We start from the raw sequence: 110364 nt of genomic DNA on the forward strand, positions 1-110364 counted from the left end.
AACCGGCGATATCTTCGCGCGTTTCCAGGAGAACCAGACGATCCGCGCGTTCCTCACCGAATCGACGGTGACCACGGCGCTCAATCTGCTGATGATTTTCATCTACTTCACGATCATGTTTCTTTACAACGTGAAGCTCACGTTGCTGCTGATTGCTTTCGTCATACCGATCATGGCGCTCACCGCGATCGCCACGCCGCGCATCAAGCGCTATGCGCGCGAGGTCTTCGCCGTATCGACGGACGCACGCTCGATGCTGATGGAAACGCTCGGCGGCGTGGAGACCGTAAAGGGCATGGGCATCGAAAGAGCGGTGCGCCTGAAGTGGGAGCGCAAGTACGCGAAGTCGCTCGAAGTGCAGTATCGCGCGCAGGCGTTCAACATTCTGGTGGGTCTCGGCAGCCAGTTGCTCAACGCCGCCACCACGGTGGTGATTCTTTGGGTGGGGGCCACGCTCGTGCTCGATCGGGAGTTGAGCATCGGCCAGTTGATTGCGTTCAACGCCTTCATGGGCAGCGTGCTCGCGCCGCTGATGGGCCTCGTGGGCCTCTGGAGCCTCATGAACGATGCAGCGGTGGCCATGGAGCGCCTGGGCGACGTGCTCGACATCGAGCCCGAGCAAAAGCCCGCCGATCTCGGCTCGCGCGTGCTGCTGCCCGACGTGCAGGGCGACATCGAATTCAACGGCGTGTATTTCCGCTATGGCGGCAACGAAACGCCCTATGTGCTGGAGAACATCAGCTTCTCGATCGGCCGCGGCCAGATGGTGGCGATCGTCGGGCGCAGCGGCTCGGGCAAGACGACGCTCGCCAAGCTGCTGGTGGGTTTCTATGCGCCCACGGAAGGCAAGATCAACGTGGACGGCTACGACATGAGCGCGATCGACCACGCGTACTTTCGCGCCCAGGTGGGCTATGTGATGCAGACCAACCTCGTGTTCTCAGGCACGATCGCGGAGAACATTGCTTGCGGCGACCCGAGCCCGGACTGGCGCCGCATGGAGGAAGTGGCGCGCATGGCCGACGCGCACGCGTTCATCAGCAAGATGCCGCTCGGCTATGAACAGGTGGTGGGCGAGCGCGGCATGGGTCTCTCGGGCGGGCAGATCCAGCGCCTGTGCATCGCGCGCGCGCTGTATCACGACCCGCGCCTGCTCGTTTTCGACGAAGCCACCTCGTCGCTCGATACGCAATCCGAAAGCAATATCCTCTCGAACATGCACGATATTCTCCAGGGCCGCACGGCGCTCATCATCGCGCACCGCCTGAGCACCATCATGCGGGCCGATAAAATCCTCGTGCTCTACGAAGGCGCCATCGTGGAGCAGGGGCGGCACGAAGAACTCGTCGAGCGCAAGGGCATGTACTACCAGCTCGTCCAGAAACAGCTGAGTGCGACATGAAACTCTTCGACCCGCATGGATTCGGCAGCTCCACGCTCTCTTATGCCGGACTGCTCGAGAAGATCGAGATCCTGCGCTCCACCTTGCGCTGGGCGCCGCGGCTCGAACGCGCGGAGATCGAGAAGCTCCTGAACCAGTCGAACGCACTGCGCGACGAAGTCATGCAGCTTTCGCGCAAGGAGCGCTTCATCGAGGCGGCGGCCGATCTGTCCGATGTATCCGATGCGCCCGAATCGCTCGACAAGCCCGAGGCGCTCTCGCCCTCCGCGCACCGGCGGCGCGAGGCGCTCCTGGCGCGCAGCTTCATTTTCGAAGGCATATTCGGCGACAACCCGAAGCTGCTGGCGGCGCTGGAAGTGGCGGAAAAAGCGGCGCCCACCGACCTGCCCGTGCTGATCGACGGCGAAAGCGGCACCGGCAAGGAGCTGATGGCGAAGGTGATCCATGCCAATGGCGCCCGCTCGGAGCGGCCGTACATCTCGGTCAACTGCGGCGCGATTCCGGACAACCTGCTCGAATCGGAACTGTTCGGCCATCGTAAAGGCGCGTTCACAGGCGCGTCGAGCGACCGCAAGGGCAAGTTCGAGAGCGCCCACACCGGCACGATCTTTCTCGACGAGATCGGCGAGCTGCCGCTGCAAGGGCAGGTGAAGCTGCTGCGCGTGCTCGAAGCGCACGAGATCCAGCGCGTGGGCTCCGACGAGCCGATTGCGGTGGACACGCGCATCGTGGCCGCGACCAACCGGAACCTGCGCGAGCTGGCCGCCCAAGGGCAGTTTCGCGAGGATCTGTTCTACCGCCTGAGCGTCATTCATGTCACGCTGCCCGCGTTGCGCGAGCGCCGCGACGAGATTCCCTTGCTGATTTCGTGGTTCGGCGACGAGGCGGCCAGCCAGCTCAAGCGCCGCCCCGTGAAGCTTACACCGAAGCTGCGCGATTTCCTGCTCACCTATGCGTGGCCTGGCAATATCCGCGAGTTGCGCAACGTCGTCTATCGGTTGTCGTGCCTCGCGGGCGACACCGCCGACCTCGAACATCTGCCCGACGATATCCGGCCCGGGCCCGTGCTTGCGGCATTGCGCGAGGTCGATGGGCACGCGCTGGGCGCGCCGCTCTCCCTCAGCGACGCGAAGCGCGCCGCGAGCGACGAAGCCGAGCGCGCCTTTCTCGAACGCGGCCTGCATGAAACCGGCGGCACCGTGGCGGAGCTGGCGCGCCGCTGCGACATGAACCGCTCGCATCTACAGATGCTGCTCAAGAAGCACGGCATCCACTCGAAGGATTTCCGTCATGCCGACAAGACGGATCGCGACAAGGAATCCTGAGCGCGAAGACGTGAGCCTATGGCCGCGTGCTTCACGGTGACACGACGGCGGGATTCACCAGCGTATGATCCGCGGCGTCGGGGTCTTCGACCCGGATGACGACCGCGGTGATGTTATCGCGCCCGCCTGCCTGCAAGGCCATGTCGACGAGCGTATCGGCCGCGAGCTGGCAGTCGCCGCCTTCGAGCGCGCGCGCAATGTCGGCTGCTTGCACTTCGTTGCTGAGGCCGTCGCTGCAAAGCAGAAAGCAATCGCCGTCGCACACGGCGATATGGCCTTCGTCGAGGTCGAGCCAGTTCGCGGCGCCGACGGCCCGTGTGATCAGATGCTGCGAGGGATGGTGGCGCGCCGCTTCGGCGCTCAGGTGACCCTGTGCCCGAAGCTCGGCCACATGGCTGTGGTCGGTCGTGAGCGGCTCGAGGCATGCGTCGCGATAGAGATAGAGGCGGCTATCACCCGCCCACAGCCAGGCGCATTCGCGCCCGCTCGCCATCAGCACGGCAACGGTGCTGCCGATCACGCGCACGCGCCGCCGCGCCGCTTCCTCGCGCAGTTGCTGGTTCACCGTTTGCAGCGTGTCGCGCGCGGCGCGCTTGATCGCGGCAAGCGAGTTCGATGCGCCGGGCGCGCCAGGCGTGCCGAGCGTGCCGAGCGTACCAAGCGAGCCAAGCGCCCGCACGATCGCCTGGCTCGCGAGGTCGCCCGCCGTATGACCGCCCATGCCGTCGGCCACGGCCCAGAGACCCTGATGGGGCAGATCGAGACAAGCGTCCTCGTTGAGCGCCCGCACGCGGCCAATGTCCGTGCGCGAAGCCGAGCTCCACCGCAATCCGGCTGTCACGATCATGCCTCCAGGCTAAACGAGGCCGTGGTTCTTGCCGGTCTGGCCCACGCCCACCGTCACGTTCGAGTTGGCCCCGGAGTTGGTTACGTCGAGCATCTGATACTGATTGACGACCTGATTCGCGTAGAACGTGTTGTTGGTCTGGTAAAGATTGATGACGGGCCCGAACGCGGAGGGCTGTTCGGGCTGGTACGGCTGAATCCAGCCGAACACCCACGGCGCACCTGCGCCCCGGATGAACGACATCGCTTTGTGGTCGATATCGCGTTGCAGGTGAAGGTCGGTGATCGCGAGCGAGGTCATGGTGTTCTCCATCCGGATGATGGCCGCGAACGCGCGGCTGTGCGCCCATACCGTGCAAGCATCATGCCACTGTGCGGCGCGCGCCCGCGCTGGGCAAGCCATATCGCCGGGAGCCCTGCTGGACGAGGCGCTTCGGAGCGCCTGAGCGTTCTGTGCATGCTAGTGCCACGAGGTCCCATTGCGCAATGGTCATGGCCGCGCCAACACCTGGACCTCCCAACGTTATCAGGACTCCGACACTTTCGGCGTACCGCGCTGGCTGCGGGATCGAGGATGAAATGGTGGATCGACGCAAACAGATATGAGGCGAATGCGTTGGCAAGCGGCTAACAGGTGGTGGCCAGCGTTGCGTGTGCTTTCCCGTAAAGCCTTATGCGGCCGTGGTCGAGAGCGTTGGCATGGCTGATGCAGGGTAGTTGGCAACCGGCAAACCCAGCAGCATCACGGGAAGCCACAACCACCCAGACGGACCCAGCCATGTGCCTCGATCTTCAACCGACGAATAGCAGCGCAGACATCAGCGCCGCCGGGGAACTGCCGCTTGGCGCCCATCTGGTCTCGCGTCGCGCGGGCTATAGCCATCACGGCATCTATGTTGGCGCGGGCCGGGTCGTTCACTACGCGGGTCTGTGCACGTCGCTGCATCGCGGCCCGATCGAAGAAGTCCCGCTCGAACGCTTCGCAGCCGGCCATGAAGTTGCTGTCGTCGGGCATCCGTTTGCCGCATACGCGGGCCGCGCAGCCGTCGCGCGGGCGCGCTCGCGTCTCGGCGAAGACCACTATCGCCTGCTGACCAACAACTGCGAGCACTTCTGCACGTGGTGCGTGGACGGCAAGGGCCGCAGCGAACAGGTCCGCACGTGCTTCGCCCACCCGCTTGCCGCCATTGGCGTCGTCCGCGCGCTGGTTCGCGCGCGCCGCGCTCAGGCGCACCGCGACGCGTTCGCCATGCTGGCGGCGTGATCGTCACGTTCAGACTCCGCCATCGCTACTCGTTCGGGAGAACGTCATGAACCCCACCGGATCTTCACTGCGCGTGCTCGTCGACAAGTGGCTCGCGCCGAACGCCTGTGCGCCCGCGCGCGTGGTGCGCTTTAGCCGCATGCAGGACAACCGGTTGCGCTACGTTTGCGTCGAGGCCGTTCATCCCGCGCGCACGATTGCAATCTTCTTCTTCCGCCACGGCGATGGTTCGTGGTGCGTATTTCCGCCGGCAGGCCATCGTCCGGCCATGATGACGCGCGCCGCGTGACGCGCGCCCCGTTTTGCGGGGCACGCGGCGGCGCATCGAACCGTGCAGCGTTCAGGCGGGGAGTCAGCGCAACAGCGTGGGGCGCGGTGCAACCGCAGTGACGGGTGCCAGCCCGCGCGGCGTTGGCACGCCCACGACGCCCACGTGCAGCCCGATGAACGGCCGCGGCGCGAGCAGCGCTTCGTGCGAGACGACGCGCGCGCCGCCGGTGATCGCGGCCATCGCCTCTTTGTCCAGATCGACGCTTTCCGGAAGATCCTTGATGACGAGAATACCCATGGTCTGCTCCATGCGAGCGGATGCGAAGGGAAAAGGCAGCACCTCAGGGTCTGTTCACATTCATAACGGGCTTGCGAACGTGCCTTTCCGGCTGCAGTGCAAGGAGCGCTGCGCGCCTGTGTGATTGTGAGCGCTCGGCGCCGAGTCTTCAACACGGTTTTTGAAAGGCGGCGCAACGGCTCGCCTGCGGCACACGAGAAGACGCAGACGGGACCCCGGCACCGTCTGCGTCTTGTTGCGTGAAGCGGCGGTTAAAGCGTCACTCCCGTGCTCGCGTATTGCGAGGGATCGACCTTGAGATTCAGCGGCCCGAAGCCCGCGCCGATGTAGCCGATATTGTTGAGCGCGGCGACGTTGACCACCTGAATTTGTTGAATGTTCTGCTGGATGGTCGGCGATACGTTGATGCTGGCGATCGGTCCATAACCATAGGCCGGGTTGTTGGCGCCGCCGCGCACGGCAAGCATGGCGCGGCGGTCGAGTTCGGTGCCGGGGGCCAGCTCGCGAATAACGATGGAAGACATGGCAAGCCTCCAATAGTGAAAACAGGTGGGTCGCAGGCGGGCGCGATGCATCGACCGAGCGTGTGCAATCGTCCCGCCGTGGCGCGATCAGAAGTTGATCGTGTTGTGAGCGTTCTGCACGGGGTTGACCGTCGACTTGATGTTCGTCGCGAATGCGACGTCGTTGCCGGTGTTGCTCACGATGCTGTTGGTCTGGCCGATCAGCTGTTCGGCGCTGAAATTGGTGGTGTCGACCTTCACGCCCGGCATGGGGTAGTAGACGGGCCAGAGGCCCAGGTTGCCGCCGCGCACGGCGCTCATGGCGCGGCGGTCGAGTTCTTGGGTGGCGCTCAGGTCGGCGATCATCAGCTTGCTCATGACAGTTCTCCAGAATGGCAAATACGGGGGTGGGTAGTTGAGCTGCAATGTGTTGCGGGCTCGGTTCTCTTAATGCACAGGATGTGCCAGGGCTTGCCAAACCGGCTGCGCTCGCCGCACGAATCGCGAAGCGCCTTGTCCGACGGGGCCTGGCGCGCTTGCATCGCGCTCGCGCGCCATGCCGGGCAGCGTGTGCGGGCAGCGGCGCAGATGGCCGGCGCCCAACAGCACGCGGCAAAGGCGTTGGGTTTGCTGCAACACGCGACGGATTTCGTTCGCGTGGCTGGTGTGCCGGCGCCACGCATAGCTCAGGCACCGATTGCGCTGCGCGTTGCGGCAGATTAATCTCACTTAAGACACGTCGAAAACGCGGCGCGCTCGTGCGTTGCGAATGCGTTGGCCAGCCTGATGAATTGACGGCAGACGAATGATGAGCCTTTCGCAGCTGATCCAGACGTTCCAGAGCGGGACGCTTTCACGCGAGGCGTTCTACTCCGAGATCGACCACGTGCTCGCGGTTGACGTGGCCAATTGCGCTCGCCTGCGCGAGGCGATGGACGCGACGCAGACGGTCCATCCGCTGCCCGATGCCGTCTACACGGAAGTCCTTCGGCGCATCGAACGCCGCCAGGACAGCACGGCGACCACCAGCGACGAAACCCGCATCCACGAGAGCGCTTCGGTGGCCCAGGCGCAGCCGGCGCGCGCCACCCATGCGGCCGACTCGCCGGAGCACATCAAGGGCATTGGCGACACGCTCAACGGGCGCTTCGTTCTCGAAGAATGCCTGGGCGTGGGGGGCATGGGCACGGTCTACAAGGCCCTCGACCTGCGCAAGCTCGAAGCTTCGGACCGCAAGCCGTACATTGCGATCAAGGTGCTCAACGTGCAGTTTCGCGGCCAGCCGACTTCGCTGATCGCGCTTCAGCGCGAGGCCCGCAAGGCGCAGACGCTCGCGCACCGGAACATCGTCACGGTGTACGACTTCGACCGCGATGGCCCGCTCGTCTATCTGACCATGGAGTATCTGTGCGGCCAGCCGCTCAGCAAGGTGCTGCGCGCGCAGGGCTTTGCGGGCATGCCATTCGGGAAGGCCCGGCCCATCATCGCCGGGATGGGGCAGGCGCTCGCGTATGCGCACGAGCGCGGCTTCGTGCATTGCGACTTCAAGCCCGCCAACGTCTTTCTCACCGATGGCGGCGACGTCAAGGTGATCGACTTCGGCATTGCCCGCGTGTTCCAGCGGCCCGAAGAGGACCCCGACGTGACCGTCTTCGATCCGGCGACGCTCGGTGGCATCACGCCCGCCTATGCGAGCCCCGAGATGTTCGAGCATCGCGAGCCCGACCCGCGCGACGATGTCTATGCGCTCGCCTGCGTGACTTACGAACTGCTCACCGGCACGCATCCGTTCAAGCGCAAGTCGGCCACCCAGGCGCGCAGCGAGAAGATGCGCGCCGAGCGGCCCCAGGGGCTCGATCGCACCCAATGGCGCACGTTGAGCGCCGCGCTGTCGTTTGACCGCGCGTCGCGCACGGCGAGCGTCAATCAGTTTCTCGAGGGCATGGGCGTACTCGCACACGCGCCGGCATTCCCTGCCGCGCGGCTGGGGGCCCTGGGCGCGGGCGCCGTCGTGCTTGCCGGAGGGCTCTGGATTGGCTACCGGGCGCTGTCCGGCAATGAAGCGCCGCATGCAAGCGCTTCCAATGCCGGCGCGCCCGTGATCGCGGCCACGCCGGCCGCCGTGGTGGCGAATGCACCTGCCGCAAGCGCGGCGGCGCAAGCGCCCGCTGCAAGCGCCACCCTGGTTGCCGCCGTGCCTGGCGCGGCCGCGCTGGATACGCTTAATTCGACGCTCTCCCGTATCCCCTGTTCGGCACTGGCGGCGTCGCTGCCGGCGCAGGCGCTCCAGGTCCGGGGCTTCGCCAGTGCCGGCGATGGCATGGCGCGCATGCGCGACGCACTCGCGCAAATACCGGGTGCACAGGGCGCCAGGCTCGACGTGAGCGCCATCGAAAACCACAACTGCGAGGTCGTGAATGCGTTCGCGCCGTACTGGCGCGCCAATCGTCAGGCAGGCGGCGAGGCGACGATCCATACGCGGCCGCTGGACGCGCAATTCATGCAAGGAAGCCCGCTCATCGTCGACATCACCACGCCGCACTACGACTCGTATGTCAACGTGGACTATTACGCGCTCGACGGCAGCGTCGTGCATCTCGTGCCGAGCAATCACGAGCGCGACAACCAGGCGCCGCCGGGGTTTTCGGCGACGGTCGGCAGCACGGGCGACTGGATTATCGACAAGCCGTTCGGCACCGAGATGATCGTGTTGCTGATTACGCCCGCGCCGCTATTCGACGCGCTACGTCCGGCGTCGGAGCCGCGCGCGGCGTATCTCGCCGCCGTTGGCCAGCAGTTGAAGCAGATGCAAGCGCGCTACGGCGGCGCGCACATTGCCGCCGATTTCGTGCAGATCACGACGCGTGCGCGCAACAACTGATCGATGTGGCTAGAGAGATCGAGTCGTGAGATCGCGCTCGACGATGCCTGGTAGCAACTGGGCCGCGAAATGTTCAGGAACGTCTCCCATAGACTCAGGCGCAGCCGTGGCCGGCGTCGCCAGTCCCTTTCCGCGGGAGACCAGTGCCCATATGAAGGCGGCGATCCAGCCGAGCACGGACCAGCCAAACATCGCATTGAGACGTCTGATCGCGGTGCGGTGGCGGTGGCCGCGACTGAGCGCGATGATCGAGGGAACAAAATAGAGCAGCGTCAGCATGACCAGCCAGTCGCCCGGATCATACCCGTCATCATGCGGGTCGCTGTCGTGCAGCAGGCTGGCGCTACAGAACGCGGCAATGGTGGTTCGCCCCGAGCGAATGCAAGGCTTTTTCATTTTTCAATTCCCCGTTTGATGCCTTTTATATCGCTCTGGTCAAGGGCGAATGGGCATCGCTTCGTTTTTACGCCTGCGGTCCTGGTTGGCATGCAGGCCTGGCTCATGTGTGATCAGGACCACTCGAGATCTGAGCGAATGGTCACGGCGGGTATTGCCCGACGAATACATTTACGGAAAAAAACGGGCACGTGTATGTGGGTTTCTGCACAAAAGCAGGCAAGCCGCGGTTGAGAAGGCAACTGGGAACTCGACGCGGCACCATTGTTCGCGTAGGCTTCTCAAGAGCTCCGTCGTTCACGCACGAGCTGCAATCCCGTGAAGAAAAACGCGAATCAAAACCTGTTTGCGCGGTATCTTGTGAAAGGCTACCGATCATGGATGACATCTCCCCGCAGGCCTTTATCGATGCCACGATGGCCTACCAGAAGACGGCCGCTGTGAAAGCCGCAGTGGCGCTCGATCTCTTCACCGCGATCGCGGAGGAACACGGCGACCTGGAGCGTATAGCCGAGCGGGTAAAGGCCGCAAAGCGCGGTGTGCGCATACTCTGCGACTTCCTGACCGTGCACGGATTTCTGCAGAAGGAAGCGGGACGTTATCAATTAACGCCGTCGACTTCGGCATTCCTGACGACTGCCTCGCCCGCCTGGATAGGAAGCATCGTGGATTTCCTCGCGGCTCCCGAAATGATGGCACTGTGGCTCGAGGACCCGGTCGCGTTCGTTCGCAACGGCGGGGCCATGGGACTGGCCAACATCGCGCCCGACCATCCCGTCTGGGTGAAATTTGCACGATCGATGGCCCCCTTCGTGGCACAAACCGCACAGAGCATCGCGCAACAGGTGAGCGGCTGGCCGCGGGCACCGAAGCGCGTGCTGGATGTGGCGGCCGGGCATGGGCTGTTCGGCATCGCGATTGCCAAGGCGGTTCCCGGCGCAGAAGTCGTGGCGACCGACTGGCAGCCGGTTCTCGAGGTCGCGATGGAGCACGCCGTAGCCGCTGGGGTCGATGCGCGCTACCGCACGGTCGCCGGCAGTGCATTCGAAGTCGATTGGGGCACGGATTTCGATCTGGCTCTGGTCACGAACTTCCTGCATCACTTCGATCCGCCAACTTGCGTCGAAATACTCTCGAAGGTCCGCAAAAGCCTCGGACCCGGCGGGCGCGCGCTGGCGGTGGAATTTGTTCCAGACGAGGATCGCGTGTCGCCGCCCTTCGCCGCCGCGTTCTCGTTTGTGATGCTTGCATCCACGCCGCAAGGCGACGCGTACACGGCGGGCGAGCTCGAGCAGATGGGCCGCGAAGCCGGCTTTTCCAATGTCAGTGTGACGTCCCTGCCACCTTCGCCGGAAGCTCTCGTTACGTTCGAATAGCACACACGTGGTACGCGATGGAAGGCGGCGAGCGCGGTGCTGCGGATTTGGAGCACGTGGCCAACTTTGAGAGGCGACGGTACGCGACGCTTTCCCGCCGTAGTAGGGAGCGTGGCGTCGCTGTCGTGGGCGGTGACTCTGGTGGCGACTCATGCATAAAGGGCACGGTGGCGGGCTCACCTTGCAGACAACGATTCTGACCGCAACGGCGATGGTCGCCTTCGCGGCCAATTCATTGTTGTGCCGGCTCGCGTTGCAGAAAGGGGCAATCGACCCGGTCAGCTTCGCTGGCATCAGGCTGATTGCCGGAGCGATCACGCTCGCCGTCGTCGTGCGATTCAGGTCGCAAAGTTCCTCGCCAGGGCGTACCGACTGGCTCGCTGCGGCCATGCTGTTTGCGTATGTCGTGTTCTTCTCTTTCGCTTATCTCACCTTGTCCGCGGGCACGGGTGCATTGATTCTGTTCGGCGCGGTTCAACTGACGATGTTCAGCGCAGGCTTGCGCTCCGGCGAAAAACTCGGCCCCCTGGGGTGGCTCGGTCTCGCTCTCGCAGTCGCGGGGCTCGCTTACCTGGTGTCGCCGGGCGTCACTGCGCCGCCGGTCCTCGGGGCTACGTTGATGGCCGTCGCGGGCGCGGCATGGGGCGTGTACTCGCTGCGCGGCCGCGGAGTGGGCAACCCGCTCGCCGCCACAGCGCGTAATTTCGTGCGGGCGGCGCCGCTGGCTTTCTTGCTCAGCCTGCCTTTTATCGTCACGGCCCACGCTCACGCGGACACCACCGGAATCGGCCTGGCCATTGCCTCCGGCGCGCTCACGTCCGGCATCGGATATGTCATCTGGTATGCGGCCCTGAGCAGGCTTTCCGCCATGCGAGCCGCTACCGTTCAGTTGTCAGTGCCGCTGATCGCTGCATTTGGCGGCGTGGCGTTCCTTTCGGAAGCCATCACACTGCGGCTGACGGCGGCATCCGCAGCGATCCTTGGCGGTATTGCGATGGTGCTGACCAGCAGATCAGGGATGCAGCGCGCGTAGCGTCCATTGCATGATGCGCGCCCAACATAGCGAACTTCGCCCACGCGGGCCCGAGATGCGTTCAGCCGCGACGTCTTCGCTCCTGCAATGCGGACACCTTAATACCGTAATGGGATTTGCGCGGCATGACGCTGCTTATGGCATCACCGGCGCATGATAAACAAGCGTCGGTGCAAGCGCCCAGAGCATCGTGAGCACCAGCAGCGTTCCGCAAACGAACTGTGCGAACGTAAATCCCACCAGATCGCGTGCCTTCAGTCCGAGGATGCCCAGCAAGGGCAGCATCCAGAACGGATTAATGAGGTTCGGCAGTGCCTCCGCTGCGTTGTAGATCTGCACGGCCCAGCCCAGGTGCACGTGCAGCGCGTTGGCCGCCTGCATCACATATGGCGCTTCGATCACCCACTTGCCGCCGCCCGATGGCACGAAGAATCCGAGTACCGCCGAATACACGCCCATCACCAGCGCGAAGGTGTCCGTCGACGCGATGCTCACGAACAGGGTCGAGAGGTAATGCGTGAGCGACGCGCCCGTCGCGCTTTTCGCCGAAGTCAGCATGCTCGCGATCGCGCCGTAGAGAGGAAACTGGATCAGCACGCCTGCGGTGACCGGCACGGCCTTCGAGACAGCGCGCAGGAAGCGCTTGGGACGCCAATGCAGCAGCATGCCGAGCATCAGGAAAATCAGGTTGTACGTATTGAGCCCCGAGATCGCGACCAGCCAGTTCTTGCTGGCGAACTCGTTGACGAGCCAGCCGCCGCCGAGCGCAACCAGTACCAGAATCAGCGCGGGGCTGTATTCGAGCCATTCTCCGGGACGTTCGCGCGGGGGCAGGGCGTCGTCGATAGTGTCGAGCACGATGCCGAGCTCGGTGGCGGTTTTGGCCCGCGTGGGGCCTGGCGCGGTCCACCATGCGATCAGCGTCGAGGTCACCACCAGCGCGAGTGCGATCGTCAGGCTCTGCCAAAGGAACAAGGTCTCGCTGAACGGGATGACGCCCGTGATCGGCAGTAGCGAGGGCGGGATGCTCGCCGGGTTCGCCTGCAGTTGCGCCGCAGACGAACTGAGGCCCATCGCCCAGGTGGCGCCGATGCCGAGATACGCTGCCGCGCCTGCCGCGCGATAGTCCATGCGCAGGTCGGTGCGCCGCGCCAGCTCGCGCACGAGCAGGCCCGCGAATACGAGGCTGATCGCCCAATGCAGAAGCGATGTGAGCACACTGAGGAATGCCACATAAGCGACTGCCGAGCGGCCGCTCGCCGGCACGCGCGCGGCGCGCGTGACGAGGCGGGCGATGGGGGGCGAGCTCGCGATCACGTAGCCGGTGATCGCGACCATCGCCATTTGCATGGTGAACGGAATCAGACTCCAGAAGCCGTTGCCGAACGACACGGCCACGATGCGTGGCGACGCACCGGCCGCCAGCGCCCCGAGCGCGACAGCGAGCACCGTGAGCGACACGAACACGAAGGCATCGGGATACCACTTCTCGCACCACGCGGTGACGCGCAAAGCGATGCGTTCGAGGACTGGTGGGTTTTCATCGCCTTGCTCGTGCAGCGCAGGCGCGTTTGCTACAGGCTTGCTGTCGAACGACATGATCGTCTCCTGACTCTGTCTCTATGCGGGTGACGGAACTACGAAGATTGCCGGTGCGCCGTCACGCTGCGGTTTGCGGGGTGCTCCGGGCCGGGAATGGAGAAACGGCGAGCGTCTCTTCCAGCAGATGCGCGGCGGCGATCAGCTCGAAGTCGCCGCGCGGGCGGCCCATCAACTGCAGACCGACTGGCCTGCCGTCGTCGGTGAAGCCGGCGGGAATCGAGATCACGGGGCAGCCGGTCAGTGTCAACACGAACGTGAGATACATCCAGTCGATATACGAATCGAGCGGTGTGTCGTCGATCGCGCGCGGATAGCGCTGCTCGACCGGAAACGGTGCGACCGCAACGGTCGGGCATGCAAGGATGTCGTAAGAGCCGAAGAACGCGCTCACACGATTGAACAGCTCGCCGCGCAGGCGCTCGGCGCGGGCTACGTCCGCGCCGCTTTGCTGCAATCCTTTTTCGATGTTCCAGATGATCTCGGGGCAGATACGCTCGCGTGCGGTATCGAGCAATGGCCCGCGTACGGCCGCAACGAGATTGGCGCGCAAGGTCTGGAACGCTTCGATGCCGCCGGCGAAGTCGGGACACCCGTCATCGATCTGCGCGCCGTGCACGGCGAAGCGCAATGCGGCCTGCTCGCACAGCCGCACGACTTGCCGCTCGACCTGGCCGAGGCCGAGATTGGGCGTGAAGCCGACGCGTCGCGGCGCACGCGGACGCCGCACCGCATCGGCGAACGGTACAGCCGGGCGTGGCCACGAGAGCGGATCACGGGCGTCGAAGTGCGCCTGGGCGTCGAGCATCAGCGCGACGTCGGCGACGGTGCGGCCCATCGGGCCTTCGACCCACAACGGATCGTATGGCACCGCGGACACCGGGCGCGGCACGCGCGCCGACACTCGGTCGCATGCCGACGATGCCGCAATAGCTCGCGGGAATGCGCAGGCTGCCGCCCAGGTCGTTGCCGGTCGCGAGCCAGACCATGCCCGACGCGAGCGCGGCCGCCGAGCCGCCCGACGACCCGCCGACGCTCAAACGCGTATCCCACGGATTACGCGTTGCGCCGAACACGGTGTTGAAGGTGTTGGCGCCGGCGAATTCGGGCACGTTGGATTTTGCCAGCGCAATGGCGCCCTGACGTTCGAGATTCGCGACGCTCAGGTCGGAAACCTGCGCGATGTTGTTGCTGAAAATCGGCGAGCCATAAGTGGTTGCCACGCCCGCGAGATCGTTGTAGTCCTTGACCGCGAACGGCAGACCGGCGAGGTAGCCGGGCATGGCGGCCAGCCTGTCATCGGGCTTCGGGAAACGGCGCGCCGCGTCGCGTGCGGCCTCGAAGCGGCGCAACGGCAGCGCATTCACGACAGGATCGATGGCCTCGATGCGCGCGATGGCTGCATCGACGAAATCGAGAGGCGATGCCTCGCGCTTCTTCAGGAGCCCGACTGCTTCTGTCGCGCTCAGCGCGCACAAACCTTCGGCTGCCTGTTGCGGGAGGATGGATGCACTCATGTTGTCTCCGGGAATCGTTGATCTCATTCTTCGGGCGCGTCCGGATTGCCCGGTGCGTCCCGTGAAGCCCAGAATAATTGCGGCGTCTGAAGCGGGGAAATCACTTTCCTCGATAAAGCTCATAAGCGCGCCTTCTGAAGGACACAGCGAACGCAAACCCATGGACATTCGACAACTTCGCACTTTTGTGACGGTCGCCCGCTTTGGCAGCGTGACCAAAGCCGCCGAAGCGCTGCACGTGACCCAACCGGCCGTCAGTGGGCAATTGAGAAGCCTCGAAGAGGAACTCGAGGTGCGGCTGCTCTCGCGCACGACCTCGTCGGTGACGCTCACGCAAAGCGGCGAGGCGCTGCTCGGCAAAGCACAACAGGCGATCGAGGCGTTCGGCGAGTTCGTTCACGCGGCGCGCGGCTTTCGTGCCCAGATTGAAGGGCGCCTGCGCGTCGGCTTCGTGATGCTCGACCCCGCCGTGCTGCGCGTGGGTCCCTTGCTCGCGGAAATGGTCGCGCGGCATCCGGGCCTGAAGATCGACCTGCAGGTTGGCCGCACGAGCTGGCTCGTCGACGCGCTGCGCAGCGCGGAAATCGACGCGGCACTGCTCGTGTGCAAAGCGCGGCCCGAAGGGACGCGCATGAAGGTGCTCGATGAGATGACGTTTCGTCTCGTCGTGCCGGCTTCGTGGGAACGCTTCGAGGATTGCGCGCTGGAGCGGCTCGCGGACAAGCCATGGATTCGCATGGCGCCGCGCAGCGGCCATCAGGAAGTCCTGAACGAGATTCTGCAGCGTGCTGCCATCAAACCGGTCGAAACGGTCGAGGCCGATCATGAGCAACTGATGCGTGTGCTCGTTGCGGCAGGCGTGGGCGTCGGCTTGATGCGCGAGGCCCTGGCGCTCGAAGCGCGCGATGCGGGCGAGGCGGTGTTCTTTGGCGACCATCGGGCGACGACGCAAGTGTCATTCGTCTACGCCGAAGGCCGCAGCCGCGACCCGGCGATCCAGGCGACATTGGAGGCGCTGAATGTGATCTGGGGAAGTGACGGTGCAAGCGAGCGCGCGTGAAGGCGCCGCGCACGTGCAGTGACCCAACATATGAGGGTTGGCGGTCAGTCCGCCGAAGGCGGATTGACGGCCGGATGAAAGCCGGCGTTTCGAAGATGCCGGTACTCGTGCCACGTGAGAGCGAGAACGAGGACGTCCAATGCCGTAATGAGCAGCAGCCAGATCGAATGCGTGAACGAAAACCGGTAGAGCTGGTAGATGATGAACAAGCCAAAAACGGCCATTGATACGGGGTAATACCAGAGGCGCTTGCGCAGCAGGCCAATAATCAGCCAGAGCTTGGTCACGCCGTGGGCGAGCAGATAGAGGGCTGCGAACTTCTGGGTGCCGACGGAAAGATGCTGTACCGAATGGAGAAGAAAGTTGGCTACGAGATCGTGAGGGTCTTCGGCAAACTCATCCCGGGTAACCCAGACCACGAGCGTCAGAAAGAGCCGCTGGGTCACGAAGTACGTGGCGATACCGGCAACCATTTCTGAAAGTGCAAATACGGCCTTGAACCACAGGCTCACTTCGAATATCAGGTGAAGCTTGTTTTCGTCGAGAAATCGCTTCAAGCCGATCACGGGAGTTTCTCCAATATGGCCCATTGCCCACGCCGGCCAGAACCGGCTCACGCAGCCGCTGCTCGCTGGTTTTTCGGCCTTGCCACACCTCGTCGGAGCTATGCATTCGACTGACCATTATGACCAAGGATCCCGCGGGCCGAAAAAAACCGCCGCTGGGCCCGAGAACCGCGGTTCCGCAGATGAAAAAACGCCCGCACGGGAGCGCGGGCTTGGAGGTTGTGCGCGGGCCGGGGTGCCTCACGCACGCTTAAATATTAGGCAAAATGTGAGAAATTACATTGGAAACATCGATAAGCTATAGACGTGCAGGGGAAAGCCAAAGGCACGCTTGTTAAAGGCCGCAAAATGGACAAGCATTAGCCAGGAGACTATGGCGAAGTGCAGGCAGACCATGGTTGCGGGCGATCGCTCGCGGTCTTCGGCCAGCCGATGGAAGCGGTTCAGCCAGCTAAGGGCAATTGCACAAAGCCCGGCGGTATTGCCTGAGTTCCACGAACCCAGAGGAGACGACAGATGGACATCCGTAACCCTTCCCCCGGCCTCTACAACGAAGATCTGGCGCCCGCCAGGGAGCGCAACTGGGGTGCCTTCAGCATCTTCAACGTCTGGACCTCGGACGTGCACAGCCTCTGGGGCTACTACCTCGCTGCCAGCCTGTTCCTGCTGTGCGGCAGCTTTATCAACTTCGTGCTGGCCATCGGGCTCAGCTCGCTGGTGATTTTCGCGCTGATGAACCTGATTGGTTTCGCTGGCGAAAAGACCGGCGTGCCTTACCCGGTGCTGGCGCGCGCCTCCTTCGGCGTGTGGGGCGCCAATCTGGCAGCTCTCGTGCGCGCCGTGGTGGCCTGTTTCTGGTACGGCGCGCAGACCGCGGCGGCTTCGGGCGCGATAGTCGCACTGCTGATCCGAAGCGATAGTCTGATGCAGTTCCACAAGGGCACGCACTTCCTCGGGCATTCAGGGTTGGAGGTGATCTGCTACGTGATCATCTGGGCCCTGCAGCTGCTCATCATCCAGAAAGGCATGGAGACAGTGCGCAGATTCCAGGACTGGGCCGGTCCGGCGGTGTGGGTCGCGATGCTGATCCTGGCGGTCGGCCTGTGCATCAAGGCCGGCGGCTTTTCGTTCAGCCACGGCATTCCGATGAACGTGCTGCTCGAGAAGACCCGGGACGCGGGCATTAGCGGCGAGCCCGGTTCGTTCTGGGCGCTCATGGCCGTGGGTGCGACCTGGATCACCTACTTCGCAGCGCTGTACCTGAACTTCTGCGACTTCTCGCGCTACGCGAAGAACCGCAGTGCAGTGAAGAAAGGCAATCTGTGGGGCCTGCCGGTCAACCTGATCGCGTTCTCGCTGGTCGCCGGCATCACCACCATCGCCGCCTTCAAGGTGTATGGCGAAGCGCTGCTGCACCCCGAACAGATCTCCGCGAAGTTCGAGAGCTGGGTGTTGGCGCTCATCGCGGCGCTGACCTTCGCAGTCGCCACGCTCGGCATCAATGTGGTTGCCAATTTCGTCTCGGCGTCATTTGACATCTCCAACGTGTTCCCCAAGCGCATCAGCTTCAAGTTGGGCGGCTACATCGCTGCGGCGATCGCGCTGGTGCTTTACCCGTTTGCGCCGTGGGAAGGCGGCGCCGCGCACTTCGTGAATGCGGTCGGCGCCACGATGGGCCCGCTACTCGGGATAATCCTTGGGGACTACTATCTGTTGGCCAAGGGCAACATCAACGTTGCGGCACTCTACCAGGAATACGGCGAGTACCGCTACGAAGGAGGCTGGAACGTCAATGCGGTCGCCGCCGCGGTGGTCGGCAGCGTGTTTTCGACTTTCCTGCCCAACTTCACCAACCTGCTGCCGACCTGGTGGAATATCTATGGCTGGTTCTTCGGCGTATTGATCGGCGGCGGCCTGTACATGATCATGATGACGCTGCGGCCACGTAACGTGGCCACGGCGACTCGCACCTGAGGGCTTTGCCGGGTTCTGGCAAGCATATAGCCGACCTCGCGCGCTTTTAAAGCGCCGTGTCGATACCCAACGCCGCGACGGCCTTGCGCTGATAGCCGGTCGTCGCGAGCAACAGGCTGCGTGAATACTCGTTATCGACCTGCTGCGCTCTGATTTTCTCCACATCGAGTTCTTCGACGATCTCGCCATTGCGCATGATCGCAACACGCGAGCACAGAAAGCTCACGACGGCGAGATTGTGGGTGACAAGAATCATCGTCAGATTACGCTCGCGATGCAGGCGCTTGAGCAGGTTCAATATCTCAGCCTGCACGGAGACATCGAGCGCCGATGTAGGCTCGTCGAGCAGCAACACACGCGGCTCGACGATCAGCGCGCGCGCAATCGCCACGCGTTGCCGTTGCCCACCCGAGAGCTGATGCGGATAGCGAAATCGAAACGACGCATTGAGCCCGACTTCACGCAGCGCATTGACGATGCGTTCTTCATGCTGGCCGATGCCGGCGATACGCAACGGTTCGCGCAATGTCTGATCGACAGTGAAGCGTGGATGCAGCGAGCCATATGGGTCCTGAAACACCATTTGCACAGCGCGCTTTTGCGCGACCCCGCCTTGCTGCGCAATGCGCACCGTGCCTTGCGTGCCAGGCGTCAATCCACTCAGCGCACGAAGAATGGTCGACTTGCCGGAACCCGACTCGCCGACGAGCCCGAACACTTCGCCTTGCGCCACATGGAAGCTCGCATTGCGCACGGCATCGACCGCGCCCGCGGCCGTCTTGAAGCGCACGGTCAACGCATCGACGTCGATCATGCGGACGCTCCTTGCGTGTCGTTGAGCCATGCAGGATCGCGCGACAGCACGGGCAATTCGGCAGGCGGGTTGGCAAGCGGAGGATTCGCGGCAAGCAACCCGCGCGTATAAGGATGTTGCGCATGCACGAGATCGCGCGCCGCACAGGTTTCGACCACCCGCCCCGCATACATCACCACCACCCGATCGCAGAACGACATCACGAGCGGCAGGTCATGGCTGATAAAAATGAGCCCCGTATCGTGTTTGGCGATCATCTCGTCGAGTACGGCGAGCACTTGCATCGATACGAGCACGTCGAGCGCACTGGTCGGTTCGTCGGCGATCAGCAGGCGGGGTCCCGTCGACACCATCATCGCGATCATCACGCGCTGTCCCATCCCGCCGGAAAGCTCATGCGGATACGAATCCGCGACGCGCGCGGGGTTGCGGATATGCACCGCTTCGAGGGCCGCGATGATCTTCTCACGCATCGCACGCCGGTCGAGCTTCGGATCATGCAGGGCGAACGCCTCGCGCATTTGCTGTGCAACAGTCATCACCGGGTTCAGCGAGTATTTCGGATCCTGCAGGATCATGCCCATCTGCTGACCGCATAGACGGCGGCGCCTGGCCGCGCGCATAGTCAGTAAATCGTTTCCGTCGAAGCGCAAGGTTTTCGCGGTGCAATGCGCGGCAGGCGGCAGAAGTCCGAGCAGCGCACGGCCCGTCAGCGACTTGCCCGAACCCGATTCACCGACGATGCCAAGCCGCTCGCCTTTATCCAGCGTCAGCGAGAGACCGCGCACGGCCTCATTCAGCGCGCCGTCGTGCGTGCGAAATGCGATGCGCAGATCGTCGATTTCACAGAGCGGCGAGCGCGTTTCGTTCGTGCGCACATCGGTCACCACGTCAGTCACCACGTCAGTCACCATGGCGGGGGTCGAATACGTCGCGCAAGCCGTCGCCGAGCAGATTGAATGCGAGGCTCACGAGCAGAATCGCGAAGCCCGGTAGCGTTGCCACCCACCACGCGTCGAGCAGCACGTTGCGGCCCGACGCGACCATGAAGCCCCATTCGGGACTGGGCGGTTGTGCGCCGAGCCCCAGAAAACCCAGGCCCGCGACGGTCAGAATGATGCCCGCCATATCCAGCGTCGCGCGGACGATCACCGACGACGAACACAGCGGCACGATATAGCGCAGCAGAATGCGCAGGTTCGAGGCGCCTTGCAGCCGCGCGACGTGGATGAAATCGGCTTGCACGAGCCTCAACGTTTCGGCGCGTGCAAGCCGCGCATACGCGGGCCACGCGGTAATCGAAATGGCGATCACCGCGTTGAACACGCCCGGCCCCAATGCCGCGGCGAATGCGAGTGCGAGCACGATCTTCGGGAACGCCAGCGCGATATCCGTCACGCGCATCAGCCCGATGTCGACCCAGCCTCCGAAGAAGCCCGCCGTGGTGCCGATCAGCAAGCCGATCGGCACGACGACCACGACAACGAGGATCGCAATCGACAGCGTCAGGTGCGAGCCGTAAATGATGCGCGAAAGAATATCGCGTCCGAGCTGATCGGTGCCAAGCCAATGAGAGGCCGAGCCGGGCGGCAGTAGACGGTCGGACAACACCTGCCGAAGCGGATCATGCGGCGCGATCCAGGGACCGATGACGGCGACGATCACGAGCAGCACGAGGATCGACAGACCGAACACCGATAGCGGATTACCCGAGAAGCGCCGCCAGCGCCGATACGCGAGGCCGAGTGCCGCCTGCCTGCGCGAAGCGGGCGTATCGGTCAGCAGCCAGGCTCTCCACGTTGGGCGAGGCATGTTCATCGGCAAGTCCTGCGTTGACGTTTCAACAGGTGGACGCACGTTGCAAATCTCCGTTGCATCAGCGGGCGCGCGGATCGAACACGCGATAGAGTGCATCCGTCAGCAGGTTCAACGCAATGAAAGTCATGCCGATCACGAGCGTGCTGCCGAGCACGGCATTCATATCGGCGTTGAGCAGCGCGCCAGTCAGATACGAACCGATGCCCGGCCACGCGAATACGATTTCGGTGAGCACCGAGCCTTCGAGCAAAAAGCTATACGACAGTGCGATCACCGTCAGCAGCGGCACCGCGATATTGCCGAAGGCGTGCACCCATACGACTCGCCGCTCGGGCAAGCCTTTTGCGCGTGCCGTCGTGATGTACTCCTGGTTCAACTGGTCGAGCATGAACGAGCGCGTCATCCGGCTCAGATAAGCGACCGAGTAGTAGCCCAATATCGCAGCGGGCAATGCGATATGCGACAGTGCATTAAAAAACACCTCCCATTCCCCCGCGATCAGCGAATCTATCAACAGGCTGCCCGTGTGCGTATCGACCATGCCATCGAACACGGGGTCGATTCTTCCGGGCCCCGACACCCAATGCAGCTTCGCATAGAACAACAGCAGCCCCATCAGGCCGAGCCAGAACACGGGCACCGAGCTGCCGATCAGGCCGATGAAACGCGCGACGTGATCGATCCAGCGGTTGTGCCGTGTCGCGGCAATCACGCCGAGCGGCACGCCGGCCAATACGCCGATGATCGTCGACAGTGTCGCGAGCTCCAACGTGGCCGGGAAGACGCGCTTGATGTCGTCGAGCACGGGATTGGCCGTCAGCAGCGATACGCCCAGATCGCCGTGCAGCACCGCGCGCACGTAGATGAAAAACTGCTCGGCAAGGGGCTTGTCGAGTCCAAGCTGAATGCGCGCGGCCGCATAAGCGCTCGCCGACGCGCGGTCGCCGAGTATGGCGAGCACGGGATCGATCGGCACCTTGCGGCCGATCACGAAGGTCACGGCCAGCAAGCCCGTGAACGTGATGGCGAGCGTGAGCGCCCAGCGCAGCACGCGCAACGTCCAGCGCACGGTCGCGCTGCGTGCGGACGCAGCCCGTATCTGGTCAATAGGAGTGGTCGTCGTTGACATGTCTCGCGCGCTTACTGCTTCTTCACATGCAGATACGACACGAGATCGTTGATCGGACCGACTTCGAGGCCCGATACGCCCGGACGCATCGCCACTTGCGACACCTGCTGGAACATGATGACGAACGGCGACCTGGCGAGCATTTCCTTTTGCATCGTCTGATAGAGTTGCGCGCGCCTGGTCGTCGACGATTCGGCCAGCGCTGCATTGGTCTGTTTCGTCAGATCCGGAATGTCCCACGAATTACGCCATGCGAGCATCTTGTACGCAGACTTGTCGGAGTTGTCCGGATTCCATGCGTAGCCCTGCGCATTGCTGTGCGGGTCGATGTAATCCGCCGACCATTCGCCGATATAGATATCGTGCAGACGCGCACGATACTTCGCGAGCGTCTGCTTGTTGTCGCCCGGAATGATCTCGACCTTGATGCCGCCTTGCGCGAGATTCGCTTGTATGGCTTGCGCAATTTCGTTGTACGGGTAAGCGCTGCGCACATCCATCGTCACGTTGAAGCCATTGGGCAAGCCCGCTTTGGCGAGCAGCGCCTTGGCCCTGGCAACGTCCTGGTGATACGGATTGGTATTCAACGCCCCGAGGAAACCTTCGGGCAGGAACGCTTGATGAATCTTGAACGTGCTCTTCGTCACGTTTTTCTGAATGCCGTCATAGTCGATCAGCCATTTCATGGCTTCCTGCACTTCCGGCTTCGCGAGATTCGGGTTCTTCACGTTCAGGCCGAGGTAGAGCAAGGTCGCTTGCGGCACCGACATCACCTGCACCTTGTTGGCCTTGGTCAATGCGGCGAGATCGTCGGGGCTCAGATTGCGCGCGACATCGGCGTCGCCGTTTTCGAGCAGCAGGCGCTGGCTCGCGGCCTCCGGCACATGGCGCATCACGATGCGTTTCATCGCGAGCGGCAGCCGGTAGCCGTCGTATTTCTGCAGGATGAGGCTGTCGTTCGCGGTCCATTTGACGAGCTTGTACGCGCCGGAGCCCGCTTCGTTCGTGCGCAGCCATTCGTTGCCGAAATCGTTGCCTTTCTGATGCGACATCAGGAGCTGCTTGTCGACCACCGACGCGGGCCACGCACCCAGCACATTCAGCACGAACGTGGGCGCGTATTTCTGGTCGGTCGTAATGCTGACGGTTGAGTCGTCGATCTTCTTGACGTTTTGCAGCGCGTTGGCCTTGGTCAGGCCAATGCCCTGCAATACCGCCGCCGCACCTTTATCGAGCAGTACGCAGCGCTGGATCGACCAAGCGACATCATCGGCTGTTAGCGGATTGCCGGAGTGAAACTTGAGACCCGGACGAATCTTGAACGTGAACGTGAGTCCATCGGGGCTGACCGTCCACGATTGCGCAACATCGCCATTGAATTTCGCCGGGTCTTTCAGATCGACGCGCACCAGTCGGTCATAGGTATTCGCGACATATTCCTCCGGCACGAGCTCATAGACTTCGCCCGGATCGAGCGTCGAGAATTCGTCGAGCGTGGTGGCGATCACCAGCATGTCTTTGGGCGTCGCGGCAAATGCAGTACTTGTTGTCGTCATCGTAAGCGTCAGTGCGGACACCACCGCGACTGCCGCCAGCGCATTGCGCAAGACCAGATTCATACTCGCTCCGTATCGAGAGTAAAAGCGGTGAGAAACCCGCAGACGGACAGCAAAGAACCAGAACGCGATTACATCAATTTCAGGGGGCCGCTTTCGCTATTGTCAATAACGGGCAGCGAGCGCGAACCCGGAATTTCGTAATGCCACCATTCGCCTGGAATATGCGTGAATCCTGCCGCATGCATGATGCCGAGCAGCAGCAGGCGATTGCGCTGCACATGCTGAGGCAAGCCGTGATGGAAGTGCTCGGACGCCTTGATCATGGCATCGAATCCCGTGCCCATGTCGAGCGCTTCACCGTTGCTGTCGATCAAGGTGAGATCGAGCGCCGTACCCCGGCTATGGTTCGAGCCGCGGCCAAGTTCTGCGACATACGTGGGATCGGGCAGAAAATCCCACAGTACTTTTTGTGCTTGCGGCGGACGATACGCATCGAAAATGCGCAGCTTCATGCCGACGCTTTCAGCAAGTTCGACGGCTTTGCGCAATCGAGCTTCAGCGGGCGCGAGCAGCAGGGCGTGCGCTTCCTTGTAGATCACCTTGCCTGTGAAATTGCGATCGGTCGCATACACGAGATCGAGTTCGACGCCGTGCGTTTCCGGTGTGATGTGAATGAGGCGAGGTGTATCGGTCATGATCGTCAGAGATCGAATTGATCGAGTTCGCGCTGCAACTCGCGGTTGCGCGCGACACGTTTGTCGATAGTGGAGCCGAGCCGCTCGACAATCGACGTAATCAGCAGGTTGAACAGGCAAGTGAGCGGCGCAAGCGAATCCCAGAACTGACCCACATCGGTTTTCACCTGCAGCAGATCGCAGGCGAAGTCGCGCGCCCACGGGCAATAGAGATCGGTGACGAGCGCGAACGGCAATTCGCGCCGTGCCGCCGCCTCGCAATAGCGGCGCGCGATGCGCGAATAGGCACGGGTGTCGGTGACGATCAGATACGGCGACGCGAACTCCGAATTCAGCGACTCCACATACGAGCCCGACATGCCATCGGAAAAGAACACACGTGGCCGCAAATATTCGAGGTAGCTGTGGAACGCATTCGAAATGCCGCGCGTCGATTGGATGCCGAGAATAAAGACGGCATCCGCAGCGGCAATGCGCTGCGCGACGCGGGCGAAGGTGTCGCCTAGCGCAAGCTGGTACACGTAGCGGATTGCATCGACCTCGAGATCGAGCGAGTGTGCGAGCGCCGTGTCATTCGAGCTTTCCACGCCGTTCGCGTAGCCGTCGAAGCGCTCGCTGCGCCAGGCGTCCAGGCGATCCGTGATGCACCATGGCCGGGTTTGTGCGCCGCGCAATTCGCGCTTCAGGTCGTCGAGATTGCGATAGCCGACGCTGCGCAGAAAGCGCCCGACCGAAATGCCGCTCGTGCCCGTCTGTTGCGCGATCTGATCCGCCGTCTCCAGGCCGAGGCGCTCCAGATTCGCCAGCATATAACTGGCAATGCGCTTGGCCGTGGGCGTGAGCGTCGCAAAACTCGCTTCGACTGTATGAGCGAAGGCGGTGGACATCGAGTCGCGTTTCCGGTTTCTCGTTAGTTATCTGTCATTGCTCGGCATACTGACATGTATATGACAAGGACAATAAAGCGAGTGCTAACTTAATTTCTTTATCGGATCGCGAAAGCCAATAGCCAGAAGGGGCGCTGAATGTTTCTGATTGCATTCAGGGTGGCCTTATTCACTGCGTGCTATTCGTTGGGGCTCGTTAGTCTAGCCCTCAACGCCGCTTCGAACGCGCTCAGCGCTTCAGGAGCAGCGTCCGTGATCGCCCACCAGGTCATCCCGTCATCGTGCCAGCGCGCCAGCGCGTAGCCCTCGCGGCGGTCAATCGCTTCGGCCGGACCCGCAATAGCCTGGCCGGAGTCCGGGAACACATACACGTCGATCACATGCTTGCGGTAGTGGTAAGTCAGGACCGCCACCCGCCGATGTCCGAGGTAGTCGAGCCGGCCCCCCACCAGCGGGAAGCCGCTCGCAGTCAGGTCCTCGACCGGAGGCGCATAGTCGATCCGGCCGTTGAACCACGGCTTCACCGTATGCTGATCGGACGAAATGACGTCGATGTCGCGTCCCGAAAGCTGGGCCCGGACATGGCTCGACACGAGTTCGTCGACGAACGGGCTGTTGCCGACCGGACGGGACAGCGTCAGGACCACGCTTGCCGCCGCCACGCACAGCGCGATCGACAGCCCCGTGAGCCCCGTGGGCCCCGTCAGCCCCGTCAGCCCCGTCAGCCAGCCGCCGCTCACGCCTTTGCCGGAGGCAGCGCTGCAGGCGGCTGTTCCGAAGCCGCCACCGTGCGGAATCCGCCAGCCGTCGAGCCACGCAAAGCGTTTCTGTTTACGCGTGGCGGCCTCCCTGTCACGCGTTTCATCCGCATCGACCGGCAGCGGGGCGGCCGGTAACGAGGCGGCTATCTGCGCGTGCAACCCTTCGGGCGCACGGTAATACTCGGCGCGGCGCATCGCGCGGTTGATCGCGCGCACCGCCTCGCATTCGCGACGGCATGCGTCGCAGCCCTCGACGTGCTGCTGCAGACGATGCTCATCGGGTGGGGACAACTCCCCGTCGACGCTCGCGTCCAGGAGCGGCCTTGCATCTTTACAGTCCATCTGGCATCTCCTTTCCGATTCCGCCTCGATTGTTGCGTGGGGCCGCGCCGCCGCGTAACGCGCCCGGCAGGTTGCGCGCATCGCCCGATGCACGGCTTCGCCGGTCGTTAGCGGCTTCGCTGCGGGACGGCGGCTTCACGCCACGCGCCTGCAATGCGCCCAGCAGCGTAGCCAGCTTGCGGCGCCCGCGCGCCAGGCGCGACATCACGGTGCCCACGGGCAGGTCGGCAATCTCCGCGATCTCGCGATAGCTCAGCTCCTCCAGTTCGCGCAATATCAGCACCTCGCGAAACTCGACTGGCAACAGCTCCAGCGCCGCATGCACGAGACGTGTGTCCTCGTCGCGGATGAGGAGCGTTTGCGGATCGGCGCATGCGGCGCTCCAGCCGTCGATCGTGGCGTCGTCGAGGTTGTCGTCAAGCTCGGCCACCTCGTGTGACGACGTGCGCCGCCGCCACTCCGTGTACCAGGTCCGCCGCACGATCGCCAGCAGCCAGGGGCGCGCGGTGTCGCCACGAAACGTATCGAAGAAGCGGAAGGCACGCATGAACGCTTCCTGCACGATGTCGTCGGCGTCGCTGGGATTGCCGCTCAGCCAGCGCGCGAGGTTGTACGCGGCATCGAGATGCGGCAACGCCATCTGCTGGAAACGGCGGCTGCGGGCAGCGTCGTCGCGCGGTGCGCCAGCGGCGTCTCTATTGGTCTCATCCACACTGTTCCTCCACGCCGACTTCTGCCGTACGGCAGTCAAAGCGCCTGGCGGGTTCTTGAGTTTTCGCTTGATCATTAAAACAACTAACAAAACAGCTAGCTCAGGCGCGGGAGCTCACCGGATGTTGTCGCAGCCTTCGACGTTCGAAGGCATTGCGCAACTGGCCCAGGATCAACGCGCTGGCAATCAATGCCAGATACAGAGCGACGAGATTGTGACGCGTGGCATTGAGGGCTGCCTGATGGATCGCGAGCGTAGCGTCGACAGGCGCCAGCATGCGACGCTGCCCAACGACTTCTCGCATCATCCGGATAAAGCCCGCTGCGGACAGCAGCGGCAACAGCACAACGAGCGCCAGCAGCGCCGGCTGCAGGCGACGCGCCCACGGAAAGTGGCGCAACCGGAACCACAGCCCCAGACATCCGTGGATCCAGCCGGGCGCCAGCAGCGCAAGTTGCAGGCCCTGCGTGCCGCTCGTAAGCAGCACGACAATGACGCGCTCGTAGTCAGGCTCGAAGCCATAGAGCGAAGACGCAAGCCGGGTCGTCACGGCATGGCGGATAAGCAGGAGCGGCAGGCTGAGCCCTGCCCAGAGTCGGATCCATTGAGCAGGCGGCAGCGCCCATTGGCGCCGCCCGTATAGCGTGTGCAACGCCAGCGCGAAATGCAGGGTTGCTGCACCGTAGAGCGCGATCGTTCCAGGTACGCTGCGCCAGAGCCGCAGCGCGAGGACGAGACCGCGCCCGGCCAGGTCGAGCGACCAGATCCCGAGCGCGTGATTGACCAGATGCAGAAGGAGATAAGTCAGCATCACGAGGCCCGATCCCAGTTGAAGCCAGCGCAGAACGGATTGCACCCTGACGCTCACTTGCGCCTCCGACAAGCGATGCGCGACACCCTTGGAGCGGGCGTCGCCATGGCGCCCGCTATTCCCGCAAGTTTGTCGATGCGCCGGACTAACAGGCGAGATCCACGGCCAGATTCGTGGCCAGACCCGCCAGCCGCCATCGACCGTTGCGCGGCGCCGTCCGGCTCGTGCACAGCGCATTGCCGCAGCGATTCGGCGAAGCGCTGTAATGCCGATATCGAACCGCATACGCTCTGGTATTCCTCGCGGCCAATCCTGCCGTCGAGGATCACGGTCAATCCCGACGCGCGAGCCCTGTCGATGATGTCCATTTCGTTTCCCTCATTTCGTGTGCCACGACTGCAATACCGCGAACCCGTGCCGCTTATTCCCGGATTCAACGAGCGAGACGTGAGGGCAGGCAGATGCATCGGGCCTGTGTCCGTGCGCGTTGCCGCGGACAATGAGGTGACGTATCCAGGTTGGGGAACAAAGCAGGAACAAAGCGGAATTAAATCGGGAATAGAGCGGGAATAAAGCGGGAATAAAGCGGGAATAAAGCGGCAGCATGGGCGGTATTGCACTTGACCCCGCCCTGGAGGCGCTCCGGATCGAACCGGCGGGCGGCTTCCTGAACCCAGTCGAGAGGACATCATGTCGTCAGATCTTCCTTCCCAACCGTCGCGCCGCAATGCCTTGAAATGTCTCGCCTTCGGTGGCGCGGGCACCGTGTTTGTGCTGGCCGGAGGCGTCCTCACGCCCGTGCATCTAGCACTCGCGGCCAGCACCGAGGACAAGTCGGCGGCTTCCGGCATGCCGCTGTTCCTGCAGATCAGCGACTCGCACATTGGCTTCAACAAGGAAGCCAATCCCGATGTCGCGGGCACGCTCAAACAGACGATTGATTTCGTCAACGCCATGCCGGTCAAGCCTGCCCTGGCGATTCACACGGGCGATATCACCCATCTTTCCAAACCGGCTGAGTTCGATCTCGCGTCCCAGTTGCTCTCCGGGCTGAACGTCACGGAGCTGCACACGGTGCCGGGAGAGCACGATGTGACAGACGGACCGCAAGGCGAATACTTCAAGCGCTTCGGACAGGCGTCAGACAACCGGGGCTATTACAGCTTCGACAGCCACGGCGTGCATTTTGTCGGGCTCGTCAATGTGATGCATTTCAAGCCAAACGGGCTGGGAAGCCTGGGCGAGGACCAGCTTGCCTGGCTGGAAAACGATTTGGAGGGCCGCACATCCAGCACGCCGATCGTGGTGTTCGTGCATATGCCGATGTGGACGATCTACGAGCCTTGGGGGTGGGGCACCGGCGATGCGGGCCAGGCGATGGAGTATTTGAAGCGATTCGGCTCGGTCACCGTGATCAACGGCCATATCCATCAGATCGTTTCGAAGGTGGAAGGCAATATCACCTTTCATACCGCGCGCTCGACCGCCTATCCGCAGCCGACGGCCGGCAATGGTCCCGGACCCGGGCCGCTTACCGTGCCAGGCGATCAGCTCCGAAAGATGCTTGGCGTAACCAGCATCAGCGTCTCGCGCCACCCGCTCGCCGCGTCGCTCTCCGACAAAACCCTCGCTTGACGACGCTATTCATTCATTGAACAAGGATCGAAGCCATGCTATCCGCTTTCTTTCGCCGTACCCGCATCCCCTCCGTCTGGAGCGGGATGCTCATCGTGGCATTGACCGCAGCGTCGCCTGCCGCGCAAGCCCAGGGCCCCGATGAGATCATCATCAAGAATTTCATGTTTTCGCCGATGTCGCTGACGGTCAAGACCGGCACGACCGTGACCTGGAAAAACATGGATGGCGAGCCGCACTCGATCGTCAACGATGCAGGCGTATTCCACTCGGCGGCACTCGACCAGGACGACACCTTTCAGTTCAAGTTCGACAAGCCGGGGGTCTATAAGGTGTTTTGCGGCATCCACCCGTACATGAAGGCAACCATCACGGTGCAGTAGGCAGATTGGCGACTGATCCGCCGGGAATAAAGTCGAATCAAGCTGGGTTCTTCATGATGCAGCAAGCGAAATTTCATGGGAATTAACTTTAGGAATTCGAAATGAACACGCATCTTGTCTTAGGCTTTTCCATTGCCATTCTTGCAACCGCTGGCACCGCGGCCAATGGGTTCGCTCAGGAAAACACCGGTGCAGAAGTTCGCCAGGACTCCGTGCAGCAGGCGGCCGGCAACCCGCAAAATTCAAGCGGCGGCACAGAGATGATCGGTTCGGGCGCGCCAGGCGTCGCCGGACCTTCGGCGGCTGGCAGGGCGGAGCCGAACTGTGTCGGTCCGGTCAGCTTTTGCACGCTCTATTTCGGTAGTTGAATGCGTGCGCACGTTGGGCCGGGTGACTAGCCAAACGGTTCGAGTTGCGACTCTGGCAAGTCGATGCGAAGGTCTTCCATCAGCACCGTTTCGATCGGCTTGCCTGACGGGTTCTCGCTCGCGACCTTGACAGGCAGCCCATGGACGATATCGAACCACAGCTCATAGCGGAACACGCCGGCTATTGCGCGTCCGGGCACGCACGTCACGATCACGTGCGACGCCCGGCACATGCCGATAGTCTCAACGCCCACGAGCTGCGTCTCGCCATGCTGCTGAAGCTCACGAACATGGATGAGCAGCGTGCCGATATCGGACTGGTCGATGCGATGACCCTGCGGGCTCTGGATCATGCGGCTGTCCGGGCTTAGCATGAGCCTCGGAAACGTATCGAACCCGAATGGCCAAAGCTTGACCTGCCCCGATTCCGGGTTGTAGGCGAGCGTCGCGCCGGCATGCGGGCGGATGAAATCCATCCGGACGAAGCCCGGTTTGCGGTAGGCATAGCGCACCTCGACCGCTTCCGCGCCCGCCGATATCGATTTCAGCCTGACCCGATAGTTTGCCAGCGCATTGAAGCGCGCCTGTGCGTCGGCAACGAGATCCCGGTCCGATGGCGGTGCGTCCCTCATTGCGCAGCGATGCCCGCCGTGAGCGCGAGCCCCTTGCGGCCCGCGCCGATTACCTGCATGCGCATCGTGCCTCCTATACTCGAATGAATGCGATGATGGATCCAAGGGTAATTCTGGAACACCGCGCTACGCAATGTTCGCGCGGACATACACGCATGCGCCGGGCCTGCCCGCGAATACGCGTGGCCGTATCGCAGGCAAAGTGGAGGAGAGCAATGGCGGAATTCCGTTTGACCACCTTGTGGTGCATCGAGGCGCCGGTGCAGCAGGTGTGGGACGCGGTCCACGATTCGATTAACTGGCCGAGGTGGTGGAAGAGCGTCGAAGCGGTGCGCGAGTTGCAGGCAGGCGAAACCGATGGTCTGGGCGCCGTGCATCGATATACGTGGAAGGGCGTGCTTCCCTATCGGGTGATCATCGACGTGCGCGTGACGCGCGTCGCGCCGCTCGTTGCGCTGGAGGGGGAGGCCAGCGGCGCGCTGGAAGGCGTGGGCCGCTGGCATTTCGCCGCCGAGGGCAGCCGCACGGTGGTGCGCTATGACTGGCACGTCAGGACGGCCCGTGCCTGGATGAACGCGCTCGCGCTCGCGCCGCCTGTGCGGCTCGCATTTCGCTGGAATCACGATGCAATCATGCGCGAAGGCGGCCTGGCGCTCGCGCGCCTGCTCGAGGCGCGGCTGGTCGAATGCGGCGCCAACCCGCAATAAATGCAGGCATCGGCTGGACTCTCCCGAACTCACCCCAGCTCGAACGATGTCACCCCAAACACGCGATCGATCGCAATGGCCGGCGCGTCCTTCGTGTACATCCGCGCGGTTTCGAAAACGCTCGTCATGTTGTGCCGTTGCGCCAGCGCGACCGCAGCAGGATTCGTTTCCGGCACGTCGAGCACGATGACCTCGCCGGGCATGCTCGCCGCCAGCGCGCGAAACAATCCCGTGGCGACGTCCGCGTCGTCGGCGAAAAGCGGGCCGATCTTGCAGCCCGTCTTGCAGCGGCGCACGACGCCGTATCCGGCGACACGGCCCGCGTCGACTGTCGCGAGTGCAACGGCGTCCGGCTGCGCGATCCAGGTGGAGACGAAACGCGCGCGCGCTGCGGGAAAACACTGGCGATCATAGGCAAGCAACTGCTCGAACGGCACGTTGGCCGCTGCCGTGACATGCGCGCACCCGATGCCGCTCACGCGCCCCTGATAGCGGATGTTGCGGTGCGCAAGCTGGAACCCGGACTTCCGATAGTTCGCCTGCTGGGCAACGACGCCATCGAGACCGATGTTGCGCGCTCCGAGATAACGCATGCCGTGCTGCCAGATTCGCATGCCGAAGCCTTTGCCGCGAAACCCGGGCTTCACGATGTAAAGACCGATGAAGCCGAAGCATTCGTCGTAGGCAACGGCGGAAAGGCACGCGACCGGCGCGCCGCGCCAGACACCGACGAAAAAGCCATCCGGGTCCGCCTCCCTGAAACAGTGCGGGTCATGCCAGCCGGGGTTCCACCCCTGCGCAGCCGCCCATTCGACCGACATGGCCATCTCGTCAGCCGACATGGTGCGCACAATGAAGTCTCCGCTTTGATCCATGGTTCCTCCCGGTTGGAGATAAAGCCGATACTAGCGGCCGGCGTCCCCTTGCGCTTCGAGCGCCGCCACCATTTCCTGCGCGGCGCGCTGCAGTTCGGGCACGAAGCGACGCACTGCCTCGGCCGGGCTGATGGCCTGCTCCAGGTAGATCACATTGAGGCTCGCGAGCACGCGCCCTTGCGCCTCGATCGCCGTGGCGAGTGCGCCGATCTTGCGCTGGTCAGCCCAGTCGCCGTGATTCGAGCCAAAGCCATCCGCGCGCGTCTGGCGCACGAGATTGCGGATGAAGGCCTTGTCCGCCGCGAGTTTTTGCTGCTGTTCGCCGCCCGTGCCCGCGCGTAGCAGCTCGAGAATATCTTCGCGCTCCGCCTCGGGGCACGTCGCGAAGTACACGCGCCCCGCGGCCGTGAGCAGGATGGGCAGGCGGCGGCCCACCATGGCGCGGTGAAACGAAAGCGGGCTGAAGCGGTGCGTGGTCTCGCGTATGACCATGGCATCGCCGTCGGGCGTGGTGAGGTCCGAAGGCCACACGGTGCGCTGGAGCATTTGCGCCATGATCGGCGGCGCGATGGTCGCGATCCGTTCGTCGTCGGTGAAGCCTTCGCTCAGGCCGCGCACGTTCATCGTCAGACGAAAGCTGTCGTCCGACGCGCTGCGGCGCACGAACTTCTCTTCCACCAGGGTTTCCAGCAAGCGCCGCACCGTCGTGCGGTGCAGGCCGGTGGCCTCGCTCAGCTGCTGGCTCGTCGCACGCCCGTTCTCCATGGCGTTGAGCGCCTGGAGCACCTGGAGGCCGCGCGCGAGCCCGCGCACGTTTGCATACTTCGTCATCGCAAAACGCCTTAAAAATCAACTGTGTGCATTCTATGCACATTTCTCTAAAAATGTTGAGCGCGCAACGGGCGGAACCTAGACTCGCTTCCATTCACCAGGCTACGACACGACGTTCAACCCGGTGATCCGTTTTCAGGCACGACCTGTCAGCAGCCGCAGCGACCGCACAAGTCGCGCGAGAAGGAGACACATGAACACCCCCCTCGCTCAGGCGGCGGATCCGATCCTCCCCCGCCAGATTGCCACCGACGTCGCCATCATCGGCGCAGGTCCGGTCGGCCTCACCCTCGCCAACATTCTCGGCCTGCAAGGCGTGCGTGTCACGCTCGTCGAGAAGCTCGACCAGATCATCGACTACCCGCGCGCCATTGGTCTGGACGACGAAGCATTGCGCGTGTTCCAGTCGATCGGCCTGGCCGACGCGCTGCTGCCGCACACCACGCCCGACCACTGGATGCGCTTCGTCACGAAGGACGGTCACTGCTTCGCCTCGATCGAGCCGCGCACCGACGAATTCGGCTGGTCGCGCCGCAACGCGTTCATCCAGCCGCTCGCGGACCGTGTGCTTTACGAAGGCCTCGATCGGTTCGAGCACGTGGAAGTGCTGTTTGGCCACTCCGTCGACGCGTTCGAGCAGGACGCGCAGGGCGTGACGATCGACGTGAGCGACGCGAGCGGCGAGCGTCGCACGATCCGCGCCGCGTACATGGTGGGTGCCGACGGAGGCAACAGTTTCGTGCGCCGCGCGCTGAACGTGCCCTTCGAAGGCCGCACGAAGCCGAATCAATGGATCGTGGTGGATGTGCGCAACGACCCGATAGGCTCGCCGCATGTCTACATGCATTGCGATCATCGGCGCCCTTATGTTTCGGCTGCGCTGCCGCATGGCATTCGCCGCTTCGAATTCATGGTGATGCCGGGCGAGACCGAGGAAGCGCTTTCGAAGCCCGAGAACATGGCTGCGCTGATCCGCAAGGTGGTCGCCGATCCCGACAAGGTCGACTACATCCGCAAGCGCGTGTACACGCACAACGCGCGCCTGGCCGCTACGTTCCGCGTAGACCGCGTTCTGCTCGCCGGCGACGCTGCGCACATCATGCCCGTATGGCAGGGGCAGGGCTACAACAGCGGCATTCGTGACGCGAACAACCTGGGCTGGAAGCTCGCGATGGTCGCGAAGGGCCAGGCCGATGGCCGGCTGCTCGACAGCTACACCGTGGAGCGCCGCGCGCATGCGCGCTCGATGATCCACCTCTCCGAAGTCGCGGGCGACATCTTCGCGCCGACCACGCGCTTTGGCGCGCGCTTTCGCGACGCCTTCGTGCGCTCGATGAATGTGTTTCCTGCGGTGAAGCGTTACTTCGTGGAAATGCGCTTCAAGCCGATGCCGCGTTATGAAGCGGGCGTCGTGCTGCTGCCGCCGCCGCAAAAAACCGGCGGCTGGTTCGCGAGCATGCTGGAGCGCTCGGGCAACTCGGCGCCGGGCCGCCTGCTCGGCTTGATGAGCGAGAAGCGCGACTCGCTGATCGGCCGTCTCGCTTATGGCCGTGATCGGCTCGCTGCTTCGCCGGTGGGGCGCATGTTCATCCAGCCACGCGTGCGGCTCGCCGATGGCCGCGTAGTGCGCCTCGACGACGCGATCGGCAATGGTTTCGCGGTGCTCGCCTGGGGCGCAGACCCGACCTTCGGTCTCACGCCGCAAGCACGCGCGCTGTGTGAGCGGCTGGGCGTGCGTTTCGTGTTCGCGAAGCCCGACGTGCAACTCGAATACGCCGACGACGTGCCGCCGGACGTGCTCGCGCTCGGCGACGTGCAGGGGCGGCTGAAAGCGTGGTTCAGTTGCCTGCCCGAGTCGGTCGTGCTGCTGCGTCCGGACCGCTTTGTCGCCGGCGTTTGCACGCCGCAGCAGGTTTCCGGCGCGCTCGTCGAGCTTGCGGACAAGCTCGGCATGACCGACGCCGCCGAACCTGCGCTGCGCGAAGCTGGCGCAGCCGCACCGCAAAACCGTCCCGTGCGCGGCGTGGCCGTCGCGGGCGCCGCAGGAGCATGAGCATGCCGATTCACCTCGAATGCCTGTCGCATACGCCGTTGCACGGCTATTTCGATCCCGCGCCTGAAGTCGTGGCCGAGGTCGAGCGCGTGTGCGGCGCCGCACGCGAACGCGTGGAAGCGTTCAACCCCGATCTGATCGTTGCGTTCGCACCCGATCACTTCAACGGCTTCTTTTACGACGTCATGCCGCCGTTCTGCATCGGCGCACGTGCCGAGGCCATCGGTGACTTCAACAGTATGGCCGGCACGCTGCCGGTGCCCGAGGAACTCGCGCATACGCTCGCGCAAAGCGTTCTCGACGCCGATATCGACGCGGCGCTTTCGTACCGCATGCAGGTCGATCACGGCTGCGCGCAGGCGCTCGAAGTGCTCACCGGCGGCCTCGACCGCTACCCGGTGATTCCGGTGTTCATCAACTCCGTCGCGCCGCCCATGGCGACGCTGCGCCGCGCACGTTTGCTGGGCGATGCGATTGGCCGCTTCTTCTCGCGCAGTGGCAAGCGCGTGCTCGTGGTCGGCTCGGGCGGCATCTCGCACGAGCCGCCGGTGCCCGAACTCCTTGGCGCGACGCCTGAAGTGGCCGAACGCCTGATCGCGGGCCGCAACCCGCCGCCCGATTCGCGCGCCGCGCGCCAGGCGCGCACCGTGGCCGCCGCGAAGTCGTTCGCGGCCGGCGATAGCCCGTTGCATCCGCTCAACCCCGCATGGGATCGCGCATTCCTCGAGCGGCTCGCCTCGGGTGAACTGACCTCCGTGGACGGCATGACCAACGCGGCGATCACGCGTGATGGCGGCAAGTCGGCGCACGAGATTCGCACGTGGGTTGCGGCGTTCGGGGCGCTGGCCGCTTATGGCCCGTATCGCGCAACGCTTGACTATTACCGCGAGATTCCCGAGTGGATCGCGGGTTTTGCCACCATGCACGCCACGCTCGACGCGGCTTGACAGAACGTACGGAGCCTCACCATGACAGATTTGAAACGGGTCGCGGCGCTGGCCGCACGCCTGCGCGAAGCCGAAGCGTCGCGCAGCACGATCGAGCCGGTTCGCGGCGAGATCGCGGCGGGCGGCATTGCGCTGGACGATATCGCCACCGCTTACGCCGTTCAGCAAGCCAACGTCGATCTGCGCGTAGCGAATGGCGAGCGCATCGTGGGCCGCAAGATCGGCCTCACGTCGCTCGCGGTGCAAAAGCAGCTGGGCGTCGATCAACCCGACTTCGGCGCGCTCTTTGCTTCGATGGCCTATGGCGATGCCGAAGCGATTCCGCTTTCGCAACTGATCCAGCCGAAGGTGGAAGCGGAAATCGCGCTCGTGCTGGAGCATGACCTCACGCACGAGAAACACACCTTCGTCGATATTCTGCGCGCCAGTGCGTATGCACTCGCAGCGATCGAAGTGGTGGACAGCCGCATCCAGAACTGGGACATCCGCTTCGTCGACACTGTGGCCGACAACGCGTCGAGCGCCCGCTTCGTGGTGGGCAGCCGCCCGGTGCCGCTCTCGCAGATCGACCTCGCGGCCTGCGCGATGGCGCTTTCGCGCGATGGCGAGGTGCTTTCGCGCGGCAATGGCGCGGCTTGCCTTGGCAATCCGCTCAACGCCGCCGTGTGGCTCGCGGACCGCATGGTCCAGTTCGGCACGCCGCTGCGCGCGGGTGACGTGGTGCTCACGGGCGCGCTTGGGCCCATGGTCGCCGTGAGGGAACCCGGCATCTACACCGCGCAAATCGAAGGCCTCGGCAGCGTTTGCGCAACTTTCTCCGCCTGACACAGGAATTCATATGGCTTCCGAAAAACTCAAGGCCGCGATTATCGGCTCCGGCAACATCGGCACGGACCTGATGATCAAGATCATGCGCAATAGCCGACATCTGGAGCTGGCGGCGATGGTCGGCATCGACCCGAACTCCGATGGTCTCGCGCGCGCCGCGCGCCTTGGCGTGGCGACCACCCATGAAGGCGCGGTTGGCCTCACGCGCCTGCCCGTGTTCAACGACATCGACTTCGTATTCGACGCGACTTCCGCTGGCGCGCACGTGAAGAACGATGCGCTGCTGCGCTCGCACAAGCCCGGCATTCGCATGATCGACCTCACGCCGGCCGCGATTGGCCCGTACTGCGTGCCGGTTGTGAACATCGACGCGCATATCGACGCGCTCAACGTCAATATGGTCACCTGCGGCGGCCAGGCCACGATCCCCATCGTTGCCGCGGTGTCGCGCGTGGCGAAGGTTCACTACGCGGAAATCGTCGCATCGATCAGCAGCAAGTCGGCGGGCCCCGGCACGCGCGCGAACATCGACGAATTCACCGAAACCACCTCGAAGGCTATCGAAGTGGTGGGTGGCGCCGCGAAGGGCAAGGCGATCATCGTGCTGAACCCCGCCGAGCCGCCGGTCATGATGCGCGACACGGTTTATACGTTATCCGAAATGGTCGACCGCGAGAAAGTCGAGCGGTCGATTGAAGAGACGGTTGCGAAGGTTCATGCCTACGTGCCTGGCTACCGCCTCAAGCAGAAGGTGCAGTTCGACGAAATTCCCGCGAGCGCGCCGCTCAATATTCCGGGCCTCGGCCAGTTCAGCGGCCTGAAGACCTCGGTGTTCCTCGAAGTGGAGGGCGCCGCGCACTATCTGCCCGCATACGCAGGCAATCTCGACATCATGACTTCCGCCGCGCTCGCCACCGCCGAACGCATGGCGAAAACGCTCTTGAGCATGCAAGGAGCCTAAGGCGATGAACAATCCGGGCAAGAAACTCTATATCTCCGACGTGACGCTGCGCGACGGCAGCCACGCCGTTCGCCACCAGTACTCGATCCAGAACGTGCAGGACATCGCCCGCGCATTGGACCGCGCGAAGGTGGACAGCATCGAAGTCGCTCACGGCGACGGCCTGCAGGGCTCGAGCTTCAACTATGGCTTCGGCGCGCATAGCGACCTCGAATGGATCGAGGCCGTCGCGGACGTGGTCGAGCACGCGAAGATCGCGACGCTGCTGCTGCCCGGCATCGGCACGATTCATGACCTGAAGGCTGCGTACAACGCGGGCGCGCGCGTGGTGCGCATCGCCACGCACTGCACGGAAGCCGACATCTCGAAGCAGCACATCGAGTACGCGCGCGAGCTGGGCATGGACACCGTGGGCTTCCTGATGATGAGCCACATGACCACGCCGGAAAACCTCGCCGCCGAAGCAAAGAAGATGGAAAGCTACGGCGCGACCTGCATCTACGTGGTCGACTCGGGCGGCGCGCTGACGATGAACGACGTGCGCGAGCGCTTTCGCGCGGTGAAAGCCGTGCTCGAGCCCGAAACGCAAACGGGCATGCACGCGCACCATAACCTCTCGCTCGGCGTGGCGAACTCGATCGTCGCGGTGGAGGAAGGTTGCGATCGCATCGATGCATCCCTCGCAGGCATGGGTGCGGGTGCGGGCAATGCGCCGCTCGAAGTGTTCATCGGCGCGGCGGAGCGCATGGGGTGGAACCACGGCACCGATCTCTACACGCTGATGGATGCCGCCGACGACATCGTGCGTCCGCTGCAGGACCGCCCGGTGCGGGTGGACCGCGAAACGCTCGCGCTCGGCTATGCCGGTGTCTATTCGAGCTTCCTGCGCCACTCGGAAATGGCAGCGAAAAAGTATGGCCTGAAGACGGTGGACATTCTCGTCGAACTGGGCAAGCGCCGGATGGTGGGCGGCCAGGAGGACATGATCGTCGATGTGGCGCTCGATCTGAAGAATCGCCTGGAAGCATTGCAGTCCTGATCAGGGGCGCCGCGCACGGCCTGCGAGGGGTGCGCGGCGCTGTCATGGATAGCCGCCGGAAAGAGCGGCTCGCATAGAGATACGGAGACTTTTATGACGTCGCGAAACAGTGGTGCGGAAGGAAGTGGAACGAGCGGCAGGGCAACCATTGCCCTGTGTCTGGCGATTGCGCTGCTCGAGGGGCTGGACCTGCAATCGGCGGGCGTAGCCGGGCCGCGCATGGCGAAGGAGTTTCATCTCGCCGTGGCGCAAATGGGCTGGGCGTTCAGCGCGGGCGCGATCGGCCTGCTGCCGGGCGCGGCGCTGGGCGGGCGGCTTGCCGACCGCCTTGGCCGCAAGCGCGTGCTCATGTGGTCGGTGACGCTGTTCGGGCTCTTCTCGCTCGCCACGACGATGGTGTGGAGCTTCGAGAGCCTGCTGGTCGCGCGTCTGTTCACGGGCCTGGGGCTCGGTGCGGCCATGCCCAACCTGATTGCGCTGTGCTCGGAGGCGGCGGGCCCGCAGCAGCGCGGCACGGCGGTGGGCGCGATGTACTGCGGCATGCCGTTTGGCGCGGCGATCGCAGCCGTGATCGGCATGCTGGGAACGGGCGACGCGAGCTGGCGCCACGTGTTCTATGTCGGCGGCCTCGGCCCGATCGTGATGGTGCCGCTGCTCGGTCTGTTCCTGCGCGAATCACGGCAGTTCGTGGCCGCGAAGGCGTCGACGGTGGCGAAGGAAGGCACGCCGGGCGTGGCGCAAGCGCTTTGGCATCAGGGCCGCGCGCGCACGACCATTGCGTTGTGGATCAGCTATCTCGGCACGCTCATCGTCCTGTACTTCCTGATGAACTGGCTGCCCTCGATGGTGCTCGCGCGCGGCCTGACCCGCGTGGAGTCGAATCTCGTGCTGATGCTGTTCAACATCGGCGGCGGCGTCGGTGCCGTTGCCATCGCAACCATCATGGATCGCTTCGGACGCCGCGGCACGGTAATCGGCATGTATGTGGGTATCGTGGCCGCGCTCACCGTGCTCGCGAGTGCGGGGGGCGCAAGCGCCACGGCGCTCGGCGGCCTGCTGTGCGGCTTTTTTATCGTCGGCAGCCAGTCGGTGCTTTACGCACTGGCAGGCCACGCGTATCCCACGGAAGTGCGCGGCACGGGCGTGGGCGCCGCGGTGGCGGTGGGGCGCCTCGGCTCGATTCTCGGACCGCTGGTGGCGGGCCAGTTGTTCGCGCTCGGCCAGAGCCCGTCGATGCTCGTGGGTTCGAGCATTCCGCTCGTCGTGGCGGCGGCGCTCGCGGCGCTCAGCGTGGTGGGCGCATTCAAGCAGCACGGCGCGCCAGGCGCACAGGGCGCATGAGATTGAAGGGGTGGAGGCGTGCGCCTTCTCCCGTATCGGGTTGACGTTTTAAGGGATGATCATCATGACGGGTACTGCACACACAATCACCGAAGCCTCGACGAGCAAGTTCGCTCGCGTGAAGGACGGCGAGGTCGAGTTCCAGATTCACTACAACGACGCGGGCGAGGGCGCCGAAACGGTCGTGATGCTGCACGGCTCGGGTCCGGGCGCGAGCGGCTGGGCCAATTTCAACCGCAATGTCGAGCCGCTCGTCGCGGCCGGCTACCGCGTGATCCTGATGGACTGCCCGGGCTGGAGCAAGAGCGACCCGATCGTCTGCACCAGCTCGCGCTCGGACCTGAACGCACGCGTGCTCAAGGGCCTGCTCGATGCGATCGGCATCGAGCGCGTGCATATTCTCGGCAATTCGATGGGGAGCCACAGCGCAGTGGCCTTCGCGCTCGAGAACCCGCAGCGCGTGGGCAAGCTCGTGCTGATGGGCGGCGGCACCGGCGGCCCGAGCAGTTTCGCGCCCATGCCCACCGAAGGCATCAAGCTGCTGCAAGGTCTCTATCGCGATCCGACGATCGAGAACCTGAAGCGCATGATGAACGTGTTCGTCTACGATGCGAGCGCGTTGACCGACGAGCTGATGCAGACTCGCCTCGAAAACATGCTCGCGCGCCGCGATCACCTGGAGAACTTCGTGAAGAGCCTCGCCGCGTTCCCGAAGCAGTTCAGCGACTATGGCCCGCGCCTGGGCGAAATTGCTGCACCTGCACTGGTGATCTGGGGCCGCGACGATCGTTTCGTGCCGATGGATATCGGCCTGCGCCTGCTGGCGGGCATGCAGAACGCGCAACTGCATGTGTTCAACCGGTGTGGCCACTGGGCGCAATGGGAGCATGCGCAAGCGTTCAATCGCATGGTGATCGACTTTTTGAAGCACTGAGAGTGCGGCGCCGGGGGCGGGCGCAGGCCCGTTCGGCACAAGCCTTGCGCAATATCCCGCTTGCGCGGTGACGGCACGATTGCCGCCTGCGCGCCGAGAGCGCGCGGGCGGCTTGGCGTTGCGGCCCGGTTGCGCGGGGACAAACTCCACAGGCACGGTTGTTGCGAAAACGTGGGCACGATGCGGCCGGATGACTGGCGTTATCCGCAGCCGCCTCCGCACACGAGGAGTACTGATGAATCAGGACGCGAAGGCAACCGGCGCCACGGCCGGACCCGCCTCGCATTCGCGGCTGCTGCGTCCTGGCGAGACGTGTCACTCGATTCGTCACGCGCCACGCCTGCGGCTGCTGGTCGACGCGGAGGATTATTTCGCCGCTGTGCGCGCGTCCATCGTTCGCGCGCAGCGCAGCGTGACCATCGTGGGCTGGGACATCGACAGCCGCGTCAAACTGGTGCCGGGTGGTGCGGGCGATAGCTATCCGGACACGCTGGGCGATTTTCTGGCGGCCGTGGTGGCTGAGCGCCCGGCGTTGCGCGTGCGCATCCTCGCCTGGGACTTCGCGATGCTCTATGCGTTCGAGCGCGAATGGCTGCCGGCTTACAAGCTGGACTGGCGCAGCGGCGGGCGCCTGAAATTCCGGCTCGATGGGCGGCATCCGCCGGGTGCGTCGCATCACCAGAAGGTCGTGGTGGTGGACGACCGGCTCGCGTTCGTGGGCGGGATCGACCTCACGCGCTCGCGCTGGGACACGCGCGCGCACGCACCGTGCGAGCCGCGCCGCTGCAATGGGCCGCGGCAGATGTATGGCCCCGTTCACGACGTGCAGGCAATGTTCGATGGCGACGCCGCGCGCATCGTGGGCGTGCTCGCGCAAGAGCGCTGGATCCTGGCGAATACGGCGGCGCGCCGCGCACCCGCTCACCGGACGGCGGCGTCCAGCGCCGCCGGGCCGCCCGCACAGGACGCAGCGGACCCGTGGCCGCCGGACTTTGCCGCGGACGTCGAGGACGTCTGGCTCGGCATCGCGCTCACGGCCGCGCCGCATGCGGGGCACGGGGGCTGCCAGCACATCCGCGCACTCTATGGGGCCGCGATCGGGGCCGCGCGCAAGACGATCTATATCGAGAACCAATACTTCACCGCGAGCACGATTGGCGACGCGCTGGCACAACGGCTCGCCCAGCCCGATGCGCCCGCCGTCGCCGCCGTGCTTCCCTGCCGGCAAACGGGGTGGCTGCAATCGGCAACCATGGGCACGCTGCGAGCGCGCCTGTATCAGCGCCTGCGTGAAGCAGATCATCAGGATCGCTTACGGTACTACTCGCCATGGGTCGAAGGTCTCGGCGACGCGTTCATCAACGTTCATAGCAAGCTGATGACGGTCGACGACGAACTGCTGGTGATCGGCAGCGCCAATCTCAACAACCGCTCGATGGTGCTCGACACCGAATGCAACATCGCGCTGGAGGCTGCCGGCAACGAACGTGTGCGGGCGGTCATCGCGGCGGCGCGCAACGGTCTGCTCGCCGAGCATCTGGGTGCGCACCGCTCGCAAGTGGAGCGCGCGTTCGCGCAGTTCGACGGCGATATCCATCGCGTCGTCGCGAGCCTCTCCGGGGGCGGGCGCGCCTTGCGCACGCTCGAGCCGCGCGTGTCGTCCGGACTTGACCAGTGGGTTCCGGAGAGCGCGGTTGTCGATCCCGAACGGCCGGCGGTGCCCGACGAAGTGGTGCGCGAGTTCGTGCCGGGACGCGGCGGCCGTTCGATTACCGCACGCCTGCTGGTGCTCGGCTCATGCGCGCTGCTGGCAACGGCAATGGCGCTTGCCTGGCACTACACGCCGCTCGCGCGCTTCCTGAGCCTCGCGCGCATCGGCGAGGCGGCGCGCTCGCTCGCGGCGGCGCCCTTCGGTCCCGTACTCGTGATTGGCGCCTATGCGCTGGCCGCTGTCGCGTCGGTGCCGGTTACGGTGTTGATCGTCTGCGCGGGACTGTTGTTCGGCGCGTTCACGGGGAGCCTTTATGCGTTGTCGGGCTCGCTGCTCGCTGCGCTCGTCACTTACGCCATCGGCCGTTGGGCGGGGCGGGACGCGGTGCGCCGGCATGCGGGCTCGCGGCTGGACCGGCTGTCCAAACGCCTGGCGCGTCAGGGCATCGCCGCCGTGGTGGTGCTGCGCGTCGTGCCGCTCGCCCCGTTCTCGCTCGTCAATCTCGCGGCAGGCGCCTCGCACATCGGGCCGGGAGATTACCTGCTCGGCACGCTGATCGGCATGACGCCCGGCATCGTGCTGGGCACCCTGTTTGCCGATCAGCTGGCTGCCGCCCTGCGTCATCCGGGGCCCGGCACGATCGGATTGCTGGCCGCCATCGGCGCGCTGCTCGTGGGGCTTGCCCTGATGCTGCAGCGCCTTTTGAGGCCGCGCGAATGAACGGGCCCGCGCAAGCGCCGCTGCGCATCGTCACCTGGAACATTCACGGCGCGGTGGGCACGGATCGCAGGTACGCGCCAGAACGTATCGCCCGCGTGCTGAAGGATATCGATGCCGATGTGGTCGCATTGCAGGAGGTGCCGCTGGGCGGCGCTTCCCACTTCGACGTGCTGGCCGTCCTGAGCGGCGCAACCGGTTGGCAGGCGGTGGCCGGCCCGACCCTGGACCTGCCCGCGCGGCGCTTCGGCAACGCGGTGCTCACGCGCTGCCCGATCAGGGAGACGCGCACGATCGATCTGTCGTTCGGCAGCCGCGAACCGCGCGGCGCGCTCGACGTCGATATCCTGCATGGCGGCGAGCCGTTGCGCGTCGTCGCGACGCATCTCGGCCTGAGCGGGCGCGAGCGGTACGCGCAGATCGCCCAATTGCTGGCCGCGTTCGACCGGCCTGTGTTGCCGGTGGTGCTCGCGGGCGACATCAACGAGTGGTTTCTGTGGCGGCACGCACTGCGCCTGCTCACCGCGCACTTTCGCGCCGCGCCCGCGCCCGCCACGTTTCCTTCATGGTGGCCGGTGTTCGCGCTCGATCGCATCTGGATGCACCCGGTGAGCCGGCTGCAAAGCGTGCGCGTGCATCGCGACGGCGAAGCGCGCGTCGCCTCCGACCATCTGCCGCTGGTTGCGCGCATCTCGGCCGACGGCCTTGCGCCCGGGCATGGGTGATGCGCGTGTTATCGACGTGGAGGCCGCCGGCTTTTGCCCATTGCCGGCCGGTCCCGACGCGTTTTGAATCCAACCCCGATGGAGAACTCCATGTCACAGAAGCCTTCCATGACCGACTTCGAAGTGATCCGCAAACGGGCGCGCGAGAATATTGTGCAGGGCGCGGTCACCCCTGGCTACCACGCCGACCGCGATGCCGTGCTCGAATTGCTGAACAACGCGCTCGCAACCGAGCTGATATGCATGCTGCGATACCGCAGACATCATTTCATGGCTACCGGTCTGGAGTCGAAGAGCATTGCCGACGAATTTCTCGAGCACTCGAACGAAGAGCAGCTGCATGCCGACCAGATCGCGGCACGCATCGTGCAGCTCGGCGGCGAACCGAATTTCTCGCCCGACGACTTGAGCACGCGCAGTCACGCGGAGTACGTCGAAGGCGATACGCTGGTCTCCATGGTTCGCGAAGACCTGGTTGCGGAGCGCATCGCCATCGACAGCTATCGCGAGATCATTCAGTACCTTTCCGACCGGGACCCGACCTCGCGTCGCGTGATGGAAACCATTCTTGCCAAGGAAGAAGAGCACGCCGACGAAATGGCGGAGCTGCTGGCAGGACTGCCCGCCGGAAAGCGTGCATAGCCATTTCGGAGACCGCTATGAAGCTCTCTCGCCAGACCTCGACCATCGGTCAGGGAAAGCCGACCGACGCGCACACCAGCGATCCCTTGCTGCCGCATGAAGCCGACCAGGAACCGCACTCGCAAGAGGAAGCGGAGCCGCGACGCGTCGGCAAGCAGGGGTATCGCGACATACGGCGGGGACTCAAGGACACCGACCGGTGGGGCGGCGACGATTATCAGCGGCGCACGCAGAACGATGCCATCGCGAATACCAATTCGACGAAGCGCAGGGGAAGGTAGGCCGGCGCAATCCCATGCGCTTCGCTCGGGGCGCCGTACCCGCTGCGGCGCCGCGCGCTCGTTCTGCTAGAGCTTTACGCCGCCTGCTTCCGGCGGCACGGGCGGCTCGCGTAACGGTTCCTCGCCGGTTGGCGAAACGGGCTCGTCCCAGTGCGCACGCGTGCCGTAGTACTCGTGCAGTGTCGTGGCCCAGCCGATGTCGGCCATGACCGGCCAGTGGTCCTTGTCGAATCCCGGCGCGGTCTTGATGCGTTCGCTCGTTACGTTGAGGATGAAGCATTTATGGGTCGTATCGAGCGTGAGCGCAGCCCAAGGCAGTGCCATCAGCTTGTCGCCGATGCCTAGAAAGCCGCCGCACGACATGACGGCGTAGGCGATTTTTCCGCGCTCCACATCAAGCATAACCTCCTTGATCTTGCCAATATCTTCGTTATCCGAAGTGAATACGTGGTCGCCTTCGAGCGTGCTCGACGCCATGATATACGGTCCGGGGCCGGCTGCGGTTTGGCTGCCTTTGCCAACGATGTGCGCGCCGGTTTGGGAGGTGGTTATGGCCATAATGGACTCCTGAATTGATCGTAAGGGTGAACGGGTGTGCAACGCTTGTTCGCTGCGAAGGCAGACGGGTTGCCTCCAGGATGGGCGGTTGTCACGCCTCATGACTCCGCATCGCATATGCCTGAAGCGCCCGGGCATGGCCGATGCGGTTTCGAGGGTATGCATCTTTACAGGCGATGCGTCGTGGACGAACTGCTGCTGGACTCGGTCGAATTCACCTTTTTCGCTGTCGGGCTCGACCATGGCGAGGTGGAGCACCGCGCCATGTTCATCGGCACGCTTGCCCTGCCCGTAGTCGTGATCTTCAGATCCGATGGAAAAGGGGCGGCGCGGATTGCCTTCGACGTTCCTCGCCGCATCGCGCAAGCGAATCACTACACCAACCACGCCGACGTGGTGCGAGACGCGATTGGCCAGGCCGCGCGAGACGACCTGTTCGACCATCCGCCGGACGGGACCGTGTGCCTCGACGGCGCCGCGCCGCGCTGGGCCGGGAACCTGAAGCTTTCTCAGCGACAGATGGACGTCGAGCAATATGAACCCGTTCAAGGAGAACAGCGATGTCGAATGAATTGAAGCACTGCAAGGTAGCGATTCTCGCCGTTGACGGATTTGAGGAATCCGAATTGACGGGGCCGTTGCGGGCATTGACCGAAGCGGGCGCCCAGGTCGATGTGATTTCGCAAAAGGGCGGCGAGATCCAGGGCTTTCGCCACCTGGACAAGGGCAACCGCGTGAAGGTCGACCAGACGTTCGCGCAGGCGAAGGCCGACGACTACGACGGCGTCGTGCTGCCCGGCGGCGTGATCAACGGCGACGCGATCAGGATGATTCCCGAGGCGCGCGAGTTCGTGCGCGCCGCCAACGCCGCGCACAAACCCGTCGCGGCGATCTGCCATGGCGGATGGCTGGCGGTCTCGGCGGGAATCGTGAGCGGGCGCACCATGACGAGCTGGCCGTCGCTGCAGGACGACATACGCAACGCGGGCGGCACCTGGGTGGACCAACGCGTGGTGCGCGACGGGAATTTCGTGACGAGCCGCAAGCCCGACGACCTGCCGGCGTTCAACGCGGAGCTGATCGCCTGCCTCGCGACGTCGGCGCCGCTCTAGCAGCCTTTCAGGCATTGGGAGGGATCCGGAAATGCACATTCGATACCGGAGCGAGCCGCCGCGGTTCGACGGCGCAAATCTGCTGATGCGCTTCGTGGCCGAGGTGGACGGCGCGCCGCTCGACTGCGCCATTACCGCCGAGGCGCTCGAAGACCATTTCGGCGCGGACTCGGCACGCGAGGAGCCGCTGCGCAATGCGTTCGCGCGGGGGCTGGCGCGCATCCACGCCGCGTGCACGGAAGCGATCGCGCAGACCCACGGCGCCGTGGTGCTGCACAGCGGGTACTTTCGCGCGGAGGACGACTGAGCCAGGCGGCAATTGAAATCCAGGGAGGTTTGCCATGTCTTTGATCGTTGCGAGCCGCTTCACGACGTTCGATCACGCCGAAGCGGCCATCGACAGGCTCCACAACCACGGTTTCGTGGATGAGGACCTGTCGCTGTTCTACGTGAACCCCGGTGGCCAGCACGCCCGTTTTGCGGTGGGCGGCGACCGCTATGCCGATCCGCAGTCGCGTTGGACGTCGCTTGGCGCGGGCGCGGGCGCGGCCGTGGGCGCGATTCTCGGCCTTGTTTGCGCCCTGGTGTTTTCGTGGCTCTTTCTTCGCTCGCTGCTCGTGTTGGCGGTGGCCGCCGGCGTGGGCGCCTATGTCGGCACCTTGCTGGGCGCGCTCTGGCAAACGCGCGGCGGCGGCCGCGGACGTCCGCCCGACATCGGGCACGATCCGGACGGCACGCCGAAGGCGCGCGAATCGGGTGTGCTCGTGGCGGTCCACGTGAGTCCGCAGACCCAGCAAGACGCGGCGCAGGTGCTGGAGCAAGCGGGCGGCATGGAGGTCGAGCGCGCGAGCGGCCGCTGGCAGAACGGGCAATGGGCCGACTTCGACCCGACCCGGACGGTCGAGCCGATGCGGTTGTGAACCGGCCCGCGTCGCGCCATCGCGCGACGTCACGGCATCACTGCGTAGCGCTTCGCATCGGCGTGACGCAATGCCAGCCCGCAGCCGGGCCGCGCCAGATCGGGCGCGATCCGGCCGTCTTGCAGGCGCGGCGCGCCGTCGAACAGCATCGCTTCGATGCGCGCGTGATCGTGGAACCACTCGATGTGCTCCACGCGCTTCGCCGCGCAAGCCGCGTGCAGGTGCAGCGCCGGCGCGCAGTGCGCCGAGAGCGGGATGTGCCACGCGTCGCAGAGCGCATCGGCCTGGAGAAAGCCGGTGATGCCGCAGCAACGCGAAGCATCGGCCTGCAGCACGTCCACCGCGTGCGTTTCGAGCAGCGCGCGAAAGTCGTCGGCGGTGCAGGCATATTCGCCCGCGGCCAGCGCCATCGCGGGCGGCAGCGCCGCCCGCAGCGCCGCAAGGCCGCGCCGGTCGTCCGATGAAACGGGCTCCTCGAACCATTGCACGCCCTGCGCGTCGAAAGCGGCCGCCAGCCGTTGCGCTTGTTTGAGTGCATACGCACCGTTGGCGTCGACGAACAGCCCCGCATCGCCAATGGCGCGCCGCGCCGCTGCCACGCGCGCCGGATCGTCGCCGGGCTGCGAGCCGACCTTCATCTTCACCCACTGGCAGCCGTCCTGCTCGACCCAGCCGCGCAACTGCCGCGCGAGCGTGTCGAGGTCGTAGCTCGTGAATCCGCCGCTGCCGTACACGGGTACGCTCTCGCGCTGGGCGCCCAGCAGCGCGACGAGCGGCACGCCGAAGACCTTGGCCTTGAGATCCCAGAGCGCGGCATCGACGGCCGAGATCGCGCGCGCCGCGTGGCCGGGCCGGCCGAGGTTGCGCACGGCACGCTGCATCTCGAGGTTGATGCGGCCGATGTCATGAAGGTCGTGCTGGCGAACGGCGTCGGCGAGCACGCCGGCGATCAGCGCCGTGGCGCTCGCATGCGCATAGGTGTAGCCGATGCCCGTTTGACCCAGCGCATCGGCGTGCACGACCACGAGCGTGGTGGCCCGCCAGGCAATGGTGCCGTCCGCCTCGGGGCGGTCGGTGGGAATCGTATAGGCCTGCGCGCGCAGGTTCGAGACGGGCGAGCGCTTCATGGCGAAGGGACCTCGAGCAGGGAATCGAGCGTGATCGGCAATGCGCGCACGCGCTTGCCGGTGGCGTGATATATCGCGTTCGCAATCGCCGCGGCCACGCCCACCACGCCGATCTCGCCCACGCCTTTCGCGCCGAGCGGGTTCACGACGTCGTCGTGCTCATCGACGAACAGCACGTCGATGTCGCCGATGTCGGCATTGACTGGCATGAGGTAGTCGGCCAGGTTGTGATTCATGACGCGGCCGAGTGCGTGATCGAACTGCGCCCGCTCGTGCAGCGCCATGCCGATGCCCCACACCACGCCGCCTGCCACCTGGTTCGCGGCGGTCGCGGCGTTGACGATGCGCCCGGCGGCCACCGCGCTCACCACGCGCTCGACGCGCACCTGGCCGAGCGATTCGTCCACGCGCACTTCGGCGAACACGGCCGAATGCGTCGCCAGCGAATAGCGCGAGCGCTGCGCATCGGGCTTGAGCGTGACTTGCTCCTCGAGCGTCTTCATGCCCGCGCGCTCGAGCAGGTCGGCAATGGCGATGCGCGCCGCGCTTTCGGCTTGCGGTGCGCCGTCCTCGGTATCGCCGTGGGTTTCACCGTGGGTGCCGCCGCGCAGGCGAACTTCGCCGCGCTCGATCGCGAGCGCCTCGCTCAGCGTATCGGCGTCGAGGTTCGCGAAGCCCACGCCGCCGTGCTCGACCAGCAACTGCGCGAGCCGTGCGCGCAGCTGCCGGCAGGCGACCCAGGCCGCGCTGCCCACCGACGCCACGGTCCACGATCCGCCTTCGATCGGCGCGTCCGGCAGCGAGGTGTCGCCGAGCGTGAAGCGCACGTCCTCGATCGGCATGTGCAGGGCGTCGGCGCCGATCTGCGAGATGGCGGTGTACGTGCCGGTGCCGATATCGGCCGTGGCGCTCGCGAGCGCGAGCACACCGTCGGCGCGCAGCGTGGCGCGCACGCTGGCTTCGGTTTGCAGCGCCTCCCAGATGCCGGTGGCCATGCCATAGCCCACCAGCTCGTGGCCGTCGCGCATCGAGCGCGGCGCGGCCACGCGCGCGCCCCAGCCGAAGCGCTCCGCGCCCTGTGCGTAGCACTCGAGCAGCGCCTTGCTCGAAAACGGCCGCTGCTTCTGGGGATCGTCGACCGAATAATTGCGGATGCGCAGCTCGAGCGGGTCCATGCCGAGCGTCACGGCGAGCTCGTCCATCGCACACTCGAGCGCGAACAGCCCTTGGGCGGCGCCGGGCGCGCGCATGTCGATGGGCGTGTAGACGTCGAGGCGCGCGAGCTTGTAGCCGAGCAGCACGTGATCGGCGCGATAGAGCTGGCCGGCCCAGTTCACGACCACGTCCGTGAAATCCTCGAATTGCGAAGTTTCTCCCACGGCTTCGTGGATGATCGCTTCGAGCCGGCCGTCGCGGCGCGCGCCGAGCGCGACGTGCTGGACCGAAGCGGGCCGATGACCGAAAGTGAACATCTGCGCGCGCGTGAGCGAGACGCGCACCGGGCGGCGCAAGCTGCGCGCGGCCATCATGGCGAGCGGCAGATGATACTGCGGCCGCAGGCCGGAGCCGAACGCGCCGCCCACGAAGGGCGAAATCACCCGCACGCGGTCTTGCGCCAGACCGAACACGTGCATCAAGTACCGCTGCGTGTTGCGCACGCCCTGAGTCTTTTCATAGACGGTGAAGCGGCCGTCCGCCGAGGGCACGACCGTGCAGCCGTGCGGCTCCATCGGTTGATGGAATTCCACCGGCGTGGAGTAGAACGCGTCGGTGCGCGCGTCGGCGTGCGCGAGCGCCTCGTAAGCGTCGCCGCGCGGCGCGGGCGGCGGTTCGAAGCCGCCTTTTTCCAGCGACGGCATGACAGCGTCCCGCAGCACGCTGCCGAGATCGGTCTGATGCGGCTCGCTGCGGTAACGCACGCGCACGAGCGACGCCGCATACTCGGCAAGCGCGTGCGTTTCGGCCACCACCAGCGCGACGGGCTGGCCCGCATAGCGGATGCGCGCGTCGCCGAGCGGCCGGAACGGCTTGCCGCCCGGCGCGATCTGGTCTTTCCAGGCAGCGTCGTCGACGGCCAGCGCCGGGCGGTTTTCGTGCGTCAGCACGAGCAGCACGCCGGGCAGGGCCTGCGCCGCGCAGGCGTCGATGGCGACGATTTCGCCGCGCGCGCACGGGGCGTTCACGACCACGCCGTGCACGAGTCCGGCAGCCGGAAATTCGGCCGCATAGCGCGCGGCGCCCGTGACTTTGCTGCGGGCGTCCACGCGCGGCAGCGGCGCGCCGATGCGCGCCTGAGCGTGCGGCGCGCGGGCCGCCGCGGCGGGTGTTGCGAGATGACGATCGGTGCTCATGCTGCGTCCTCCTCGGCGTTCTGCGCTGGCTGGCGCGCGAGCGCGCGCTCGAATGCGCGCACGATGGCACGGCGGGCGAGCTCGACTTTGAAGGCGTTGCCGGGGCGCGGGTCGGCGCGCGCCACGATGGCGTCGGCAAAGTGCGTGTGCGCATGGGCGTCGTCGGCTGCGCGGCCGATCAACTGCGCTTCGGCTGCGCGGTCGCGCCACGGCTTGTGCGCGACGCCGCCGAGCGCGCAGCCGAGCGCACGTATCACGCCGTCCTCCACGTGCAGGCCCAATGCTACGGATACCAAAGCAAAGGCATACGACTGGCGATCGCGCACCTTCAGATACGTGCAGTGCCGAGCATAGCCTTGCGCCGGCAACTCGACGGCGGTAATGAGCGCCTCCTGGTCGAGAACGGTCTCGCGATGCGGCGTATCGCCGGGCAGGCAGTGCAGGGAATCGAACGGCAGCGTGTGCTCGCCCCGGCGTCCCGCGACGTGCACGCTCGCATCGAGCGCCGCGAGCGCGACGCACAGATCGGACGGATGCGTCGCGATGCAGTGCTCGCTCGCGCCAAGGATCGCGTGCATGCGGTTCACGCCGTCGAGCGCGGCACAGCCGCTGCCGGGCGTGCGCTTGTTGCAGCGCGTGTCCGGATCGTAGAAGTACAGGCAGCGGGTGCGCTGGAGCAGATTGCCGCCGAGCGTCGCGGCATTGCGGATCTGCGCCGAAGCGCCCGCGAGTATGGCCTGCGCGAGCATGGGGTAGCGCTCGCGCACGCGCGCGTCCCAGGCGAGCGCGCTGTTGCTCACCAGCGCGCCGATGCGCAGCCCGCCTTGCGGCGTCGGCTCGATGCCGCGCAGCGGCAGCCGCGTGATGTCGATGAGCGCGGCAGGCCGCATGACGTTTTCGCGCATCAAATCGACGAGATTGGTGCCGCCCGCGAGGAACTCGGCGTCGTCCAGGACGGCATGCAGGCGCACGGCCTCGGCCACGCTCGTCGCGCGCATCCACGAAAAGCGGTTCATGGCGCATCCTCCTCGCCGGCGGCATGGGCCTGCGCGCGGCGCACGGCGTCGACGGCGTTGGCGATGTTCACATACGCGCCGCAGCGGCACAGGTTGCCGCTCATCTGCTCGCGCACGTCGTCGCGGCAATGGGCGTGGCCCTCGGCGAGCAGGCCTACAGCGGAGCAGATCTGGCCCGGCGTGCAGTAGCCGCACTGGAACGCGTCGTGGTCGACGAAGGCCTGCTGCACCGGATGCAGCGTGTCGCCGTGCGCGAGGCCTTCCACCGTCGTGATGGCGGCGCCGTCGTGGGCGGCCGCGAGCGCGAGACACGCATTGATGCGCACCCCATCCACGAGCACCGTGCAGGCGCCGCACTGGCCGTGGTCGCAACCTTTCTTGGTGCCGGTCAGCGCGAAGCGCTCGCGCAGCAGGTCCAGCAGGCTCGTCCACGGCTCCAGGGTCAAAGCGTGGCGCGTGCCGTTGATGGTGAGGACGACGCCAACCGCATCGGGGTCGGGGGCGGTTGGAACGTCGTGCAGGCGGGAGGGAGTGGCGGTGTGCATGGCTGACTCGTTCGGGCTCGGTTCAAATTCGGTTACGGGCTGGGGTTCAGCGGCCGTTACGGGCTGCGGTTACAGCGGCGGTTGCAGCGGTCCGGGAAATGACGCGGCCCGCGGCGTGGCGCCGCGCGCCGGTCCAGTGAGGTAAGCAACGAGCTTGCCCGGGCTTGCGCAACAGCGGTACACGGCTTGCGAGGCACACAGGTCCACTCACGAGGAGCATTCGATGCCACATCGCAAACCATCTCGCCGCCAGCCTGCGCCGGCCGACGCGAAGTCGCGGCAGCTCGACGCGTTTCGCTCGCGCGCCCAGGGCGAGGCGCTGCGCACGAACCAGGGCGTGAAGATTGCCGATAACCAGAACACCTTGCGCGCGGGCCCGCGCGGCCCCTCGCTGCTCGAAGACTTCATCATGCGCGAGAAGATCACGCACTTCGATCACGAGCGCATTCCCGAGCGCATCGTGCACGCGCGCGGTTCGGCGGCGCATGGCGTCTTTCAGGTCTACGAATCGCAGGCCGAGCTCACGCGCGCCGCATTTCTCCAGGACCCGGCCAAAATCACCCCGGTCTACGTGCGCTTTTCGACGGTGCAAGGGCCGCGCGGCTCGGCGGACACCGTGCGCGACGTGCGCGGTTTTGCCACCAAGTTCTACACGGAGGAAGGCAACTTCGACCTGGTGGGCAATAACATGCCGGTCTTCTTCATTCAGGATGCGGTCAAGTTTCCCGACTTCGTGCACGCCGTGAAGCCCGAAGCGCCCGACGAAATGCCCACCGGCGCGACCGCGCACGACACCTTCTGGGACTTCGTCTCGCTCGTTCCGGAAAGCGCGCACATGGTCATCTGGGCGATGTCGGACCGCGCGATTCCACGCAGCCTGCGCACCATGGAGGGCTTCGGCGTGCACACCTTCAGGCTCGTCAACCAGGCGGGCAAGGTGCGCTTCATCAAATGGCACTGGCGTCCCGTGCTGGGGTCGTACTCGCTGGTCTGGGACGAGGCGCAGAAGATCGCCGGCAGGGACCCCGATTTTCATCGGCGCGATTTGTGGGAGGCGATCGAGCGCGGCGATTTCCCCGAGTTCGAGCTGGGCGTGCAGGTGATAGAAGAAGCGGACGAGCACGCCTTCGGCTTCGATCTGCTCGACCCCACCAAGCTCGTGCCCGAGGAGCAGGTGCCCGTGAAGCTCATCGGCAAGATGACGCTCAACCGCAATCCCGACAACTTTTTCGCCGAGACCGAGCAGGTGGCGTTCCATCCGGGCCATATCGTGCCGGGCATCGATTTCACGAACGACCCGCTGTTGCAGGGGCGTTTGTTTTCCTATACCGACACGCAGATCAGCCGTCTGGGCGGACCCAATTTTCACGAGCTTCCGATCAACCGGCCGGTCTGCCCGTTCCACAACAATCAGCGCGACGCCATGCACCGGCAGACGATCGCGGTCGGCCAGGCGTCGTATGAGCCCAATTCGGTGAGCGAGGGCTGGCCGAAAGAGACGCCTCCAGATGCCGGCGGCTTCGAAAGCTACCAGGAGCGCATGGAGGGCGCGAAAATCCGCGTGCGCAGCGACTCGTTCGCCGATCACTTCTCGCAGGCCACGATGTTCTACCGGAGCATGTCCGAGCCCGAGCAGGCGCATATCGTGGCCGCCTACGCGTTCGAGCTGGGCAAGGTCACGAAGCCGGAGATACGCGAGCGCACCGTCAACGAGATTCTCGCGAACATCGACGCCGATCTCGCCGCGCGCGTGGCGAGCGCGCTCGGGATGGCCGCGCCCAGGGCCGGCAGCAAGCCTGGCAATAGCGCAGGCAGCAGCGCAGGCAACAGCGCAGGCAGCAGCGCAGGCAACAGCGCAGGCAGCAGCGCAGGCAACAGCGCAGGCAACAGCGCGGGCAGGCCGCAGCCGCCTGCTTCGCCGGCGCTCAGCCTGCTCAACCGCGTGAAGCCCGGCATCGCGACGCGCAAGATCGCGTTGCTGAGCGCGCCGGGCGGCGACGGCGCGATGATCCGGCAGTTGCGCGAGGCGTTGTCGAAGGCCGGCGCGCAGGCCTTGCTGGTGGCACCCACGTTCGAAGCGATCGACGGCCTCGTGCCCGACGCGACGATCGCGGGCATGCCCTCGGTGATGTTCGATGCGGTGTTCTTGCCCGGCGGCGAACAGGCCGCGCAGACGCTCGCGCAATCGGGCGACGCTCGTCACTTCGTGAGCGAGGCGTTCAAGCACCTGAAGGCGATTGGCGCGGCGGACGCGGGGCGGCTCGTGCTGAGCGCGGCGCAACTGCCCGATCCCGCCGATGGGGTGGCGCACGGCGACGCTGCCGACGTGGCCAATGTGCTGCGGGCGTTCATCGACGCGGCAGGCCAGCACCGCATCTGGTCGCGCGCGGCGCAGGCGGAGTCGGTGGCGGCGTGAGCGCGTGAGCGCGGGCGCGCCGCGGCGAGACGGCAACACCGTGCCAGGCCCGCTGCTTGCGCGACGACCATTGTTCGGACATCTATCGGGAGAAGCAGAAATGGCGACGACCACGGTCAGCGACTTCATCGTCGAGCGTCTGCACGAGTGGGGCGTGCGGCGCATCTTCGGCTATCCAGGCGACGGCATCAATGGCGTGTTCGGCGCGCTGCGGCGCGCCGGGGACAAGATCGGCTTCGTGCAGGCGCGCCACGAGGAAATGGCGGCGTTCATGGCGAGCGCGCACGCGAAATTCACGGGCGAGCTGGGCGTGTGCATCGCCACCTCCGGGCCGGGCGCGTCGCATCTGCTCACCGGGCTCTACGACGCGCGGCTCGACCACATGCCGGTGCTCGCCATCGTGGGCCAGCAGGCGCGCGCGGCGCTCGGCGCGCATTACCAGCAGGAGCTCGATCTGGTCTCGATGTTCAAGGACGTGGCCGGCGCCTACGTGCAGCAGGCGAGCGTGCCGGCACAAGTGCGCCACGTGGTGGACCGCGCGGTGCGCATCGCGCTGTCGCGCCGCACGGTCACGGCCATCGTGCTGCCCAACGACCTGCAGGAACTCGACTACGAGTCGCCCCCGCGCAAGCACGGCACCGCACACTCGGGCGTGGGCTACGCGGCGCCCGAGGTGGTGCCGCGCGAGGCGGACCTCGAGCGCGCGGCCGCGGTGCTCAACGCCGGGCATCGGGTGGCGATACTGGTGGGCGCGGGCGCGCTCGACGCCACCGACGAAGTGATCGCCGTGGCCGAGCGCCTGCATGCGGGCGTGGCCAAGGCACTGCTCGGCAAGGCCGCGCTGCCCGACGACCTGCCGTGGGTCACGGGCTCGATCGGCCTGCTCGGCACCCGGCCCACCGACGAGATGATGTCGGCCTGCGACACGTTGCTGATGATCGGCTCGGGCTTTCCGTATTCCGAGTTCCTGCCGAAGGAAGGCGACGCGCGCGCCGTGCAGATCGACATCGACGCCGGCATGTTGAGCGTGCGCTACCCGATGGAAGTGAGTCTCGTGGGCGATAGCGCGGCCACCTTGCGCGCGCTGCTGCCGCGGCTCGAACAGAAGAACGCGCAGAGCTGGCGCGATCGCATCGTGCACGCGGTCGAGCGCTGGCAGCGCGTGCTCGACGAACGCGCGCTGGCAAAAACGGGCGGCCGGGTCAACCCGCAGCGCGTGGTGACCGAGCTATCGCAGCGCTTGCCCGATGGCGCGATCGTCACGAGCGACTCCGGCTCGTGCGCGAACTGGTACGCGCGCGACCTCAAGATCCGCCGCGGCATGATGTGCTCGCTCTCGGGCGGCCTGGCGTCGATGGGCGCGGCCGTGCCGTATGCGATCGCCGCCAAGCTCGCCCATCCGCAGCGGCCCGTGATCGCGCTGGTGGGCGACGGCGCGATGCAGATGAACAATATGGCGGAGCTCATCACCGTGTCGAAGTACTGGCACGAGTGGGCCGATCCGCGCTGGATCTGCGCGGTGTTCAACAACGAGGACCTGAACCAGGTCACGTGGGAGCAGCGCGTCATGATGGGGGATCCCAAATTCGAGGCTTCGCAGGACATCCCGAACGTGCCTTATCACCGCTTTGCGGAGTTGCTGGGGCTCACGGGCATCTACGTCGACGATCCCGCCCGCCTGGGCGAGGCGTGGGAGCAGGCGCTGTCCGCGCAGCGTCCCGTGGTGATCGAAGTGAAGACCGATCCGGAGGTGCCGCCGCTGCCGCCGCACGTGACGATGGAGCAGGCGCGCCACTTCGCGCGCGCGCTGATGGAGGGCGACCCCGCCGAGGGCAGCGTGATCGCGAATACCGCGCGGCAGGTGGTGGCTTCGGTGATGCCGGGGAAGAAGCACTGAGTGCACTGAGTTCATCGAGGGCACCGGGCGTGCAAGCCGTCACGTGCCCCATTTCAGGCATTACGCGTAATTGCTTCATGTGTCGGGCGCACCCGTGGCCGGAAAAACGCAGTGAACAAAGCGCAGTGAACAAAGCGCAGTGAACAAAGCGCAGTGAACAAAGCGCAGTGAACAAAGCGCTTCCCATCAACGCTCGATGGACCACGACGATTCATCGTGCAGGCGCGCGACGAGTTCCGAGAGCGCGTTTTCGACGGCCTCGTCGTTGGGGCTGGCTTGCCAGCGCACTTCAAATGACGCGTTGAGGCGTCCGTGCGGGACACCTTCGCCCGCTTCGCGCGCCACGCCCAGCGGCACCACGAGACAGCGGCGGCCGCGCAGCGTTTCTTCGAGCCGTTGGCGCGGATCGTCGCCGGCATCGTGGCCTAGCGTGACGTGAGCGCGGCGCCCGCGCGGCAAGCGGCGCTCCACCCGCTGGAGGGTCTGCAGAACGATCATGCCGAGCACGGTGCCCGCCAGCGCGAGCACGTACTGGCCGCCGCCCGCGCACAAACCGATCATCGTGACGTACCACATCGTGGCCGCCGTGGTGACGCCTTGCACGAGGCCGTCCTTGTGCAGAATCGAGCCCGCGCCGATGAAGCCCACCCCGGAAAGAATCCCGAGCGGCAGCCGCATCAGGTCGAGCACGACGAAGGAGTCGTGGGCCTTGCCGTGCTGGAGCAGGAGCACGTTCACCTGAAGCATCGCGAGACAGGCCGCGATGCACACGAGCAAGGTCGTGCGCAGGCCGGCGGCGTTGCCGGACTCGCCGCGATTCCACCCGATCAGCGCGCCCGCGACGACGGCGACGGCAATCCGGCCGGCGAAATCGGGCCAGGTGAGCACCATCGGCATGGGATTCATCGATGCATCTCCGGGTAGCGCGAGCGCGCGGGCGCCATGATGGCCGGCGCGCAAAGGCCGTGCCGTCTGCATGGATCGTGCGCGCCGAAGCGTCGATGCGCATGCGCACGCGGAGGCACACCGCGTGCGGGAAAGAAGACGTGGGATGCCCGGCTTCTCCCGTGCCGGACACGTTTTTCTCATCCACGTTGATAAGGAGCACAAATCATGATGCGACATCGATTGGTCATTTCAGCTGTACTGAGCGCCATTCTGGCCGCGTCCGGCGCTACGCTCGCGCAGACCGCAGGCGGCGGCGCAGGTGCAGGCGCGGGCGGTAGTGCGGGCGGTAGTGCGGGCGCGCGCGGCGCCGCGGGTGCGGGCGGCGGCGTCGAAGGGTCGGCCGGCGGCCAGTCGACCGGCGTCTATCCGCCAAACACGCAGGGTGTCGAGCAGGCTCCTGCGGTCACCAGTTCATCGAGTTCCATGAACCCGAACGCCCACCGGACGCATTCGAAGAAGCACGTTAAGCGGCCGGCGGGTATGAGCGGGTCGAGCCATTCCGGCAATGCGGCTGATATGGGCGATACGCGTACCCCCCCTGCCGGCATGCCGGGCAACAGCGGCAGCAACGGCAATACTGGCAGCAACGGCAGCAACGGCAGCAACGGCAGCAACGGCAGCAACGGCAGCAGCGGCGACTAGCCGCGCTCGCCTCCGGGGCCGGGCGGCGTGCCGCGCATGAAGGGCGCGCGCCGCCCGCCGCACTGCGCGAGACCGGCGCACGCGCCAGCCGCTATTGCCGAATCGCTTCGCGCAGGCGCGTCGCCTCGGCGGGCGCAACCGGCGCGGCGTTGTTGCCCCACGCGCCGCGCACGAAGCTCAAGACCTCGGCGATTTCGCCGTCGGTCAATTTCGCGCGGAAGCCGGGCATTTTGAGCGGCGCGCCGCCGCCGGCGGTCCGGGGGCTCTCGCTGCCTTCGATCACGAGGCGCAGCGCGCTGGTGGGATTCGCCGCCAGCGTGAGCGTGCCGCCTGCTAGCGGCGGCGCCTTGTCGGGCTTGCCGCGTCCATCGGCGCCATGGCATTTCGCGCAGTACGCAAGGTAGACGCCCGCGCCGGGCCGCTCGGGCACGCCGTCTTGCAGCACCTGACGGGTCGCGTCGCGCGCCGCCACGGTGTCGTCATAAGCGCCGCTGCGCGCACGGGCGGGCAGCGATTTCAGATAGATCGCGATGGCGTGCAGATCGTCGTCGCTCAGGTATTGCGTGCTCGCGCCCACCACGGGCGCCATCGCGCCGAATGCGTACGCGCGCGCGTTGTGACCATTGCGCAGGAACGCGGCGATGTCGTCTGCGCTCCAGCGCCCAAGGCCGCTGCCCGGGTCGCCCGTGAGGTTCGGCGCGAACCAGTTGTCGGTCACGCCGCCGGTGAGATAGAGCGGGCTGCGTTCGTCGTAGCCCATCTCGTTGTAGGCGGGGCCGCGCGGCGTGTGGCATGCGCCGCAGTGGCCGAGCCCCTGCACGAGCCATGCGCCGCGGTTCCATTGCGCCGTTTGCCCCGGCTGCGCCTCGTAGCGGCGGTGGCGCGAGAACGCGAGGCGCCAGAACAACAGCACCCAGCGCTGGTTGAACGGGAACGGCAGACGCGTCGCCTGCACTTCGTTCGGCACCGGGGCGACGCCGTACATGAAGTACTGGTAGAGCGCGTCCACGTCGCGCGGGGCGAGCGCAGCGAACGAGGGATAGGGCATGGCGGGATAGAGCCGCTTGCCGTCCGGCGCGACGCCTCGTTGCAGCGCCGCTGCGAATTGCGCCGGGGTGTAGCGCCCGATGCCATGCACGGGATCGGGGGTGATGTTGCTCGCGTAGATCGGGCCGAAAGGCGAAGAGATAGCCAGGCCGCCCGCGAACGGCTGGTGTTGTGCGGAATCGTGGCACGAGGCGCAATCGCCGGCCTGCGCGAGCTGCTTGCCGCGCGCGATCTGCGCCGGGTCCGGCGGCGGCTTGCGCGCATCGTTCGCCTCGCTGCCCCCCTGGTGGCAGGCGGAGCATAGCGCCGTGGCGCACAGCAGCGCGGCAAGCAGGTTCATCGCCATGATTCGCACAGGTGCTGCAGCGGCAACGCCACGAGCACCGATATCGTGAACACGAGGCCGATGGTGAAGGCGATGGAAACGGCCTCGCCGCACCAGGCCACGAAGTGCAGCGTATTGCGCTGCGGGCCGCGCAGCGCGAGCGCGCTGCGCCTGGCGCGGCGCGCCCCGATCACGCCGGCCAGCGCGAGCACGAACGCGGCGAACGACGCCAGCGCCAGCAGCCCGTGCACGATGCTCCACGGCAAGGCGTTGTGCTGCGTGACGCCGCCCACGCAGGCCGTTGCCACGAGGCTCATGCACAGCAGCACATGCCCCATCCAGACGAACGGCACGCCGAGCAGACCATACCAGGCGGCGACGTGCAGCAAGCGCGCCGGCGCGGCGCGTCCGGATGCGGCGGCGGATTCCATCATCGGCTCCTGAACCAGTAGGGCGAGAGATAAAGCACGCTGAAAATGAAGAGCCACACGACATCGACGAAGTGCCAGTAGAGGCCGCCGATGTTGAGCGCGGCGTCGCGGCGGCCATCGAAATAGCCGCGCGCGATCCAGATGGCGAGCCAGAGCAGCATGACCACGCCGGCCATCACGTGAGCCATGTGAAAGCCCGTGATCGTGAAGTAGAGCGAACCATAGAGGTGCGATGCGATCCCGTAGGGCCGCTCGTGCCATTCCGAAAACTGGATGCCCACGAATGCGCAGCCGAGCGCGACGGCCACCGCCATCGACCAGAACGCGGGGCGCGTGCGCGCGCGCCGCACGCATGCGCCGGCGAGCCAGACGAACCCGCTGCTCGCGAGCAGAATCGCGGTGTTCAGGCCGCTCACACCGAGCTTGGGCAGGCCTTCGGGCGGCCAGGGCTGCGCGCTCTGCGAGGCGAGATAGAGGTAGGAGAAGATCAGATAGCCGAACAGCGCCGCTTCCGTGACCACGAGCGTGAGCACGCCCCACCATCCGCCCGCATGCTCGCCGGCGCTGCCCACGGGCAGCGCGAGGCTTTCGTCGTCGCTGCCGGGCGTTTCCGGGTCGAGATCGGGATTCCCGGCGGGCGGCGCGGGCTGAGGTGCCGGTTGAGGTACGAAAGGTTCGCGCTGGCCGAGCTCCTTGCGCGGCCACAGCCAAGCGAGCAGCGCGGCGGCGCAGGCGAGCGCGGCGAGCCCCGTGAGCACCGCCGAATGCAGCAGCAGCCCGACGAACAGAAACGTTGCGGCCACACCGAGCACGAAGGGCGAATACGCATCGTCGGGCATCTTCAGGATGACGTCGGGCTCGCCGCCCAGCGGCGTGATGCCGAGCGCCTCGCGGCCGCGATGCAGCAGATAGCCGGGGCGCGCGAGGTGCGCGTCGCTTGCCCACAGCGGATCGCGCGAGCGCACGCTCGGCAGGACCGCGAAGTTGTACGGCGGCGGCGGAGACGAGGTGGACCATTCGAGGCCCGCCGCGCGCCACGGATTCGGCCCGGCGCGCTCGCCGCGCTTCATGCTCGCGAGCGCGTTGCCGATGAACATGACAATGCCGATGGCGAACACGAACGCGCCGATGGTGGTCACGAGGTTCGCGGTGTCCCAGCCCATGCCCTCGGGATAGGTGTAGACGCGGCGCGGCATGCCGAGCAGTCCCGAGATGTGCATCGGAAAGAAGCCGAGGTTGAAGCCCACGAACAGCACCCGGAACGTCCATTGCCCGAAGCGCTCGTGCATCAGCCGTCCCGTGAATTTCGGGAACCAGTAGACGAGCCCGCCCAGCACCGGAAACACGTTGATGCCGAGCAGCACGTAGTGCAGGTGCGCGACCACGAAATAGGTGTCGGTGAGCTGCCAGTCGAGCGGCACGGCGGCCGTCATCACCCCCGAGACGCCGCCCACGGTGAACATCAGCACGAAGCCCGCGAAGTAGAGAAACGGCGTTTTGAACACGGGCTTGCCGGTCCAGATGGTGGCGATCCACGCGAACACCGCAATCGCGCTCGGCACCGAGATCAGCATGCTCGCCGCGCCGAAGAACGCGAGCGCGAGCGGCGGCAGGCCGGTCGCGAACATGTGGTGCAGCCAGACCTCGAAGCCCACCAGCATGGTCGCCACGGTCGAGAGCGCGACGGCGGCGTAGGCCGCGATCGGCCGCCGGCAGAAAGTTGGCAGTGCTTCGGAGACGATGCCCATGGCCGGCAGCACGACCACGTAGACCCACGGATGCGCGAAGATCCAGAACAGATGCTGCCAGAGCAGCGGGCGGCCGTCGGCGCTGGTGTCGAAGAAGTGCGTGCCCGCGTTGCGGTCGAGCCAGAGCATGAAGAAGGCGAGGCTCACGGAGGGCACCGCGAGAAGATTGGCGCACGACGCCGTGAAGGTGCCCCAGACGAGGATCGGCAGCCGCGCGATCGACATGCCGCTGGCGCGCATGCGCAAGAACGTGATGACGAAGTTGGCCGCGCCCACCGTCGTGGAAATGCCGAGCAGCACCATGCCGAGCGCGTAGACGTCGATGTTCGGCCCGGGATCGTAGGCGGCCGAGGAGAGCGGCACGTAGTTGAACCAGCCCGCGTTGGCGCCCTGGCCGCGCGGAAAGCTCGCATAGAGCAGCATGCCCGCGCCCAGAAAAATCCAGTAAGAAAGCGCGTTCAGGCGCGGAAACGCCATGTCGCGCGAGCCGAGCACGAGCGGCCACAGATAGTTGGAAAAGCCGCTCAGCACGGGCAGCGCATAGAGAAAGATCATCGTCACGCCATGCATCGTGAAGAGCTGGTCGTATTGCTGCGGCGTGAGCAGCGTTTCGTTGGGCTGCGCGAGCTGCGCGCGCATGACGAGCGCCTCTGCGCCGCCCAGCAGCAGGAACACGAAAGCGGTGACGAGGTAGCGCAGGCCGATGGTCTTGTGATCGACCGTCGAAAACCAGCCGCGCCAGCCGGGGCGCGTCTCCCAGATGGCTTCGAGGCGGCGTAAGGTGGGCTCGTCGAGCGGCGCGGTGCCGGTTTCGGGCACGCGCGAGAAGCGCGCCGCGCGCGGGCGGGAAGGCACTGTGGCGCGGCCTGATGTAGAGGATGCCGAAGGAAGGTTCATGGTGCGGGCGCTGTCAACGGAGCGTGTCGAGCCAGGCGCCCAGGTCGCTGGCCTCGGCGGGCGTGAGGGCGATGGAGGGCATCAGCGAGCCGGGCTTGATCTGCTGCGCATGGGCGATCCAGTCGAGCCGGTTCGCGGCGGTATTGGCGAGCGCGCCCGCGGCGATCAGCCGGCGCGACGCGAGATGCGTGAGGTCGGGGCCTTGCGCGCCGGTGGCTTCGGTGCCGCGCACGGCGTGGCAGGCCGCGCAGTGCTGCGCGAACACCCCGGTGCCGCGCTGCGCGGCGGGATTGGAGGGCGCGGCGGCGGGCTGCGCCTGGGCGCGGGTCCACTGCTCGAAGGCGTCGGGCGTTTGCGCCACGACTTCGAGCGCCATGTGCGCATGCTGCGGCCCGCAGAACTGCGTGCACTGGCCGCGCCAGACGCCGGGCCGGTCCGCTTCGATCCATTGCCGGTTGATCTGCCCCGGGATCGCCTGGGTCTTGCCGGCGAGGGCCGGCACCCAGAACGCGTGGACGACATCGGCGCTTTCGAGGTCGACGCGCACCGGCGCGCCGGTGGGAATATGAATCTCGTTGGCCGTTGCAAAAGCGGCGCCGGAGGACGTCGTATAAGTCACTTTCCACCACCAGTCGTAGGCCGTGACATGCACGGTGAGCGCGCTCGCGCGCGGCGGGTCCGCGACCATGGCCAGCACCCGCAGCATGCCCACGAGCGCGCCAAGCAGGAGCACCGTCGAAACGGCGGTGCCGATGGCCACGAAGCGGTTTGCGGTTCGCTCCGCTTTGCGTTCTGCCGTTTGTGCCGTCGCTTGCTGTTCCGCCGTAAGGGCTTCGTCTGGCGCCCGCGACGCGTCCCACGACGAGCGAGTGGCGCGCAGCGCCATCGCCAGCAGCACGGCGATCGCCACGCAGACGACCACGCACAGTGCCGCGAGCCCCCAGCCCAGCAGCTTCACAGGCGCTGAAGCCGGCCCTGCGCTATGCAGAAAGTACGCAAGCGGCGTGGCCGCGCGGCAGGCGTTGGCCGCCGTGGCGCAGCCGAGCGCGCCGGCGGCCGCCGCCCATGCGCGCGCCCACGTGCCGCGAAGCCGCCAGGCCGGACTCACGGCTGCTCCAATGGCAGGGCCGGCTGTGCGAGAGGCATGGGCGGTTCTCCTGAGCGGTGCTGAACGGCCTTGCCACGAGCGCAGAGCGCGTGCCCGATGCGGCGCGCGGATGCGCGAGTACTGGCATGCCGGTTGCGTGACGGAGTGGGTGGGCGGCACGGCGCCGCTGGGGTCTTCCCGCGGGGTGTTCCATGCGCCTCGATTACACATTCGTACCGTCATGTCCCGCGTGCCGCTGCCGGCCCTGGCCGGCGCGGCGGCGCGCCCAACCGGAGTCAGCCTATGAAATTCGCCCTTGCAGTCATCGCCGGCGCCCTGGCGTGCGGCACGCCGTTGTGCGTTCAGGCGCAGCAGACCGAAGCTGCCTCGACCACCGCGGCCAATCCATTGCCTTCGGCTGACCGTGCGTTCGTGCAGGCGGCGTCGATGTCGTCGTCCACCGAAATCGATGCGGCCAAGCTAGCCATGCATAACACCGAGAACAAGGACGTGCGCGCGTTCGCGCGGCATATGGCGTTCGATCACACCAAGCTCGCGGCGCAATTGAAGATCGCGGCGCCGCATGGCGTCACGGTGCCCGTGAAGAATTCGGATACCTCGGTGCTCGATGCGCTGCGCCCGCTCAAGGACACGGCTTTCGACCAGGCCTATGCGCAGAAGCTGGGGCTGCAAGGCCACAAGGAAGCGGTGCAGGCGTTCCAGAAGGAAATTGCCGATGGCCAGAACGACGACCTGAAAAAGGCCGCGCGCAAGGCGCTGCCGACCATCGAGGAGCACTACCGCATGGCGCAGTCGCTTGCGCAGAAAGTGGGGGTGAGTACAACGGCGGCCAAGTAAGTTTGCCAGGCAAGCATGCCAGCCAGGTGTACGAGGCAAGCATGCCAGGCAAGCGTTGCAAGTTCTCCGTGAGGCATTGAAATTTCGTTGCGTTGTAGAGGATCGGCGGCCCGTTGCCCGGATCATCACCTGCCGGACCGCGCTCTCAGCCGCCGCTCCTCTTCGCGCAATGCTGATGTGGACCGCGCGACGCTATTTCGAATGCTTCTTCGGAATCTTGGCGCCCGATTTGCGGGCTTGATTCAAGGCGATGGCCACCGCCTGCTTCTGCGATTTGCCGTGCTTCATTTCCGTCTTGACGTTCTTCGAGATGGATTCGCGTGTTTTTCCCTTGCTAAGTGGCATGATGGTCCTCCTGTGAGAAACACCTGTATTGAGGCATGAGGCGTGCCTGCGTGCCTCGCATCGCGGTTCGCGGGGCACGGCCCATTGCTCACAACTCTCCGCGCGCCGCCAGCACACCGATGCGATCGGCCGTGCGGCAGGCCACCGCCTGAATCGTGAGCGACGGATTCACGCCGCCCACGGTAGGAAACACGGACCCATCGCAGATCCACAGATTCGGAATGTCCCAGCTCCGGCAATCGGCGTTCACGACGCTCGTGCGGGCGTCGCTGCCCATGCGCGCGGTGCCGTTCAGGTGGCAGGTGTCGTCGTCCTGAGTCCAGATGTCGTGCGCGCCCGCCGCGTCGAGCGCGCGGCTCATGTGGTCGAGCGCATGGCGCACGAGACGCCGGTCGTTCTCGCACATCGACCACGTCACGCGCGCGATGGGCAGGCCGAGTGCATCTTTCTCGTCGGCGAGCGTGACGCGGTTGCGTTCCTGCGGCATCGTTTCGCCCACCATCTTCAGCCCGGCCTGATGGTTGTAGCGGCGCATCTCGTCCATCAGCGCGCCGCCCCACAGGCCACGGCTCGTTTGCGTCGCCGCCCACACGAGCGGCAGCGGCCCCTGGCTCATGTAGCAGTAGCCGCCGTGAAAATCCTTGCCCTTGTCCTCGTAATTCCAGTGCTCGGTCAGCGCGAGCGAGGGCGGCCCCTTGTACCAGCGGATCTCTTCGTCCATCGTGCCCCAGGCGGCCTGGTTGGTCTGCACCATCAGGTTCTTGCCGACGAGCCCGGTGCTGTTCGCGAGTCCGTCGGGATAGCGCGCATTCGCGGAGAGCAGCAACAGGCGCGGCGTTTCGATGGCGTAGCCGGCCACCACCACATTGCGCGCGCGCTGGAACTGCCAGCGTCCTTCGCGATGAAAATGCACGCCGCTCGCACGACCCTGCGCGTTGGTTTCGATGCGGCCCACCATCGCGAGGTCGCGGATCTCGGCGCCCGCGCGCACGGCGCGCGGAATCCACGTGACCAGCGCGCTTTGTTTTGCGTTGGTCGAGCAGCCCGTGACGCAAAAGCCGCGATAGACGCACTGGTGCGCGTCGCCGCGCGGCGCGGAGAGCGTGGCGAGCGGGGTGGGCGACCAGCCAATCCCGAGCGCCTCGCAGCCGCGCGCGAGCACGAGGCCCGCCGCATTGATTTCGTGCGCGCGGTACGGGTAGCGCGGCCGTTTCGGGCCCCACGGATAGCGCACCGGCCCCGCGATGCCCAGCGCCCGCTCGACTTCGGTGTAATAGCGCCACATCTCGCGCCAGTCGAGCGGCCAGTCGGCGCCGTAGCCGAGCCGCGTGCGCGCCTGGAACCACTCGGGCCGAAAGCGCAGCGACACCATCGCGAAGTGCACCGTGCTGCCGCCCACCGCCTTGCCGCTGTTGTTGCTGCCGAGCTGCAGCGGATTCTCGCCGTCGCAGATGCGCTCGTCGGTCCAGTAGAGCTTGGTCTGATCGGTTTCGTCGGAGGCGAACTCCTCGAGCGGACGCCACCACGCGCCCGCGTCGAATGCCACGACGCGAAAGCCGGCCTCGGCAAGCCTGCCTGCGAGCGTGGCCCCGCCCGCGCCGGTGCCGACGATCGCGAAATCCACCATGTCGTCGGGCGCGTACTCGCGCATCGGCAGCCAGCCGCCGCGCCGGAACACATCCGGCGCCCGGCCGTGCCTGCCGCGCGGCGCTGCGCGCGCGTCAGCGACAGTGCGCACGTCAGCGCACACGCTGGTTCTCCCGGCGCACGGCTGCGCGTGCATGGGCCTTGCTGGCCTCGTCGGCGTTGCCGGCTGTGTCGTCCTGTTCGGCCTCGTGCAGTTCGACCGCCTCCCACGGGTCGCGCCGATTGAAATAGAGACGCACGTAGCCGCGCGGATTCGCCGGCCCGCCGAAGCCGAGTTCGCTCCAGGCCGCCGGATGCGACCAGTACGCGGCGCTCAGATCGTGCAGTACGCGCTTGGCGAAGAACACGCCGCAAGGCATGCCATGCCACGCTGCGCAACGCAGTTCGCCGTGCTGCATGTGGGCGATCAGCGCAAGGCGGTCGGCGCAGCCGAGGCGGTGAAAGGGTTCGCCCAACGCGGCTTCGCTTTCGGCGTCGAGCGCGGCGAGTCCCGTGTCCCACGCCTCGCGCAACGGCGGCAGGCGCGCGTCGCGAAAGCCGTCGCGGCGATCCGCAAGCAGCTTGCCGTCGAGCAGCGCGGCCACCGGCACGGCCGGCGCCGGGCCCTCGTGCGGTTCGCATCCTTCGCCGCCACCTTCGCCGTGCTGCGGGATGATGCACGCACACAGCGCCAGCAGCGTTTGCCAGCGCGCGGCGTCGAGATAGCGCGGCGCGCGAGGCGTCGCCAGACGCGCGTCGATCACGGCGCGCGTAGGCGCATCCCACGATGGCGTGTCGCGCTTGGCGAGCACGTCGTAACCGGGGTAGCGCGTGGTTCGGCTCATCGTTCTGTCTCCCTCATGCGCAGCGCGGCGAGCCCGGCGAGCGCCAGCGCGCTGAACGACGGCGGCGCGGGCAGCGGCGGGCCGGCGAAAAGATTCTGCGACCAGTTGCGCCAGCCGCCCTGGGCGCGCGCCACGCCTTGCGCGTGAAAGCCCGCACCCGCGAAGCCGAGCGCCGCCGTGATGCGCAGCCACGCGCGCGCGATCGCGCTGGCGCGCGGCGTGCCTCGGCGGCGCGAGGGCGGCGTGCAGCAGCAGCGCGCCGCCCACGGGGCGATCGTGACGGGCGCGTACATCGCCGGATGCTGGTATGCGCCGCGAAAATGCAGCAACGCGGCCTCGGCTGCCGTGCCGATGAGACCCACGCCGGCCACCAGCGCGAGCGCCTTGCCCGCGGGCACGCCGAACAGCCGCGGGTCGTGCTCCGGCTGGTCTCGCAAGGGCTCGGCGACGGCGCCCAGCACGCCGGAGAGCAGCAGTGCGAAAGGCGCGCCCAGCGGCGCGGCGTAAAAGAGGTTGTGCCAACTCAGTGCACCGGGACGCTTGGTCACGTTGTAGAGATGGAACGCGGTGCCCGCCGCGCCGGTGGCCGCGCTGCCGATCTGGATGGCGTGGCGCAGGCGCTGCGAGCCGGCGCGCGGGTCCGCGCCGCCGTGCAGCGCCGCCGCGAGCGAGCAGAGCGCGACGCTCGGCGCGAGATACATCGCGCGATTCTCGAAGCCGCCGCGATAGTGCTCCATCGCGCTATCGGCGAGGGTCGACAGCGCGAGCAGCGCAGCGCCGTGGCTGAACGCGCGCGCGGCGGCCACGTGCTTGCCGGACGCGCTCGCGTGCTGCGCATGGCGCAGGTCGCGCGTGGACCAGAGCGCGAGCGCCGTGCCTGCCGCCACGCTGACGATCCCGGTGGCGAGGCGAGCCGCTTGTGTCATGACGTGATCTCCCTGGCCTGTCGCCTGTCCGGCGATGGCCGCCGAAGTCAGAGTTCGCGGCCGTCCCCTCCGATCGACCCCGGCGATTCGGGCGGCACGTCTTCGCCGCGCTTCGCGAGCAGGCCGTTTTCCCAGTACCCGGGCGTGCCGTAGTACTCGTGCACGGTCGTGCTCCACTCGAGATCGGCCATGGCGGGCCAATGATCCTTGTCGAAACCGGGCGCGAGCTTGACCCGTTCCGCGCTGACGTTCAGCAAGAAGCGCTTGTTGGTGGCATCGAGCGTGAGCGCGGACCAGGGCAGCGCGAGCAGCTTGTCGCCGATGCCGAGGAACCCGCCGCTCGACATGACGGCATAGGCGACGCGTCCGCTGGCGACTTCCAGCATGATCTCCTTGATCTTGCCGATCTCCTGGTTATCCGAACTAAATACGCGGTCGCCCTCCAGGGTATTCGCCGCCATGACATAGGGGCCGGGGCCGGCCGCGGTTTCGTTGCCCTCGCCGACGATGCGCGCGCCGGTTTGCCGGGAGTCGGGATTCGAAGCGGGATTCAAAACCATGATGTGCTCCTCAAATGGACGCAAGGGTGCAGGAATCCGCTCGGCGGCCGCCCAGGCATCGGCGGGCCGCCGGACGTAACGGATATGACAACCGGGGTTTCGCAACCGGCGGGCCCGGAAGGGCGCGCAGGGGCGCGGCACCATCCTTGCGTGCCCATGGTTTGACGATATGAAAAGGAGGGCACCGGGTATGAGCGACCTGTCACTTGTTGCTGTGGTGCGCGAAGAAAACCCTTGCACGCTGGACGCGCGCGCGATGCTCGACGAGCTGAGCGCCATGCTCGCGCTCTATAGCGCGGATGGCGCGCAGTCCCGATTCAGTATCGAGGACGTGCAGCGTTCGCGCAGCGCCTTTGCGGTGGCGCGCACGATCGACGGCCATGCAATCGGCTGCGGCGCCTTGCGGCGCTATTCGTTCGAGATCGCGGAATTCAAGCGCATTTACCGGCGCCCGCAATGTCCGGGCACGGGCGCCGCGATACTGCAGTTTCTCGAAGACGTGGCCGCTTCGATGGGCTACCGGCGCGTCATCCTCGAAACGCGCGCAGCGAATCGTCGTGCGGTGGCTTTCTATCAGCGGCATGGCTACGAAACCATCGAGCCGTTCGGTGAATACATCGGCGCGGCTGGCGTTCGCTGCCTTGGCAAGACGCTCGCGCCGGCACAGTGCTCCTGAAAGCTTCGGCATAGCCGATGCGGCTTCGTTTGGGCAGGCCGATTACCTCCAACCGAAGAAGGAGCCATCATGACCACGATCGCAGAAGTCATGACACGTGAAGCCGACGTGCTACCACCCGAAGCCTCGCTGCAAGAAGCGGCGCAAATCATGGATCGCCTCAACGTGGGTGTGCTGCCGATATGCGACGGCACGCGTCTCGTAGGCATGCTGACCGATCGCGACATCGTCGTGCGCGGCGTGTCGGCGGGTGCGGGACCCGAGTCGCCGGTGCTGGAGGCGCTCAGCGACACCGTCGAATGGTGCTACGGCGACGACGACGTGAGCGTCGCCGAGCAGAAGATGGCCAGCCGCCAGATCCGGCGCTTGCCGGTCCTCGACCGCAACCGGCAACTGATCGGCATCGTGTCGCTTGGCGACCTCGCAACCTGGGCGGAGGGCGACCGCTCGTCGGTGCTGCGCGCGGTGTCCTCGCCTTCGCAGCCCGATCGCCGGGGGTGAGCGCGACGCATCGGCGGGGTTGTAGAAGCTACGCGTAAGCCATGAAACGGCATGTGGCGGCGCCGGCCGCCGGCTACGCGGGCCGCGCCGGCGCTGCCGCATTGGTGCATGGTGCGTCGAGTGTCGAGTGTCGAGTGTCGAGTGTCGAGTGTCGAGTGTCGAGTGTCGTGCGCATGGGCCTGGCGCTTGCACGCAGCGGGCATACTGCCTTGCTGGCTGAGGACCCCCATGCCGCACCCGCCGCCCCTCTGTGCCCGCGATGGAACGCTGCCCGCGCCGCGCGGCATGCCGCGTCTCTTAGTGGTCTCGCCGCATCTCGACGATGCAGTGCTCGGCTGCGGCAGCCTGCTCGCGAGGTTTGGCGGCTCGGTAGTCTGCACCGTGTTCGCGGGCGAACCGGCCATTGCGAGATGCACGCCATGGGACGAAGCAAGCGGCTTTCGCGATTCGCACGAAGCCATGCGCGTGCGCTGCCGCGAAGACGAATGCGCGCTCGCTCATTGCGGCGCGAAGCCGCTGTGGCTGAGATTTCCGGACGCGCAGTACGGCGCGGCGGCGCGGCCCGAAGCGCTCGCCGCGGCGTTGGCCGAAGCGTTCGAGCAGATTGGCCTGCACGGACGCTATCTGCCCGTGTTCCCGCTCGGGCTCTGGCATAGCGATCACGAATGCGTGGGCGCGGCGTGCCGGCTGCTGCTGCGCACGCGGCGCATGGCCGAATGCATCGCTTACGAGGACGCCATCTATCGCGCCATCCCGGGCGTGCTCGACGAGGGGCTGGCGCGCATTGAAGCGGCGCGGCTGTGCGCCAGCCCATGGCGGCCGCACGCGCTGGGCGCGTCGCCCGGACGATGGATCGCGGCGCTCAAGCGGCGCGCCGTCCTCGCTTACGCGAGCCAGTTGCGCGCGTTCGGCCGCTATCCGCCCGACGCGGCGCGGGCGGAGCGCTACTGGCGTGTCGCGGCCCGCATCTAGTTCTGCTCCAGATCGCATGACGACGCTGACGACCGCGACGAAAGCGACGGCCGCGACGCAAGCGACAACAGCGACAACAGCGACGGCCGTCGCGCGGCGTGCCTGCGCTCCGCGTCGCACACGGCCTCGCGCAGGCGCAGCACGCGTGCGGCGACGGGGCGTCGCCGGCGCGCGGCCCAGCGAATGCCGCGCACGAGCGCGCACAGATCGTCGCTCGGGCGGGCTTCCTTGCAGGCGCTCGCCAGCGCGCGCCACGTCGCGGCCATGGCCTCGCGGCGCGGCAGCCGCAGCCACGCGACGAGCGCGGCGTTGCGCGCCAGCACGCGCCGGCGCAATGCGCTGTCGCGCACCGGCGAAGGGCGGTGATGCACTTCGAGCGAAGGCGCGTAGGCGATGTCGTAGCCGGCCTGCAGCACGTCGAGCGAGAGCAGCGCTTCTTCTCCGCCGATGAAAAGCTGCGGCTCATAGCCGCCCAGTTCGCGAAAGACGGCGGTGCGAAACACCGCGGCGCCCGCCATGAATCCGGTCAGACGGCGCAGCGGATGGTCGGCGGCCGCGAGCGGGCTCGCGGCCATGCGCTCGCAGGTGGGGTCGAGCGTGCGCGCCGCGCCGACCACCACGCGCGCGCACAGCGTGCCGATGCGCGGATGCCGTTCGAGCAGCTCGACCGCATCGGCGAGGGCGCCGGGCTGCCATTCGGTGTCGTCGTCGCTGAAGGCGACGTAGCGCGTGCCCACCTGCGCGGCGCCCACATTGCGCCCGGCGGCGCCCAGATTGGTTCCGCAGCGCAGCACCCGCAAGCCGGGGCAGACATGGGCGAGCAGTTGCGGCGTGCCGTCGGTCGAGCCGTTGTCGACCACGATGACCTCGGGCCGCTCCGGCAGACGCAGCAGGGCAGTCACCGTGCGCACGGCCTCCGCGCGCCGGTTGCGGGTGAGCACCACCACGCTGATCAAGGGATTAAAGAATCTGTGCTGCACCTTGGCCTCCACGGGTTCGCCGGCATGAGCCGGCCTTCTCGTGCAATGGTCATTCCCGCGGGACCTGGAGCCCGTGCAGCAGCGCGTGCAAGCCGGCGCGGCTCGAGCTGACGCTTTCGCGAGGCACACGCGATGCGCTACCTGGACCGTCGCCCATTTCAACACGGAGAAAGTTCATGACCACCAGCACGGATCCCAGCGTCTACAGAGTTACGGAAATCATCGGAACGAGTCCGAATTCGTGGGAGGAGGCTGCAAAGAATGCGGTGGAAGCCGCAGCCGATTCGCTGCGTCACTTGCGAATTGCCGAGGTATGTAAGCTTGACCTCAAAATCGACAACGGCAAGGTCGTAGAATATCGGACCCGGGTGTCCGTGTCGTTCAAATACGAGCACTGAGAAGATCGCGCGGGCGCCCCTCCAGCGCACGGTGAGGGGCGGGTACGATAAATGCGCAATGCGCATGCATGCGCCGGATGTCGAGTCACGAAGCGGAAATCGAGCAGGCCGAGAATACCGGCCTGACAGTCCACATGAAAAAGCCCGTGCTGCTCGACAACCGGCTGGCGGTCGAGGCGCGCTTGCGGCAGGGCCCGCGCCTTGCCGCGAGCGCCGTATCGGAGAGTCAATTGCCGCAAACTTACTTCTACATCAACGGCCCGAGCGACCGCCATTTCCCCGAGCAGGAACTGATCCGCCTCGACAAGGCCGGCTACGCCGTCGCGCTCAGCCGCGTAGCGGTCGAGCACGTGGGTCCGTTCGTCGGCACGGAGCAGCGCACGGTGCTCAATGGCCTGTTGCGGCGCGCGGCGCCCGGCGACGAACTGGTCGTGCTCGACCTCGCGTGTCTCGGCAGCGGCGCCAGAGACGTGCTTGCGACGCTGCAAAAATGCCAAAAGGAAAAGATTGCCGTGCGCTGCATCGAGTTCGGCAAGCTGGATCTGGCTGGCCATCCGGAATCTCACGCGATCAAGATGCTCGAGGCGGTCGTTCGGCTGGAAGCGCGAACCCGCAGCGAGCGCAGCAGCACGAGCCTGAAGCTCGCGCAAGAGAGCGGACGCTCCACGGGCCGCCCAGGCTCGCTTTCGCCGCAAGACCGGGACGAGGTCATGGACTTGCTCGCCAAAGGCACGTCGATCAGCGAGATCGCGCGTCGCTTGGGAACCTCGCGTCAAACCATCATGCGCATCCGCGCGTCAACGGCGGCGCCCGACACAGCGGAGAAAAGCAGCGTCTGATGGCCGCCGTCGAACCAGGGGGCACGGCGTTTATTGGAACGGCGCGCACAGACGGTCGAAAGGCGCGGCGATCAGCACACAGGCGGTGAATGCCAGCGCGCCCGTGAAGACGACGGCTGCGGTCGCGCTGCACCACGCAACAAAGCACGCGGACTGGGACTTGCTGTTCGCCTGCGAGGCGAGGCGCCGCCAGGCGCGTCCCGTGGCAATCGCGAGCGCCAGGCACACGGCGAACGCCACCGCGGAAACGAAGTCGATGAAGTGCTCGACTTCGTCCCACGGAAGTTCGCCGCGCTGGGTGACGCCGCCTGCGCATGCCGTCGACAAAAGCCCCAGGCACACAACGAGGTGCACCATCCAGATGAGCGGCACGGCGAAGAGCGCGGTCCACGCGGTGGCGCTTTGAATGCGCAGGGCGTGCCGAGAGTATGGAGAATGAGCGGTTTCCATCATCATCGGCCTCTGGGTCAGTGCGGCGGCGGGGAGACGGAAGGGCGCGAGGCCACGCCGTCACGGCTCATCGCGCGCATGCGATGTGCCCATGCGGAAGGGGATGCTTACCGTCCCGGCGCCGCCTGCGGCACGGCCCTGCCAATCTCCTCCAGCAGCATGGCGATTTCCTCCGGACGCGCCGGTTTGACGATGTGATGATCGAAACCCGCCTGCCGCGAGCGCTCGACATCGTCGGGGAGGCCGTATCCCGTCAGCGCCACGAGCACGGGGCGGAGGTTTCCGTCGACGCCCGCCTTGTGGCCTGAAATCCGCTCGGCCACTTCGTAACCGCTCACGTCCGGCAGGCCGAGGTCGAGGATGATGACCTGCGGCCTGAGCCTGTCCGTCATCTCCAGGGCCTGTTCGCCGCAGCTTGCGGTATGCACGTCGTGATGTTCCAGCACGGCGGCCAGGGAGCTCGATGCGTCGTCGTTGTCGTCCACGATCAGGACGCGAAGGCGGCGCGCGGCGGACCCGTTGCCGGCAGGCGGCGCTGGCACCGCGATGCGGGCGGGCGCGTGGCAGACCGGCAGCGTGATCACGAAGCGGCTGCCCTGGCCGCGGCCTTCGCTGGTTGCGTGGATGGTGCCGCCATGCATCGTCACCAGCGACCGGGCTACCGAGAGGCCAATGCCCAGCCCGGATTTTCCCGTCGTGCTGTCTTCGGCGGCCTGCTCGAACAATTCGAACATCGAAGCGATACTGTGCGGCTCCATCCCGATGCCGTTGTCCTCCACGCACACGCGCACTTCCTTGTCCGTCTCGTCGAGGCTCAGCCGGATATGGCCGCCGTCGGCCGTGTATTTCGTGGCGTTGTCGAGCAGATTGGCCAGCACCTGCGTGAGGCGCGTGGGATCGCCGCGCACGAACACCGGGTGGCCGTGCGCAATGCCGTCGACCTCCAGCCGATGGCCGTGGCGGGCCGCTGCGGGGGCGTTGATTTCGATCGCGCGCTCGATGGCGGTCCTGATGTCGAACACTTCGCGGCGCAAGCGGATCTTTCCCGCCGAAATGCGCGAAAGATCGAGCAAATCGTCGATCAGGCTGACAAGGTGTTTTGCCTGTCGCTCGACGACGCCCTGCAGCCAGCGCAGCTGCGGCGCCGAAATATCGCGGCGCCGGAGAAAGCTCGCCGCGTTCAGGATGGGGGCGAGCGGATTGCGCAACTCGTGCGCCAGCGTCGCGAGAAACACGTCCTTGCGCCGGTCCGCCTGCTTCAGATTTTCTTCCGCCTGCACACGTTCGGTGACGTCGGCCAGGGTTCCGGCCACGACCTGCCGCGCACCCGTCGCATCGAGCAGGCAGCGGGCGCAGATTTCCACATGGCGGCGTTCCTGCGTCTTCAGCCGGCGGATTTCAAACGTGGCGTGCATCTCGTGATGGCCGGCGAATGCCGCATCCAGCGCCTCGTCCAGCCGTGCCGAATCCTCCGGTCTGGCAAGGAGCCCGGTGAACTGGCGGGCGCTGAGCGGCCCGCATTCCGGAGGCTGGCCGGTGATCTCGTACATCCGCTCGTTCTCCCAGACGGCGCTATCCGTCTCGGGGTCCCATTCGAAGATGCCGAGGCCGGCGGCTTCAGCCGCGATGCGCAGTCGTTCCTCGCTGCGGTGCTGCCCGGCCAGGGCGCGGTCACGCTCGCCGATTGCCTCGTTGACACGGCGATCCGCCTGGGACTGAAACTGTGCGATGCCCGTGCGGATCGCGTCGCTGAAAAAGGCTTCTATCGTTGCGTGCGTGGCCGGTTGATGCTGGCGCGAAGGGGCGCTGAGGAAATACTTCCTGACGCTCGCCTGAACGCATCGCTGCAACACGTCGAGCTCGGCGTACAGCTCATCGAGCGCAAACCCCTGTTGCCAGCGTTCCTGTGCATGCCGACGGGCGTCGTTTGCCGCGCGCAGCGCGCTCGCCCGCGGGGATCCGCTTTGCTCCAGCATCGCGCACAGCTCGTCGAACAGCGCCGGCAACTGATCGATCAGGCCGGTGACCGCTTCATGGCTGACCGGCTTGAGGCGGATCCGTTTGCGCACGTCGCGCAGCCAGTGCCGTGTCAGTTGCCGCCGGCGCGCGCAAAGGTATGCCGCGACACGGGCATTCGTCTCCTGAGCGTCGTTCATTGTCGTTCATCGTCGTTTAGCGCCTGCGGATCACGAGGCGGATAACAGGAATGAACCAGTTGCTGCGAACGCAGCTTCAAGCCAGAGCCCGGGGATCGGGGACCACCGCGGAAGGAAGCGGGGTCACCGACAGGTTCAACGGCGCCTCGCCCAGCGTTGCGACGATATTGGCCGTGCATTGTGGCCCCGCAATGGCAATGTCGACAGTCATCGATTCCACACCCGTGTTGCGTTCGACGCGCACACTCCAGCGGCAAACTCTTGCGCCATGCCTGGAGAGGCATTGCCAGACCGGAATCACCTGGAGCCTGCCTTGAGTGGCGCGGATCATAAGCCTTTGCATGATCACGTTGATGTCCCCTTCCTGCGAGTCTTCAGCCGGAAAAAACCCTATTGAAGCATAGGCCAGGGAATGCCGAATGGCAGTCCATGCCGATGTTCGTATATCACGCGTTACGGACGAATTCGTTGCTTGCGCCGCTATCGATACTGACGTTCCCGCCCTTGCAGCCGATGCGTCTTTGTGAACCCTTTATGGTTGCAAGCCCGCTTGATGCTTGCCTGTGCAGCGGTTCGCAAGCGCGGCATCGATCGCGTCGAGCCGTTCGAGCAGCGCGCCGGTCTGCGGCTGCAATTGCGGCGCATCGCAAGCGATGGCATTCACGCGGCCGCGCCAATAGTCTGGCGATGTCACGGCCGTTGTGTGCCGGCCGATATTCTCATGCTGAATGAGCTGCTCCAGACGCAGCACCATGGTGCGGATGTGCACCAGTTCGAGCATCGTTTCATCGTGCGAATGCATGGCTTTCCCCAAACGACTATTTTTTCAGGCGAATGCCGATGCGCCGCCTGGCGTCAGCCCGCCGTGAACTGCAGCAGCGGCGGGTTCGGCATGTTTGTCTCGGTCATGCAAAGCAGGCTATTTTTATAGGTGCGTTGAAGTACTTATCGTCGTCCCTTCGCTGAAAAAAGTACACACTGGCTGCGTGTCCGTAACGTGCCCATTTCGGACCTGCGCAGGAACGCGGGCAAGCGTGTCATTTTCAAGAGGGCGAGGCGTTCTCAGCCGAAGCTGGCGACTGCGCGCGAGGTCATCTCGAGCAGCGGGCACGCAAACCGATAGACATCAAGCGACGTTGACCAACCGGGGGAACCGCAATGGCAACCGACGTGAAGCCCGGCAAGGCAGCGAATCGCCATGGAGGATTTGTCGATGGCGAATGGAGGACGATATGCGCATCGATCGTTCTCGCGGCATGCCGCCTCGCATGCGCAGGGCCGTTGGCCCCGGCAACCGAAGATGCTGCCCGCTTGCGCGCCACCTACCAGAGCCTGAAACCCCAACTCGACCATAACGCGTTTCATCGCAGGCTGTATCTCGACTCCCGGGAATCGCCCTCCACGGTCACCGGAGAAATCTACGCCGTAATGGACTACCCGTTCGCGACCGTCGACGAGGCCCTGAACGATCCGGCGAAAAGCCCGGCGAACTGGTGCGACGTGTTGATCCTGCATCCCAATATCAAATACTGCCGCGTCCGCGCCGATGGCAGCGGCAACATGCTGACCGTCAACGTCAGCCAGAAGGAAGCCGCCGAAGAGCTGGCCTCCACTTATCGTCTGCAATTCGGCTACGACGCGGCCGTCATGGGCCCGGGGTACTTCCGCGTAGGACTCCACGCCGACAGCGGACCCTTGAACACCCGGGATTATCAGATCGTCCTGGAAGCGGTCTCGCTCGGCAGCGATCGCACCTTCCTCCACCTGACCTACGCATACAGCTACGGCACACTCGGGCGCCTTGCCATGAAAGGCTATCTGGCGACTTTCGGCAGCGGCAAGGTCGGTTTCACCAACCTCGCGGCGCCCTCCGCGGCACAACCCGAGTACGTCGACGGAGTGCGCGGGCTCGTGGAGCGCAACACGATGCGTTACTACCTGGCCATCGACGCCTGGCTCGGCGAGCCGCCAGGTGCATCCGGCGCGCGGCTGATGCAACGCCTGAGCCGCTGGTTCAGCGCCAGCGAGCAATATCCGCGGCAGCTTCACGAAATCGATCGATCGCAGTATATGCAGATGAAACAGGCGGAATACCAGCGCCAGCAGACGGGGCAGTAACGGATGAAACCGGCGCCGAAGGGCGTCCGGTATGCATCCGTTACGGACATGCTGTGGATCGAAGCGTCCTCATATACTGAATTGCTTTGCCGCGGGCGGCGCGAAGAACCATTTTGCAGGCTCAGCATCGCCCCGAGGGGCTTGCGGCAATCCGCCTTTTGAGCGCTTTTTTTGCATACTTTTCCGGCTTTTCTCCGTTCCTTTCCCAATACGTTCGCAGGAGTCGTTCATGCGGCTGACTATTCTGATCAACGGTTCGGACCCGACCATCAATCACGACTTTGCCGTGCTATGGCTCGACATGGAGCAAAAGCGCTGGTCGCGTGAATCGCACGAAGGCGTGAAGCTGCCGGCGTGGGGCGAGATTCGGGAAATCGATGGCGAGCTGGCGCTCTGCGCTCCCGAGGGTGAACGGCCCCTGTGCGAGATTCGGGGGCTCAACGTGACGCGCAGGCAGGAGATCAGCGCCGCGCAGGGGCGGGCAACGTGGCCATCCGACCCGGCGCAGACGAAGATGCTGGGCTGCTGGCGTTTGCAGGCCGTGGAGCGCGGGCCGATCAATGCAGAGGATTCGCTGTTTGCTGGCCATTAGGCGCTGCGCGCGTGGCGGCATACGCCATTGAGCGGCGCGCGGACCGGGCCCGCCGGGAAGCTGGGGAACGACGATGAACCTTCCGGACAGCGATCTGCGATTGTTGACAGGCTCGATCGTGCTGCTGGCGGCGGCCTTCGGCGCGCTGGCCTGGTACTTCTGCGTGGCCCCGGGCGCGTGGGCGCAGTATCGCTTCGGCGGTCTTCTCGTGGGCGTGCTCGGGCTTGGCGGCGGTGCCTTGAGCCTGTGGGATGCGGTCTGCCGCACGCGGCAGAGCATGATTTCCGGGCTGATGCCGTCCGTCGTGATGTTTGCTGGTCTCGTGGCGATCTATACGGCGCTGGCGCACTTCTGATCTGCGCAAAGGGGGCGCAAAGAAGGGAGAAGAAGGGGCAAAGCGTCACGAGGCAAAGACGAAGAAAAATCTCCATCGGGCACGGCAAATGCGCACTAATACGCTTGCCCTCATGGAGCGAACTTGACTTGCCGTGACTTCATAGCGATTGGTGCGTCGACGGGCGGCGTCGACGTTCTGCGCATTCTGGTATCGCAGCTTCCAGCCGACCTGTGCGCCGCCATCGCGATCGTGCAGCACGTGGGCGCGCACGGAAGCATCTTGCCCTCGCTGCTCGAAGGTGCCGGCCCGTTGCGCGCCGTGCATGCAAGCGACGGCGAAACCTTCGTGCACGGCAAAATCTATGTGGCGCCGCCCGACCGGCACATGCTGGTAAAAGACGGGCATGTGCGGCTCGACGCAGGCCCCAAGCGCAACTTCGCGCGTCCCGCCATCGACCCGCTTTTCGAGAGCGCGGCTGCGGAGATGGGCGGGCGGGTGGTCGGCGTGATCCTGACGGGTTTGCTGAGGGACGGCGTGGCCGGTCTGGCCGCCGTCCATGCTTGTGGCGGGGTCACGATCGTTCAGGACCCGGCCGAGGCGTTCGCCTGCGAAATGCCCATGCGCGCGGTGCCTTATGCGGACTACGTCCTGCCGGTCGCGCAGCTGGCGGACCGGCTCGTGGCGCTCACGCGCGGGACGCGCATGGTGTGATGTGCCCGCGGGCCCGCGGCTCGCCCAGGGCGCGCCGCGCGGGCGCAATCAACCCGCAACCCGCAACCCGCAACCCGCAACCCGCAACCCGCAATCAACCGGAAGTACTTTCGCTTTCTCATCGGCCATGGCTGGGGGATAATTGCGGGCTATGGTGCCTGCGCCCGTGCAGCGGCAGGCACGTTATCTTTCAAAGGACGAGCCAGCTATGGCGAAAAAGCGCGGGCCCAATCTACCTGGGCAGGCGAGGCATCCGGTCGTCGGTATCGGTGCATCGGCTGGCGGGTTGAATGCGCTTCTGGAGTTTTTCGAAGCCTTGCCTGCCCATTCCTCGATGGTGTTCGTGGTCGTGGTCCACCTGGCGCGCGACCATGTCAGCGATCTGCCGGAGCTGTTGCAGAGGGCGACCGCCATGCCCGTGCTGGCGGTGACCCAGCCCACGTCCATCGAGCCCGATCATGTCTACGTGATTGCGCCGTCGTTCGAGCTCACGATGGTCGACGATTATTTGCGGGTCGAGCCGACCAGGCCGGACCAGGGGCGCAGGGCCGCCATCGACGTGTTCTTCCGCACGCTGGCGGAGGCGCACCGCGAGCGCGCGATCGGCATCGTGCTGTCCGGCGCGGGCTCCGACGGGGCGGCGGGCCTTGCGCGAATCAAGGAGATGGGCGGCATCACGCTCGCGCAGGACCCCGCCGAAGCGGAATACGACAGCATGCCGCGCAGCGCGATTGCCACCGGCATGGTGGATTTCGTGCTCACCGCGGCGGAGATGCCGCAACGGCTGATGGACCTGTGGCTGACCGCGAAAGAGATTCAACTGCCGAATCTCGAACCCGACGAGCGCGGCGAGGATCTCCCCAACGAAACCGCCGAGCGTGCGCTGCGCGAGATCATGGTGATCCTGCGCACGCGCACGGCGCACGATTTCCGGCACTACAAGCGCGCGACCATCATGCGCCGGATCGAGCGCCGCATGCAGGTGAACGGCATCACCGACCTTCAGTCGTACCGCGACTTCCTCCACCTGCATCCGGAAGAAACCCAGGCGCTGTTGCAGGACATGCTGATCAGCGTGACGAACTTCTTCCGCGACAAGGAAGCGTTCGAAGTGCTCGAGCGCGAGGTGTTGCCGTCGATCTTCGAAGGGCGCAGCGAGGAGGACCGCATTCGGGTGTGGTCGGTCGGCTGCGCGACCGGCGAAGAGGCCTATTCGCTGGCGATGCTGCTGCAGGAGCGCGCGGCCAAGGTGCCCGAGGGCGCCTCGTTCCAGATTTTCGCCACCGACATCGACGAGCGGGCGATCACCCTTGCGCGCACCGGCCTCTATTCCGATGCCGTCGTGAACGATCTCACGCCTGGCCGGTTGCGCCAGTTCTTTTCGAAAGACGGCACGCACTATCGCATCAAGAAGGAATTGCGCGAGCACATGCTGTTCGCGCATCACAACGTGCTGAGCGACCCGCCGTTCTCGCGCCTCGACCTGATCTGCTGCCGCAACCTGTTGATCTATCTCGACCGCGAAGCGCAGGTCGAGGTTCTCAAGATGTTTCATTTCGCTCTGCGTCCGGGCGGCATTCTTTTTCTCGGCAGCTCCGAGTCCGCAGATAGCGTCAGCTCGATGTTCAGCGTCGTGGACAAGCGCAACCGCATCTACCGCGCGAACATGGCGGTGCGCGGCGACACGCCGGTTCCGGTCTCGCTTTCCGGGCCGCTCAATGCGCGGCCCGTCGTGATGACGGTGCAGCCGCCCGGCCGCCGGCGCTTCTCGTTCGGCGATCTGCATCAGCGCCTCGTCGAACAGCACGCGCCTCCCAGCGTGCTGGTGAGCCGCGAGTCGGAAATCGTGCATCTGTCCGATCGCGCCGGGCGCTTCCTGCAGTATTCCGGCGGCGAGCCCTCGCACAACCTCATCGCCGCGGTGCGTCCCGAGCTGCGCGTGGAACTGCGCACGGCAATCTACCAGGCCTTGCACACGAACCGCAGCGTGGAGGCGCGGCGCGTGCGCATCGAGCGCGACGGCCGTTCGTATATCGTCAACATGACGACGCGTCCCGTGCACGATCCCGAAGCCAACGCCGACTTCGTGCTCGTGCTGTTCGACGAAGTGGAAGACAGCATGAGCGGGGCGGAATCCGCGCCGGGCGACTCCCAGAAGGACCCGATCATCAGCCAGCTCGAGCGCGAGCTGCAGCGCACCAAGGAGCAGTTGCAATCGACCATCGAGCAGTCGGAAACCTCGACCGAGGAATTGAAGGCGTCGAACGAGGAGCTTCAGGCGATCAACGAGGAACTGCGCTCGGCCACCGAGGAGCTCGAAACCAGCAAGGAAGAGCTGCAATCGATCAACGAGGAGCTGACCACCGTTAACGCGGAGCTCAAGTCGAAGGTCGAGGAAACCGGCAAGATCAACGACGACTTGCAGAACCTGATCGCTGCCAACGATATCGGCACGATCTTCGTAGACCGCAATATCTGCATCAAGCGCTATACGCCGCGCGCCACCGATGTTTTCAGCATCATTCCGTCCGATATCGGACGCTCGCTGCTCGACATCACGCATCGGCTCGAATACGACAAGCTCGCCGACGACGCAGCCGAGGCGTTCGACTCGCTGCGCCTCATCGAGCGGGAGCTGAAAAGCAACGACGGCCGCTGGTATCTCGCGCGCTTCGTGCCGTACCGCACGACCGAGGACCGCATCGACGGCGCGGTGCTTTCGTTCATCGACATCACGGACCGCCGCCAGGCCGAGGACCGGCTGCGCGAAGGCGAGCGGCGCATGCGCATCGTGGCCGAGGGAACGCGCGATTACGCGATTATCACGTTCGACGACGATGGCCTCGTCACGAGCTGGAACGCGGGCGCGGAGCGCATTTTCGGCTACACCGAGGCGGAGATGATCGGCCACTCCGCCGATCTGCTCTCGACCGAGGAGGACCGCACCAATAACGTCGCGCAGCGCGAATTCGCCGAGGCGCGCCTGAATGGCCGCACCGAGGAGGAGCGCTGGCACGTGCGCAAGGACGGCAGCCGCTTCTTTGCGAGCGGCGTGCTTTCGCGTCTGGACGCGCCCGGCGTCAGCGGTTTCGCGAAGATCGCGCGCGACCTGAGCGAATTCAGCTCGACCACCTCGAAGGCCCACGGCGCACGCATCGAAGCGGCGCGCGAGGCGGGCGAGCGCGATGCCCAGCGCCGCCGCGACGAGTTTCTCGCCGTGGTGTCGCACGAGCTCAAGCATCCGCTCAATCTGATTTCGGCCAGCGCGGAACTGATCGCGCGCGCGCCCGAGACGCGGCGCAACCTCAATCTCTCGCGCGCCACCGATACGATCCGGCGCACCGTGATCGGCCAGGCGCAGATCATCGACGACTTGCTCGACATCTCGCGCGTGCGCACCGGCAAGCTCTCGGTGGTGCGCACGGCCGTGGACATGCGCGAGATCGTGCAGCGTGTGTGCAACGCCGTGCGCGAGGAAGCGCAGGAGCGCAGCATTGCGCTCAACGTCACGATGAGCGAGGCGCCCGTGATCGTTCACGCCGACCTCACGCGCGTGGAGCAGATCGTCTGGAACCTGATCAGCAACGCGCTGAAGTTTACGAAGCGCGGCGCCGTGAACGTTTCGCTGCAGGTCAACGAGCATGCGGAAGCCGTGTTGAAGGTAGCCGATACGGGCAGCGGGATCGAGCCCGCGCTGTTGCCGCACATCTTCGAGATGTATCAGCAAAGCCGCGAGTCGACCATGCGCCGCGCGGGCCTCGGCATTGGGCTCGCGCTGGTGAGGGATCTCGTGACGCTGCACGGCGGCGCGGTGCGTGCGGAGTCGGAAGGCGTCGGACGCGGCACGACCTTTACGGTGACGCTGCCCACGCATCGGGGCATGGAGCAGGCGCAGGCCGACAGCGACGTGGCCGCCGAATCGCTGCACGGGCTGCGCATCCTGATGGTGGACGACGATCCGACCACCGTCGAAACGTTCAGGCTTCTGCTCGAAGGCGAGGGCGCGACGGTGCAAACGGCCACCAGCGGCGCGCAGGCGCTGGAGATGCTCGATGGGCGCGCGCCCGATGTCGTGCTGTCCGACCTCGGCATGCCGGGCATGGATGGCGTCGAGTTCATCGAAAAGCTGCGCCGGGAGCCGGCAATGAAATCGGTGATCTGCATTGCGCTGAGCGGCTATGGCCACGAGGAGGAAATCCGCCAGGCCGAGCATGCCGGCTTCAACGCCCACCTGAAAAAGCCCGTGCTGCTCGACGATCTGCTGGCGGTCGTGGCCCGCTTGCGGCGGGGCTGACTCCGCGGCTGACTCCGGCGCTGAATCGTCTTGCGGCCTGCGTCGAATCGCAGGCCGCATGACGGCGTGATGGCGTCCCCCCGGTCGCCGGGGAATGGCCTTTGCTGCAAGCCGTTTTGCACGGGATGCCGCGGGAAGCGCGCGGCGGATCGGACATGGCATGAGCATTGCGAAAACCCTGCATCCCACTGCAGGAGTGCCATGTCATGACGACGCGAACGCAAAACAGGATTGTTGTGGTCACGGGAGCCGGCGCCGGCGTGGGCCGCGCCGTCGCCGACGAATTCGCGCGTGCGGGCTACGACGTGGCGATGCTCTCGCGTGAACCCGACCGCCTCGCGCGCGCCGCCGCGCAATTGCGCGGCTACGGTGTGCGAGTGCTCGCAATCCCGACCGATGTGGCCGATGCACAGGCGGTCGAGGCCGCGGCGTCGCGCGTGGAAAACGAGCTTGGCGCGATCGGCGTCTGGGTGAATGTTGCGATGGCAACGGTATTTGCGCCGGTCTCGGCGCTGAGCGCGCGCGACGTGGAGCGGGCCACCCAGGTCACGTATCTCGGCCAGGTCTACGGGACCATGGCGGCGCTCTCGCGCATGCGCAGGCACCGTGGCGGCGCGATCGTCAACGTGGGGTCCGCGCTCGCGTCGCGCTCGGTGCCGCTGCAGGCCCCCTACTGCGGCGCGAAGTTCGCGGTGCGCGGCTTCACCGACTCCCTGCGCTCCGAAATCCTGCACGACGGCCTCGATGTGCATCTCTCGCTCGTCGATCTGCCCGCCATCAACACGCCGCAATTCGACTGGGCGGCCAATCGCACGGGCAAGCGCGCGCGGCCTGTTGCGCCGGTCTATCAGCCCGAAATCGCGGCGCGCGCGATCCGCTTTGCGGCCGAGCACCGGCGGCGCACGCTGTGGCTCGGCTGGTCCACGGCGCGCGCGATTGCGGCGGATCTGCTGGCGCCCGGCCTGGTCGACCGCTATCTGGCGAGCGCAGGCTATCGCGGGCAACTGACCGACGAGCCGCGCGCGAGCGATGCGCCCGATAATCTATACGCGCCGGTGCCGGGCGACTTCAGCGCGCACGGCCGCTTCGACGACGAAGCGCGCAGCGCGGGCGCGCCGCTTTTTACCGAGCGGCACGCGCAGGCTTTCAAGGGCGGCGTGGCGCTCGGCCTGCTCGGTCTTTTCGGCATGGCTCTGTGGGGTGCGCGGCGCAATGGAAGGCTGCGGTCGTGACGTGCGCGCGGCCCTCGCAAGGGCTCCCGGTCGGGTCCCCTGAACGAACGGGACCCGCATTTCGCATCGGGCGCGGTTTGTAGCGATTACGCGTAATGCTTGAAGCGGCTCGCGGAAGGCTCGACGAACTGCGTCGCGACGCCTGTTTTTCCTGGCATACCTGATGAAGCCCGTGCATGAACGGTACGACCGGAGCGTTGCAGCGGAACAGTCCTTGCGCGACAGCACGGCGGGGCATTCTGGGAGAGGCCGATGCTGATGCGCCTGCACTATCGGGCGACGCTGGAGCGTCGCGCCTCGCTTGTTGTGGCGGCCGCGCTGCTGGGCGTGCTCTACGCGGGGAGCACGCTCGTCACGCCGCTCTATCCGCTTTATCAGCGCGCGTTCGGTCTCGCCGACCTGACCGCCACGCTCATCTACGCGACCTACGTGATCGGCAACCTGGGCGCGTTGCTGTTCTTCGGCGGCGTGTCCGACCAGGTCGGGCGCCGTCGCGTGAGCCTGGCCGTGCTTGCGATGGCGGGGCTCAGCACGGTGCTGTTCCTGTGCGCCGTGGATCCGGTGCTGCTGTTCGTTGCGCGCGCAGCAAGCGGTCTCGGCATTGGCGTGGGCGCGGCCACCGCGACGGCATGGATCGCCGAGCTGCATCCTTCCGCCGACAAGGCCGGCGCGAGCCGGCTTGCCGCAGCGGTCAATCTGGCGGGCCTTGCGGCAGGCGTGCTGATATCGGGATTGCTCGCGCGCTTTGCTCCCTGGCCGCTTCACACGGTGTTCGTGGTCTACCTGCTCGCGCTCGCCGGCATGGGGGTCTGGGTGGCGCACGCGTGCGAAACCGTGCAGCGCAAGCATGAGTGCGCGTTGCAAGGGGCTTCGCCGGCTGCGCTCAAGCCACGGATCGCCGTGCCGCGAGCATTGTGGGGGGCGTTCGTCGCGCCGGCCGTGACCGCGTTCGCCACCTTCGCGCTGCTCGGCTTCTACGCCGCGCTGCTGCCCAATCTGCTCGCGCGCGACCTGCATCTGGGCAGCCCGGCGTGGAGCGGGCTGGTGGTCGCCGAGCTCTTCGCCGCAGGTGCGCTGACCGTCGTGCTGGCGCCGCGATTCGCCGCGCATGTCGCCATGTCCGCCGGTTTGTGGCTGCTGCTGCCGAGCCTCGCCATGCTGCTGTGGGCGCAGGCGGCCGCATCGCTCGCGCTGCTGGTCGCCGCGACCGTGCTGTGTGGCGTAGCCACGGCGCTTGGCTTTCGCGGCAGCCTGCAGCAAGCCAATCTGATCGCGCCCGCGAGCCAGCGCGCGGGGCTGCTGGCCGCATGGTTGTTGTGCTGCTACAGCGGCAACGCGTTGCCGGTCGTCTGCATTTCGTTGTTCGCCCGCCGCATCGGGCCCCTGTGGGCCAATGTGGCGTTCGCGGCCTTCGCCGCCGTGCTTGCTTTGGCTGCGCTTGCCGTTGGTGCGCGTCAGCGCCGTTCCCGATAATGCGGCGCTATGCGGTAAGGATGACGATCCGCGAGAACGAAGCGGTGCCATGCAGCAAGGCGTGCGACGCGTCCCCGATTATTGGGCACCCGAGTTGCTTGCATTGGGGTGTCATCATTCGATAGATCGCGGAGGCATTATGCTCAGCACCTTGCTTCTGGTACTCGTCATTCTGTTGCTGGTCGGCGCGTTTCCTGCATGGCCTTACAGCCGCTCGTGGGGCTATGCGCCATCCGGCACGTTGGGAATCGTACTCGTCGTTGTGCTGGTGCTAGTGCTGACGGGAACGATCTAGCCTCACCGGAACCGCATTTCATGGCATGCGTGTCCGGCGGGCTGACTGCCTTCTGGACCACGCCGTGGCAACAGGATGGAAATCGCCGGCGGACAAGCGGCTAGAACCGGATCAAGGCCGCCGGCAGGTTGTCAACGCTTCGTTGCCTGGTCCGTCAGCTCTGCTGTGCGCCTGGCCGACTTCGCCGCTGCGGTTGTGGCCATGTCGACGTTAGTGCGTGCGGCCTCGAGCGCCTGCTGTCCGGTTTGCTGCAGCGACCCGTAGAGCCCGTTGACGGCGGTGATGGCCGAATCGAGCGCTGCCACGATGGGCCCTGAGCCCTGCGGAGCGCTTTGCGCGAAGTATTGCAGCCATGTTCGCGTCCGCTCGCCGTATTCCTCCAGTTGTGCCTGCGCGCAGCGCGCATAGATGCCTTGCGTTGCGGCCGCAATATCGAGCCACTGGCGGTTATAGTCCTGCACCTGCCGCGCAGCAGGGGCGGCGAAAGTGTCCTGCAGCGTCATCCATTCGGACGGCTCCTTGGTGGACATCGCCTGCTGAGAGAAGTCGTGCGTGGCGCAGAGCAGCGAGCGGGTCGTCTGCATGTTCAGGTGTACTAGCTTGTCGATGCCGTCGGCGAACGCGTTGCCGAGTTCGATGAACATTGCGACGCGGGATTGCTGCATGTTGGAAACCAACTCCTGGACTTGCATGATGAGACTCCTTTCGGGGAAGGCATGCGGGGGGCAGGAACGTGAAAACGTGTGCGGGAGAGCGCTCAGTGTTCTGGTCGCATGGACTGAAGCAGCGAGTCTCCGTCGTTGGTCAGCCAAAGCCGATGGATGCCCGAGGCCAGTTGCTCCATTGCGACGAGTTGGCGTTCGAGCAAGGCGTTCAGATCCTCACGGCCGAGATCGATCTGGTCCGGTGAATCCTTGACTAGCATGAGGGTAGCGAATTCGTGGGGGCTGAGCATGTCTGTCTCCAATATTCGGACTGGTTTTTTTTCAATCCTGGTAATAGCTCACTGCAAAAACATCACGAACGATCGGTAGCGGAATCCGGGTTCGTGAATTCAATACGGGCGTCGAGGAATCGTGATCAGGGAGGAGCATTATGCATTGGCATTCGCTGCTGCAAAACGCCCGTATAGCGATCTTTACGGACACCCCACCGTTTACGCTCGCGCGGCGGGCCGCTCATCGAACGATGCCCCTTGCGTCGGACTCGTCAGTGTTGATGAAACCCGCCTGCTGCGCGGCGTTCGCGCGCGAGAGTAGTCGACGTGCGGCACGGCTCGATGCATCGACGCCCAGCGCGTAGGCCGCGTTATCCCTCGCGCAAGCCCACTGTCCATCGCGTGCGCATAGCCGGGCATAGGCGAGCAGATAGGCGCGCTCGTGTTCCCGCGAAACGAGATCTGCCCGCATCTGCTGCGCTTCAGGATTGCCGGGCTGCACGGCAAGCGCTGCAGCGATGTTCTTGCGCGCCGCCCAAAGGTTGTTCCTCGCGAGATTGAGATGCCCGTGGCGAAGACTGTCGACGAGGCGCAGGTGCGAGCCTGTTTGAGCTTTGCGCGTCACGGTGAGCTCTGCTCGCGAGCCGGCGGAATGCTCGATGCCGCCCGCATGGGCGGCATCGAATGATTCTGTTACGGGACGGTCGTGCAGTACCGAAGCGGGCATGGCGTATTCCGTGCCGTTCGATGTGCCGGGCGCCGCAACGGTAAACACGCGCGGCTCCGTGGCTAGCGGTGCTGCCGCAATTTCCTGAGCCCGTTCGTGTCGATGGCGAAGCGAAAGCCCCAAGGCGGTGAACAGCAGCGCAAACGCCAACGCACATGTAAACGCATAATAGGGCGTTGCCGAACGATACGCGGCGGCTTCGCGCAAGCTCGCGCCGAGCGGGCCCGCGCCACACACGGGGCAGCAATCCGTGGACTCATCGAAAGGGGTCCCACACGAGGGACATGGCAGCGGCCCGAGGTTACCCCGGCGCATTGCATTGAACATGGGAACGCTCCGACGATAGACCTCTGCAACAGCAGACGATTGCAGCAAGAAGAGTGCAGCAAGACGAGTGCAGTATAGAAGCCGGCATCACGACAGGCGTTGTCCGTAACGATCAGATTTCGAACATCGTTTGCCGGACATGGCCAGGGTGAAAAAGCAGTTTGGCTCTGCCCTGGTATGACGAAAGCGTTCGCTTCGCGGCTACTTGAAATCGCGCGTCTCCAGCTCCACCGACTGAGCGTGGTTTTTCTCGAGCACCTCACGTGTCGCTCGCTCGATCCTCGGACGATTGGCGTCGAAGGCGCTCACCAGCGCATGCGCCGAAACGTCCGAGTTGCCGAAGCGGTCGTTGAGCGCATCGAGCGACACGCTGCACCATACGGCGCGGCCGTCCACTACCGCCTCGAATGCAACCCGCGAAGCCGATACGGCATGACGGCGATTCGTGAATTCGATCTTCATTGCGATCCTCCATGGTTTTTGCGCGCGTGAATCGCGCTTTGCGGGTTTTGCGGGCTTTGCGGCTCCAGGCTCACGATGACATCGGTATGCCCGCCGTTGGGGTCGGGAACATGCACATGGCCGCGTATCTCGACGCGATAGCCAGGCAAGGTGCCGATACGCGGCACGGGGCCCACGGTGCGGCTATCGAAACCACCTAGCCCGTCTGCCTGAACTGCCACGTGATTTTCCAGTGTCGCGTTGGAGGTAATGATGTTGTCCCTGCGACCCTGTACGTTGCGTCGTGCTTCGAGCGTCTTGCCATCGGCATCGACGGTCGTGCCGCTCGCGGCGGTGCCGGCCACCTCCACGCTGCGGATTCTGCGGCTGGCGTCGGCCACGGGGTCGGACGCGCGTTCCTCGGGCGTCTGCGCAGGAATGCGCTCTGCCATGTCTTGCTTCGGAAGTTGTATGGTGCGTGGCATGCGGGCCTCCTGGTTATGAATGCGGGGTACCCAAATGCCGCATCGCGCGTTCCGCGTTTTTTGCGGGACGCGTGCCGAACGGCGGTGGCCAGTTCGCGGGAACTCTTTGGTCAATGGGCGGCGTTTTTCAATATGTCGCCCAGCGTTTGCGCCAGCTTGGTGTCTTCTTCAATGCGCGCCTGCTCGATGTCCATTTGCTTCCGGTCGCCGACACGCTGCGCCCACAGTTGCCGTTCACGCGCAAAGACGATGCGTTCGTTGATCGACCGGATGGCGGCCCAGACAGCATTTTCCTGGGCTTTTTCGCGGCCTTCGGCGAGCGATAGCGCACTGAATGCGTGCCCGGTATGGCAGCGGTAGCGTAAGGGGTGGTCATCGCGAATGCGCCATAGCACGCCGCCGCAGTCCGGGCACGTGAGCGGACTGCGCTCGCCAATCTGGTCGAGGTCTTCGGGCATCACGAGGGTACGCTGAGTGAGGCGTGCCTCGAGGTCGAGCGTTTGTGTGGCCATGGGAAATGGCTCCGTGCGAGGGGCGCCGCCGATCGCGGCGACGATCTGCCGTGCGATCTGTGCAGCGCTGACGACGGCGTCGGCGCCTGCTGCCGCGAGGGCCGCGCGCGGCATTGAAGCCGCTTCGCAGTCGTCCGGTTCCTGCACGATGCCGTAGCCGCCGTGAGCGCGAATGGTCGCGAGCCCGGCTGCGCCATCGTCGAGATCGCCGCTGAGAACGACGCCCACCACGCGCGCGCCGAAGTTGACCGCTGCTGAGCGGAACAGCGGGTCGGCGGCGGGGCGTGAGAAGTTTTCGGCAGCGCCGTCGTCCAGCTGCAGCCGGCCTTGTGACGAGAGCAGCAGGTGGCGGTCCGGCGGCGCGACGTAGATCCTGCCGCTCGCGAGGTTCTCGCCGCTCGCGGGGTGGCTCGCAGGCAGCGGCCCCCAGCGCGACATCAGATTGGGCAGGATGCTATCGTGCCGGCCGACATGCAGCACGATGCACAAGGTGGCCGGCAGATCCGCGGGCAAGGTTGCAGCGAGCTGCTTCAGCACGCTGAACGCGCCTCGGGAGCCGCCAACGACTACGATGTCTCGTCGATGCATAAGTCCTCCTTTCGACGATTCGCAAGCGGCGCGCCTGCTGCGTACATCGGCTGCCCGCGTCGAAGGCGCTGCTGCGCTAGCCGCGGCCGAGGAGCGCGCGGGCCCGGCGCAGCGCTTGCACCATTTGTTCGCGCGCGCGCTCCCTCGCGTCGGGAGTCGGCGCGCGCAGGACGTACGACGGGTGCCACGTGGCCAGCACGACAAGCTCGCCGACGTGCGCCGTGTGCTCCATATGCGTGTTCAGGCGCGCGTGCGGATCGTGGAGAATCGCGCGCAACGCGGTGGCGCCGAGCGCGACGACCACTTTTGGCCTGACGCGCGCGAGTTCGCGCTCGAGCCAGTATGCGCAGGCCTCGACTTCGCGCTGCGCGGGCGTCTTGTGCAAGCGGCGCTTGCCGCGCAGCTCCCACTTGAAATGCTTGACCGCATTGGTCACGTACACCGTCTCGCGGCCGATGTTCGCCGCTTCCAGCACGGCATCGAGCAATTGCCCCGCCGGACCGACGAAGGGCAGGCCGGCCTGGTCTTCCTTGTCGCCGGGCTGCTCGCCCACGAGCATCAGGGTGGCCGGACTGCCGCCCGCGCCGGGCACGGGCTGGGTTGCGTCGCGCCAGAGCCCGCAGCGCCGGCACTCGTCGAGCGAGGCCGGCTGCTGGTGCGGATCGACCTCATCGGCGCGTTGCGTGCGTGACGGCGGCGTGGTTCTCGTCATCGATGGGGACTCCGTATCGATTCAGGGCGGCAGTGGATGTCGCATCGCTTGCCGTGTTCATCGGAGCGAAACAGGCGTTGAAACGGCAGCTGAAACTGGTGCTGAAACGGGAACGGAAGCCGGAACGGAAGCGGCTGTCCCGCGCTCGCAGGGCGGGGCCGCGCTATCGGCGAAGCGGCGGAAATACGCGATGGTCGCGTTCAGGCCCGCATCGAGCGGCGTGTGCGGCTGCCAGCCGAGCACTGCACGCGCCTTGTCGATCGACGGGCGGCGATGGCAAGGGTCGTCGAGCGGCAAGGGCTTGAACGCGATGCTCGAGTCCGAGTGCGCGAGCGCGATGATGCGGCGCGCCGTATCGATCATCGAAATTTCGTCAGGATTGCCAAGGTTGACGGGGCCGTCGGGCGCCGTTTCGAGCTCCATCAATCGCATCAGCCCGTCGAGGAGATCCTCCACGTAGCAGAAGCAGCGCGTCTGCAATCCGGTTCCGTAGACGCTCAGCGCCTCGCCCGCGAGCGCCTGCATCACGAAGTTCGAGATCACGCGGCCATCGCGCGGATGCATTCGCGGCCCATACGTATTGAAGATTCTCGCGATGCGCACGTCGAGCCCGTGCTGGCGGCGGTAATCCATGCACAGCGTTTCGGCGCAACGCTTGCCTTCGTCGTAGCACGCGCGCGGTCCAACCGGATTCACGTGCCCCCAGTAGTCCTCGGTCTGCGGATGCCGGCGCGCGTCGCCATAGACTTCGCTCGTGGAAGCCTGCAGGAGCTTCGCGTGCAGGCGCCTGGCGAGTCCCAGCATGTTGATCGCGCCATGCACGCTGGTCTTGGTGGTCTGCACCGGGTCGTGCTGGTAGTGGATCGGCGAGGCCGGGCAAGCGAGGTTGTAGATTTCATCCACTTCCACGTAGAGCGGAAACGTCACGTCGTGGCGCATGACTTCGAAGTTCGCGTTGTCGAGCAGATGGGCGACGTTGCGCTTCGAACCGGTGTAGAAGTTGTCGACGCACAGCACGTCGTGCCCCTGGGAAACCAGACGCTCGCACAGATGCGAGCCCAGAAAGCCCGCGCCGCCGGTCACCAGAATGCGTTTGCTGCTCAGTTCCTTTGCCATGTCGGCTCCTTTGACGGTTTGCCGGTTTGCCGGCGCGCGTGCTTCATGCCGCGACTTCGCGCAGCGCCAGATCCCAGTCGCGGGCGAAGCGCGCGATGCCAAAGCGCTCGCGCGCGGTGCGGCGCGCGGCGTCGCCAAGTTGGCGGGCCAGCGCGGGGTCGTCGATGAGGGTCCGCATGCACTGGACGAGGCGCGCCGTGCGGGTGTCGACGAAGCCGTTCTCGCCGTCGCGGATCACGCTTGCCAGCTCCGTGGTGGCGAGTCCGACGATGGGCAGTCCCACCGTCATGGCCTCGACGATTGCGAGCCCGAGACTGGTCCAGCGGATCGGGTTGAAAAAGAAGCGGTAGCGCGCCATGAAGCCGGGCAACTCCGGATTGGCGATTTCGCCGAGGCCGCCGAGGCTGCGCGCATCCATGCCGGCCAGGTCGAGCGGAACTTCGCGGCGCACCGTGTCGAAGATGTCCGCGCCGAGGCGCCGGCCGCGCTCGCGCAGATGGTTGACGACCACGATGCCGCGCGGCGTCCCGCCCGTATAGCGCGCGTGCTCCGGCACGAGCACGCCGTGCTCGATCACGCGCGCGGGTGTCGCGCCGCTGTCCCACATCAGCTGGTTGAACGCGGTCACGTGCACGAGCAGCGCGTTGGGATCGTCCACCCAGTGGCGTTGCGCGAACGGCGCTTCCTGCGGCGGATCGTGCTCGATATAGACCTGCGGCAAGCGCCGCTGCGCCTCGCTGAGCAGGTTCAGGCGATCCGTCTCCCAGTGGCTGCGCTGCTGGTAGACGATCACGTCGAATTCGCGCGAGGCCAGGTCTTCGGCGCTCACTTCGTGGACATTGTTGCCCCACGGCAGCACGCCCGAGCGGCCTGCGTAGCCCGGCGGCCGGCCTGGCTTCGTGACCACGTGGAATTCGTGGGGCGCCTGCGTGAGGTAGTAGAGGTAATTGCCATGCACGTGCCACGTGAGCACGCGCAGCGGTTTCGTTCGATGCATCAGCATGACGGGGCGCTCCTCTCGCGCAGCGGCCTTGCAGCCTGGCGCAGGGGCGCGTTCGCGCCGCCGGCTGAGCTCGCGCTCTCGCTCGCATTCGCGTTCGCGCGGGCGTTCGCACTGCGCGGGCTGCCGCATTCGCCCGCGCGTTGCGCAGCAGCGTCCACGGGATCGCGCGCCGGCATGCTCAGTTGCCCGAATGCGATGGCCGCGACCTCGCTGCTCGCGACATTGAGCGCGCAGGGGTGGCCGTAGGGGCAGCTATGGAACATGCAGGGCCGGCAGGCGGGCCAGTCGGCGATCACGCGGTGGAGCGCGTGGTCGAGCGGCGCCCAGCGCCGCGTGTCGCTGCCCGACGCGATCACCACGCTGGGCGTGCGCATGGCCGCTGCCACGTGCGAGATGCCGGTGTCGTTGCATACCACCAGCCGCGCGAGCCCCACGAGCGCGGCGAGCGCGCCGAGCGTGGTATCGCCGGCGAGATGCCGCGCGGTTTGCGTCATCGCGCCCAGCACGCTCGCGGTGAGCGGGCGCTCGCGCTGGGTGCCGGTCACGGCGATCTGCCAGCCTTCGAGCGCGAGTGCATCGGCTACCTCGGCGAAGCGTTCGGCGGGCCAGCGCCGCGAAGGCAGCTGCGCACCGGGATGAACGAGCACGAGGCGCGCGGGATCGAGCCGGTAGCGGCTCATGATGGCGGCACAGGCGTCGTGGTCTTCGCTGCGGAGGGGGAACCAGAGCGTGTCGTCGCGCAACGCAGGTCCCCTCACGCCCGCTGCATGCAGCAGCGCGAGATAGCGCTGCGGCTCGGGCAGCACGTCCGGCCAGGGCAGAAAGCAGCCCGGCGGCGGGGTTTCGCCGGGTTGGCAGAAGCCGGCCATGGCGCGGGCGCCGAAGGCGCGCACGAGCGCGTTCGCCACGCCGCCGCTGCCATGCAACTGGATTGCCAGATCGGCATTGCGCGCCCGCATGGCATCACAGAACGCCGGCAGCTCGCGTTCTTCTTCGGACTGCTCGGGAAAGCCGCGCGCCCCCGGAAAGGCGATGAACTCGTCGATCAGCATCGGATAGCGCGCGACGAACGTCTGCGCCCAGGGCAAGCCGACCAGTGCGATGTGCGCATGCGGGCAGGCCGCGCGCAAGGCACGCAGCGCGGGCACGCAGCAGAGCATGTCGCCAAGCTGCAAGGCGCGAAAGACGACAATGCGGCGGGGGCGCAGCGTATCGATGAAGTTCGCCATCAGAGAAACCATGTGCGGTAGCGGACGGCCCCGTGGAGCCGCCAGTAGATGGAAAGGAAAGGAATCCATAGCGACGTCCAGATCATTTCCAGCACATGTCCCGGGTCGCGGCGCGTCGTGCGCAGGCGGCGCGCGCAAAACGCACCGGTGAGCCCGAGCCACGCGGCCAGGCTGGCGAGCGCGGCATGGTGCGCGCCCGCTGCGAGCGAGACCAGCAGCGCGAGTACGCAAGCCAGCACCGCGTAGTACAGCAACGGGGGCCACGCGCCGATGCGCTCGCGATAGAGCGCGGGGTGCTTGCGGAACAGCAGCGCCTCGAAGCGGCTCTTGCGCTGTTGCGCGAGACTCGCGCCCCAGCGCGCGGGGCGCACGGGATGCACGACCACGGCGTCTTCGGCGCGCGCGATCCGCGCGCCGGCGCGCAGCAGCGCGAAGTGCAGGTCGGAGTCTTCGCGCCACGCGCTCGTGAAGCGTTCGTCGAAGCCGCCGAGCGCGGCCAGCGCCTCGTGCCGCACGAATGCGTTGGCGGTCGCGAATTCGGCCTGCGCGAGGCCGCTCGCGTCGCGCTCGTAGTCGCTGGGCGCGGCGCCGAGCGGCACGACGATGCGGCCCGCCGCCGCCGGTGCATGTTCTAGCGCGGCAAGACCGGCGCGCAGCCAGCCCGGCTGGGGCAGCGTGTCGTCGTCGGTGAAGGCGAGGCAGGGCGCGCGCGCCGCGCGCCATCCCGCATTGCGCGCGGCAGCCGGACCCTGGGTTTCATGCACGGGCACGTAGCGGATCGCGAGGCCGCGCCGCGCATGGAGCGCGGCGGTGCGCTCGACCGATGCGCGCGTGGCCGCTTCGGGGCCATCGTCGCAGACGATGATCTCGTAGTCGGCGGGCTCGAGGTCCTGGGCGCACAGCGCGCCGAGGCACCGTTCGAGCAGCTCCGGGCGGCGGTACGTCGGCACCACCACCGAGATGCGCATATGCGCGAGCAGCGCGCCGGGATAGCCGCCGAACCCCGGCTCCGGCGCGCCGATGCTGCGCGATTCGCGCAACTCGATATCGTCGGGCTTCATGGCCGGTCCCCGGTTTGCGCCGCGGGCTGTTGTGCGGGTTGTGAAGCGGTTTGTGAAGCGGCATGCATCGCGGCTTGCGAGTCGGTTTGCCCTGCCGTCTGCGCCGCCGTTTGTGCCGCCGTTTGTGCCGCCGTTTGCGAATCGCCCTGCGCCGCCGTTTCCGAACCGGCAAGCGCCCCGGCGCGGCCATCGTCCTTGAGCACGAGAAACGGCCCGATCACGAGCGCGTCGAGCGGCGAAGTCCAGAACGATTCGAGCGCATCGCGCGGGGTGTTCACCATCGGCTCGCCGCGCGTGTTGAACGAGGTATTGACGAGCACCGGCACGCCGGTGCGTTTGCCGAAGGCCGCGATCAGGTCGTAATAGAGCGCGTGTTGATCGCGGTTCACGGTCTGCACGCGCGCGGTGCCGTCCACGTGACGCACGGCGGGAATACGCCACGCCTTGTCGGGCTGCACGTCGAAGATGAACAGCATGAACGGCGCGCGCCGCGCGCCCACGAACCACTGGCCGGCGCATTCTTCGAGCACGACCGGCGCCACCGGCCGGAAGTCCTCGCGGTCCTTGATCTCGTTGAGCTTCGCCTGCATGGCGGCGTCCACCGGCGAGGCCAGAATCGAGCGCGCGCCCAGCGCGCGCGGGCCGAATTCCGAGCGGCCCTGGTACCAGCCGATCACCTTGCCGTCGGCGAGCAGTTCGGCGGCTTCCTCGGCGACGTTTTCGAGGCGCCGGTAGGGCGCTTTCGACCAGCGCAGGAAGTCCTCGATGCTTCGGTCGTCGAACGATGGGCCCAGATACGCATGGTCCATGTGCCAGCGCCGTTCGGCGGGCGGGCCGCCCGCGGCCTGCGAGGCTTCGCTGCGCAGCCGGTAGTCGGTCCATAGCGCCGCGCCGAGGGCGGTGCCCGCGTCGCCGGCGGCGGGCTGCACCCAGACATCGTCGAACGGGCCGCGATCGCGCAGCACCGAATTCATCACGCAATTGAGCGCCACGCCGCCCGCCATCGAGAGCGCGGGAAGCTCGGTCGCGCTGCGCAGCCATTGCGCCATCTTCAGCACGGTCTCCTCGAGCGCGCGCTGCAGCGACGCCGCAATGTCGAAATGGCGCGGCTCCAGCGGGCCGCCGCGCTCGCGCGGCGCGCCGAAGCGCTCGACGAGGCGCGGCTCGGCCACTGTGTAGCGGCCGCCGCCGCAGTACTGGAGGATTTCGCGGAAGTCGTCGAGATAGCGCGGCTCGCCGAACGAGGCGAGCGCCATGACCTTGTACTCGTCCGAGGAGTGCAGAAAGCCCAGCCAGCCCGTGACCGCTTCGTAGAGCAAGCCGAGCGAATGCGGCAGCTCGACCTGGCTCAGGCGCTTGTAGACGCCGTTGCGGAATTCGCCGAGGCTGGTGGTCACGCGTTCGCCGCGGCCGTCCATGGTGAGCACGGCGGTGTCGTCGAAGGGGCACGCGAGAAAGGCGCTGGCCTCGTGGGCGAGATGGTGCTCGACATTGTGCCAGGCGAGGCCGTGCTCGCGGTCCACGCCGGCAAAACGCTTGCGCAGATGATGGGGCGCGCCGTCGAGCAGCTGCGCTTTGGCGTTCACCACGTAGGCGAACAGGAGCGGGTCCCAGGGCGAGGCGTGCGGCCCGACGCGCGCCGGGTCGAGCGGCAGCGCGATGGTGTCGGGACGGGTGTCGGGCCGATTTCCGGACATGTCCGGAAAGCATGCGGGGTCGTACGAGTACGCCACGTGATCGACGTCGGCGAGCAGGATGCCGGCCTCTTTCAGGCACGCGTCGATGGCGTCGAACGGCAGTTGCCATGTCGAGAACGGCACCGGGCGCTTGGCATGCTTGACGTGCGTGAAGCGCTCGTCCTCGGCGGCGGCAATCACGACGCCATCGCGCACCAGAGCGGCGGCGCTGTCGTGATAGACGGCGTTGATTCCCAGTGTGTACATGAGGGGCTCCCTTGGCGGAATCGGCGGGTTGGCTAGCTCGGCGTGATCGGCATGATCGGTGCAAGCGGTGGGGGCGGCCCAGGCGGCGCGGCGGCCGCGTGCCCGAGCAGCTCGCGCGCGGCCTGTGCGACCTCGCACGGCGGCACGCCGCGCAGGCACGCGTGATGGCCCTCGGGGCAGTCGCCGCGATAGCACCAGCGGCACGGCACGTCGTGATAGAGCACGCGGTGAGGCGTCATCCACGGTGTGTGCTGCGGATTCGTGAGCGCGTACAGATCGACGACCGGCGTGCCGAGCGCGGCGGCCAGATGCACGGGCCCGCTGTTGTTGGCGATCAGCAGCGACGCCGAGTCGAGCAGCGCAATGAACTCGCCGAGCGTGAGCGCGCCTGCGAGGTCCACGAGCCGCAGCTGCGCCGCGGGTTGCACGAAGCTGGCGACGTCGCGCGTCAGTGCCGCTTCTGCCGCGCTGCCGGTCAACAAAACAGGATCGCTAATGAACGGCGCGAGCAAGTCGATCGCCTCGGCATGCAGCGCGGCGGGATAGCGGCGCGATGCCGCGCTCGCGCCCGGATGCACGACGATCCAGCTCCGAGCCGGTTCCACGCCGCGCTCGCGCTGCTTGCGGGCGAGCGTGGCGCGCGCGCCGGCATCCACGCGCACGCGCATGCGCGCGTCGTCGCTTTCGGCGCCCACGCTGCGCACCAGCGCGAGCTGGCGCTCGACCTCGTGGCGCACGCCGGCGTGCGGCTCGCGCTCGGGCAGCCAGTGGGTCAGCAGCGCGTAGGGATTCTCGCGGCAGTGCGCAAGGCGGCGCTCGATGCCGGCGAGAAAGCACAGGGTCGCGGCCGGCAGCGGATTCTGGCTGTAGACCGTGAAGATGGCCGCCGCGTCGAAGCGGCCCGCGCGCAGCCGCGCGAGCAGGGCGTCGTCGATGGCGCCGGCCCCGGTCGTGATGCGCTCACCGTTCGTCCACGGCGCGTCGTATTCGATCACCTCGTCCACGTCGGGCAGATGGCGCGCGATGGCGGCGCCCGCCGGCGACGCAAGCAGCGTGATGTGCCGCGCGCCGGCGCTGTCGCGCAATGCGCGCAGCGCGGGCGTGGTCATCAGCACGTCGCCGAGATGATCGAGCCGCACGGCGAGAATGCGCTTGACCTCGTCGTGCCACGGCGCGCAGGTGGAGCGCGCGCGCGGGGCGCGGGCGTGGGCTTCGCGCGGCGCAATGGCGAAAGCGGCGCCGTTCATGGCTGAGCCGCCGGTTGCGGGTCGCGCGCGTAGCCGGTTTCGCGGACATGGCGCTCGACGATGATCCGCGCCGCCTCGTGCAGGTTCTTGACGATCGCGAAGGGCTGCCGCTCGGGCGCACTCAGCCATTGGGTCTCGTTGCCGCAATCGGCGAGGATGGCGCGGCAGCCGGCGCGGTTTCCCGCTTCCACGTCGTCGAGAATGTCGCCGATCATCCAGCTGCGTTCGAGGTCGATACGGTACTCGCTGCTCGCGCGCAGCAGCAGTCCGGGCTCGGGCTTGTGGCAATCGCAGCGGCACGCGTAAGGCGCGACGCTGCCCGCCGGATCGTGCGGGCACCAATAGGCGGCGTCCAGCACCGCCCCGCAGCTGGCGAACATGCGGCGCAGATGCGTTTCCACGCGCAGCAGCGCCGCACGCGGGAAATGCCCGAGCGCGACCCCGCGCTGGTTGCTCACGACGATCAGGCGCAAGCGCGTGCGGCCGAAGAGGGCGAGCGCCTCGGCCGCGCCGGGTGCGAAGCGCATCTGTTTCGGATCGACGTTGTAAGGCACGTTTTCGAGCAGCGGACCGTCCTTGTCGAGAAAGACGGCGGGCCGCAGCGGGTGACGTGAGCGGGCTTGCATGGGCGTCTCCTCCTGACGTTCGAGCCGGCGTTCAGCCGAACGCGCGCAGGCTCGCCGCGCGCGCGTTCGCAACCATTCGCTCGTGTTCGCCTTGCGCGGCGGGCGCGCCGGCCAGCCGGGCGTAAAGCGCCTCGAGCTGCTGGCCGATCCGCCGCCACGTGAAATGCGCCTGGGCGCGCGCGCGGCCCGCTTCGCCCATGGCGCGCGCCTGGGCCGGATCGGCATGGATATCGCGCAGCCGCGCGGCGAGCGCCACGGGATCGCGCGGCGGCACGAGCCAGCCGGTCTCGCCGTGGCGCACGGTGTGGCGGATGCCGCCCACCTCCGCGCCGATCACGGGCGTCGCACAGGCCATCGCTTCCACTGGGGTGATGCCGAACGGCTCGTACCAGGGCGTGGTGACGAATACGTCGGCGGCGCAATAGAAGTCGCGCAGTTGCGCGCGCTCGCGCCGGCCGACGAAGCGCACGCGCTCTTCGATGCCGCAGCGGCGCGCCACGTCGCGCAGCCGCGCGATCTCGGGCGTGGCGATTTCGTTGGGCGTTTGCGCATCGCCGCCCACCACGTAGAGCTGTGCGCGCACGCCATGGCGCGCTTCGAGCGCGGCCACGCCCTGCACGACGTTGTCGATGCCCTTGCGCTCGACGAGGCGGCCGAGCTGCAGCACGGCGAATTCGTCGGGCGTCCAGCCGAGGCGCCGGCGCGCCTCGGCGGGGTCGAGCGGCGAAAACTCGCCGGGATCGAACCCGCAGGCGATGACCGCGATGCGGGCCGGGTCGGCGCGATAGTGCTCGATGAGATCGTCGCGGTCCGCCGGGCACTCCGCCACCACGCAGTCGGCGCGGCGCACGAGTTCGTCCTCGATGGCGAAACGCGCGTCGGGAAAGCCGTCGCTCGCGCCCTGATGCAGACGGCGCACGCGCCCGAGCGCGTGGAAGGTCATCACGAGCGGCACCTTCAACGCGTCCTTGACCGCCAGGGCGGCGAGTCCAGACATGAAGAAGTTCGCGTGAATGACGTCGTAGCATTGGCGCTCCTTGCGGCAAAAATCGAGGAGAAACGCCGCGAACGCCGGCATGTGAGGCAACAGCTTTTCCTTGGGCAACTGCATGGCGGGTCCGACTGGCACATGAATGACGCGCACGCCGTCCATCTGCGAGATGGGCGGCAGGAGCGCGCGGTCGCGTCGCGTGAACACGTCGACCTGATGGCCGGCGCGCAGCAGCTGGCGCGCGACATGCGCCACGTAAATGTTCTGTCCGCCGGCATCCACGCCGCCTGCGAGCGCGAGAGGCGACGCGTGTTCACTGACCAGTGCGATTTTCATTAGTCATCCTTCGTTAGGAGTGGGCGAACGACGCGCTGTCGATCGGCGCCGCGAATGTTGCAGCGGATGCAACACGCTATGCACGTGCTGTGCCAACGTTTCGGGTGCGAAATATCGGGGGCGGGGCGCGTTTGCGCGACGTTCAGGCGTATGGCGGTCGGTCTCGCCCGCTGGGGACATCACGGCGCCGCGAAACATGGCGAGTTTTACAAGCGCATGTAAGTGCGCCGCATCGACGCGCGATGGCATGCGGGTCCGCGGTTTGCACGCCGCGATGAGCCAGAGGCGAGCGAAAAGCGAAGGGAGGTGAGCGATGAACGAGCCACCATCGGGCCGGCGCGCCGTGCGCATGCGTATCGCGCGCATGCTCGGCGCGGCGCTGTGGCGGCACCGGCGCGCGACGGCGGCCGCGACGGCCCTGATGATTCTGGCGCGGCTTGGCGCGGTAGCGGTGCCGCTCGTCCTCAAGCAGCTGATCGACCAGCTCGGGGAGGCACGCTCGCTCGCGATGGCGCCGGTGCTGCTCGCGCTCGCCTATGCATTGCTGCGTTTCGTGTCGGACGCGCTCGGCGAGGCGCGCGACGTGGCCTTCAGCATCGTGGTGCAGCGCGCGGTGGCGTCGCTGCGCGAGCGCACGTTCGCGCATTTGCACCGGCTGGGCGCGCGCTTTCATGCGCAGCGCGAAACCGGCGCAATCGTGCGCGACGTGCAAAAGGGCGCGGACGGTGTCGGCTTTCTGTTAGGCACCGCGCTTTTTTCGGTGCTGCCGACGTTCTTCGAAATCGCCCTCGTGGTGGCGATCGTCGCCGGTCATTACGACCGGGCATTCCTGCTCGCCATTGCCGGCACTTTTGCCTGCTACGCGCTTTGCACGGCAATCTTTACGCGCAAGCGCCTCTTGTTCCAGCGTGCCGTGAACGCGCTCGAAGCGCGCGTGGACGGCCGCCTCGTGGACAGCCTGCTCAATCACGACACCGTGAAATATTTCTCGACCGGGCAGCACGAGGTGGCGCGGCTCGCGAGCGTGCTCGACGAATGGGTGCAGGCGCGGCTCGCGAACCAGCGCGCGCTGACCGCGCTGCACGTGGCCCAAAGCGGCGTTGTGGCGGCGGGCATCGGGGCCGTCATGCTGATCTCGGTCCTTCACGTGGCGACGGCAACCATGACGATCGGCGATCTCATTCTCGTGAACGCCTACATCATTCAGGTCTGTGCGCCGCTCAATACGCTGGGCTTTGTCTTTCGCGAGGCTAACGACGCGCTGGTCGACGTCGAGCGGCTGTTTGCGATCCTCAGTGTTCGCGGCACGCCCGGCGAGGACGAAGACCTGCCGGGCGCGCGTGCGCTCGTGGTGCGCGAGGGAGAGCTGGCCTTGCATCATGTCGATTTCGGCTACGAGGACGGCCGCCCGGTGCTGCACGACCTCGCGTTCACGGCGGCGCCGGGGCAGAAGGTGGCCGTAGTGGGCGGCAGCGGGTCGGGAAAATCGACCTTGATCAAGCTGCTATTCCGTTTTTACCGGCCCCAGCGCGGCACCATCACGCTCGACGGCCAGGACATCGCGAACGGCACGCTGGCGAGCCTGCACGCGGTCATCGGCATCGTGCCGCAGGACACCGTGCTGTTCAACGAAACCATTGCCTACAACATCGCCTATGGCCGGCCCGATGCGACGCGCGCCGATGTCGTGCGCGCCGCGCGGGCCGCCCAGCTCGACGAGCTGATCGAGCGCCTGCCCGATCACTACGACACGCGCGTGGGCGAGCGCGGCGTGCGCCTTTCCGGCGGCGAGCGCCAGCGCATCGCGATTGCGCGCGCCATCCTCAAGAACCCGCGCGTGATGGTATTCGACGAGGCCACCTCGGCGCTCGACACGCGTTCCGAGCGCGCGATCCAGGACGAACTCAAGCGGCTTGCGCGCGGCCGCACGACCATCGTGGTCGCGCACCGGCTCTCGACCATCGTCGATGCCGACGTGATTCTCGTGATGGAGCACGGCCGCATCGTCGAGCGCGGCCGCCACGACGCGCTGCTCGCGCGCGAGGGCGTCTACGCGAAGATGTGGGCGATGCAATGGCAGCAGGACGACCTCGAGCAGGCGGAGCGCCGCGTCGCGGCGGCGCCGCTCGATGTGACGGCGCTGCTCGAGCGGGTCGCCGCGCGCGTACGCGAGTCCGAAGCGGGCGCCGCGGTGGCGCTTGCGCCGCAGCCGCAGCCGGGTTTCTCGGTGAGCCCCGTGAGCGGCGATGCCCTGTACCAGGCGCTCGCCCTGCTCGCGACGAACGAGGCGCGCGAGGCGCATGGCGCGCATGTCACGCAGCTCGGCGCGCGGCGTCGCGACGGCGCCGTGCTGCTATGCGTGGAGGGCGGCGCGCGGCCCGCGCCGCTCGACGACGCCGCGCTCGCGCACCTCGAAGCGCTGTTGCGCGAGGCGGGCGCGAGCTTGACACTCGACCCCGCGCCTCATCACGTGCGTTATGCGATATCGGTGCCGTCCGGCCCGGCATCGACGCCGTCTTAGCCGATGCGCCGCTGCGAGATGTCTTCGAGCGTATTGGCAAGACGCTCGCGCTGCACGCCGTCGCAGCGCGTGGCGATGTCGCCGAGCGACAGCGCGCCCACCAGCTCGCGCTCGTGATTCACGACGGGCAGACGCCGGACCTGCGCTTCGGCCATGCGCCGCTGCACGATGTCGATATTCTCGTCGTCGTAGCACCACTCGACGCCCGAGGTCGCCACGCCCGCGATGGGCTCCATGGGCGCGCGGCCTTCGCCGAGCGCGCGCAAGGCGAGGTCGCGGTCCGTCACCATGCCGACGATGCGCTTCGCGTTGCAGACCGGCAGAGCGCCGATGTCGTGCTGCGCCATCAGCTCGGCGGCGCGCTGGATGGTGGTCTCGGGTTCGACGCTCACGACGTGGCGCGACATGACTTCATGGACCCGGGTGATCTTTTGCTCCTTCATGCGGTTCTCCTTTTGCCTCGCGTGCATCAACGTTCAAATCAACGGCGTGCCGCCCGTCACGGCCAGCGTCGCGCCCGAGATGTAGCTGCCTTCGCACGAGGCCAGCAGCACATAGGCGCCCGCGAGTTCGGCGGGCTGTCCGGGGCGCTTCATCGGCGTGGCCGCGCCGAATTCGCCCACCTGTTCCGGCGGCATGGTCGAGGGAATCAGCGGCGTCCAGATCGGTCCTGGCGCCACGCAGTTCACGCGAACGCCGCGTTCGGCCACGAGCTGCGCGAGGCCGCCCGTGAAGTTCTGGATCGCACCCTTGGTGGCCGCGTAGGCGAGCAGCGTGGGCTTGGGTTTGTCGGCGTTGATCGAGGCGGTGTTGATGATCGAGCCGCCGGCCTTCATGTGGGCGAGCGCTTCGCGCGAAATGCGGAACATCGCGCCGATGTTGATATCGAAGGTGCGGTCCCATTCTTCGTCGCTGATCGATTCGGGCGATTCGTGCGTCATCTGGTACGCCGCGTTGTTCACGAGCACATCGAGCTTGCCGAAGGTGCTCACGGTCGTGCGCACGAGCTCGCGGCACCAGGCGCGCTCGCGCACGTCGCCGGGCAGCAGCAGCGAGCGCCGTCCGGCGTCCTCGACCCAGCGTGCGGTTTCCTGGGCATCGTCGTGTTCGTCGAGATAGGCAATGGCGACATCGGCGCCTTCGCGCGCAAAGGCAATGCAGACTGCCCGGCCGATGCCGCTGTCGCCGCCCGTAACGAGCGCGACCTTGCCGGCGAGACGGTCCGAGCCGCGATAGCTCTTTTCGCCGTGATCGGGTTGCGGATGCATGGGGGCGGTGCGTCCCGGCGTGCGGTCTTGCTGCTGGCCGGGCAGTGGCGGGGTGGGGCGGTTCTCGGACATGGCGCTTCCTCGCGGATTGGGTTGGCTTGTTCAAGGCGGTTGCATGGGCCGTGCCGCGAACGTTGCGCAACACACGCCGCGCAACACACGCCGCGCAACACACGCCGCGCAACACGCCCTCATGCACCGCGCACGAACATGGGGCGCTAGCCGGACTCAGACTCCGGCTAGCGCGAGTCTCGTGTTGACTTTGAGGGGCGCGACATTGTCCCGGTACGGCGGCTTGACCGAAAACTCCCGGATCACATCGGGCTGAAAGATCAGACAGTAAGTACTTCCGCCGTATTGAAAGAACCCGAGCTCGTCGCCCTTGGCGACATGCTGTCCGGTCGAGGCGACGATGCGGCACGACGATACCTCCGCCATGCCCACGAAGACGCAGGCGACCATGCCGATGGCGGGCTCGTCCGCTTCGATCACGATCACGGCGCGCGCCGCCACGGCGGTCGTATAGCCCTGCGAATCGTTGAGGCCGCGCGCATCGGCGCCTTCGGCTTCCAGCGCGGAGTAGTAGGTGCCGCTCACGTTGCCGGCCTGCACGATCGTTCCGGAGACCGGCGCGTGCCAGCGGTGATAGTTGAACGCGCTCAGATAGCCCTGATACACGCAAGCCCCCGAAAAGCGCTGCACGATCTCCGTTGCGCTGCCGGCGAGCATGTCGCGCAGCGAATACGGCTGCGTCTTGATCCAGAAGCGCTCGCGCAGCCGGCAGTTGTCGCGCACGTCGTAGGGCGACGCTTCGCACGCGTTGACGATCACTGCCGGATTCGCGGGCTCCTCCACGGGCCGCGCGCCCGGGCGCAGCCGGCGCGTGAAGAAGTCGTTCCACGAGGCGAATCCCCAATGGGGCTCGGAGCGGTCGCAACGGTAGTCGGCGAGGCCCATCTTGCGCTGCGCGGCGTCGCAGAACCAGCCATGCGGCGCGTCGGTCGTGAGGTGCGTGCGCGAATGCGGCCCGGAAAGAAAGCCGCACCAGCATTCGAGCACGTGCCGCAACTGCGCGTTGAACGCAGGGTCGCGAAACACGGCGTAGCCGGAAGGCATGCACATCGGCCAGTCGAGCACGAGGTTCAGCGGTGTCGCCAAAGGCACTTGCGCATCGAAGGGCGGTGCATAGCTCGCCAGATAATCGACGATGGTCATCAACTCGTCGACATCGGTGTAGCCGAGCTCGTACCCTCTGGCCAGCGCGTCGTCGATCGCTCGCGAGAGATTCATGCGCAGCACGGCATCGCGCTGAACGAGTTCCGCAAGCTGGCGAACGACTGGGGCCGCCGGTGCACTGCGCGAGCGTTCGCGCGCGGCGGCGGCGATTTGCAGGCGCGCTCGTGCAGCGGCTTGCTCCTCTTGCGGCATCCAGTTGCCCAGACGGCGCTTCGTGTTCGTCATGCTCATGGCGGACTCCTCCTCGTGGTCTCGGCCCGGACGCAGAGCAGCAACAGCGATGCCACGCCGACGCGCACGCCGGATCCGCGTCGTCCGGCCAGAATCGGCACGCAGGCAAGCGCCGGACCCCATTTGTAGCCATTACGCGTAATGCTTGAAACGCGCCTTACGGGCGTGCCGGGCACGGCGCGGCGCGTGGCGCGCGGGACTGCGCTGGCGCAGCGGCGCGAGTCTTCGGGCAGCGGCCGGCACGGGCATTGCATGAGGGCAGGCGTGACCGTGTCGAGCGCGGGCTCGTGCGTCCTGGCGGAGTTTGTTGCCGTCCAGCGCGCCGGGTGACGCGCCATTCAGGAGCCGACAATGCTTTATTACGCCGTCGTGTTTTTCATCATTGCCGTGATCGCGGCTATCTTCGGGTTTGGCGGCATCGCTGCTGGCGCGGCGAGCATCGCCAAGATCCTGTTCCTTGTCTTCGTTGTCCTGTTTATCGTCAGTCTGCTGTTCGGCGCTTTGCGGCGCTGATGAAGCACGCCCATCTCGTGCACGGCGGCGCGCCCGGCTGGACCCGGGCGCGCCTGCATGACGGTTCCGCCCCCGGCGCGCCAGCCGGCAAGCCAGGCGGGGCCGGCGCCGCCCGATGACGGAACAAGCACTGTGGTTCTTGCTCGTCGGAGTGCTGCTGATGTTCGTGGCGCTCGCGCGCGGCCCGATTGGACGGCTGCCGCTCACGGGCGCCATGATCTATCTCGCGGTGGGCGTGGTCGTGGGGCCGGGCTGCCTCGGCCTCGTGCATGCCGACCTCGTGCGGGACGCGCACACGCTCGTCGTGATCGCCGTGATCGCCGAGGCCGGGCTCGTCATTTCGCTGTTCTCGGTGGGGATGCATCTGCGCGTGCCGCTGCGCGACCCGCTATGGCGTTTGCCGCTGCGGCTGGGCGTGCCGGCCATGGTGCTCACGGTGGCGCTGATGTTCGCGTTTGGCTGGGCCACCGGCCTGCCGCCAGGCGTCGCGCTGTTCCTCGCCGCCGTGCTCGCGCCCACCGATCCGGTGCTGGCCAACGAACTGCGCGTGCACGAAGCCGGCGACGCCGAGCCCGTGCGCTTCGCGCTGTCGGGCGAGGGCGGCCTGAACGACGGCGCAGCCATGCCGTTCGCCATGCTCGGCCTCGCGTTGTGCGGCGTGCCGGCGAGCGGCACGCAAAGCGCCTTGGCGTTTGCCGGCTCGCTCGTGTGGGGCGTGGCCGGCGCGCTGCTGAGCGGCGTCGCCCTCGCCATGCTGTGCGTGCGGCTCGTGCTGCATCTGCGGACCCAATACGGCGAGGCGCTGGGGCTCGACGGCTTCATCGCGATCGGCCTCATGTCGGTGGTCTATGGCGTGGCGCTGCTGCTCCACGCCTACGCCTTCGTGGCGGTGTTCGCCGCGGGCGTCGCGCTGCGTCACGAGGAGTTGCGCGCCACCGGCGCGCAGCGTCCCGCGCAGGCGCTCGAAAACGTGCAGCTGCGCGAGCGCACCGAGGTCGCGAAAGATCCCGGCCGCGCGCACGCCTGGCTCGCCACCGGCATGACCGACTTCACGCGGGAGATCGAGCACTTTGCCGAGTGCTCCGTTCTGCTGATCATCGGCTGCGTGGTGTCTGCGCACTGGCGCGCGATGCTCGCGCCGCATGCGGTGCTCTGCGCGCTCGCGCTCGTGTTCGTCGCGCGGCCGGTGGCCGTGCTTCTCGCCATGACCGGCGCGCACGCGGACGGCCAGCAGCGTCGTCTCATGGCATGGATGGGCATACGCGGCGTGGGTGCCTTCTACTACGCGCTGTGGGGGATCGGCCAGGCCGGCGATGCGCTGCGCGCGGTGCTGCCCGCCGCGCTCGATGCGATCGTGATTTCGGTGATCCTGCATGGCTCCACGGCGGGCTATGCGCTGGGCCGCTATCTGCGCCGCAAGGAGATCGCGCAACGTTCGGCAGCGCAGCGCCACAGCCGCGCCGGGCAGGCGCGATAGCCTTCGTCGGCGGCGGCGCGGCGCGGGAGGGCGTGGAACGGCAATTGCTCAGGCCTCTTCATTCAGGAGGATCGCATGGATCAGGTATGGCCCGGGCAGGACGACGGCTGGGAAAAAGAGCTGGTTTCGCGCGTGGGCGAGTATGCGATTTTTCGCTTGACGGAAACCGGCGAGGTCGCGAGCTGGAACGCGGGGGCCGAGCGCATCAATGGCTATAGCGCGGCCGAAATCCTCGGGCAGCACTTTTCGGTTTTCTATCCGCGCGAAGATCGCGAGGCGGGCTTGCCCGCCGCAGCGTTGCAAAGGGCGCGCGACCAGGGCCAGTTCGCCACCGAGGCGTGGCGCATCCGCCAGAACGGCGCGCGCTTCTGGGCGAGCATTCTGATTACGCCATTGCATGCGCGGGACGGCACCTTCGCGGGATTCGCCAAGATCGTGCGCGACGAGACCGCCAAGCGGCTCGCCTACGATGCGCTGCGCGAGAACGAGCGCAAGTTCCGGCTGCTCGTGCAGGGCGTCACGGACTATTCGATCTTCATGCTCTCGCCCGGGGGCGAAGTGACGAACTGGAACCTGGGCGCGGCGCGGATCAAGGGCTACGAGGCGAGCGAAGTCATTGGCACGCATTTTCGGCGTTTTTACACGCCCGAGGATATCGAGCGGGGATTGCCGGAGCGCGGCTTGCGGATTGCCGCGCAGGAAGGGCGCTTCGAGACCGAGGGCTGGCGCGTGCGCAAGGACGGCAGCCGCTTCTGGGCCAATGTCGTGATCGACGCGATTCGCGACGAGTGCGGCCAGCTCGTGGGCTATGCGAAGATCACGCGCGACGTCAGCGAGCGCAAGGCCGCCCAGGAGCAGCTCGAGCACGCGCGCGCCGCGCTGCTGCAAGCGCAGAAGATGGAGGCGCTCGGCAAGCTCACCGGCGGCGTGGCTCACAATTTCAACAACGTCCTGCAGGTGCTGCGCGCGAATCTGGAATTGCTCGAACGGCGCCACGGGCACGATCCCGTGGCGCGCGCGCGGCTCTCGCGAGCCATCGACGCCGTGGAGCACGGCGCGCTGCTCTCCTCGCAATTGCTCGCATTCGGCCGCCGCCAGCCGCTCCAGCCTCGCGTGGTGAACCTCTCGGCCATGCTGG

General features: G+C 66.3%; 111 protein-coding genes (2 of these 111 running past the window's edge). 49 read left to right on the forward strand and 62 right to left on the reverse strand.

All coding sequences use genetic code 11. The annotated features are described in order from the left end of the window. Both PWP93_RS32975 and PWP93_RS32980 read left to right on the forward strand, forming a co-directional pair. Window positions 1-1402, forward strand: the 3' end of a protein-coding gene (locus PWP93_RS32975) for a peptidase domain-containing ABC transporter (RefSeq protein WP_421047773.1). It extends 1670 nt beyond the left edge of the window; only the last 1402 of its 3072 coding nucleotides appear in the window; its start codon lies off the left edge, out of view; its stop codon occupies window positions 1400-1402. After that, window positions 1399-2727, forward strand: a complete 1329-nt coding sequence (locus PWP93_RS32980) for a sigma-54 interaction domain-containing protein (RefSeq protein WP_421047774.1) — start codon at window positions 1399-1401, stop codon at window positions 2725-2727. The genes PWP93_RS32975 and PWP93_RS32980 overlap by 4 nt, the downstream gene beginning before the upstream one ends. Before the next feature lie 31 nt (window positions 2728-2758). On the opposite strand, the gene PWP93_RS32985 is transcribed toward PWP93_RS32980, so the two are convergent. Both PWP93_RS32985 and PWP93_RS32990 read right to left on the reverse strand, forming a co-directional pair. Then, window positions 2759-3574, reverse strand: a complete 816-nt coding sequence (locus PWP93_RS32985) for a PP2C family protein-serine/threonine phosphatase (protein ID WP_421047775.1) — start codon at window positions 3572-3574, stop codon at window positions 2759-2761. A gap of 9 nt (window positions 3575-3583) precedes the next feature. After that, window positions 3584-3874: a hypothetical protein gene (locus PWP93_RS32990; protein WP_421025829.1), complete on the reverse strand. Its 291-nt coding sequence runs from the start codon at window positions 3872-3874 to the stop codon at window positions 3584-3586. A 477-nt stretch (window positions 3875-4351) separates the two neighbouring features. On the opposite strand from PWP93_RS32990, the gene PWP93_RS32995 reads away from it, so the two are divergent. Both PWP93_RS32995 and PWP93_RS33000 read left to right on the forward strand, forming a co-directional pair. Beyond that, a complete protein-coding gene (locus PWP93_RS32995; protein ID WP_421025828.1) occupies window positions 4352-4837 on the forward strand; it encodes a lecithin retinol acyltransferase family protein in 486 nt (161 codons plus the stop codon). A gap of 46 nt (window positions 4838-4883) precedes the next feature. After that, window positions 4884-5126, forward strand: coding sequence for a hypothetical protein (locus PWP93_RS33000; RefSeq protein WP_421047776.1), 243 nt, complete (start codon window positions 4884-4886; stop codon window positions 5124-5126). 63 nt (window positions 5127-5189) lie between these two features. Here PWP93_RS33000 and PWP93_RS33005 read toward each other — a convergent pair whose 3' ends face one another. The 3 genes from PWP93_RS33005 to PWP93_RS33015 form a co-directional block, all read right to left on the reverse strand. Then, the gene (locus tag PWP93_RS33005; RefSeq protein WP_421025826.1) at window positions 5190-5405 is read right to left on the reverse strand and encodes a hypothetical protein; all 216 of its coding nucleotides are present in this window, start codon (window positions 5403-5405) and stop codon (window positions 5190-5192) included. Window positions 5406-5656: 251 nt separating this feature from the next. After that, a complete protein-coding gene (locus PWP93_RS33010; protein WP_421025825.1) occupies window positions 5657-5929 on the reverse strand; it encodes a hypothetical protein in 273 nt (90 codons plus the stop codon). 87 nt (window positions 5930-6016) lie between these two features. Then, entirely contained in the window at window positions 6017-6286 is a 270-nt protein-coding gene (locus tag PWP93_RS33015) for a hypothetical protein (protein ID WP_421025824.1), read from the reverse strand. 427 nt (window positions 6287-6713) lie between these two features. On the opposite strand from PWP93_RS33015, the gene PWP93_RS33020 reads away from it, so the two are divergent. Then, window positions 6714-8789, forward strand: coding sequence for a serine/threonine-protein kinase (locus PWP93_RS33020; protein WP_421047777.1), 2076 nt, complete (start codon window positions 6714-6716; stop codon window positions 8787-8789). Between the two features lie 9 nt (window positions 8790-8798). Here PWP93_RS33020 and PWP93_RS33025 read toward each other — a convergent pair whose 3' ends face one another. Then, the gene (locus PWP93_RS33025; protein ID WP_421047778.1) at window positions 8799-9185 is read right to left on the reverse strand and encodes a superinfection immunity protein; all 387 of its coding nucleotides are present in this window, start codon (window positions 9183-9185) and stop codon (window positions 8799-8801) included. Window positions 9186-9562: 377 nt separating this feature from the next. Between PWP93_RS33025 and PWP93_RS33030 the strand changes: the two genes are divergently transcribed. Both PWP93_RS33030 and PWP93_RS33035 read left to right on the forward strand, forming a co-directional pair. Next, window positions 9563-10561 carry a methyltransferase gene (locus PWP93_RS33030; protein ID WP_421047779.1) on the forward strand — a complete coding sequence of 333 codons (999 nt, stop codon included), beginning with the start codon at window positions 9563-9565 and terminating at the stop codon, window positions 10559-10561. 151 nt (window positions 10562-10712) lie between these two features. Continuing rightward, window positions 10713-11594 carry a DMT family transporter gene (locus PWP93_RS33035; RefSeq protein WP_421047780.1) on the forward strand — a complete coding sequence of 294 codons (882 nt, stop codon included), beginning with the start codon at window positions 10713-10715 and terminating at the stop codon, window positions 11592-11594. A gap of 135 nt (window positions 11595-11729) precedes the next feature. Here PWP93_RS33035 and PWP93_RS33040 read toward each other — a convergent pair whose 3' ends face one another. The 3 genes from PWP93_RS33040 to PWP93_RS33050 form a co-directional block, all read right to left on the reverse strand. Beyond that, entirely contained in the window at window positions 11730-13193 is a 1464-nt protein-coding gene (locus tag PWP93_RS33040; RefSeq protein WP_421047781.1) for a short-chain fatty acid transporter, read from the reverse strand. Between the two features lie 61 nt (window positions 13194-13254). Next, window positions 13255-14031 (reverse strand): amidase family protein, encoded by a 777-nt coding sequence (locus tag PWP93_RS33045; RefSeq protein WP_421047782.1) that lies wholly within the window; start codon window positions 14029-14031, stop codon window positions 13255-13257. Then, window positions 13967-14710 carry an amidase family protein gene (locus tag PWP93_RS33050; RefSeq protein ID WP_421047783.1) on the reverse strand — a complete coding sequence of 248 codons (744 nt, stop codon included), beginning with the start codon at window positions 14708-14710 and terminating at the stop codon, window positions 13967-13969. Before PWP93_RS33050 ends, PWP93_RS33045 begins: the two co-directional genes overlap by 65 nt. A gap of 160 nt (window positions 14711-14870) precedes the next feature. Between PWP93_RS33050 and PWP93_RS33055 the strand changes: the two genes are divergently transcribed. Further along, the gene (locus tag PWP93_RS33055) at window positions 14871-15770 is read left to right on the forward strand and encodes a LysR family transcriptional regulator (RefSeq protein WP_421047785.1); all 900 of its coding nucleotides are present in this window, start codon (window positions 14871-14873) and stop codon (window positions 15768-15770) included. 44 nt (window positions 15771-15814) lie between these two features. Here the strand turns inward: PWP93_RS33055 and PWP93_RS33060 are convergent, their stop codons facing one another. Then, window positions 15815-16387 (reverse strand): DUF2127 domain-containing protein, encoded by a 573-nt coding sequence (locus PWP93_RS33060; protein ID WP_421025815.1) that lies wholly within the window; start codon window positions 16385-16387, stop codon window positions 15815-15817. 465 nt (window positions 16388-16852) lie between these two features. Between PWP93_RS33060 and PWP93_RS33065 the strand changes: the two genes are divergently transcribed. After that, window positions 16853-18310 carry an NCS1 family nucleobase:cation symporter-1 gene (locus tag PWP93_RS33065; RefSeq protein ID WP_421047786.1) on the forward strand — a complete coding sequence of 486 codons (1458 nt, stop codon included), beginning with the start codon at window positions 16853-16855 and terminating at the stop codon, window positions 18308-18310. Window positions 18311-18356: 46 nt separating this feature from the next. On the opposite strand, the gene PWP93_RS33070 is transcribed toward PWP93_RS33065, so the two are convergent. The 10 genes from PWP93_RS33070 to PWP93_RS33115 form a co-directional block, all read right to left on the reverse strand. Then, window positions 18357-19124 carry an ABC transporter ATP-binding protein gene (locus PWP93_RS33070; RefSeq protein WP_421047787.1) on the reverse strand — a complete coding sequence of 256 codons (768 nt, stop codon included), beginning with the start codon at window positions 19122-19124 and terminating at the stop codon, window positions 18357-18359. Then, entirely contained in the window at window positions 19121-20038 is a 918-nt protein-coding gene (locus PWP93_RS33075; RefSeq protein WP_421047789.1) for an ABC transporter ATP-binding protein, read from the reverse strand. Before PWP93_RS33075 ends, PWP93_RS33070 begins: the two co-directional genes overlap by 4 nt. Next, on the reverse strand, window positions 20028-20942 hold the full coding sequence (gene nikC, locus PWP93_RS33080) for a nickel transporter permease (RefSeq protein ID WP_421025811.1): 915 nt from the start codon (window positions 20940-20942) through the stop codon (window positions 20028-20030). Before nikC ends, PWP93_RS33075 begins: the two co-directional genes overlap by 11 nt. Before the next feature lie 58 nt (window positions 20943-21000). After that, window positions 21001-22071, reverse strand: coding sequence for an ABC transporter permease (locus tag PWP93_RS33085; protein ID WP_421047790.1), 1071 nt, complete (start codon window positions 22069-22071; stop codon window positions 21001-21003). Between the two features lie 11 nt (window positions 22072-22082). Beyond that, window positions 22083-23690, reverse strand: coding sequence for an ABC transporter substrate-binding protein (locus PWP93_RS33090; protein ID WP_421047791.1), 1608 nt, complete (start codon window positions 23688-23690; stop codon window positions 22083-22085). Window positions 23691-23758: 68 nt separating this feature from the next. Continuing rightward, window positions 23759-24325, reverse strand: coding sequence for a D-alanyl-D-alanine dipeptidase (gene ddpX, locus PWP93_RS33095; protein WP_421047792.1), 567 nt, complete (start codon window positions 24323-24325; stop codon window positions 23759-23761). 5 nt (window positions 24326-24330) lie between these two features. After that, on the reverse strand, window positions 24331-25212 hold the full coding sequence (gene sapR / locus PWP93_RS33100; RefSeq protein ID WP_421047793.1) for a sap1 transcriptional regulator SapR: 882 nt from the start codon (window positions 25210-25212) through the stop codon (window positions 24331-24333). A 179-nt stretch (window positions 25213-25391) separates the two neighbouring features. Beyond that, complete coding sequence (locus PWP93_RS33105; protein ID WP_421047794.1) at window positions 25392-26315, reverse strand: anti-sigma factor family protein; 924 nt, start codon at window positions 26313-26315, stop codon at window positions 25392-25394. After that, window positions 26305-27027, reverse strand: a complete 723-nt coding sequence (locus PWP93_RS33110; protein WP_421047795.1) for an RNA polymerase sigma factor — start codon at window positions 27025-27027, stop codon at window positions 26305-26307. The genes PWP93_RS33105 and PWP93_RS33110 overlap by 11 nt, the downstream gene beginning before the upstream one ends. A gap of 100 nt (window positions 27028-27127) precedes the next feature. After that, a complete protein-coding gene (locus PWP93_RS33115) occupies window positions 27128-27838 on the reverse strand; it encodes a hypothetical protein (protein ID WP_421048074.1) in 711 nt (236 codons plus the stop codon). Between the two features lie 690 nt (window positions 27839-28528). On the opposite strand from PWP93_RS33115, the gene PWP93_RS33120 reads away from it, so the two are divergent. From PWP93_RS33120 to PWP93_RS33130, 3 genes are all read left to right on the forward strand, one after another. Further along, a complete protein-coding gene (locus tag PWP93_RS33120) occupies window positions 28529-29473 on the forward strand; it encodes a metallophosphoesterase family protein (RefSeq protein ID WP_421047796.1) in 945 nt (314 codons plus the stop codon). An 86-nt stretch (window positions 29474-29559) separates the two neighbouring features. Continuing rightward, complete coding sequence (locus PWP93_RS33125) at window positions 29560-29856, forward strand: cupredoxin domain-containing protein (protein WP_421027026.1); 297 nt, start codon at window positions 29560-29562, stop codon at window positions 29854-29856. A 101-nt stretch (window positions 29857-29957) separates the two neighbouring features. Continuing rightward, window positions 29958-30224 (forward strand): hypothetical protein, encoded by a 267-nt coding sequence (locus PWP93_RS33130; protein WP_421025804.1) that lies wholly within the window; start codon window positions 29958-29960, stop codon window positions 30222-30224. Window positions 30225-30250: 26 nt separating this feature from the next. Here the strand turns inward: PWP93_RS33130 and PWP93_RS33135 are convergent, their stop codons facing one another. Beyond that, the gene (locus PWP93_RS33135) at window positions 30251-30856 is read right to left on the reverse strand and encodes a DUF1571 domain-containing protein (protein ID WP_421047797.1); all 606 of its coding nucleotides are present in this window, start codon (window positions 30854-30856) and stop codon (window positions 30251-30253) included. After that, a complete protein-coding gene (locus tag PWP93_RS33140) occupies window positions 30853-31005 on the reverse strand; it encodes a hypothetical protein (RefSeq protein WP_421047798.1) in 153 nt (50 codons plus the stop codon). The genes PWP93_RS33135 and PWP93_RS33140 overlap by 4 nt, the downstream gene beginning before the upstream one ends. Before the next feature lie 66 nt (window positions 31006-31071). On the opposite strand from PWP93_RS33140, the gene PWP93_RS33145 reads away from it, so the two are divergent. Then, entirely contained in the window at window positions 31072-31563 is a 492-nt protein-coding gene (locus PWP93_RS33145) for an SRPBCC family protein (protein ID WP_421047799.1), read from the forward strand. 29 nt (window positions 31564-31592) lie between these two features. Here PWP93_RS33145 and PWP93_RS33150 read toward each other — a convergent pair whose 3' ends face one another. Further along, complete coding sequence (locus PWP93_RS33150; RefSeq protein WP_421047800.1) at window positions 31593-32438, reverse strand: GNAT family N-acetyltransferase; 846 nt, start codon at window positions 32436-32438, stop codon at window positions 31593-31595. 30 nt (window positions 32439-32468) lie between these two features. Then, window positions 32469-33269, reverse strand: a complete 801-nt coding sequence (locus PWP93_RS33155; protein ID WP_421047801.1) for a DNA-binding transcriptional regulator — start codon at window positions 33267-33269, stop codon at window positions 32469-32471. 193 nt (window positions 33270-33462) lie between these two features. Between PWP93_RS33155 and PWP93_RS33160 the strand changes: the two genes are divergently transcribed. From PWP93_RS33160 to PWP93_RS33210, 11 genes are all read left to right on the forward strand, one after another. Then, window positions 33463-35322 carry a bifunctional 3-(3-hydroxy-phenyl)propionate/3-hydroxycinnamic acid hydroxylase gene (locus PWP93_RS33160; protein WP_421047802.1) on the forward strand — a complete coding sequence of 620 codons (1860 nt, stop codon included), beginning with the start codon at window positions 33463-33465 and terminating at the stop codon, window positions 35320-35322. A 2-nt stretch (window positions 35323-35324) separates the two neighbouring features. After that, on the forward strand, window positions 35325-36269 hold the full coding sequence (locus PWP93_RS33165) for a 3-carboxyethylcatechol 2,3-dioxygenase (protein ID WP_421047803.1): 945 nt from the start codon (window positions 35325-35327) through the stop codon (window positions 36267-36269). Window positions 36270-36290: 21 nt separating this feature from the next. Next, window positions 36291-37094 carry a 2-keto-4-pentenoate hydratase gene (locus PWP93_RS33170; protein WP_421047804.1) on the forward strand — a complete coding sequence of 268 codons (804 nt, stop codon included), beginning with the start codon at window positions 36291-36293 and terminating at the stop codon, window positions 37092-37094. Window positions 37095-37107: 13 nt separating this feature from the next. Then, the gene (locus PWP93_RS33175) at window positions 37108-38058 is read left to right on the forward strand and encodes an acetaldehyde dehydrogenase (acetylating) (RefSeq protein ID WP_421025796.1); all 951 of its coding nucleotides are present in this window, start codon (window positions 37108-37110) and stop codon (window positions 38056-38058) included. Window positions 38059-38062: 4 nt separating this feature from the next. Continuing rightward, window positions 38063-39097, forward strand: coding sequence for a 4-hydroxy-2-oxovalerate aldolase (dmpG, locus tag PWP93_RS33180; protein ID WP_421047805.1), 1035 nt, complete (start codon window positions 38063-38065; stop codon window positions 39095-39097). A gap of 93 nt (window positions 39098-39190) precedes the next feature. Next, a complete protein-coding gene (gene mhpT / locus PWP93_RS33185) occupies window positions 39191-40438 on the forward strand; it encodes a 3-(3-hydroxy-phenyl)propionate transporter MhpT (RefSeq protein WP_421047806.1) in 1248 nt (415 codons plus the stop codon). Between the two features lie 64 nt (window positions 40439-40502). Continuing rightward, window positions 40503-41372: an alpha/beta fold hydrolase gene (locus PWP93_RS33190; protein ID WP_421047807.1), complete on the forward strand. Its 870-nt coding sequence runs from the start codon at window positions 40503-40505 to the stop codon at window positions 41370-41372. Between the two features lie 235 nt (window positions 41373-41607). Beyond that, window positions 41608-43803, forward strand: coding sequence for a VTT domain-containing protein (locus PWP93_RS33195; RefSeq protein WP_421047808.1), 2196 nt, complete (start codon window positions 41608-41610; stop codon window positions 43801-43803). Continuing rightward, complete coding sequence (locus tag PWP93_RS33200) at window positions 43800-44525, forward strand: endonuclease/exonuclease/phosphatase family protein (protein ID WP_421047809.1); 726 nt, start codon at window positions 43800-43802, stop codon at window positions 44523-44525. Before PWP93_RS33195 ends, PWP93_RS33200 begins: the two co-directional genes overlap by 4 nt. A 90-nt stretch (window positions 44526-44615) precedes the next feature. Further along, entirely contained in the window at window positions 44616-45167 is a 552-nt protein-coding gene (locus tag PWP93_RS33205) for a ferritin-like domain-containing protein (protein WP_421047810.1), read from the forward strand. A 17-nt stretch (window positions 45168-45184) separates the two neighbouring features. Further along, entirely contained in the window at window positions 45185-45448 is a 264-nt protein-coding gene (locus PWP93_RS33210; RefSeq protein WP_421047811.1) for a hypothetical protein, read from the forward strand. A gap of 66 nt (window positions 45449-45514) precedes the next feature. On the opposite strand, the gene PWP93_RS33215 is transcribed toward PWP93_RS33210, so the two are convergent. Then, window positions 45515-46006, reverse strand: coding sequence for a PRC-barrel domain-containing protein (locus PWP93_RS33215; RefSeq protein ID WP_421047812.1), 492 nt, complete (start codon window positions 46004-46006; stop codon window positions 45515-45517). A gap of 183 nt (window positions 46007-46189) precedes the next feature. On the opposite strand from PWP93_RS33215, the gene PWP93_RS33220 reads away from it, so the two are divergent. From PWP93_RS33220 to PWP93_RS33235, 4 genes are read left to right on the forward strand one after another with little or no spacing between them, the layout of a single operon-like run. Beyond that, the gene (locus tag PWP93_RS33220; protein WP_421047813.1) at window positions 46190-46582 is read left to right on the forward strand and encodes a hypothetical protein; all 393 of its coding nucleotides are present in this window, start codon (window positions 46190-46192) and stop codon (window positions 46580-46582) included. Further along, entirely contained in the window at window positions 46567-47118 is a 552-nt protein-coding gene (locus PWP93_RS33225) for a type 1 glutamine amidotransferase domain-containing protein (protein ID WP_421047814.1), read from the forward strand. The genes PWP93_RS33220 and PWP93_RS33225 overlap by 16 nt, the downstream gene beginning before the upstream one ends. 31 nt (window positions 47119-47149) lie before the next feature. Then, window positions 47150-47425 carry a DUF1488 domain-containing protein gene (locus tag PWP93_RS33230; RefSeq protein ID WP_421025785.1) on the forward strand — a complete coding sequence of 92 codons (276 nt, stop codon included), beginning with the start codon at window positions 47150-47152 and terminating at the stop codon, window positions 47423-47425. Window positions 47426-47459: 34 nt separating this feature from the next. After that, on the forward strand, window positions 47460-48038 hold the full coding sequence (locus PWP93_RS33235) for a hypothetical protein (RefSeq protein ID WP_421047815.1): 579 nt from the start codon (window positions 47460-47462) through the stop codon (window positions 48036-48038). 29 nt (window positions 48039-48067) lie between these two features. Here PWP93_RS33235 and PWP93_RS33240 read toward each other — a convergent pair whose 3' ends face one another. Genes PWP93_RS33240 through PWP93_RS33255 form a run of 4 tightly spaced genes read right to left on the reverse strand, consistent with a single transcriptional unit; the run spans window position 48068 to window position 53077 of the window. Continuing rightward, a complete protein-coding gene (locus tag PWP93_RS33240) occupies window positions 48068-49165 on the reverse strand; it encodes an enolase C-terminal domain-like protein (RefSeq protein ID WP_421047816.1) in 1098 nt (365 codons plus the stop codon). Continuing rightward, on the reverse strand, window positions 49162-51516 hold the full coding sequence (locus tag PWP93_RS33245; protein ID WP_421047817.1) for a xanthine dehydrogenase family protein molybdopterin-binding subunit: 2355 nt from the start codon (window positions 51514-51516) through the stop codon (window positions 49162-49164). The genes PWP93_RS33240 and PWP93_RS33245 overlap by 4 nt, the downstream gene beginning before the upstream one ends. Continuing rightward, window positions 51513-52532, reverse strand: a complete 1020-nt coding sequence (locus PWP93_RS33250) for an FAD binding domain-containing protein (RefSeq protein WP_421047818.1) — start codon at window positions 52530-52532, stop codon at window positions 51513-51515. The genes PWP93_RS33245 and PWP93_RS33250 overlap by 4 nt, the downstream gene beginning before the upstream one ends. Beyond that, the gene (locus tag PWP93_RS33255) at window positions 52529-53077 is read right to left on the reverse strand and encodes a (2Fe-2S)-binding protein (RefSeq protein ID WP_421047819.1); all 549 of its coding nucleotides are present in this window, start codon (window positions 53075-53077) and stop codon (window positions 52529-52531) included. The genes PWP93_RS33250 and PWP93_RS33255 overlap by 4 nt, the downstream gene beginning before the upstream one ends. Before the next feature lie 223 nt (window positions 53078-53300). On the opposite strand from PWP93_RS33255, the gene PWP93_RS33260 reads away from it, so the two are divergent. Next, complete coding sequence (locus PWP93_RS33260) at window positions 53301-55493, forward strand: catalase (RefSeq protein WP_421047820.1); 2193 nt, start codon at window positions 53301-53303, stop codon at window positions 55491-55493. A gap of 100 nt (window positions 55494-55593) precedes the next feature. Continuing rightward, window positions 55594-57390: a thiamine pyrophosphate-requiring protein gene (locus tag PWP93_RS33265; RefSeq protein WP_421047821.1), complete on the forward strand. Its 1797-nt coding sequence runs from the start codon at window positions 55594-55596 to the stop codon at window positions 57388-57390. Window positions 57391-57576: 186 nt separating this feature from the next. On the opposite strand, the gene PWP93_RS33270 is transcribed toward PWP93_RS33265, so the two are convergent. Then, window positions 57577-58296: an MgtC/SapB family protein gene (locus tag PWP93_RS33270; protein WP_421047822.1), complete on the reverse strand. Its 720-nt coding sequence runs from the start codon at window positions 58294-58296 to the stop codon at window positions 57577-57579. Window positions 58297-58503: 207 nt separating this feature from the next. On the opposite strand from PWP93_RS33270, the gene PWP93_RS33275 reads away from it, so the two are divergent. Next, entirely contained in the window at window positions 58504-58980 is a 477-nt protein-coding gene (locus PWP93_RS33275) for a hypothetical protein (RefSeq protein WP_421047823.1), read from the forward strand. Between the two features lie 91 nt (window positions 58981-59071). Here the strand turns inward: PWP93_RS33275 and PWP93_RS33280 are convergent, their stop codons facing one another. The 4 genes from PWP93_RS33280 to coxB are packed head-to-tail and all read right to left on the reverse strand — an operon-like array spanning window position 59072 to window position 64647. Next, window positions 59072-60373, reverse strand: a complete 1302-nt coding sequence (locus PWP93_RS33280; RefSeq protein ID WP_421047824.1) for a c-type cytochrome — start codon at window positions 60371-60373, stop codon at window positions 59072-59074. Beyond that, complete coding sequence (locus PWP93_RS33285) at window positions 60364-60786, reverse strand: hypothetical protein (protein ID WP_421042725.1); 423 nt, start codon at window positions 60784-60786, stop codon at window positions 60364-60366. The genes PWP93_RS33280 and PWP93_RS33285 overlap by 10 nt, the downstream gene beginning before the upstream one ends. Further along, window positions 60783-63428: a cytochrome c oxidase subunit I gene (ctaD, locus tag PWP93_RS33290; RefSeq protein ID WP_421047825.1), complete on the reverse strand. Its 2646-nt coding sequence runs from the start codon at window positions 63426-63428 to the stop codon at window positions 60783-60785. The genes PWP93_RS33285 and ctaD overlap by 4 nt, the downstream gene beginning before the upstream one ends. A 13-nt stretch (window positions 63429-63441) precedes the next feature. Beyond that, window positions 63442-64647, reverse strand: coding sequence for a cytochrome c oxidase subunit II (gene coxB / locus PWP93_RS33295; protein WP_421048075.1), 1206 nt, complete (start codon window positions 64645-64647; stop codon window positions 63442-63444). A gap of 171 nt (window positions 64648-64818) precedes the next feature. Between coxB and PWP93_RS33300 the strand changes: the two genes are divergently transcribed. After that, window positions 64819-65373: a DUF4142 domain-containing protein gene (locus tag PWP93_RS33300; protein WP_421025772.1), complete on the forward strand. Its 555-nt coding sequence runs from the start codon at window positions 64819-64821 to the stop codon at window positions 65371-65373. A 192-nt stretch (window positions 65374-65565) separates the two neighbouring features. Here PWP93_RS33300 and PWP93_RS33305 read toward each other — a convergent pair whose 3' ends face one another. The 5 genes from PWP93_RS33305 to PWP93_RS33325 form a co-directional block, all read right to left on the reverse strand. Then, window positions 65566-65718 carry a DUF6496 domain-containing protein gene (locus tag PWP93_RS33305; RefSeq protein ID WP_421047826.1) on the reverse strand — a complete coding sequence of 51 codons (153 nt, stop codon included), beginning with the start codon at window positions 65716-65718 and terminating at the stop codon, window positions 65566-65568. An 88-nt stretch (window positions 65719-65806) separates the two neighbouring features. Further along, window positions 65807-67468 carry a GMC family oxidoreductase gene (locus PWP93_RS33310; protein ID WP_421047827.1) on the reverse strand — a complete coding sequence of 554 codons (1662 nt, stop codon included), beginning with the start codon at window positions 67466-67468 and terminating at the stop codon, window positions 65807-65809. Beyond that, a complete protein-coding gene (locus PWP93_RS33315; RefSeq protein WP_421047828.1) occupies window positions 67458-68189 on the reverse strand; it encodes a gluconate 2-dehydrogenase subunit 3 family protein in 732 nt (243 codons plus the stop codon). The genes PWP93_RS33310 and PWP93_RS33315 overlap by 11 nt, the downstream gene beginning before the upstream one ends. Continuing rightward, window positions 68186-69115, reverse strand: coding sequence for a hypothetical protein (locus PWP93_RS33320; RefSeq protein ID WP_421047829.1), 930 nt, complete (start codon window positions 69113-69115; stop codon window positions 68186-68188). Before PWP93_RS33320 ends, PWP93_RS33315 begins: the two co-directional genes overlap by 4 nt. A 47-nt stretch (window positions 69116-69162) precedes the next feature. Next, the gene (locus PWP93_RS33325; protein ID WP_421047830.1) at window positions 69163-69675 is read right to left on the reverse strand and encodes a PRC-barrel domain-containing protein; all 513 of its coding nucleotides are present in this window, start codon (window positions 69673-69675) and stop codon (window positions 69163-69165) included. Between the two features lie 190 nt (window positions 69676-69865). Here PWP93_RS33325 and PWP93_RS33330 point away from each other — a divergent pair, with 190 nt between their 5' ends. The 3 genes from PWP93_RS33330 to PWP93_RS33340 all read left to right on the forward strand — a co-directional run bounded on the left by PWP93_RS33330 (window position 69866) and on the right by PWP93_RS33340 (window position 71824). After that, window positions 69866-70351: a GNAT family N-acetyltransferase gene (locus PWP93_RS33330; RefSeq protein ID WP_421047831.1), complete on the forward strand. Its 486-nt coding sequence runs from the start codon at window positions 69866-69868 to the stop codon at window positions 70349-70351. Between the two features lie 69 nt (window positions 70352-70420). After that, window positions 70421-70852 (forward strand): CBS domain-containing protein, encoded by a 432-nt coding sequence (locus tag PWP93_RS33335; protein ID WP_421047832.1) that lies wholly within the window; start codon window positions 70421-70423, stop codon window positions 70850-70852. A gap of 285 nt (window positions 70853-71137) precedes the next feature. Beyond that, window positions 71138-71824 carry a PIG-L family deacetylase gene (locus PWP93_RS33340; protein ID WP_421047833.1) on the forward strand — a complete coding sequence of 229 codons (687 nt, stop codon included), beginning with the start codon at window positions 71138-71140 and terminating at the stop codon, window positions 71822-71824. Here PWP93_RS33340 and PWP93_RS33345 read toward each other — a convergent pair. Continuing rightward, window positions 71821-72804 (reverse strand): glycosyltransferase family 2 protein, encoded by a 984-nt coding sequence (locus PWP93_RS33345; protein WP_421047834.1) that lies wholly within the window; start codon window positions 72802-72804, stop codon window positions 71821-71823. The two genes, PWP93_RS33340 and PWP93_RS33345, sit on opposite strands and share 4 nt — an antisense overlap. 176 nt (window positions 72805-72980) lie before the next feature. Between PWP93_RS33345 and PWP93_RS33350 the strand changes: the two genes are divergently transcribed. Both PWP93_RS33350 and PWP93_RS33355 read left to right on the forward strand, forming a co-directional pair. Next, window positions 72981-73202, forward strand: coding sequence for a dodecin family protein (locus tag PWP93_RS33350; protein WP_421025763.1), 222 nt, complete (start codon window positions 72981-72983; stop codon window positions 73200-73202). A gap of 77 nt (window positions 73203-73279) precedes the next feature. Continuing rightward, on the forward strand, window positions 73280-74041 hold the full coding sequence (locus PWP93_RS33355; protein ID WP_421047835.1) for a helix-turn-helix domain-containing protein: 762 nt from the start codon (window positions 73280-73282) through the stop codon (window positions 74039-74041). A 30-nt stretch (window positions 74042-74071) separates the two neighbouring features. Here the strand turns inward: PWP93_RS33355 and PWP93_RS33360 are convergent, their stop codons facing one another. From PWP93_RS33360 to PWP93_RS33375, 4 genes are all read right to left on the reverse strand, one after another. Then, window positions 74072-74497, reverse strand: a complete 426-nt coding sequence (locus PWP93_RS33360; protein WP_421047836.1) for a hypothetical protein — start codon at window positions 74495-74497, stop codon at window positions 74072-74074. Window positions 74498-74598: 101 nt separating this feature from the next. Continuing rightward, the gene (locus tag PWP93_RS33365) at window positions 74599-76647 is read right to left on the reverse strand and encodes an ATP-binding protein (protein ID WP_421047837.1); all 2049 of its coding nucleotides are present in this window, start codon (window positions 76645-76647) and stop codon (window positions 74599-74601) included. Between the two features lie 76 nt (window positions 76648-76723). Continuing rightward, on the reverse strand, window positions 76724-76978 hold the full coding sequence (locus tag PWP93_RS33370) for a hypothetical protein (RefSeq protein WP_421047838.1): 255 nt from the start codon (window positions 76976-76978) through the stop codon (window positions 76724-76726). Window positions 76979-77179: 201 nt separating this feature from the next. Next, window positions 77180-77449 carry a hypothetical protein gene (locus PWP93_RS33375; protein ID WP_421047839.1) on the reverse strand — a complete coding sequence of 90 codons (270 nt, stop codon included), beginning with the start codon at window positions 77447-77449 and terminating at the stop codon, window positions 77180-77182. A gap of 356 nt (window positions 77450-77805) precedes the next feature. Here PWP93_RS33375 and PWP93_RS33380 point away from each other — a divergent pair, with 356 nt between their 5' ends. The 8 genes from PWP93_RS33380 to PWP93_RS33415 all read left to right on the forward strand — a co-directional run bounded on the left by PWP93_RS33380 (window position 77806) and on the right by PWP93_RS33415 (window position 87699). Then, window positions 77806-78765, forward strand: a complete 960-nt coding sequence (locus PWP93_RS33380; RefSeq protein WP_421047840.1) for a hypothetical protein — start codon at window positions 77806-77808, stop codon at window positions 78763-78765. A gap of 229 nt (window positions 78766-78994) precedes the next feature. Further along, window positions 78995-79357 carry a DUF3564 family protein gene (locus PWP93_RS33385; RefSeq protein WP_421047841.1) on the forward strand — a complete coding sequence of 121 codons (363 nt, stop codon included), beginning with the start codon at window positions 78995-78997 and terminating at the stop codon, window positions 79355-79357. A 73-nt stretch (window positions 79358-79430) separates the two neighbouring features. Beyond that, window positions 79431-79712, forward strand: coding sequence for a hypothetical protein (locus tag PWP93_RS33390; RefSeq protein WP_421047842.1), 282 nt, complete (start codon window positions 79431-79433; stop codon window positions 79710-79712). A 123-nt stretch (window positions 79713-79835) separates the two neighbouring features. Further along, window positions 79836-80405, forward strand: a complete 570-nt coding sequence (locus tag PWP93_RS33395) for a chemotaxis protein CheB (RefSeq protein WP_421047843.1) — start codon at window positions 79836-79838, stop codon at window positions 80403-80405. Window positions 80406-80613: 208 nt separating this feature from the next. Next, a complete protein-coding gene (locus tag PWP93_RS33400; protein ID WP_421047844.1) occupies window positions 80614-84699 on the forward strand; it encodes a CheR family methyltransferase in 4086 nt (1361 codons plus the stop codon). A 206-nt stretch (window positions 84700-84905) separates the two neighbouring features. After that, the gene (locus tag PWP93_RS33405) at window positions 84906-85931 is read left to right on the forward strand and encodes an SDR family oxidoreductase (RefSeq protein ID WP_421047845.1); all 1026 of its coding nucleotides are present in this window, start codon (window positions 84906-84908) and stop codon (window positions 85929-85931) included. A gap of 252 nt (window positions 85932-86183) precedes the next feature. Next, window positions 86184-87404, forward strand: a complete 1221-nt coding sequence (locus PWP93_RS33410) for an MFS transporter (protein ID WP_421047846.1) — start codon at window positions 86184-86186, stop codon at window positions 87402-87404. 139 nt (window positions 87405-87543) lie between these two features. Continuing rightward, a complete protein-coding gene (locus PWP93_RS33415; protein ID WP_421025751.1) occupies window positions 87544-87699 on the forward strand; it encodes a DUF3309 family protein in 156 nt (51 codons plus the stop codon). A 131-nt stretch (window positions 87700-87830) separates the two neighbouring features. On the opposite strand, the gene phaP is transcribed toward PWP93_RS33415, so the two are convergent. The 15 genes from phaP to PWP93_RS33490 all read right to left on the reverse strand — a co-directional run bounded on the left by phaP (window position 87831) and on the right by PWP93_RS33490 (window position 101980). Then, the gene (phaP, locus tag PWP93_RS33420; protein ID WP_421047847.1) at window positions 87831-88364 is read right to left on the reverse strand and encodes a TIGR01841 family phasin; all 534 of its coding nucleotides are present in this window, start codon (window positions 88362-88364) and stop codon (window positions 87831-87833) included. Window positions 88365-88456: 92 nt separating this feature from the next. Beyond that, window positions 88457-88654, reverse strand: coding sequence for a hypothetical protein (locus PWP93_RS33425; protein ID WP_421025749.1), 198 nt, complete (start codon window positions 88652-88654; stop codon window positions 88457-88459). 223 nt (window positions 88655-88877) lie between these two features. Further along, window positions 88878-89411 carry a hypothetical protein gene (locus PWP93_RS33430; protein WP_421047848.1) on the reverse strand — a complete coding sequence of 178 codons (534 nt, stop codon included), beginning with the start codon at window positions 89409-89411 and terminating at the stop codon, window positions 88878-88880. Between the two features lie 480 nt (window positions 89412-89891). Further along, complete coding sequence (locus PWP93_RS33435; RefSeq protein ID WP_421025747.1) at window positions 89892-90152, reverse strand: DUF1488 domain-containing protein; 261 nt, start codon at window positions 90150-90152, stop codon at window positions 89892-89894. After that, window positions 90149-90616, reverse strand: coding sequence for a DUF3005 domain-containing protein (locus PWP93_RS33440; protein WP_421047849.1), 468 nt, complete (start codon window positions 90614-90616; stop codon window positions 90149-90151). The genes PWP93_RS33435 and PWP93_RS33440 overlap by 4 nt, the downstream gene beginning before the upstream one ends. 110 nt (window positions 90617-90726) lie before the next feature. After that, window positions 90727-91716, reverse strand: a complete 990-nt coding sequence (locus PWP93_RS33445) for a chemotaxis protein CheB (RefSeq protein WP_421047850.1) — start codon at window positions 91714-91716, stop codon at window positions 90727-90729. A 76-nt stretch (window positions 91717-91792) separates the two neighbouring features. Further along, window positions 91793-92428: a UdgX family uracil-DNA binding protein gene (locus PWP93_RS33450; protein ID WP_421047851.1), complete on the reverse strand. Its 636-nt coding sequence runs from the start codon at window positions 92426-92428 to the stop codon at window positions 91793-91795. Between the two features lie 57 nt (window positions 92429-92485). Then, window positions 92486-93544 (reverse strand): UDP-glucuronic acid decarboxylase family protein, encoded by a 1059-nt coding sequence (locus PWP93_RS33455; RefSeq protein WP_421047852.1) that lies wholly within the window; start codon window positions 93542-93544, stop codon window positions 92486-92488. A gap of 43 nt (window positions 93545-93587) precedes the next feature. Next, window positions 93588-94544 (reverse strand): glycosyltransferase family 4 protein, encoded by a 957-nt coding sequence (locus PWP93_RS33460; RefSeq protein ID WP_421048076.1) that lies wholly within the window; start codon window positions 94542-94544, stop codon window positions 93588-93590. Beyond that, the gene (locus PWP93_RS33465; protein ID WP_421047853.1) at window positions 94541-95776 is read right to left on the reverse strand and encodes a glycosyltransferase family 9 protein; all 1236 of its coding nucleotides are present in this window, start codon (window positions 95774-95776) and stop codon (window positions 94541-94543) included. Before PWP93_RS33465 ends, PWP93_RS33460 begins: the two co-directional genes overlap by 4 nt. After that, window positions 95776-96744: a glycosyltransferase family 2 protein gene (locus PWP93_RS33470; RefSeq protein WP_421048077.1), complete on the reverse strand. Its 969-nt coding sequence runs from the start codon at window positions 96742-96744 to the stop codon at window positions 95776-95778. Before PWP93_RS33470 ends, PWP93_RS33465 begins: the two co-directional genes overlap by 1 nt. A gap of 89 nt (window positions 96745-96833) precedes the next feature. Continuing rightward, window positions 96834-98780, reverse strand: coding sequence for a carbamoyltransferase (locus PWP93_RS33475; RefSeq protein WP_421047854.1), 1947 nt, complete (start codon window positions 98778-98780; stop codon window positions 96834-96836). Between the two features lie 32 nt (window positions 98781-98812). Next, window positions 98813-100027, reverse strand: coding sequence for a glycosyltransferase family 9 protein (locus tag PWP93_RS33480; RefSeq protein ID WP_421047855.1), 1215 nt, complete (start codon window positions 100025-100027; stop codon window positions 98813-98815). Then, entirely contained in the window at window positions 100024-100653 is a 630-nt protein-coding gene (locus PWP93_RS33485) for a D-glycero-alpha-D-manno-heptose-1,7-bisphosphate 7-phosphatase (protein ID WP_421025739.1), read from the reverse strand. The genes PWP93_RS33480 and PWP93_RS33485 overlap by 4 nt, the downstream gene beginning before the upstream one ends. A 31-nt stretch (window positions 100654-100684) precedes the next feature. Continuing rightward, window positions 100685-101980 (reverse strand): glycosyltransferase family 4 protein, encoded by a 1296-nt coding sequence (locus PWP93_RS33490; RefSeq protein ID WP_421047856.1) that lies wholly within the window; start codon window positions 101978-101980, stop codon window positions 100685-100687. A 313-nt stretch (window positions 101981-102293) separates the two neighbouring features. Here PWP93_RS33490 and PWP93_RS33495 point away from each other — a divergent pair, with 313 nt between their 5' ends. Continuing rightward, window positions 102294-104501 (forward strand): ABCB family ABC transporter ATP-binding protein/permease, encoded by a 2208-nt coding sequence (locus tag PWP93_RS33495; protein ID WP_421047857.1) that lies wholly within the window; start codon window positions 102294-102296, stop codon window positions 104499-104501. On the opposite strand, the gene PWP93_RS33500 is transcribed toward PWP93_RS33495, so the two are convergent. From PWP93_RS33500 to PWP93_RS33510, 3 genes are all read right to left on the reverse strand, one after another. Continuing rightward, window positions 104498-104944: a CBS domain-containing protein gene (locus PWP93_RS33500; RefSeq protein WP_421047858.1), complete on the reverse strand. Its 447-nt coding sequence runs from the start codon at window positions 104942-104944 to the stop codon at window positions 104498-104500. The two genes, PWP93_RS33495 and PWP93_RS33500, sit on opposite strands and share 4 nt — an antisense overlap. 33 nt (window positions 104945-104977) lie before the next feature. Then, entirely contained in the window at window positions 104978-105841 is an 864-nt protein-coding gene (locus PWP93_RS33505; RefSeq protein WP_421047859.1) for an SDR family oxidoreductase, read from the reverse strand. Window positions 105842-105997: 156 nt separating this feature from the next. After that, on the reverse strand, window positions 105998-107236 hold the full coding sequence (locus PWP93_RS33510) for a phosphatidylserine decarboxylase family protein (protein ID WP_421047860.1): 1239 nt from the start codon (window positions 107234-107236) through the stop codon (window positions 105998-106000). Window positions 107237-107587: 351 nt separating this feature from the next. On the opposite strand from PWP93_RS33510, the gene PWP93_RS33515 reads away from it, so the two are divergent. The 3 genes from PWP93_RS33515 to PWP93_RS33525 form a co-directional block, all read left to right on the forward strand. Then, the gene (locus tag PWP93_RS33515) at window positions 107588-107749 is read left to right on the forward strand and encodes a DUF1328 family protein (protein WP_421025733.1); all 162 of its coding nucleotides are present in this window, start codon (window positions 107588-107590) and stop codon (window positions 107747-107749) included. A 115-nt stretch (window positions 107750-107864) separates the two neighbouring features. Then, window positions 107865-109226 (forward strand): cation:proton antiporter, encoded by a 1362-nt coding sequence (locus PWP93_RS33520; RefSeq protein ID WP_421047861.1) that lies wholly within the window; start codon window positions 107865-107867, stop codon window positions 109224-109226. Window positions 109227-109301: 75 nt separating this feature from the next. Next, window positions 109302-110364 carry the start of a PAS domain S-box protein gene (locus tag PWP93_RS33525; protein WP_421047862.1) on the forward strand. Its footprint extends 1352 nt past the window's final position, so 1063 of the gene's 2415 nt are visible here — the first part of the coding sequence; it begins with the start codon at window positions 109302-109304; the stop codon falls past the right edge of the window.

It is taken from the genome of Paraburkholderia sp. A1RI-2L, from assembly GCF_048957375.1.
GTDB lineage: Bacteria > Pseudomonadota > Gammaproteobacteria > Burkholderiales > Burkholderiaceae > Paraburkholderia.

What these genes read in the sequence shown, in the direction of transcription:
- PWP93_RS33425 (WP_421025749.1), bottom strand. Translation starts at nt 88,654, where the DNA reads ATGCTCAGCCCCCACGAATTCGCTACCCTCATGCTAGTCAAGGATTCA.
- ctaD (WP_421047825.1), bottom strand. Translation starts at nt 63,428, where the DNA reads ATGAACCTTCCTTCGGCATCCTCTACATCAGGCCGCGCCACAGTGCCT.
- PWP93_RS33205 (WP_421047810.1), top strand. Translation starts at nt 44,616, where the DNA reads ATGTCACAGAAGCCTTCCATGACCGACTTCGAAGTGATCCGCAAACGG.
- PWP93_RS33440 (WP_421047849.1), bottom strand. Translation starts at nt 90,616, where the DNA reads ATGCCACGCACCATACAACTTCCGAAGCAAGACATGGCAGAGCGCATT.
- PWP93_RS33265 (WP_421047821.1), top strand. Translation starts at nt 55,594, where the DNA reads ATGGCGACGACCACGGTCAGCGACTTCATCGTCGAGCGTCTGCACGAG.
- PWP93_RS33355 (WP_421047835.1), top strand. Translation starts at nt 73,280, where the DNA reads ATGTCGAGTCACGAAGCGGAAATCGAGCAGGCCGAGAATACCGGCCTG.
- PWP93_RS33025 (WP_421047778.1), bottom strand. Translation starts at nt 9,185, where the DNA reads ATGAAAAAGCCTTGCATTCGCTCGGGGCGAACCACCATTGCCGCGTTC.
- PWP93_RS33260 (WP_421047820.1), top strand. Translation starts at nt 53,301, where the DNA reads ATGCCACATCGCAAACCATCTCGCCGCCAGCCTGCGCCGGCCGACGCG.
- PWP93_RS33230 (WP_421025785.1), top strand. Translation starts at nt 47,150, where the DNA reads ATGCACATTCGATACCGGAGCGAGCCGCCGCGGTTCGACGGCGCAAAT.
- PWP93_RS33380 (WP_421047840.1), top strand. Translation starts at nt 77,806, where the DNA reads ATGGCAACCGACGTGAAGCCCGGCAAGGCAGCGAATCGCCATGGAGGA.
- PWP93_RS33215 (WP_421047812.1), bottom strand. Translation starts at nt 46,006, where the DNA reads ATGGCCATAACCACCTCCCAAACCGGCGCGCACATCGTTGGCAAAGGC.
- PWP93_RS33515 (WP_421025733.1), top strand. Translation starts at nt 107,588, where the DNA reads ATGCTTTATTACGCCGTCGTGTTTTTCATCATTGCCGTGATCGCGGCT.
- PWP93_RS33200 (WP_421047809.1), top strand. Translation starts at nt 43,800, where the DNA reads ATGAACGGGCCCGCGCAAGCGCCGCTGCGCATCGTCACCTGGAACATT.
- PWP93_RS33465 (WP_421047853.1), bottom strand. Translation starts at nt 95,776, where the DNA reads ATGGCGAACTTCATCGATACGCTGCGCCCCCGCCGCATTGTCGTCTTT.
- PWP93_RS33190 (WP_421047807.1), top strand. Translation starts at nt 40,503, where the DNA reads ATGACGGGTACTGCACACACAATCACCGAAGCCTCGACGAGCAAGTTC.
- PWP93_RS33285 (WP_421042725.1), bottom strand. Translation starts at nt 60,786, where the DNA reads ATGATGGAATCCGCCGCCGCATCCGGACGCGCCGCGCCGGCGCGCTTG.
- PWP93_RS33275 (WP_421047823.1), top strand. Translation starts at nt 58,504, where the DNA reads ATGATGCGACATCGATTGGTCATTTCAGCTGTACTGAGCGCCATTCTG.
- PWP93_RS33415 (WP_421025751.1), top strand. Translation starts at nt 87,544, where the DNA reads ATGCTCAGCACCTTGCTTCTGGTACTCGTCATTCTGTTGCTGGTCGGC.
- PWP93_RS33050 (WP_421047783.1), bottom strand. Translation starts at nt 14,710, where the DNA reads ATGAGTGCATCCATCCTCCCGCAACAGGCAGCCGAAGGTTTGTGCGCG.
- PWP93_RS33150 (WP_421047800.1), bottom strand. Translation starts at nt 32,438, where the DNA reads ATGGATCAAAGCGGAGACTTCATTGTGCGCACCATGTCGGCTGACGAG.
- PWP93_RS33280 (WP_421047824.1), bottom strand. Translation starts at nt 60,373, where the DNA reads ATGGCGATGAACCTGCTTGCCGCGCTGCTGTGCGCCACGGCGCTATGC.
- PWP93_RS33085 (WP_421047790.1), bottom strand. Translation starts at nt 22,071, where the DNA reads ATGTCAACGACGACCACTCCTATTGACCAGATACGGGCTGCGTCCGCA.
- PWP93_RS33500 (WP_421047858.1), bottom strand. Translation starts at nt 104,944, where the DNA reads ATGAAGGAGCAAAAGATCACCCGGGTCCATGAAGTCATGTCGCGCCAC.
- PWP93_RS33475 (WP_421047854.1), bottom strand. Translation starts at nt 98,780, where the DNA reads ATGTACACACTGGGAATCAACGCCGTCTATCACGACAGCGCCGCCGCT.
- PWP93_RS33155 (WP_421047801.1), bottom strand. Translation starts at nt 33,269, where the DNA reads ATGACGAAGTATGCAAACGTGCGCGGGCTCGCGCGCGGCCTCCAGGTG.
- PWP93_RS33510 (WP_421047860.1), bottom strand. Translation starts at nt 107,236, where the DNA reads ATGAGCATGACGAACACGAAGCGCCGTCTGGGCAACTGGATGCCGCAA.
- PWP93_RS33040 (WP_421047781.1), bottom strand. Translation starts at nt 13,193, where the DNA reads ATGTCGTTCGACAGCAAGCCTGTAGCAAACGCGCCTGCGCTGCACGAG.
- phaP (WP_421047847.1), bottom strand. Translation starts at nt 88,364, where the DNA reads ATGCAGCAATCCCGCGTCGCAATGTTCATCGAACTCGGCAACGCGTTC.
- PWP93_RS33405 (WP_421047845.1), top strand. Translation starts at nt 84,906, where the DNA reads ATGACGACGCGAACGCAAAACAGGATTGTTGTGGTCACGGGAGCCGGC.
- PWP93_RS33010 (WP_421025825.1), bottom strand. Translation starts at nt 5,929, where the DNA reads ATGTCTTCCATCGTTATTCGCGAGCTGGCCCCCGGCACCGAACTCGAC.
- PWP93_RS33175 (WP_421025796.1), top strand. Translation starts at nt 37,108, where the DNA reads ATGGCTTCCGAAAAACTCAAGGCCGCGATTATCGGCTCCGGCAACATC.
- PWP93_RS33115 (WP_421048074.1), bottom strand. Translation starts at nt 27,838, where the DNA reads ATGCTGACTTATCTCCTTCTGCATCTGGTCAATCACGCGCTCGGGATC.
- PWP93_RS33225 (WP_421047814.1), top strand. Translation starts at nt 46,567, where the DNA reads ATGTCGAATGAATTGAAGCACTGCAAGGTAGCGATTCTCGCCGTTGAC.
- PWP93_RS33015 (WP_421025824.1), bottom strand. Translation starts at nt 6,286, where the DNA reads ATGAGCAAGCTGATGATCGCCGACCTGAGCGCCACCCAAGAACTCGAC.
- PWP93_RS33090 (WP_421047791.1), bottom strand. Translation starts at nt 23,690, where the DNA reads ATGAATCTGGTCTTGCGCAATGCGCTGGCGGCAGTCGCGGTGGTGTCC.
- PWP93_RS33390 (WP_421047842.1), top strand. Translation starts at nt 79,431, where the DNA reads ATGAACCTTCCGGACAGCGATCTGCGATTGTTGACAGGCTCGATCGTG.
- PWP93_RS33435 (WP_421025747.1), bottom strand. Translation starts at nt 90,152, where the DNA reads ATGAAGATCGAATTCACGAATCGCCGTCATGCCGTATCGGCTTCGCGG.
- PWP93_RS33245 (WP_421047817.1), bottom strand. Translation starts at nt 51,516, where the DNA reads ATGAGCACCGATCGTCATCTCGCAACACCCGCCGCGGCGGCCCGCGCG.
- PWP93_RS33370 (WP_421047838.1), bottom strand. Translation starts at nt 76,978, where the DNA reads ATGATCCGCGCCACTCAAGGCAGGCTCCAGGTGATTCCGGTCTGGCAA.
- PWP93_RS33035 (WP_421047780.1), top strand. Translation starts at nt 10,713, where the DNA reads ATGCATAAAGGGCACGGTGGCGGGCTCACCTTGCAGACAACGATTCTG.
- PWP93_RS33135 (WP_421047797.1), bottom strand. Translation starts at nt 30,856, where the DNA reads ATGAGGGACGCACCGCCATCGGACCGGGATCTCGTTGCCGACGCACAG.
- PWP93_RS33160 (WP_421047802.1), top strand. Translation starts at nt 33,463, where the DNA reads ATGAACACCCCCCTCGCTCAGGCGGCGGATCCGATCCTCCCCCGCCAG.
- ddpX (WP_421047792.1), bottom strand. Translation starts at nt 24,325, where the DNA reads ATGACCGATACACCTCGCCTCATTCACATCACACCGGAAACGCACGGC.
- PWP93_RS33305 (WP_421047826.1), bottom strand. Translation starts at nt 65,718, where the DNA reads ATGCCACTTAGCAAGGGAAAAACACGCGAATCCATCTCGAAGAACGTC.
- PWP93_RS33045 (WP_421047782.1), bottom strand. Translation starts at nt 14,031, where the DNA reads ATGGGCCGCACCGTCGCCGACGTCGCGCTGATGCTCGACGCCCAGGCG.
- PWP93_RS33065 (WP_421047786.1), top strand. Translation starts at nt 16,853, where the DNA reads ATGGACATCCGTAACCCTTCCCCCGGCCTCTACAACGAAGATCTGGCG.
- PWP93_RS33335 (WP_421047832.1), top strand. Translation starts at nt 70,421, where the DNA reads ATGACCACGATCGCAGAAGTCATGACACGTGAAGCCGACGTGCTACCA.
- PWP93_RS33445 (WP_421047850.1), bottom strand. Translation starts at nt 91,716, where the DNA reads ATGCATCGACGAGACATCGTAGTCGTTGGCGGCTCCCGAGGCGCGTTC.
- PWP93_RS33130 (WP_421025804.1), top strand. Translation starts at nt 29,958, where the DNA reads ATGAACACGCATCTTGTCTTAGGCTTTTCCATTGCCATTCTTGCAACC.
- PWP93_RS33140 (WP_421047798.1), bottom strand. Translation starts at nt 31,005, where the DNA reads ATGTCCGCGCGAACATTGCGTAGCGCGGTGTTCCAGAATTACCCTTGG.
- PWP93_RS33410 (WP_421047846.1), top strand. Translation starts at nt 86,184, where the DNA reads ATGCTGATGCGCCTGCACTATCGGGCGACGCTGGAGCGTCGCGCCTCG.
- PWP93_RS33075 (WP_421047789.1), bottom strand. Translation starts at nt 20,038, where the DNA reads ATGGTGACTGACGTGGTGACTGACGTGGTGACCGATGTGCGCACGAAC.
- PWP93_RS33400 (WP_421047844.1), top strand. Translation starts at nt 80,614, where the DNA reads ATGGCGAAAAAGCGCGGGCCCAATCTACCTGGGCAGGCGAGGCATCCG.
- PWP93_RS33270 (WP_421047822.1), bottom strand. Translation starts at nt 58,296, where the DNA reads ATGAATCCCATGCCGATGGTGCTCACCTGGCCCGATTTCGCCGGCCGG.
- PWP93_RS33240 (WP_421047816.1), bottom strand. Translation starts at nt 49,165, where the DNA reads ATGAAGCGCTCGCCCGTCTCGAACCTGCGCGCGCAGGCCTATACGATT.
- PWP93_RS33350 (WP_421025763.1), top strand. Translation starts at nt 72,981, where the DNA reads ATGACCACCAGCACGGATCCCAGCGTCTACAGAGTTACGGAAATCATC.
- mhpT (WP_421047806.1), top strand. Translation starts at nt 39,191, where the DNA reads ATGACGTCGCGAAACAGTGGTGCGGAAGGAAGTGGAACGAGCGGCAGG.
- PWP93_RS33255 (WP_421047819.1), bottom strand. Translation starts at nt 53,077, where the DNA reads ATGCACACCGCCACTCCCTCCCGCCTGCACGACGTTCCAACCGCCCCC.
- PWP93_RS33070 (WP_421047787.1), bottom strand. Translation starts at nt 19,124, where the DNA reads ATGATCGACGTCGATGCGTTGACCGTGCGCTTCAAGACGGCCGCGGGC.
- PWP93_RS33315 (WP_421047828.1), bottom strand. Translation starts at nt 68,189, where the DNA reads ATGAGCCGAACCACGCGCTACCCCGGTTACGACGTGCTCGCCAAGCGC.
- PWP93_RS33000 (WP_421047776.1), top strand. Translation starts at nt 4,884, where the DNA reads ATGAACCCCACCGGATCTTCACTGCGCGTGCTCGTCGACAAGTGGCTC.
- PWP93_RS33250 (WP_421047818.1), bottom strand. Translation starts at nt 52,532, where the DNA reads ATGAACCGCTTTTCGTGGATGCGCGCGACGAGCGTGGCCGAGGCCGTG.
- PWP93_RS33005 (WP_421025826.1), bottom strand. Translation starts at nt 5,405, where the DNA reads ATGGGTATTCTCGTCATCAAGGATCTTCCGGAAAGCGTCGATCTGGAC.
- PWP93_RS33165 (WP_421047803.1), top strand. Translation starts at nt 35,325, where the DNA reads ATGCCGATTCACCTCGAATGCCTGTCGCATACGCCGTTGCACGGCTAT.
- PWP93_RS33385 (WP_421047841.1), top strand. Translation starts at nt 78,995, where the DNA reads ATGCGGCTGACTATTCTGATCAACGGTTCGGACCCGACCATCAATCAC.
- PWP93_RS33330 (WP_421047831.1), top strand. Translation starts at nt 69,866, where the DNA reads ATGAGCGACCTGTCACTTGTTGCTGTGGTGCGCGAAGAAAACCCTTGC.
- PWP93_RS32985 (WP_421047775.1), bottom strand. Translation starts at nt 3,574, where the DNA reads ATGATCGTGACAGCCGGATTGCGGTGGAGCTCGGCTTCGCGCACGGAC.
- PWP93_RS33320 (WP_421047829.1), bottom strand. Translation starts at nt 69,115, where the DNA reads ATGACACAAGCGGCTCGCCTCGCCACCGGGATCGTCAGCGTGGCGGCA.
- PWP93_RS33145 (WP_421047799.1), top strand. Translation starts at nt 31,072, where the DNA reads ATGGCGGAATTCCGTTTGACCACCTTGTGGTGCATCGAGGCGCCGGTG.
- PWP93_RS32980 (WP_421047774.1), top strand. Translation starts at nt 1,399, where the DNA reads ATGAAACTCTTCGACCCGCATGGATTCGGCAGCTCCACGCTCTCTTAT.
- PWP93_RS33495 (WP_421047857.1), top strand. Translation starts at nt 102,294, where the DNA reads ATGAACGAGCCACCATCGGGCCGGCGCGCCGTGCGCATGCGTATCGCG.
- PWP93_RS32990 (WP_421025829.1), bottom strand. Translation starts at nt 3,874, where the DNA reads ATGACCTCGCTCGCGATCACCGACCTTCACCTGCAACGCGATATCGAC.
- dmpG (WP_421047805.1), top strand. Translation starts at nt 38,063, where the DNA reads ATGAACAATCCGGGCAAGAAACTCTATATCTCCGACGTGACGCTGCGC.
- PWP93_RS33020 (WP_421047777.1), top strand. Translation starts at nt 6,714, where the DNA reads ATGATGAGCCTTTCGCAGCTGATCCAGACGTTCCAGAGCGGGACGCTT.
- PWP93_RS33105 (WP_421047794.1), bottom strand. Translation starts at nt 26,315, where the DNA reads ATGGACTGTAAAGATGCAAGGCCGCTCCTGGACGCGAGCGTCGACGGG.
- PWP93_RS33325 (WP_421047830.1), bottom strand. Translation starts at nt 69,675, where the DNA reads ATGGTTTTGAATCCCGCTTCGAATCCCGACTCCCGGCAAACCGGCGCG.
- PWP93_RS33235 (WP_421047815.1), top strand. Translation starts at nt 47,460, where the DNA reads ATGTCTTTGATCGTTGCGAGCCGCTTCACGACGTTCGATCACGCCGAA.
- PWP93_RS33055 (WP_421047785.1), top strand. Translation starts at nt 14,871, where the DNA reads ATGGACATTCGACAACTTCGCACTTTTGTGACGGTCGCCCGCTTTGGC.
- nikC (WP_421025811.1), bottom strand. Translation starts at nt 20,942, where the DNA reads ATGAACATGCCTCGCCCAACGTGGAGAGCCTGGCTGCTGACCGATACG.
- PWP93_RS33125 (WP_421027026.1), top strand. Translation starts at nt 29,560, where the DNA reads ATGCTCATCGTGGCATTGACCGCAGCGTCGCCTGCCGCGCAAGCCCAG.
- PWP93_RS33490 (WP_421047856.1), bottom strand. Translation starts at nt 101,980, where the DNA reads ATGAAAATCGCACTGGTCAGTGAACACGCGTCGCCTCTCGCGCTCGCA.
- PWP93_RS33030 (WP_421047779.1), top strand. Translation starts at nt 9,563, where the DNA reads ATGGATGACATCTCCCCGCAGGCCTTTATCGATGCCACGATGGCCTAC.
- PWP93_RS32995 (WP_421025828.1), top strand. Translation starts at nt 4,352, where the DNA reads ATGTGCCTCGATCTTCAACCGACGAATAGCAGCGCAGACATCAGCGCC.
- PWP93_RS33375 (WP_421047839.1), bottom strand. Translation starts at nt 77,449, where the DNA reads ATGCATTCGCACGATGAAACGATGCTCGAACTGGTGCACATCCGCACC.
- PWP93_RS33470 (WP_421048077.1), bottom strand. Translation starts at nt 96,744, where the DNA reads ATGCGCATCTCGGTGGTGGTGCCGACGTACCGCCGCCCGGAGCTGCTC.
- PWP93_RS33485 (WP_421025739.1), bottom strand. Translation starts at nt 100,653, where the DNA reads ATGCAAGCCCGCTCACGTCACCCGCTGCGGCCCGCCGTCTTTCTCGAC.
- PWP93_RS33340 (WP_421047833.1), top strand. Translation starts at nt 71,138, where the DNA reads ATGCCGCGTCTCTTAGTGGTCTCGCCGCATCTCGACGATGCAGTGCTC.
- PWP93_RS33505 (WP_421047859.1), bottom strand. Translation starts at nt 105,841, where the DNA reads ATGTCCGAGAACCGCCCCACCCCGCCACTGCCCGGCCAGCAGCAAGAC.
- sapR (WP_421047793.1), bottom strand. Translation starts at nt 25,212, where the DNA reads ATGTCCACCGCCTTCGCTCATACAGTCGAAGCGAGTTTTGCGACGCTC.
- PWP93_RS33195 (WP_421047808.1), top strand. Translation starts at nt 41,608, where the DNA reads ATGAATCAGGACGCGAAGGCAACCGGCGCCACGGCCGGACCCGCCTCG.
- PWP93_RS33300 (WP_421025772.1), top strand. Translation starts at nt 64,819, where the DNA reads ATGAAATTCGCCCTTGCAGTCATCGCCGGCGCCCTGGCGTGCGGCACG.
- PWP93_RS33455 (WP_421047852.1), bottom strand. Translation starts at nt 93,544, where the DNA reads ATGGCAAAGGAACTGAGCAGCAAACGCATTCTGGTGACCGGCGGCGCG.
- PWP93_RS33210 (WP_421047811.1), top strand. Translation starts at nt 45,185, where the DNA reads ATGAAGCTCTCTCGCCAGACCTCGACCATCGGTCAGGGAAAGCCGACC.
- PWP93_RS33520 (WP_421047861.1), top strand. Translation starts at nt 107,865, where the DNA reads ATGACGGAACAAGCACTGTGGTTCTTGCTCGTCGGAGTGCTGCTGATG.
- PWP93_RS33480 (WP_421047855.1), bottom strand. Translation starts at nt 100,027, where the DNA reads ATGAACGGCGCCGCTTTCGCCATTGCGCCGCGCGAAGCCCACGCCCGC.
- PWP93_RS33365 (WP_421047837.1), bottom strand. Translation starts at nt 76,647, where the DNA reads ATGAACGACGCTCAGGAGACGAATGCCCGTGTCGCGGCATACCTTTGC.
- PWP93_RS33120 (WP_421047796.1), top strand. Translation starts at nt 28,529, where the DNA reads ATGTCGTCAGATCTTCCTTCCCAACCGTCGCGCCGCAATGCCTTGAAA.
- PWP93_RS33450 (WP_421047851.1), bottom strand. Translation starts at nt 92,428, where the DNA reads ATGACGAGAACCACGCCGCCGTCACGCACGCAACGCGCCGATGAGGTC.
- PWP93_RS33360 (WP_421047836.1), bottom strand. Translation starts at nt 74,497, where the DNA reads ATGATGATGGAAACCGCTCATTCTCCATACTCTCGGCACGCCCTGCGC.
- PWP93_RS33170 (WP_421047804.1), top strand. Translation starts at nt 36,291, where the DNA reads ATGACAGATTTGAAACGGGTCGCGGCGCTGGCCGCACGCCTGCGCGAA.